This is a genomic window from Pseudoalteromonas sp. SANK 73390 (assembly GCF_054966645.1).
In genome coordinates, this window is sequence record NZ_ARPN01000207.1 from 1 (window position 1) to 87,283 (window position 87,283).

Consider the following 87,283-nt stretch of genomic DNA (forward strand, 5'->3'; position numbering starts at 1 on the left):
TCAACAGACCCTAATTACGACGGCTTACAAACAGAGTATGATTTATATTAATATACTTAACCTAAACCGATGAAGCTTCTCGTTAGTCAATATGCTTCATTCGATGTACAACACTTTTTGGTTTTTTATCCACATCATCACTTTGCTCTTCTGGCAGCTCAATTGCCGTATATCTCTCGTCCTCAGGAATATCCTCTAAGCGTCGAAGTGTATTTACCTGAATATGAGGCCACAAAGTTGTTCCACCGCTGGAGCCAAACATAAATTCAAAGTCTACAATCTGTTCGTATTGTAATTGATCAATCACTTTGTCTTTACCGTCTCTACCTTTAATCACAACCTCTTCAACCCACATACGATAACGCATACGAGCAACACGGCAGTAACGCTCAATCATCACATTGTTTATTGCGCCACCTTGTACGCCGGTATCATGTTGTGTATCTAATTCGATCAGGTCGTACTTTTTAAATTTCAGCTTATCGTTAAAATCTTTCAAGATCAGGTTTGGTTGCACGGTATAAGGAAACTGAGCCCCAAATTGATTATAATTAAAAATACGCTGAAAATACGCTCTTGCACTATTAACACCACCACCTTCTTGCTGCTCCCTTGGGAGTTCTGTCCAACTCGGTTTTTCGCGAGAGCCTGCGATTAAATCTCGTTGTGGATCTATCCCCATTGTTGGTGATATTGAAAGATACTGTTGCTCCCAAAGCGAGGCTATTTGTGGCTCAAAGCGCTTGTCTTTTGAACTCGCAGCATCTTCACTTTGGGTTATTTCACCGGTTAAATGAATGGTTGTACCGTGCGGTATCACACCAGAGCGAGATATTGAGTGAGGTGGAACAAATTGAGGACCAAGCTCACCTGGGCCTATAACCGGATCACCAGCATCCTCTATGAATGACTCTTCTGTGGATGGGTGTTTAAACATCGTTGGTGGGTTTTGTGTCGGACTGTCATCTTGCCATGGCATAGTATTGTCACCCAACCATATATACATCCCGTTCTCAAAATGTTGTAACAGTTCATCGTTATCAACAATGGCTGTTTCATATTTTACCGCGCCATTAAATTGCTCGTTTGAGCCTGCACGATTTCGAACAGGCGCATTAACTTGAGTAAATTTAAGCTGCTCTCTGTACTGTTGAGATTTAAAATGAAATACCCCAAAGATAGTTTCAGCAGAGGTTCCCGGAGATGGCATACAGGTTGTATGTAAGCCTTTTGGCCCTCCTTTCCAATTAACCCAAGTGCCGTTTAATTTTGACAACACCCCAAATTGAGGTATCACAGGTTGAGTATCTTCAGACCATGTTTTGTAAGGCCTTACCGACGAAACATTAAGTTCCTTAGTCATTGTATTCTCCTTGCTTATAGGAATTTAAAAAGCCAGTGACAGTAAAAGTCGCATTACTCATGCTTTAGTTAATGGCTAACTGTTTAGTAATTCATCTATAAGCATGGACGATGTAACGAATAATACCTATTACACCGCCTTACATAAGCCTCAGATTAAGCGAAAACTAGAGTATGGATAGTATTATTCACCTATTTGGTACTGTGCTTTCCCCTCTGAAGCTGACGTAAACTTCCCATTTGCATTTATTAATTGAGTAAAAGGCTCGCAGGCAATTACAGTAAATTGACTACTTGCAATACCATCAACAAACTTTCCTGTATGCATTAAAGTAAGTTTACAAGCGGTGTCTTTGAATATGCCATCAATAAACTCAATACCGTTAAATTGAGCATTGCCACTTTCATCGTAAACCAGTTGATATTTTACCCAACTTTGTCCATGCAAATCCCCCGTATAAACCTGTTTTATCTGAGCTGTTTTAAACGTAATGTGTTTACCCAGTGAGAAATCAGGTGCTTCTTGCCAGTCTTGAATTTGGAATGTGCCGATAAGTTTCATATGTGCCTCTGTATTAATATTTAAAAACTAGACCTTAAAACTAACACATGGGTATATTAGAGTATTGTAAAAACGCGCAACCCAAATTGACTGTGACCCAAATACTAAAAGAACATCAAGCCTTCACAACGGGTGTACTTCACCATACTCATAGCGAGCAACACTATACACTGCGAAGATACCTACCTCAGGGGAAGTTGGCTCATTTAGTGGAGCAGTTTTGGATTGTTGATTGGGCACTCAATGAAGGTCAATCACATATACAAACCAACTTACCAGACCCAAATTGCCACCTCTACTTTGAGCAAGGCAAACTCAAAGTAATTGGCCCAGTGAGCACAGCTTATCGCTTTGAGATGCAAGGTGAAGATCGAATAATTGGTGTTAAATTTACTTTGGGGACGCTCGCACTGCAAACTGGAATAATTGCTACTGATTTAGTAGATAACACAGTGCCAGCCACACAGGTATTTGACTTTGCAGATAGACTTGAATCTGAACTATTAATAGCCCATTCAGACACTGACATCATACGTATATTGCAATTATGGTTAACACCATTAGCTTGCAAACCACCAATACAGTTAGCAAAAACACAAACACTGATACAGTTGATAAAACAACACGCCGACATCACGCAGGTCACACAGTTGTCGCAACACGCAAGCACGCCAAAACGAGTCATTCAAAACTACTTCAAGCAATATATCGGCCTGCCCCCTAAGTGGTTAATTAGAAAATATCGCTTACATCAAGCACTTGAGCTATTGGACTCAAAAAACAAAGACATTATAGAAGTGGCAACATGGTTAGGCTATACCGACCAATCACATTTTATTCGTGATTTTAAAGCATTCACTGGTACGACTCCAACAGCGTACTTTCGTCAGTGTTAATCGATGATATATCGAAAAGCAATAAAAGAGATGTCGGATTCGCTCAGCGACACTCTCAGTAGATGGTAACTCGATTGCGACCTTTTGCTTTGGCATCGTATACCGCATGATCAACTTGTTTTAACGAGTCACTAAATGGCTTTGCTAAGTTAACCTCACCAACACCACAACTGACCGTCACTTGGATAAAATGACTATCAATTTCAATGGTGTTTTTTTCAACATTTAGGCGCAAACGTTCAGCCACTTCTAACGCTCCAGATGCTGGCGTGTTTGGTAACAACGCAACAAACTCTTCACCACCTAAGCGGCATAAGCAGTCTTCAGTTCGTAATACTTGTTGGCAGTATTTTGAAAATGCTTGCAAAACCACATCGCCCACTTCATGACCATAACTATCATTAATACGTTTGAAGTGATCAATATCTAACATTACTAAACTTAACTGTTGACCAGAGCGAATATGCCGGCTTATCTCACGGTGAGCACAATCCATTAAATAACGGCGATTTTTTAGCCCAGTTAAGGCATCTCGAAAAGCCAATTTTGTAAGCTGTTTTTGCAGCAACCATAAATCTTTAACAAGCAACCTGCGGCTACAACAATCCGCAACCATTTCAGCGTAGGCGATTTCTGACCCTTGCCAATGTCTTTTTGCACCGGTACCTTCAAAGCAGACTACACCATGAGGGATACCATTTTTAAAAATAATGGTATCAAGCATGGTGGAAATATTATTACTATCCAAGTAATTCTCTTTGAATTCACAGGTGCGGGGGTCAGTCGCCGCATCCGTCGCATCTATCGAGATACCTGTCGTAATAGCTTTAAAATAACTGGGGTATTGCTCACACAAAAGTATAGGGTAATCAACTTCAGAGCACTCTTCTTGCCAAGCTGTGCTGGCAACATTAATCAGTTTTTTGGGGACAGTGATATCATCAAACAACCACACAGATACATGTTCAACAGCAAGAGTCTTTTTACTTTCTAAGATAAGGTCTAGTAAAAAGTTTTGGTAACTACCAGATACATCAAGCTCTTGGGAACTCATTCTTCTTAAACGCTGAGTGACTTCACTAAGGTCAATAAACATTGTAAACCACTATCTTGGTGTTAAACACAGGGTATCTATGAGGCATGCTCACTTTGTCACAATGATACCTAAAACAATAAAAAAGTGGGTAATTATTTATATACAAATATTTAAAAAAATAACGACAACCGTCATATTTATGTCATATATTTTAATAAATACTTCTTAAATATTGGATCTGTTTTAGCCAGTGCTTTTTGTTCATCTAAAATACCCTGCAATATACTTTTTGACGTTAAAGGATTGGCAAGTACAACACGAAACACAACGGTAGGTTGACTATCATACTGGCTCGGTGTTAACCGTGTACGTGATACAAACGAAATACCAGCCTCACGCTGACGTTTTTGCATACTGGCAGTAAAACGATTTAGCGCAGCATAAATATCTATGCGCTCTTGTTCACTTGCAGATTCAATCGCTTTGCGAACTTGCACTGGCACATAACGGTAAGTTAATAAACATAGTTCAGGCTCGGAGATTAGTTCAAAATCAGGTTCTTGTTCTATTAGTTCAGCAAAGTACTTGGCTTTTTCTATGCCTTTATCAATTAGCATTTCGTAGCCTTTACGGCCAATTACTCGTAAGCACGCATGCACCAGCATAGCCATACCTGGACGACTGCCTTCAAGGGTATGACTGCCTAAATCTTTTGAGCCTTTACGCAAAATATATTCTGCGTGATGCTCTATCGCATCCGATGCAGCAGGGTCTTTAAACAACACTAAACCTGCGCCCATAGGCACATACATTTGTTTATGCGCATCAATGGTAATTGAGTCAGCACGTTCAATACCATTTAATAAATGCCGATTATTTGCTGATAATAAAGTAGCACCACCCCATGCAGCATCAACATGAAAATGACAGCCAAGCTCTTCGCTTAGGGTTGCCATGTCGTCAAGCGGGTCGATATTACCCGTTTCGGTAGTGCCAGCTACACCAACCAAGGCCATTACTTTTATACCTTGCGCTTCTAACTTATGAGCTTGCTCACGCATTTTTTGTACATTAACTTTATTATTCGCGTCGGTTTCTATGGCAATAAAATTGTCACGACCAAGACCCAGTACATCTGCTGCCTTACCTAATGAATAATGGCCACGTTCAGACACTAAAACAGCGAGACCTTTATAACCATAGTGCAGCATTGCAGCAACCATGCCTTTTGCTGCAATTCCTTTAAACTGACCATCCGCTTTTAATAAACGGTTACGCGCAATCCAAAGTGCGGTGATATTTGCAACTGTACCTCCAGAGCAAAAAGCACCTAAAGACGTGCTCGCACTGTGCATCCATTTATCGTAAAATTTATCTGATGCGCCATAAGCTAAATGGTGCATCATGCCTAACACTTGCCTTTCAAGTGGCGTAAATGCCTTTGAAGTTTCAATTTTTACCAAGTTTTGATTCAAGCCCACCATCAGTTTAGACAGTGGTAATACAAAGTGAGGTAAAGCCGAGGTCATATGGCCGATAAAACTCGGCGCAGCAGTATGCACAGAGTGTGCAACTAACTGCTCCATAATATCTTGTGCATAATCAGACACAAACATTGGCTCTTCTGGGATCACGGCAGATTGAAAGTCCTTCTCAATATCATGTAAGGGCTTTTCTATTGCTGCAATGTTCTCGTTTAAAAAACCTGCTAAGTTATTTGAGATCTCTAACTCTATTTTACTTAGAGTCGAGTCAGGCGCTTCTGGCACCGTAAAAATACGCATTAAACTTTCTTCAGAAGCGACAGCACAACGCTTTGGACCCATTACATTACCCAGTTAGTTACGGACTGCCTCTTTGCTGCCCACAAGCTTGTTATTTTTAAATGGCTAATTTTACTGCAAGTAAAGCCTAATGTCTCCTATTGTATGCTGAAAAATCATGATATGGCTAAGTTCGTTATGACAATTTAATGTTTTAACTAAGACAAATCTCTTAAATTTACGTAACAAAGCGCGTTTCAAATTATACATTCATATCTTAACCCCAGGGATTTGTGTACAACCGAGCTTTAAAATACCACTACATAAAATTCAATCACAAAGCACTATCGGCTCTGATTGCTCTGTTAAAAAAGCCAAAAACTAACTAGACTAGACGGGTTAATTCAGCTTGAAAACTTTACAATCACGTTGCGTGAAGTTTAATTTTTGGGAATAAAGTGTTTATAAGGATTATTATGTACCGAAAGACCTCAGCAATGACTTGGTCGCTGATAGGATTTTCACTTTTTATATCTAGTTTAGTTGGCTATGTTGCGTATACCTATCATTCAACACGCACAGCCATCATGACACAAATTGATGAGCAACTGCTCCGTGCAGCAAAGAGTGCTCAATTAATTCTTGAAGGTGACTACCATAACCGCTTAAACAACATGAGTGTTTTAGAATATCAGCAAAAAAGTGCACAACTCACAGCGCTTGCACAGGCCATTGGTGTAGAGTATGTATATGCTATGATATACCGCCCACCACATGTCGTTTTTACTGCATCCAGCTATACAACAGAAGACATAAAAAACAACAAACTCACACAATTTTTGGATAAATATCCTGAAGCGACGAACATCAACAAAGCCGCATTTCAATCCACTGAGCCTGTATTTGAAACCTCCGAAGATCAATGGGGCCACTTTAAAACCATTTTTGTTCCATATATCTCTAGTAATGGCACCACTTACATCACCGGTGCAGATATGACAATTAACCAAGTTGATACAATGCTACAAAAAAGCGTTGCAAGAGCCACATTAACTGCAACCTTTTTCTTTTTTATTGCAGTGATGGTGGCTGCGTTCTATATCACTTTATACCGCAGGTCGATGAGCACAGACCCCCGCACAGGCTTTGCAAATAGAGTGGCCTTAGAGCGAGATTTAAGTAAACAACAAGACCAACATATTTGCCTTGCTATTATTTCAATAGATGAGCTCGAAGACATAATCGGTTTTTATGGTACTCAAGTGGGCGATCGTGTAATACAAAAAGTCATGGAGTACTTCAAACCCATTACTCAGCCTCATACTGTCTATCGATTAGCCACATCAAAGCTCATTATTATGAGCCACGTTAAAGAGGGTGAAGCATACTTAAGCCGGATCATTGCAGATTTTCCAAAGTCAACGCCCATACTCACTAAGCCCCATTTATACGTGCAATTGCACGCTGGTATAGCCTCAGGTAATAAGTCGTTGTTACTAGAAAATGCAGCCATCGCATGTCGACAAGCAAAACAAACACAGCAACTTATTTGCCTGTTTAATCTAGATAGTCAGGATGCTCGTCTAAAACAAAAAAACCACTTAGCCATTGCTAATATTTTGCAAGATGCTTTTGCCAATAATCGAGTAGCCACCTACTTTACACCTAGAGTTGACCCAAGTACTCAACAAGTGGTGCAACATGGTTGTACAGCAAGAATCATCACCGAACAGGGGACTATTTTAAAAACAGACAGCTTTAATGAAGTGGTGCGTCAGTCCCGCTTACAAAGCCAACTAACACGTAATATTTTATCTCAGTGTATTGACCGATTTAGAAAAACAGGCGCTGCTTGGAGCATTAAGCTTAGCTATCAAGATGCAACCGACCCACAATTACTAGATTTTATTGACCAAGAGTTAAAACGTTACCCTCAACCGCGCCTAATCACATTTGAATTAGATGAAAAAGATGTACTTGAACATTTTAATGCCATGGCGGTGTGCATTAATGTACTCAAAAGCAAAGGCGTAAAAGTATTAATTAATGCGGTCAGTAGTGGCTTATTAACTGTTAGTCGAGTAATGAAGCTGAATATAGATATGATTTTATTAGATGAAAACAACATTACGCATATTGCTGATGATGAGCAGGTTTTTGATTTTATAAAGCATATTGCAAAGCTTTGTCACGATAAACATATTATGCTGTTAGTAGCAGGTGTTGAGTCTCAAGCGCAGTATAACAAGCTCTCCAGCGCAGGCGTTGATTTAGTTGAGGGGCGCTATATTGCAAGTGATGCCCCTCACCTATGCACTAAACTAAGGCAGTTGCACAACCAAGCGCATGCTTGATTGACCACTGGCCCAGTACTTTCTCTCAAATGGAGTAATTGCCGTATCACTATGATAGGCAGTTACTGGTACTGGGTAACCCGCTAACTGTAAAGCACGTGCAAACTCTTTTACATAAATATCCCAATTACTGCGCACTTCCAGACAACCACCTAATTTAACGATAAACGGAAAAACTGCTGCACCGTGCCAACGACGCTGCACATGCTTGGCTTTTGGCCAAGGGTTTGGATAGAGCAAATAGTGATGGGTAGGTTGCCACTTTGCATCTACCGCTAAGCGCCAAAAGTCATTTAAATCAGCTTGTACCAGTATATATTGGCCTGACTCTGATTGCTTATATTCTACATCATGCTTGTTTAAACGATGCGACGATTTATCAATACCTATTACCAGCGCGTTTGGGTGTAATTTCGCTAAGTTTGCAGTACTTTCACCCACTCCACAGCACGAGTCTAAAATAATCGGCCCATTGAACGCTTGCACACGGGCATTAACTTCATCAAAGGCATGCTGGGTGTGCGCTGCTATGGGTTTTTTAAACTCAGCGACAAGGTGTTTATTAACTATCTCATCAAGCTTTTCGTGCAAACTTGGCTGATTTGATACAATGCTTCTTGAATTTGCTTCACTCATCAGTGGCGTAACCCTACTCCTCGACGTATTAAACTCAACGCCAAGATAAATAATCCAGAAATAAACGCTAATAATACCGTAAATGCGACGTATATGTTGACATCAGAGACGCCTAAAAAGCCATATCTAAATGCATTAACCATATAAATGATTGGATTAACTTGTGATACGCCTTGCCAAAACTCAGGTAACAAAGTAATTGAATAGAACACCCCACCTAAATAGGTCAATGGCGTTAAAACAAAGGTAGGAATAATACTAATATCATCAAAACTATTAGCAAACACGGCGTTTATCAACCCACCAAGAGCAAACACCGCTGAGGTTAAAACAACCGTCGCAATGATCACACCTAAGTTATGAATTTGAATATCCACAAAAAATAGCGATACCAAAGTCACAATAAAGCCAACCAGTATACCGCGTGCCATACCACCACCAATGTAGCCAAGCACAATAATATAATTTGGCACGGGGGCCACCAGCAGCTCTTCGATGCTTTTTTGAAACTTAGTTGAATAAAAACTAGAGGCTACATTTGAGTAAGAATTTGTGATCACCGACATCATAATAAGGCCAGGTACAATAAACTCCATGTAGCTGAAGCCTCCCATATCACCAATACGAGAGCCAATTAAATTACCAAAAATCACAAAATACAAAGTCATGGTGATCGCTGGTGGAACAAGGGTTTGCACCCAAATCCGCAAAAAACGAATACACTCTTTTATCCAAATACTTTTTAATGCTACGCCATAGCGGGTAATGCTCATGATGTTCGCCCCTGCTCTAATAATCCAACAAACAACTCTTCTAAGCGATTCGCTTTGTTACGCATACTCAATACCGTATTACCTTGTGCTGTTAACTGAGTGAACACCTCATTTAGCCCTTGTGACTTGGCAACCTCTACCTCAATGGTATGGTCATCAGCCATGGTAAATTCATAGCCTTCAAGCGTCACCGGCACAATCGGTAATTTAAGGTCTAACACAAAGGTTTCTTTATCTAATTTTGCAAGTAAAGCTTTAATGGTGGTGTTTTCAACAATAATACCCTTATCAATAATGGCAATATTTTTACACAATAACTCTGCCTCTTCGAGGTAGTGAGTAGTTAAAATAATGGTCACACCTTGTTTGTTGATCTCGCGTAAAAACTCCCACATAGAGCGACGCAATTCAATATCAACCCCAGCTGTTGGTTCATCAAGGATCAGTAGCTTAGGTTCATGCATTAAAGCTCGAGCTATCATCAAACGACGTTTCATACCACCGGATAATGTACGTGCTTGCTTGTCTTTTTTCTCTAGTAAACCAAGTTGTTTTAAGTATTTTTCTGCGCGTTCATGGGCCAAACCGCGCGGTACACCATAGTAACCAGCTTGATTAACTAAAATCTGATTCAGTGTTTCAAACTGACTAAAGTTAAACTCTTGCGGTACTAACCCCAGTTCAGACTTAGCATCTTCCAATGCGGTATCTATGCTATGGCCAAATACTTCAACTTGTCCTGCGGTTTTATTAACCAAAGAGGCAATAACACCAATGGTGGTCGATTTACCTGCACCATTGGGTCCAAGTAATGCAAAAAAGTCGCCTTGCTCAACTTGCAAATCAATGCCTTTTACGGCCTCTACGCCGTTTTTATAGACTTTTCGCAAGCCTTGAATATTCAATGCAATTGTCATGTTAATGTTGCTCTCCATAACCCCAACGTTTAGTTAAGGTATGTTCGATATTTAAATGATCTAAAATACGGGCCACCATAAAATCAACCAGATCAGCAATCGATGCTGGCTGATGATAAAAACCAGGTGCAGCTGGCATAATGGTCACCCCTAATTGACTTAACTTGAGCATATTCTCAAGATGAATAGAGCTAAATGGGGTTTCTCGTGGCACTAAAATTAGTTGCCCACGCTCTTTTATCACCACATCAGCGGCGCGCTCTAATAAATTATCAGACGCTCCCATGGCAATGGCCGACACACTGCCTGCACTACATGGACACACCACCATTTTTTTAGGCGCTGCCGACCCTGATGCCACAGGACTAAACCAGTTATCTTTACCAAACACTTTAATTTGCTCAGGTTTGGCGCTAAATAACGTACTCAATTGCTCTGTGGCTTTTTGTTCGTTGCCCGAGAGTTTAATGTTCGACTCAGTATCAAGTACCACTCTAGCGGCACTTGAAATAAGTACAAACACTTGATAATTCATGGCCACTAATACTTCTAATAAGCGCAAGCCATAAGGCGCGCCCGATGCACCACTAAAGGCTAATGTGATAGCAGGTTTAAACTTATCCACTCATATTACCTATAAATTAAGACGTTAATTTTTCTTTATGTGCTAGCGCAGTCAGTAACTTCTGATGCAGGCCAGCAAAGCCACCGTTGCTCATTATCAATACGTGTTGACCAGGCTGCGCTTGTTCACACACACAACAGATAATATCATCAATATTATTAAAGCATTGACGTTGTGCTTTTTGTGCGGCCTCTGCGAGTGACCAATCCAATCCTTCAGGCTCCAATAAGTAAACTTCATCGGCCAGCGATAATGACTCAAGTAAGGTATGTTGATGCACGCCCATTTTCATAGTGTTTGAGCGTGGCTCTAAAATTGCTATTACAGGCTCATTTCCTACTTTGGCTTTTAGCCCCGCTAGTGTTGTTTTTATAGCGCTAGGGTGGTGTGCAAAGTCATCATACACATGCACGCCGTTTACTTCGCCCAATAGCTCCATTCTGCGCTTTGGCGATTTAAACGCTGCCAATGCCTCAATACTTATCGAAGGTGCAATGCCCACATGGCGCGCGGCTGCAATGGCCATCATGGCGTTTTTAACGTTATGCTCACCAATTGCTGACCACTTTACTGTACCTGCAAGTTTTCCAGCTAGATATACTTCAAATTCAGATCCATCATTAACAAGCAACTTATACGTCCAATCGCCATTTAAAGTTTCTTGCAAGCTCCAAAAACCACGTTCGAGTACTTCAACTAACGCTTTATCATCAGCAGGATAAATCGCTTTACCTTGGCAGGGTAAGGTTCGCAGTAAATGATGAAATTGCGTTTGAATAGCATTTAAATCATTAAAAATATCGGCATGATCAAACTCTAAGTTATTCATAATTAAAGTGCGCGGTAAGTAATGTACAAACTTGCTACGTTTATCAAAAAATGCCGTATCGTACTCATCAGCTTCAATAACCAAAAAAGGGGTGTCGGATACGCGAGCTGAAACACCAAAATTTTGTACAATACCACCAATTAAAAACCCAGGGCGCAACCCTGCATATTCAAGTAACCATGCCAGCATACTGGCTGTGGTGGTTTTGCCATGAGTGCCTGCAACCGCCAACACCCATGCCTCTTGCAACACATTATGCTTTAACCATTCTGGTCCTGAAGTATAAGGAATTCGGTGCTCAAGTACATATTCAACACACGGATTACCACGGCTCATCGCGTTACCAATCACCACCATATCTGGGGCTGGGTCTAACTGTTTTGGGTCATACCCAGTGGTAAGTTCAATGCCCAAAGACTCTAACTGAGTGCTCATTGGCGGATACACGTTTTGATCTGAGCCTGTCACTCTATACCCTAAAGATTGCGCTATGGCGGCTATGCCCCCCATAAAAGTGCCACATATGCCTAAAATATGAATGTGTGTTTGTGCTTGTTGCTGAGTTGCCATGAGAATAACGTGCCTTTTTATTAATTTTACCGCAGTTGGCAAGGTGCCTACTATGCCAAATTTGAGCGCAATAAACCAATCATAACAGCCGTGCGCGATAAGCAATAATAACAGCCGTGCGCGATAAGCAATAATAACGGCCTTGGCTGAACTTTTAATGAGTACTCAATAGATAAAAAAAATGCCAGTCGCTGACTGGCATTTTTTAAATACTATAACAAGCTGATTTACGCAACACCATATTGATCGCGATATGCTTTTACCGCATCTAAGTGCTCAGTCATGCAGCCTTGTTCTTCAAGGTAGGTGATCAAGTCAGCCAGCTTAACAATAGAAACCACTTGAGTACTAAAGTCACGCTCAACTTCTTGGATGGCAGATAACTCAGCTTTGCCTTTTTCTTGACGGTCGAGTGCAATTAGCACACCGGATAAATCAGCACCCGCAGCCGCAATGATCTCCATAGACTCGCGTATTGCCGTGCCTGCGGTGATCACATCATCAACTAACATAATGCGACCTTCAAGCGCCGACCCAACTAATGAGCCCCCTTCGCCATGCTGCTTTTTCTCTTTGCGATTAAAACAATAAGGTACATCTTTGTTGTAGTGATCAGCCAAGGCAACAGCAGTGGTTGTTGCAATTGGAATACCTTTATAGGCTGGGCCAAATAACACGTCGTAATCAATACCCGCATCTTCTAATGCAGCGGCATAAAAACGCCCTAAGCGCGCCAAATCACGACCGGTGTTAAACAAGCCAGCGTTAAAAAAGTAAGGACTAGTACGGCCAGATTTTAAAGTAAACTCACCAAATTTAAGTACCTGCTTTTCAAGGGCAAATTCAATAAATTCTTTTTGATATGCTTTCATGTTTTACCTACTAAAATTTAAACCGACCAAACTTATGCTAATGCTTTCTTTTGTAAATCAATGATCTCACGAATTGAGTGCTTCGCTAAACCAAGTAACTCATCTAACTCTTCAAACGAGAACGGTTCACCTTCAGCAGTGCCTTGCACTTCAATGAGTTTACCTGTTTCAGTCATGATCACGTTCATATCGGTTTCAGCTTCAGAGTCTTCTAAATACTCAAGGTCTGAAATCGCGGTCCCTTTGTAAACACCCACTGAAATAGCCGCAATCATAAACTTAAGCGGGTTAGTGTTGATCATGCCTTTAGCACGCATGTTTGTAAGCGCATCAACTAAAGCAACACACGCGCCGCTGATTGAAGCAGTGCGTGTACCACCGTCGGCCTGCAATACATCACAATCAATCGTTACGGTGTTTTCGCCTAACGCTTTTAAATCAACTGCTGCACGCAATGCACGGGCAATTAAACGTTGAATTTCCATGGTGCGACCGCCTTGCTTACCACGAGCCGCTTCACGGTTATTTCGAGTATGCGTTGAACGCGGTAACATACCATATTCAGCGGTGATCCAGCCTTTACCTTGACCTTTCATAAAACGAGGTACACCCGCTTCCACAGTGGCTGTACACAGTACTTTGGTGTTACCAAACTCTACTAAAACCGAACCTTCGGCATGCATAGTATAGTTACGAGTAAATGTTACCGGTCTAATTTGGTTTGCTGTTCTTTCGCTTGGACGCATCCACGTTCCCCTAAAGTAAAAGTTTTATCTATTATAAAGGCACAACCGATCGGATGCTATGTGTTAACTAAGAAATAGTTGCGGTAAAAGTTGATTATTTTGGTAATTATTTCCGCTGTCGCCTTGCGTGCTTTATAAGCTATAATGGCGCAGAAAATTTTGTTAATAGATTAGGAACTTTACATGATCCATAGTATGACCGCCTACGCACGCCGAGAAGTTAAAGGTGATTGGGGCACTGGAGTTTGGGAAATTCGCTCGGTAAACCAGCGCTACCTAGAAACCTTTATCCGCGCACCTGAACAATTTCGAGGTATGGAGCCGGTAGTACGTGAGCGCTTACGCAAACATTTGCAGCGCGGCAAGGTTGAAGTGTATTTAAAGTTTACTGCAAACCCTGCACATGTGGGCGAGCTCTCTATTAACGAAACCCTCGCTGAGCAATTAATTAACAGCGCTAAATGGGTGCAAAAACATAGCCAAGGCGATATTAACCCTGTTGATATTTTACGTTGGCCAGGCGTAATGGAAGCGCAAGAAATTGACTTAGACAGTGTTAACACCGAGCTACTGGCTGGTTTTAATGAACTTATCGAAGACTTTAAAGCCGCCCGCGCCAGCGAAGGTGAAAACTTAGAGGCAATGATTACCACCCGCCTTGAAGCCATTGTAGAGCAAGTGGCTATTGTTGAAAGCCATATGCCTGAAGTAAGCAAATGGCAGCGTGAAAAACTCACTACCAAACTTGAAGAACTCAAAGCAGAAATAGACGAAAACCGCCTAGAGCAAGAGCTTATTTACCTTGCCCAAAAGCAAGATGTAGCCGAAGAGCTAGACCGCCTAAAGTCACACGTAAAAGAAACTCACAAAATCTTAAAAAAAGGCGGCGCCTGCGGCCGTCGTTTAGACTTTATGATGCAAGAGTTTAACCGCGAGTCAAACACCCTAGCCTCAAAATCAATCAACACCGAGATCACCAATGCCGCCGTTGAATTGAAAGTATTGATAGAGCAAATGCGTGAACAGATTCAGAATATTGAATAGTGTTTTTATCTGTTCGTATTTGTTAAGAAATCAAATAAAGCCCTTATTTAATAGGGCTTTGTTGTTTTTAGGTGTTCATGATTGTGTAACTCCCCCTAAAATTATGGGAACTTATGATCAGTATGATTATTTTGATGAAAGGAAAGAAGCGCACCGGAAGTTAACTGATACACTTTCCGAGTTTTTCTAACTGCTTTATTTTTTAATAGAGCCGGGTAATTCAGGTAAACCTAGCTCTTTAAGAAAGTTATTATGAGTTTCTAGCGCCTCTTGAAAGTCAGATTCGTAGCCTACTAGGTCTTCATGAACTTGTTGTAGATCTACTTTCGGCTCAGCTTTGGCTGTGCTGACATAACGAGAAATATTTAAGTTGAAGTCGTTTTTCTCTATTTCTTCCATCGAAATACGACGAGAATAACGTTCTTCTTCTTTTCTAAATTGATAAGTTTCTACAATTTTTTCAATATCGTTAGGTTGTCCATCTTTACCGTCACGTAACTTGTTTTGACGTTTACCTGTTTCGTAATGCTCACTAGCATTTATGAATAAAACATCGTCGTACTTTTTGCATTTCTTAAGCACTAAAATACACACAGGGATGCCTGTGGAGAAGAATAGGTTAGCAGGTAGGCCAATTACCGTATCGATATGGCCATCTTTTAATAATTTAGTACGAATGCGATTCTCAGCACCACCTCTGAATAACACGCCATGCGGTAATATAATCGCCATTGTGCCTTCATCACTTAAAAAGTGAAAACCATGAAGTAAGAACGCAAAATCAGCAGCAGACTTAGGTGCTAAGCCATGGCTTTTAAAGCGAAAGTCTTCAGCCATTGCTTCTGTAGGCTCCCATCTATAGCTGAACGGTGGATTCGCTACCACCGCATCACATTTTAATTTCTTAGCGGGGTTCATTTCACTGAGCATGTCCCAGTCATTAGTTAATGTGTCGCCATGATGAATTTCGAATTCAGTATCCTTTACACCATGAAGAAGCATATTCATACGTGCAAGGTTGTATGTGGTAATGTTTTTTTCTTGTCCGTATATCTTGCCAATTCCATCACCGCCAAGGCGCTTTCTAACATTTAATAGCAACGAACCTGAACCACACGCAAAGTCCATTACTTTATCCAGCTTTTTCTTTAAACCTGTTGCTGGTTCTTGGCTATCTAATACGACGATACGAGACAAAATATCCGAGATAGGTTGAGGTGTGTAGAACTCACCCGCTTTTTTACCTGAACCAGCAGCAAATTCGCCAATTAAGTATTCGTATGCATCACCAAGGATATCTGTTTTGGTTGAAAACTTGGCGATACCTTCTGATATTTTAGTGATAATAGTGCAGAGTTTAGCATTACGGTCAGTTGGTTTTTTACCTAGCTTTTCTGAGTTAAGATTGATCTCAGAGAATAAGCCTTGAAAACTGCTTTCAAAGCTATGGTTTTCGATGTATTTAAAGCCAGCTTCTAATGTACGCAATAATTCATCATCTTGAGTTCGAGCCATTTCGGCAATGCTCGTCCAAAGATGATTTGGCTCTATCACGTAATGAAGTTTGCGACGCATTTGCTTTTCAAAGAAAGACTTATCTTCTTCAGATAGTTCTTTATAAAAAACGGCTAATGGCGCTCGTTTATCGTCACTTGATAAATCAGGGTAATCACGGCCTAACTCTTTTTTCGCAGCCAATTCATAGTTATCTGATAAATAACGTAGGAATAAAAACGACAACATATAATCACGAAAGTCATCCGCGTTCATTGCTCCACGTAAGCTGTTAGCAATATCCCAAAGTGTTTTACCTAAATCTTTTAGTTCTTCTTGAGTCATATTAGTTTGTCTCTACTAGCTGTTCAGTCTGCTCTTGGTTCGCTGCGGGTTCTTGTGGCTCCGCAGGTTCGGGGAACAGCTCAGGGTTAAATCTATAATTATTTAAAAAGTTATTTAATATCCGACGGAAGTGCACCTTATTTTCGCCAGTCATTTCCATAGGTTCGAATAAAGAGTAATTACCGTGGCTTAAAATATTGACTATACGTGCATGTAATACACCGTCTGGATCATCATCACCTTGCTCAATACAAGCTGAAAAGTTTTTGAACCCATGAAAAGTCGCTGTTTTTTCAAGAATGCTACGCAATATATTGAAGTGATAAGTATATAAATTTCCTGTTTCCGAGGCTTGGTGGAGCTGTTCAAGCAAGGCTACATGATGGAAAAAAGGCGTGCTATTGGTATAACGAAGTTTATAGAGCTGCGCTTCTTTGTCATAACTTAAAAAGTAAGGCTGTAGCTTTTTCTTTTCATTAAGCTCGTTCCAAATTACATTAAAAAATAAGGTATGGTGAGAAGATATAACTGTCTTTATTGAGCTGTTTGCATTTTTTAAGAGTTGTGCCAGATGGCTTGCTACAGCAATCGCATTGTTATCATCTAATGATGAAATAGGATCATCAATATATAGATATTTTACCCATTCATAAGCTTCTTGTTGATCAACCGCTAATTGAGCAACCGCAAGAAAAAAACACCAGACAAAGATGTTCTCCTCACCACGAGATACTTTAATATGTTCAATTGTTTCTGCGCCCGTTTCAGCTTCAACTTCACGGGTGAAGTTAACTACCCAGTCGTCATAATCGATGAAAAAGTCAAAATCGGCATAACGCTGCAACAACGGGCGAATGCGATTTTCCATTTCCAACTCTTGTAACCCATTGAAAAATCGAGATTCTCTATTAATTTTTAATACTCGTTGTTCGTCGTTTTCTAAATCATTATCCCAGCGAAACAAATCTTCGGTAAACGCATTAAAGTATAAAGTATCCCTGTCTTCATCTTGCTTGCCAAAATTTTTAAAAGCCATTGATAGGCGTGTTTTTCCTGTACCGTTATAGGCAAAGAGGAGTACTTGATTAATAGTAATTGTTTTATTGCCACGTTGAACTCCGTTTTCTAAGACCTCCCTTAGCTGCGTTGAAACAGAACCAAGAGATGGAAAAATTAATTCACTCATAGACTGACATTATCCAAATCAGGGAATAGCTGCTGCAATAATCCGTTTTTGTGCTTTATTAAAGATTTAAGTAATTTTTCTTGCTCAGAAATAAAGTTATCTATAGATGAAAGACACTCTGCTATTTTTTGTTGTTCTCTATTTTCAGGCAAGCATAATTCAAGTGTTTTAAGTTGAGAGGAGTATAGATGTACTACAGAAACACCTTGTGCTAAACGAGCTATATCATTCTTTTTAGCCCCATTAAGGTAGTATGATAAAAATACACCGTCACAATTTGTACGAATAATGTTTAAATCGCTACCTAGTGCAACTCCACTATTCATTAAACAACTAGCTGTAGCGATATCTTCATGTGTTTCTCCCGAAGCAGGAATAATTACATCATTTTTTTTACTTAATACCAGATCACTTGAAGAAATGTTTGTAAACGAAATAACCCTATCAATAGTCTCTCCATAATCGGTGTAAAGCTGGCCATATCGTATACATGGCAACTGACCATCGTCTGTAATATCGGACTTTGATATACCTTTTCCTTTTGAAAAAGATGCAATATCTCCTAGAACACATTTCGTCCATGTACCTTTAAATTCAGGAAAACGCAGCTTAGGTAATTTTTCATCTTCAGCAGGAAAAAGTTGCTTAATTAAGCCTTTTTTATATGCTTTGGTAGTTTCAAGTTTATTTTTTACCGCCATATATAGATTGTCGAGCGATGACAAACAACCTGCAATTTTTAGTTGTTCTCTTTCGTCAGCCTGTGGAACAGGCATCTTTATAAAATTACTAGAAGAAATACTCATCCTGTCATGACGCGCGCCAGTATTAGAAATCATCTTCATATAGTGGTGCCATTTGGATGATTTAAAAAAGTGCTCATAAAAATCACTATTCTCAGTATTTAATCTGAAAACAGTATAAAGGGGAGACATTACACCCTTACCAATTTTATTTTTTGAAATAGGTCCTACTGGGGCTGCGGAAGATATACGAGGGTTGTAAACGTAATCATTTCTATCAACTATATAATATCCTTGTAAGTTACCTTTAGTAGCAATATCTTTTTTAAAGTAATCCTTTTGATCTAAAACACCACCAGTGGCCGAGTTAGTTAAAACACGATCAATTTTTTCATCAGTATTTTTTGCAGTTTGTCTTCTGGCTATAGATTTCAGTGGAACTATTTTCCAGTCTGGAAATTGTGAACCATCATCCATCTTAAATCTTAATTTTGGTAAGGGAATATTTACGTTTTGATTACTCATATACCGCTAGCCCTGAAATTTCACGCCCTTGGGCTAATTTATGTAAATGTGGAATTAAATCTTCCATTAAGTCTCGCTCTACTTTTCCGCGTTCTCGCCAACTTAACTCAAGCGGTTCCAATAAGTCGGTTAACTGTTCACCATCAAAAATCATTCGATTAATAATTGTATCAACAAAGCCTTGAAGTGCTTCTGGTGTGAGATTGTGCTTTGTTGCCATTTCATTTAACTCATTCGCTGATTTTTCAGCTTTGAATTTTTGATACCCTTCATGAATTTGCTTCGTGGTTAGAACTTCACCTGTATTTAAGCTATTGATATAGTCAATAATATCTTCACGCTCTTCCATTAAGTTGGCATTGGCGCTGATCATATCGATCACTTCTTTACGCGTCATTTTCTGTTTACTTGGTTCTTGTGTAGATTTAGCGATCAAGCTAATAATATAGTCGTAATCAATAACTGCCGAAGCAAACAAGACAAATTCAAAATCTAGTTGCTGAACTTTGTCGTCAACATCGCTTTTATCACCACTGTTTTGATCTTGTTTACGTTTAAGGTCTTGAGCCGTTTCTAAATACTGCCCTTTAAATCCACGTAAAATATCAGTTGGTAGTGCTTTCTCAATCTTCTGTTGCTGTTCTTCTTCCAACTCAGTGTATTGATCAATTTGAGTTTTAATCTTCTGTACTTCTTTAAAATGATTGATAAAGTCTGCTTTTGCACTATCACCTTTAAGATTTACTACGTCTGAAGGGGTACAATCTAAGCCTTTTTCTTTCATAAAAGTTTCAAGCTTCTCGACTGCATTTTGATATTTTTCGATGGTTACAGGTGCAGGATCGACCAACCATACTTCTTTGTCTTCGTTTTCGGGGTTGTGACCTGAAAAGCGAGAAATAGCATTTTCTACTTCGTCTTCTTGCCCTCGAAAATCAAGGATGTTGCCCCACGGTTTACTGTCGTTTAATACGCGATTCGTACGAGAGAAAGCTTGTATTAACCCATGGTATTTAAGATTTTTATCGACATACAAGGTGTTTAAATACTTAGAGTCAAACCCAGTAAGCAACATATCAACAACAATTGTAATGTCGATTTTATTCTTGTGTGGATAATCCGCATTTGTGTATTTTTGATCTTTGATGCGTTGTTGAACATCTTGATAATAGAGATCAAATTCATTGATTGTGTGATTTGTACCGTATTGGCTATTGTAATCAACTAAGATCGCTTTAAGAGCCGCCTTTTTCTTCTCTGGCTCTACTTGGTTGTCTGCTTTTTCTTGAGGCAAATCTTCTTGAAGCTGTTTAATGTCTTTAACATTCTTATCTACTGACTTGGTATCTGCCTCTTTAGCTCCTTCTGCATTTTTAGGTGGCTGTGCAGGAGGTGAGAAAACACAAGCGACATTTAGCAGTTTATAGTTTTCGTCTTCACTTTGTAGTTGCTCTTGTTGAATTTTAAACTGTTCAACATACTCGATAGCATGATTAATCGATGCGGTAGCTAGTACAGCGTTAAAACGGCGCTCACTTGTTGCAGCATCATGTTTTTTTAGAATCTCTTTAACCACAGCCTCTGGTGGAGGTGTGACTTTTTTGGGCTTATTAACTTTCTTACTTTTACCGTCTTCGATTGCTTTTGATTCATCTATACCAAAATAATCAATATGGAAACTTAATACGTTTTTATCTTCAATGGCATGAGTAATGGTATAAGCGTGTAGCTCTTTTTCAAATATATCTTTTGTGGTTTTGAATGTGCCTACTGTGCCATCAATTTGTGTATAGGTAGAGTTTTCTTCAAAGATTGGTGTGCCAGTAAAGCCAAACAGTTGAGCGTTAGGAAAAAAGCTCTTTATTGCTTTATGATTATCTCCAAACTGTGAACGGTGACATTCATCAAATATGAAGACAATACGTTTGTCACGCAGAGGCTCTAAACGCTCTTTATAAGTTTGCTTACCTTCTTTTAGCTTACTCTGATTTCGTTTACTTGTTTCATCAAGTGCTAACCCTAGCTTTTGAATAGTTGTAACTATTACTTTGTCAGCATAGTCTTCAGATAACATGCGACGTACAAGTGTTTCAGTATTAGTATTTTCTTCTACACAACCATCTTGAAACTTGTTGAATTCTTCACGGGTTTGGCGATCCAGATCTTTACGATCTACAACGAATAAGCATTTTTCAATATCAGGGTTATCTTTTAAAAGTGTTGATGCTTTAAAAGAAGTGAGTGTTTTACCTGAACCAGTAGTGTGCCAAATGTACCCATTACCACGGTTTTGGTGGATGCAATCTACAATCGCTTTAACGGCATATACTTGATAAGGGCGCATCATTAAAAGCTTTTGTTCGGACTGAACTAACACCATATAGCGACTAATCATTTGACCCAAAGTACATTTGGCTAGAAAGTCATTAGCGAAATCATGTAGGTGTGCAATGTTCTTATTATCTTCGTCTGCCAATTGATAAATAGGTAAGAAGCGTTCGTCAGCATTGAAGCTAAAGTGTTCATTACGGTTGTTAGCAAAGTAATAAGTGTTGTATTCGTTGCTGACTATAAATAGCTGCATGAAGCACATCAGTGTATTGCCATAGCCGTTGCCTTGGCCGTTTTTATACTCGACTATTTGTTCCATCGCTCGACGGGTAACGATTTGATGGTTCTTAAGTTCAATTTGTACAACAGGTACGCCATTAATTAGCAAAATGACATCATAACGATGATGACTATTATCTGTATTGATGCGTAATTGGTTTATTACTTCAAATTCGTTTTTACACCAATCTTTGATGTTCACTAGCGTGTAATGCAAAGGTGTTCCATCTTCGCGTTGGAAGTAACCTTGTTCGCGCAGCGTTTTGGCAGCAGTAAACACATCTGCTGTTACTATTTCATCTCGAAGTCGGGCGAATTCTGAATCAGTAAGTTTTACGTAGTTCAAAGCTTCAAACTTTTCGCGAAAGTTTTTCTCAAGAGAAGCTTTATCTCGAATATCCCGACGATAAGTATATTTGAGGTCTTCTAATTTTGAGATCAGAGCGTCTTCAATTTGTTGTTCTTTTGTCATTCTTTATCCTTTTGCTCTTCTATCCATACTTCAACATCTTCACTTTTAAACCGCCACGAACCACCGACCTTAAATCCCGGCAACTTACCTTCAGCAGCGAGTCTATATGCTGTTTTTTCGGTTAGCTTCAAGTATTCAGCTAACTCCTTAATGGTAAGAATTTCACTAGACATATTGAGTCCTCAAATTTGATACTGGATAGGTTATGAGAAAATTGAGGGATAAACAAGAACTATGAGGATAGAGTGGGAGTTACATAGTCATCTGTGTATTTTAATGAACGGGAAAATCCAGCGGTTAGAGGTCTACACAAAGTGACTTCATAGGTAAAAATTTGTAGACCTGAATGCGGCAGTCAAGCTTTCAACCAATCAAAACTGAACGATATTTTTTGCTAACAACATTTGACCTGTCTATAACTTCATAGTTTATCGTCATTCGCGTTCTGGTCTGTTTGAGCCAGCCGCGCCATGAATAAAAAAGAACGGAAAGGACGTTTTATCTGTGTATCGCATTTCTGAGTTAGCTGAAAAAGTCGGGCTGTCACGGTCAACCTTGCTCTACTACGAGAGGCTAGGTTTGTTGCAGGGTGTTCGCCAAACCAACGGCTATCGACTGTATTCAGATAAAGATGTTCAGCAGTTGCGCTTGTTGCAACAACTGCAAGTGGGTGGTTTAACACTTAAGGAATGTAAATCCTTTTTGGACAGCAAGGTGCAGCGCTCTGTACTTGAAAAGCGCTTGCAGCAGCTGGACGAAGACATCGCTCAAAAGCAACAAGCTCGCGCGTTACTTGCTGCCTTGCTGGGTGAAGGTTCACTTCGTATTTGGCACCAACAGACCGATAAATTAGCACCAGACGCCCATCTGGAGTGGTTAAAGCAACAAGGGTTTAATGAACAACAAGCCCTGCATTTGAAATGGTTATCAAAAGATATGAACGAACACGATCAATACATGGCCGATTTTATGACGGTATTCCAACACTTAGAACGCTGGGGGCCAAGTTCTGATGCCGATACACTAAAAGCATTGTCCACACTGCCAAAAATACCCACCAAGATCATTGATATTGGCTGCGGCAAAGGCTTTTCAACCCGGTTATTGGCAAAACACACCCAAGCCGAGATTATGGCAGTGGATAACGAGCAAAGTGCGCTGGATGAACTCGGTGAACGTCTCACTGAGCAGGGGTTAGATACCCGCGTTACCTTAAGCTGCGCCAGCATGACGGATTTGCCTTTTGCACCTGAAAACTTTGATTGCATCTGGTCAGAAGGCTCAGCTTACATAATGGGGGTTGAGCAAGCGTTAACCCAGTGGCGTAAACTACTGACTAATCTTGGCTATATGGTCGTCAGTGATTTGATCTGGTTAACCGGTAACCCAAGCCAAGAGGCGGTCGCATTCTGGGAAGGTGAATACCCAGATATGCAAACCATCGAAAAACGCTTAAGCCAAATGCGCCAAGCAGGCTTTGATGTGATTGATCATTTCACCTTAAGAGAAAAAGCATGGCACGATTACTATCAACCACTCAAAGCGCGAGTTGCAGAAGTAAAAGCAAGCATGCCAAATTCCAGCGCCATTATGGATATTGAGCGAGAAATTGCGACTTATGAACGTTACCTAGGCGAGTTTGGGTACCACATGTTTGTGCTACGTAAAGGGGTGTAAAAAGGCCCCTGACACAAACACCGTTTAACTGAGCTTTAGGATGAGGCTTAGCGATAATAAAGCGCTGCATTTTCTTGTTTGCGCTGATCCAATGTCTTAGCAATCGCAGACACTGTTGTTTTACTGATCCCTTGCTGCTGTGCCAGATACGTAAATTGGCTGATGGCTTCTGCGACTTCTTCAATGACTTGCTTTGCATCATTCCAATTCGCAAAGCCAGCACTGGTAGCAAGTTTTTGCATCACCTTAAGCGGTGGCGCTTTGCCATAACCCCCGAACGTAGTGGCGTGTTCGTTGAATGGATGTGGGCTGTAGGTAACATCGTAAAAAGGTGCAGGATCCCATTGACCGTCATCCGCTTGCAAAAACGCCCAGTTTTTACTGTGGTCGTCTTGATTAGACGACAGCAGGTTAAAAACGGCACGGCGAAATTGCAGCTGTCCAGCCGCTGGAGATTTACACAACTGACGGCTGGCTTTGATCAAGTCAATGTAATCTAAACTTGGCGTTCGAAAGTCTGCATCCAATAGCCCGCAAGCGCTGTGCATATGCAAGCGACCTGAACTGCGATTGCCGCTTAAATTGGTCTGTTGAGTGACATAATCAAAACGCTTGAGCGCCAACCAAGCAGGCGCACCGCTAGTAGGCGGCGCTTCAATGAGTTGCCAAACTGGTGGTTGACACTTAGCTTGCTCAGCCATTTGTAAATAGACCGCCTCGCACAAACCTTCTTCATGCCCGAGCGCGAGATTTTTAGAGGTAAACTTAATCAGCCAAGCCTCATCTCTAGGCTGAGCAAAGGTTCGACAATGCTGAATTTCCCCTGCGGGCATATAAATCTGCGCCTTGGGTCTTGCCCCACCTGAACTACCTCCGGCGACTAATGCAGCCAACACCTGTTGAGTATGCCCATCTAACTCATCGTGATTATCATCCATATAATCTGACATTGAAGCATCAAACAGCGTTTGTGCTTCTAAGCCTAAAATAGCTAAATCAATATCCGCGTGCGTGGTGGCTGAAAACTCAGACACCGGAGAAAAAGACAGCGCTCCCATGCCTTTATCACCGACAAAGGCCAGCCTATCCATTGCCGTTAATTGATTAGACAGGATGCCCTTTTGCCGGAAAATACGATCTTGTAACAACATGCCCCAGCCATCGGGCAAACAATCTCCAAATACGCCATGTACACCCTGGTGCGGCGCTTTAGGTGCAACTTGAACTTGCGCATTCGCTTGCAAGGTAAAAGGTGATAAATTACCAAACTGCTGCAAATAGCTGTCTGCATACTGAAAAAAAACGCCTTGCCGATTCTGCGCCAAGACCCCTACAGCAACCTGCTCACCTGAGCTTAACGTACGAGTTACGGCGAGTTTTTGAATGGGTTTAAAACTCATCTTTTAGCACCTCATCAATGCTAGTGGGCATAGTGGTGCGCTCTTTGTTCGGCTGTGTTAGTTGATAGAGCCTATCTAGCGAATCAAGTGTCTGCCAAAGCAACAGCAATTGGCGGAATGAAATTTGCCCGGTCAGCTCAAATTTCTTAATGGTGGCCGCAGGTACACAGCTTCGCTCAGCAAGCGCCGCTCGTGACAACTTTGCTCGTTGACGTAACTCACGTAGATAAGCCGCATAGGCTTGGCTTACATCGGTATCATCAATTAAGGTAAAATTCATCCGCAAAGACTAAATGGATACAGTTATATCCATTATAGCGAAATAAACAGAAAATGGATATTATTGTATCCATTGCTGGATGGAGTGTTGAAAAAATCACTCGATAAAGCCTTTCTAAACTGCTATTTTTGAGTCCTAACTGCAGCATAAAAACGGCACTATTTTTCCATTGCTAACCACTAAGATTTAGTAAAAGCCATAGGCAAGTGGTGGGCAGTTTGGTCGGCAAACAGGGTTTCCTGAGGCAATAAAAACTATTTTCCCAGAGACCGAAATTCAATTGTGTATCGTTCATCAAATACGCAATTCAATGAAGTATGTCGCCTCTAAAAATCAAAAAGCGTTCATGGCTGATTTGAAGCCTGAGTATCAGCTCGTAATATAACGTGCCCACTTGGCGTTCAAGCGCGCGTACGCTCCAGTTTTGCTCGGCAGATTCTTGCATATACCAAAGCCGCGCGGCTTGGTTTTCAATACGAATTAATTGTGTGTAATGCGACCAGCTCAATTTTGCAGACAGTGTCTGCAAATACTTGGGCATGTTGCTTGGAAACGCTGCTCATACAACAACGTTTAAATTTTTTACCACTGCCACAGTGGCGAGGATCATTACGACCAAGCTTCATTATAAACCTCTCTTAATGTTGTAAAAAACACTGTATTTTCCTATTTTCGCTGCTCTGCTGCTTTGGGAGATGAGTAAGTTGGCTGAGTGCTGTGCAGGTAGTTCTTCAATAACTTGCCTTGCCTTATTCCAATTAGCATAACCAATACTCGCGGCAAATTCGATAACGCTTTAAAAAAACACCCATTTTTGAGTAATAAATAATAGCAGTGTAAAACGGCATTGTTTTCCATGGTTCAACACTATAGAGTTTAGATTTTACCAATCAGTTAACTTAGGTACAAAATAACACTTTATGTAAATGAATCGTTGATTTTTAGTTTATTTATAAATATTCTTTAGCCTGTCTGTTTTTAAAGCAGTAACTGTAATTTTTTCATGCATTGACAACGTTGACATTTTCTTATTGTTTTAACACCTGCACTTCGTTGTTAACAGACTGTATATTTAGCTATGAAAAAATCTCCCCAACAATAAAAGGATAAGGGTGTGATAGATGGTGATGATTTAAAAGCCATGCGAGTCAATGCGGGGATATCTCAAGACGCGATGGCAAAAAAGCTTAAGTGTGACAGAAAAACCGTTATTAACTACGAATTAGGTGTGAGTGATATTCGTTCAAAACAGCTTTTTTTGTGGTTTTTATATTGTAAGATAGACGCAGGGTCGTTATTAAACGAAATAAAACAGATCCGCGATATCACCAACAGTAAAGAAAAACCCAACTTACAGGATGAAGAACCATGAACAAATTAAGCCTACACCATGTATTTAGTTCTATGAATTTATTCATTTCATCTAACAATAAGCGAAACAAAATTGCTCGTGAACTAAATGCTGATTGCTGTGCTTTTATAGTAGGTGGTGGAACAGCGAATAAACCACCTAGAGTTACACAGGCAGTTATTTCTGTACCAATCCCCACTTTAGATGATTTTCAAGGATAGAACATGAAACTCTCCAACTTAATTTTACTGACTATTGCTTCTATAGCATTTTTTTATATTCAGCTATGGGAAGATCGCATTGTTACACCTTTATATTTATCTTTATTAGGTTTTTCTACTCTATACGGGGTATACACAAAAAATATAAATATGGCCCATATCGCAGGATTCATATTCACTTTTACAGGAGTTAGCCACATAATTTTTGAAACTGGGTTAATTAATGAAGCTACACCTGAAGACAATCAGTTATTACAGGGCACTCTGATTTACGGAGTTCAGTTGCTAATAAGCCTTTTAATCGCCATAGTTCTCATTTTTAGAGTGCAAGTCTCTCGTGCATTATCTAAGTCAAACAACATTAAGTTAACTCACTTTGATGGCGTTTTTCATTGGATTTTTATTTACATGGCAACGGTTAACCTTTTAGCATTATTAGAAAACATAGCTTGGTCCTACTTTGAATTTAAATCTTGGACCCTCATTTACGATAACTTTGAAGGACTTATCTATATTGCATGGGCACTTTGCTGTGGTGCTTTGCTGACCATGATGATTGTTGAAGCTAAGTCGAATCGCTCGGATGAAGCGAACGCGCTTTAACAACACTTTTCATTTCACAATGTGTGACATTTAAAAATACTGGCTGGCAGTTAGATTGCCAGCCGAAGTCCATTCTAATCACTTTTTAATCCCACACTAACTTAGGCTCTCATCCCTTTTAAACCCGCTTCCACAAATTAATTGGATTATTTTCTACCGTGTGGAGATTTTTTCACATACTTATAACCATAATGCTAACTCACCGTAACGAATTGAGAGAGCACTATGGATGGCGCAAGTCTATTAAATGGCGTTAATGCCACAATTAAACCTGTTAATGGCTTTAAAGATACTTATGTATATCATAAGGATAAGCAGACTGTTTATATTAAACATGTATTTGCCAATAAAATCACTAAACGACTAAAGCCAAATATGACAGCACAAGATATTGACCTAATACGCCAACTTGATGCACTGCATCTGCGCTGCTATGTATTGGTGCATATTAACAGCTATAACAGTAAGCAATACGATTTAGCGCTCTTTTTAGATGATTATGAAGCAATACAAGGGGTATCTAACGAACTCGTTAAGCAAAGAGCTATGCCCATCAATAATGCCGTTAACTTGATCAACACGATTTTGCTCTAAGGAAACGACGATGAAACACAACACTGCTCGCAGAAAAACCCTTGTTACGCAATTTAAAAACGAGTTACAAACCATGATACGCAAGCTCAGAAAAGAACATGGCCTCACACAAAAACAACTTGCGACTTTGCTCGGTGTCGATCAAGCCACCATCAGCAACTTTGAAAGCGGCAAAACAGTGATGAACTTAGTCCAAGCCTACGAAATATATTTGATGTTTGGACGTAATCTTACCAGCTTACCAGCCTCTTCTACTGCTGCCGAACTTGCCCCCGCAGTAAATTCCTCCCACACATGCAACCTAGAGCGTACATCTCGTTAAATTAATTATTTCATTTTAATTATCTTTAGGGGCTGTTGAGCAGGGACAGTTCCAGCTGGTAGCTTGATGTAAACATAAATGGAGCCCCAATCGGCGTAGTAAAAACCGATGTCGAAGTATTTTAACATCAGCTCAGAAGGCTCAGCCTTTAAGTCACTGTAGGTGTAATACACTTGGAAGGACGTAGCAGAGATGTCGGCACAGCTGAAATAGCTCTGAGTATTTGCCCTGCTTATTATCTAAATACCCATCCAGAAGCTCGAATTTATAGTACTGATATTCCCTCACGATCACTCTTTATCAGTTAATGCTGAATTGAAAAGTTTGCTTTTATAAAGGCTGAACTTGCACCACTCTTGCGACCGGCTTAGCATTATAGATCATGACCTTCCTCAGAAAGACGACTGGCGTATGCTTGTACGCAGCCCTCTTCCTGATTAGTCTCAGAGTTGAGCCTATTTCGTCATTGTGAGCTTGTTTTAGAGTCTCATCATCTTAAACGAGTGGCACGTCTTCAAGTCGCGGCTTTTTCTTATCAATTTAAACAAAACTCTACTTGTTAAGGCTACTCAAGTTCAGGCTCATCACCAGTCGATACTGAGGCCTTACTTTCAATGTCATACTCATCCACACGCTGTAAGCCTCTTGGTAACTTGTTACCTCTGCGGCCTCGCTCACCATAGTAATGTTCTAAATCACTGGGCTTAAGGGTTAGTTTTCGCTTACCAGCATGTAGTGTGACTGAGCTTCCCTCTGGGATACAAGCCAGTACTTTTACAAACTCTTCTCGGGCTTGCACTTTGGCACTTGGGATAGAAATAATTTTATTACCTTTACCTTTACCCAGTTTTGGTAAATCACGTAACGGGAATAACAACATACGGCCTTCATTAGAAATGGCCATACACATATCGGTTGCTACATCATTAACTGTGATAGGTGCCATCAACTCAGCCCCTTTTGGTACACTCACCAGTGCTTTACCATTTTTGTTTTTACTCACTAAATCGTTAAATTCAGTGATAAAACCATAACCCCCATCGGTGGCCATTAAGTACATGGTTTTTTCTTCACCCATAACCACATGCTCAAAAGTGCTACCGGTGGCCATGTTAAAGCGCCCTGTCATAGGCTCACCTTGGCTTCTTGCCGACGGTAAGCTATGCGCTTCAGTAGCAAAAGCGCGGCCTGAGGTATCTAAAAATACCGCAGGTTGATTGCTCTTACCTTTGGCTGACGCTTTATAACTATCGCCCGAGCGATAGTTTAACCCTTGGGCATCAATATCGTGGCCTTTGGCTACGCGTGCCCAACCTTTATCAGAAAGCACCACCGTAACAGCCTCTGATGGGATCAAGTCTTTTTCACTTAAAGCTTTGGCTTCTGAGCGCTCAATCACCGGCGAGCGGCGCTCGTCACCGTACAGCTCAGCGGCTTCTTGAATTTCTTTTTTCATGAGCGTCGACATGCGGCGATCTGAGCCCAATGTTAACTCTAACTTGTCACGTTCTGCGCTTAGCTCATCTTGCTCACCACGAATTTTTACTTCTTCGAGTTTTGCTAAATGACGCAGTTTTAAATCTAATATGGCCTCAGCTTGTTTATCAGATAAGTCAAAACGTGCTATCAAGACTTCTTTAGGTTTATCTTGGGTACGAATAATATCAATAACTTCGTCAATATTTAAAAAGGCAGCCATTAAGCCTTCTAAAATATGCAAGCGAGCCAGCACTTTATCAAGTCGATATTGTAATCGACGACGAACTGTTTCACGGCGGAAAATTAGCCACTCAGATAAAATTTGCAGTAAATCTTTAACCTGAGGTCGGCCATCTAAGCCAATCATATTTAAATTAACACGGTAGCTTTTTTCTAAATCAGTAGTGGCAAATAAATGCGCCATTAAAGGCTCTAGCTTCACACGATTTGAGCGCGGTATGATAACAATACGGGTTGGGTTTTCGTGATCTGACTCATCTCGTAAATCCGCTACCATAGGCAACTTTTTAGCGGTCATTTGCGCGGCTATTTGTTCAAGCACTTTGCCACCAGAGCATTGATGCGGCAACGCAGTGATCACAATATCACCTTGCTCTTCGCTATACACGGCGCGCATTTTAATTGACCCACGTCCCGTGGTATAAATCTTTTTAATATCTGATTTAGCAGTAATTATTTCAGCATCGGTTGGGTAATCCGGTGCGTGTACTATATCCAACAACTCTTCTAACGTCGTTTTTGGTTTATCAAGCAAGGTGCAACATGCACTCGCCAACTCTTTCACATTATGAGGGGGAATGTCGGTTGCCATACCAACTGCAATACCGGTAACACCATTGAGTAAAATATGTGGCAAACGTGATGGCAGCACCTTTGGTTCATCCATAGTGCCATCAAAGTTAGGGGTCCAATCGACAGTGCCCTGCCCTAATTCTTTTAATAATATTTCAGAGAATTTTGATAAACGCGCTTCGGTATAACGCATTGCAGCAAACGATTTAGGGTCATCTGCCGCACCCCAGTTACCTTGCCCATCAACTAATGGGTAGCGGTATGAGAACGGCTGCGCCATCAGTACCATGGCTTCGTAACAGGCGCTATCGCCATGTGGGTGGTATTTACCTAACACATCACCCACGGTACGGGCTGATTTTTTATATTTTGCTGCAGCCGATAACCCCAGCTCACTCATGGCATACACGATACGACGCTGCACAGGCTTTAAACCATCACCAATGTGAGGTAAAGCACGGTCCATGATCACATACATAGAATAATTCAAATAGGCATCTTCGGTAAAACGCCCCATCGTTTGTTGTTCAATCCCCTGTAAAGACAAGGTTTGAGGATCAGTCATGTAACACCCTATTTTTTGTTATAGCGAACGCGATAAATCGCGTTAGCAAAATCATCCGACACCAGCAGACTGCCATCAGCAAGCTCTGCAAACGCAACAGGACGACCCAAGGTTTGTTCTTTATCTAAAAAGCCGGTTATAAACGGCTCGTAGGCGGTAATTTCGCCTTCTTTGATAGTGGCCATCATCACACGATAGCCCACTTTAGTGCTGCGGTTCCAAGAGCCATGCTCTGCCACCAGCAGCTTATTGTGCATATTTTTAGCAAACTGCTTAGCACGGTAAAAATGTATACCCAACGGTGCTACATGAGCCTGTAAAGCCAGTTTTGGCGCTGTATATTTTTGCATGTCTGCCAAGGTTTTATCTTTACCATACTCAGGGTCTAACACACTGCCGCCATGCACGTACGGAAACCCAAAATGTTCACCATTCAAGCTTACACGGTTTATTTCATCAGGTGGAATATCATCCCCCATCATGTCACGACCATTATCACTGAACCATAAAGCGCCACTTTGTGGGTTAATGTCAAAACCTACAGAGTTTCGTACGCCCTGCGCGATTGTTGTTAACTGTTTGGTTTGTAAATTAAGTGAAAAAATCCGGCCAAACTGCGCATCTTCAGCACACACATTACAAGGCACACCAACAGGAATTAACAACTCACCTTCATCATTAAAGCGGATAAACTTCCAGCCATGATGACGCTCACTAGGCAGCTTATCAAACACCACTTCATAATTTGGTTTTGATAATTGTTTATCTATGTTTTTAAATCGAATGATGCGATGAACTTCGCCAACGTACAAGTCGCCATCTTTTAGTGCTAACCCTGAAGGCATATTTAGCCCTTGAGCGAGTACTATTTTTCTATCCGCAATACCGTCTTGATTATTGTCAATCAGTGCGTATACATTACCGGCTCTGCGCGAACCGGCGTATACCACACCTGATTTAGACACTGCTAACTGTCTGGCATTTTCTACATTTTTAGCAAAGTAGTTTATCTCATACCCTGCTGGTAAATTTAACCGCTTCAGCTGCTCATCAGCTTGGCTAAAAGTAGCGCATACCAACCCAGTTGCAAGTAGTATATGGCGAAGCATGCGCTATACCTCTACTTGCGCTTTATCGCCGTGATTTTCAAGCCATTCTTTACGATCACCCGAGCGCTTTTTAGCCAATAACATATCCATCATTTCCATCGTCTGCTGTGGCTCTTCCAGCGTTAATTGAACCAATCGCCGAGTGTTAGGATCCATCGTGGTTTCGCGCAGCTGTAATGGGTTCATTTCACCCAATCCTTTGAAGCGCTGAACATTAACCTTGCCACGCTTTTTCTCGGCTTCGATTCTGGCAAGTACGCCTTTTTTCTCATCTTCATCTAAGGCGTAATACACATCTTTACCCACATCTATTCTAAACAGCGGTGGCATGGCCACATAAACATGGCCTTGCTTGACCAAAGTTGGGAAATGGCGCACAAACAAGGCACACAACAAGGTAGCAATGTGCAGTCCATCCGAGTCGGCATCCGCCAGAATACAAATTTTGCCATAGCGTAATCCCGACAAATCGTCAGAATCAGGGTCAATACCCAGTGCAACTGAAATATCATGTACTTCTTGAGAGGCAAGTATTTGTCCTGACTCAACTTCCCACGTATTCAAGATTTTACCTCTGAGCGGCATAATCGCTTGAAACTCACGATCTCGCGCCTGCTTGGCAGAGCCTCCTGCAGAGTCACCTTCTACTAAAAACAATTCTGAGCGTTCAGTTTCAGTGCCAGAGCAATCAGTGAGTTTACCCGGTAATGCGGGACCAGAAGTCACTTTTTTACGCACTACTTTTTTAGCTGCACGCAAGCGCTTTTGCGCGTTACTAATACATAGTTCAGCCAGTAACTCAGCTGTATCTGTGTGTTCATTTAGCCACAAGCTAAACGCATCTTTAACGATACCAGATACAAATGTGGCACAAGAGCGAGACGAGAGCTTTTCTTTGGTTTGCCCAGCAAACTGCGGGTCTTGCATTTTGACTGATAAAACATAGCTACACTTATCCCAAATATCCTCAGGAGTTAACTTAACCCCTCTTGGTAATAAGTTACGAAATTCACAAAACTCTCGCATAGCCTCAAGCAAACCTTGCCTCAAACCATTAACATGAGTACCACCTTGCGCTGTTGGAATAAGGTTAACGTAGCTTTCGGTAATTGATTCACCACCTTCTGGTAACCAATGCAGTGCCCAATCAACACCTTCTGTAGAGCCACTAAAACTGCCAGTAAATGGGCTTTTTGGTAGTACTTCGTAACCCGCACAGCTATCTTTTAAATAATCTTCTAGCCCAGCTTCATAATGCCACTCTTGGGTTTCTTTGGTTTGTTTGTTCACAAAGCGAATTTTTAACCCAGGACACAATACCGCTTTAGCTTTTAATACATGATTTAGTTTCGCTAAAGAGAAATTAGCTGAGTCGAAATAACTGGCGTCGGGCCAAAAGTGTACTGATGTTCCGGTATTACGCTTACCTACCGTTCCGATAACTTTAAGGTCTTGTACTTTATCGCCATGCTCAAATGCCATTTCGTACACTTGGGCGTCACGCTTAACCGTGATCTCAACACGTTTAGATAAGGCATTTACCACTGAGATCCCCACACCATGCAATCCACCTGAGAATTGGTAGTTTTTATTGGAGAACTTTCCGCCGGCATGGAGCTTTGTAAGAATAAGTTCTACACCAGGCAGGCCTTCTTCAGGGTGAATATCGACCGGCATACCACGGCCATCGTCAATCACTTCTAATGAGTTATCTTCATGTAAAATAACATCAATTTTGGTTGCATGACCTGCGAGCGCCTCATCCACACTGTTATCAATAACCTCTTGACCTAGGTGGTTGGGCCGTGTGGTGTCAGTGTACATGCCGGGACGACGTTTTACCGGTTCAAGACCATTTAAAACCTCAATGGCTTCGGCGTTATAGTTTTGCTCGCTCATAGATGGATTCTTTTTATTTAATTCGTTCTGTTTTACGTGATTTTAAGAAAATTGACAACCGTGTCAAAGTAACGTTGAAAGTCCATAAAACGATGATCACCAGCAAACTCTATTCGTTGCTGGCATGATTGATAATACTGCAGCGCATGCTGATAAGGCAGGACTTCATCCCCCATTTGCTGCAACAGCATCAATAGTTCTGGTTTTGTTAAGTCAGCTACATACAATTGTCGAAGTGCATGTATGTGCTCTTGCCCCAATTGATAATGTATCTTCTGATACGGATTATACTGTGCTCCTAAATAATCCGCCAATAATTCAAAAGGTCGAACAGCTGGATTGACCACCACCGCGGGTACATTATGCTGTTGTGACAAGTATGTCGCATAAAACCCACCCAAAGAGCTACCCACTAACACGGTTCGCTCATCAATAATTGATTCTAACTGAATAATTGCAACACGAGGGTCAAAATGTAGCCTAGGCGTTATGTAGTCACACCTAAATGATTGCGCTTTTAACCAAGCACCAAATTGTTGTGCCTTGGCTGACAACTCAGAACTATTGAAACCATGAATGTAAATTACCCGTTTAACCATACCACCTCAGTGCTAAATGTATCATCCTCAATGGTGATCAGCCGCCAAGCTGGGCCTAAATCTTGCTGCTGCCACAGTGCTGTGCCTTTGGTAAACTGGATAGAAGTGGCAGGCGTTGCAAAAATATCCAGCTCTCGAAAGCGTAAGTGGTATTCATTGTGAACATGACCATGTATTAACGCCATTACGCACTCACTCTCAACAAGAATATTTAAAAGCTGAGGCCCATTTTCCAGCATATGCTTGTCTAAATAACCATCAATAGGCACAGGGTGGTGGTGGCAAAATACCAAAGTTTTACTCGCTGAATTGTTTAGCGCTTGTATTACATCTGCTAAATGCGGCTCATCGCACCAACCCGCAGGGGTTGGGCCTTTAGAGTTGAGCAATAAAATATCAATAGCATCGGTATACAAACGTTTGGCTGTTTGAATTTGACCTTGACTCATGTGCTCCAGCATATCTAATTCGTCATGATTGCCCGGTAGCCAAAAAACCGGACAAGTTAAATCAGACTCACTCACCAGCGTCGCAAATAAAGTGTATGAAGCAATGGTATGGTCTTGAGTAAGGTCGCCACCAAATACAACCGCATCAAGTTGTTGCAGCGCTAATTGCGATAAAACGGCGCGTAAATTATCTGCGGTATTTACGTCAAAATAAAGCCCTTTGCGGTGTGCAAATAGGTGGCTATCGGTAATATGAGCGAGCTTAAGGTGGCTTTTCTCAAAATAGTGCGCCTGCTTAAACCAAGCCATTATTTACATCCCAATTGAGTGGCACTTTACCACTTTCGAGGCAAGCCATGAACCAATCAGCTAAAAATGCATTAATTTGATACTTTTCATCTTTTTGATGCATGTTTGGATTAGGGTAGCGATAAGAGGGCTTAATGCGCTGATGGTAATCATGATGTATCACTTCAGCGACTTTAGCATCGTGATATAAACGAACCGCAAGATGCAAACTTGGAAAAAACACACTACTACTTGAGGTTTGCCTAATAACAATGTCTGTGGTGTATTTGGCACACTCTTGCACTTCAATAACATAATGTACATTTGCCAGCTCAATTGCTCTTTGCGCACCGTGCTCTTCTGGTGGTAACAGTTTAAGCGCACGTAGATAATTACGCTCGCACAAAGTAATATACTTAGGTAAGGACTGCACATAATCACGTACTATCGCAATATCACTCAAAGTTACACCTCAACTTTTTAACCTATCTAACCAACCAGCACTTTTGCTTTATTAAGTGCTAGCCATTGTAAACTAATCACGGTAGCTGCGTTATCAATTTCGCCACTTTGCAACCGCTCTATTGCTTCACTATAGGGTATCACATGACTTTTAATATCTTCACCTTCACTTTCTAAACCATACACCCCACCAGCCTCTGATAAGTCCGCAATGGCCAGATATAAGTAAAGGCGTTCAGTAGTACCTCCAGGACTTGATAAATACGAGGTCATAAAGTGTAGCTCATTTAATTCAAGTCCAGCCTCTTCTTGTGCTTCTTTACGTGCAACATCTTCATATTGCTCACTTCCCTCAGCCATACCTGCTATACATTCTAATAACCAAGGAGATGCTTTACTCGCCATCGCACCAATACGTATTTGCTCAATCAATAACACAGAATCTGTCACAGGGTCATAAGGCAATACGGCAACAGCATGGCCTCGCTCTAAAATTTCTCGGCTGATGGTTTGTGACATACCGCCTGAAAACAAGGCGTGACGAAACTGATACAATTGTATTTCAAAAAAGCCATTGAATATGCTTTTAACTGATTCCAACTTCACGTCTTGCTTATCAAAGCATGCGATTGATGACATAACTAGATCCTATTTTTTTACACTGGGGGTTTAAATTGTAATCAACTACCCCCATTATGTTGATTCTCATTATTTTTAGCCATTTATTACCAAATAAAGGCTTGTATTATATTCTGTTACATTTGTTGATACTGTTTTACGTTTAAACTTTTTCGTTCTGAAAAAAAACAAGGTAACATGCGTTTAATACAAAAAGTTGTCTAAGGACTGAACGAACGATGAAAAAAAGCATATTATCTCTGTTAGTTGGCCTATCATGCGCCCTAACATCTAATCTGTCGCACGCCGAAGATTTACTTCAAGTATACGACATTGCAACAGCAAACGATCCAACAGTACTCAATGCCAAAGCACAAGCGGATGCACAAAAATTTGCAAAAGAGCAAGCCTTAGGAGTCCTGTTACCGCAGCTCGGTTTTGAAGCTGGTTACAATCAAGTTGATAGTGACTTCGCGCCTAACTCTCAAACTGATGCAACTGGTTACACAATGATGAGCGGCTTTGAAGACACTTTTAGCCGAAGCATTGCATTACAACAAACCATCTTCAATATGACTTCATGGCAAAATTTAGACATTGCTAAAAAACAAGCAATGCAAGCCATGACCCAATATGAGCTAACACAGCAGGAACTTGTTGTACGTATTGCTCAAGGATACTTTGATGTACTCAGTGCATTAGACAACTTAGAGTTCGTGCAAGCAGAAAAACGCGCTATTGAACGCCAACTTGAACAAACTAGACAACGCTATGAAGTAGGCTTAACTGCAATCACTGATGTACACGAAGCAAAAGCTCAGTTTGACCGTGCAGTGGCAAATGAAATAGTCTCCAAAAATGATGTAGAAACCGCTCGTGAGTTACTACGTACCATCACAGGTAAATACCACAGTAAACTGGATTCATTAAATACCGAAACGTTCTCAACTGTTTCGCCAAATAAGCAAGCCAATGACTTTGTGACAATTGCCAAAGATAAGAATCTTTCTCTGGCACTGGCTAAAGCAAGTTTAGATATTGCTGAAGATCAAATTGAGCTAGCTAAAGCTGGTCATTATCCAACACTCAACCTAAATGCGTCTTATAGTGACTCTCTCACTGACTCAGACGGTAGTTTACATCGCCCAAGAGGTGATAGAACCAGTGTTGGTTTAACACTGAATGTACCTATTTACTCAGGTGGTACCACCATGGCAGCTACTGAGCAGGCTCGCGCCCTTTATGTGGGTGCTAGCCAAGATTTAGAAGCAAGCATGCGTGAAGTGACACGCTCGGTTATTACCTCATACAACCAAGTGATGTCTAATGTAGCCACTTACCGTGCGTTAGAGCAAGCCGTTGTCTCTGCAGAGAGCGCATTACAAGCTACTGAAGCTGGCTTTGAAGTAGGTACTCGTACAATAGTTGACGTATTAGTTAGCACGCAAAACTTATATAATGCTAAGCGTAACTTAGCGAACCTGCGTTATCAGTATGTGTTGTCATCTCTGCGCTTAAAGCAAGCAACTGGCACATTATCACGTAGCGATTTAGTAGCAATTAACAAAGGCTTGATCCAAGGCTAACCTTGCCTTTTACTCCTTTTTAAAAGCCGACATTATGTCGGCTTTTGTATTTTAAGGCCGTTGTAGATAAACTAACGCCACCTTGCAGTAAGAGATAATATTCGTGGTAACAACCCCAACATTTAAATGGTCGTTTTTAACCCCCCGCTATTGGTTAACTTGGATTGGTGTACTTTTTATGTATCTCATATCTTGGTTGCCACAACGTGCCCAGTTCTTTTTGGGTAAACAGCTAGGTCGCCTTGTGCATAAATTTGTTAAAAAACGCCGCCATATTGCTCAAGTCAATATCGCTTTGTGTTTTCCTCACCTTAGTAAACAACAACAAGCCGATATGGTTTTAAAAAATATGGAAAATACCGGTATTGCAACACTTGAGACCGGTATGGCTTGGTGGTGGCCTCAATGGCGTATCAATAGAGTGTTAGGGTCGATTGAAGGATTTGAACTAATTGAAGAAATTCAACACCAAGGCAAAGGGGTGTTATTGCTAGTACCACATATGCTGCACTTGGAGATGTTAAGCCGCGTATTAGGTATCAAACAACAGGGGATTGGCTTTTACAGACCGCATAACAACCCATTAATGGAATACTTTATGACCAAAGGTCGATTACGCTCCAATGAAACGTTAATCTCTAAGCGTGATGTGAAAGGATTGATACAAGCACTTAAAAATAAAAAAATGTGTTATTACTTACCCGACCAAGATTATGGTCGTAATCGCTGTGAGTTTACCTCATTTTTTGCAGTCCCAGATGCAGCATCAACAACTGGTACGTTACTATTTTCATCTAGCAAAAATTGTGAAACACTAAGCCTAAGTGGTATAAGAGATAAACATGGGAAGTACCATTTAAAAATTTATCCGCCGTTAACACACTTTCCAAGTGACGATGCAAAGCAAGACGTAACGCGGGTAAATAAAACAATGGAGCAGTCAATTACATTAGCACCAGAGCAATACATGTGGCTACACAGACGTTTTAAAACTAGGCCTGATGAAAACGCACCATCTTATTACAGTTAACTATATTTATGGTAATGAAAAAAACACAAAAAATACAAGCAAAACCTCCAGTTAGGCGTAAAAAAGCAGCTAAGCAAATGTCTGCCGCTTGGTTTTGGATTAAACACCTATCACTGGCTGTGGTACTCATTGTATCGGCGTATCATTTTTTATTTGGTGCATTGCCAAAAATGAGTGTTAGTACCACTGCTAACGTTGCTGCACAAGGCTTTTCACAGTTTTATGAAAGCTTTAGAAACAGTAAATCGAGCAAAGATACCGAACGTGCTAAGTATGTTATTGAACTAGGTAACCCTTCATTTGGTATTGACGCGGCATTAAAAGATAGAGAAAGAGCCGTAAAAGCGTCAAACCAACGCTGGACAGGCGAAGAGCAACCAAGGCGCTTTGAATCAGGTGATACGCTAAAAAGTGTGCTTGCTGATTACGCACGAAAAGAAGACATTGAATTATTTTGGTACTTAGATAAAGACTATGTGGTAAAGCACAACTTTCGTGTAGACAGTAACTTTTTATCAGCACTATATCAGGTTGGTCGAGCCATAAACGACGACTTTGAATATGAAATTTACACGTTTTTTTGCCATCGTCAGCGCGCTGCGGTCATAACAGAAAAACCGACTCGTTTTGTACGCGATAACTGCCGCAGGCTAACAAACTAGTATGTGGCCGGTGGTGGTAAGCGTATTCCACCACCACTCACCCAATCAGTTATTTAATACCAATATTTCATTAAAAATTTGCGTAACTTGATTAATCATTACGTTTAATTGCTCATCTCTGGCGGTACATTTACCTTGGCTATTTAGGCTTTGATTATGATATCGCTCGCGAAAAAAACAGTACGCATCGATCAGTATCGTTTGCTCTTTTTCACTCAAAATACCCAGTTTATGTGCACATGCTAAAATACGTACATTATCTGTATATGTTGAGATTTCAGGGTGATTGTGCGCATTGTTTAATACAAAATATTGAGCAAGAAATTCAATATCTGTCATTCCTCCTTGACCTTGTTTTAAATCAAATAATACGTCTGTATCTTGACTTAGGTGAGCACGCATTTTTTCACGCATCGTCACCACATCTTCTAGGAGTTTTTCACGAGCTCTTGCTTGGTGTAAAACACACGTTCGGATCTCATCAAAACGCGCTTTCATACTTGACTCTCCAAGCACTAACCTGGCTCTGACCAAAGCTTGATGCTCCCAAGTCCAAGCTTGCTGTAACTGATATTGATAAAAGCTTTCTAAGTTGATGGCTAAAAGTCCGGAGTTACCCTCAGGGCGCAAACGCGTATCCAGCTCATACAAAATCCCCGAGGCTGTACGAGTATTAAATAAGTGCATTAAACGCTGTGCGAGCTTTAAGTAAAACTGTCTTGATGTAATCGACTTTTCACCCTCAGTGTAACTATCACCATCACTATTGTGCACAAACACAAGATCAAGATCAGAGTCATATCCCAGTTCCCACCCACCTGTTTTCCCATAGGCAATAACAGCAAAACCCTTTGTATCTTCATGGCAGTGCTGTGGTTGTCCATATCGTAAAATCATTTGCTGCCATGCAAGATTAACCGACTGCTCAATAATGGCCTCAGCTAATGCTGTTAAGTGATCACTTACTTGCATAATATTGAGAACACCTGTGGCATCTGCAGCCGCAATACGTAACTGGTGCGTTTGTTTGAATTGGCGCAATGCTTCCATTTGCTGTTCTAAATCATGTTGTTCAATACGTAAAAAATATTGTCGTATCTCGAGTTTATAAGCTTGTAAAGGCAAAGGTTTATACAAAGCAGCGGGGTCTAATAACTCATCTAATAAGATAGGGTATTTAGCGATATGTTCTGCAATCCACAGGCTATGAGCGCTCAGAGAAATCAGCTGTTTTAATGCACCTTGGTTTTCATACAATAGTTCTAAATAAGCAGTCCGAGAAACGATTGTTGCGATAATATTCAAAACACTCGTCAGCACATTACCACTCAAACTTTGTTCTGCCGCTTGATGCAACAAACAGGGTAATAGCTTATCCAAAATATCGGCTCCACGGGCACCCACTTGTTTTTTCTTTAGGGCGTTGATAAAGCTTTTAAGTGCGCTTTGCCATGGCTGTATTTGTGATTCAGTTACTTTACCAGCTAATTGCTCAGTATCTCCTTCAAGCCATACATAAGTAAACGCGTCATCAAATTCAGAGTCTTCTTGCGGCTCATCACCAATTACATGAGTAAATTCATCACGAACACTCAGCATCACTTTTTGCAGTACCTCTAAACATTGCTCATAGCCTTTACAATCCATAAGCACTATTAATCGCGCTTGAGAAATCGCATTGTCAGGTAAAGTTTGAGTTTGCTGATCGTCAAACGCTTGTAAATATTGCTCTATTTTTCTTAAAAACAGATAGTGCTCACGCAACGAATCAACGACATCATGGGGGATCACTTCTAATGTATCTAATTGTTTTAAGGCATTGACTATTGAGGGTGTTTGTAACGAAGTGTCTCTACCACCTCGGATCATTTGTAAAGCTTGCACAATGAACTCAACCTCCCGAATACCACCAGCCCCCAACTTAATGTTATTCACAAGTCCTTTTCGTCTGACCTCTTGCGCTATCATATGCTTCATTTTTCTCAGCGACTCAATCACTGAAAAATCAATATAGCGACGATATACAAACGGGCGCAACATGCTATAGAACGTCTGCCAATGTTCTGACTGCTTACCCAGTAAGCGCGCTTTTAACATTGCATAACGCTCCCATTCACGGCCTTGGTCTTGATAGTAATCTTCCATGGCAGATAAGCTCATTACCAAAGGGCCACTCTCACCGAAAGGACGCAAGCGCATATCCACACGAAATACCTGACCATCAACGGTTACTTGATCAAGTGCAGCAATCAGTTTTTGCGCAACTTTAGTATAAAATATTTGCGCTTCAACGCTTTTACGACCACCTTGTGTGGGCACATTACACGGGTAGCAAAAAATCAAGTCAATGTCAGATGAAAAGTTTAACTCCCCACCGCCAAGCTTTCCCATACCAATTACTAGCATAGGCAGTGGTTTACCAAATTCATCTATAGGCGTGCCACATTGCTTTATCGTTTGTGCAAAAGCCCATTTATTCGCAGCATCGATCAAAACCTCAGAAAGCTTAGATATATAAGTAATACTGTCGGCAATATCATTACCTGCGACTAAATCCAGCCACATCACTTTGAGCCAAAAACGCTGCCGATACTTTCTTAGCAAGCTAAAGCACTGCCTATCATCTAATGTGCTTAGCTCTTCGGGTAATGGATTGGGGAATTCACGACTTTGCATTTGCTGTGCATCAAGCAACCACTCACCTAGATTTGGCTCTTTTTGTAATATTCTAAATGCAAAATCACTCATCGCAAGCAAGCGTGCTAAAGACGAATTTATCGTTTTATTACCATACAAATGTTGCCAGCGTACTTGTGCTAGTTGAGCCAAGTTGGCAGGTAAAGTGGCATCATGCATAAAAAATCTCCATAGCGATATGGCTCAATGAGTTGGGAGTCGTTATAGTAACAATATCTAAATTTGACCAGTAGAGCGAATATGACTTATTTGTCGTTAGCTAATATTAATTTTTTTGCTATTTTATCGAGTTTTATCGTTATTTGCCTTGTTGTTACCGTATTGCGTTTACAAGTTCAGTATCGAGCAAAACAAGCTTTGCAAGAAGAGCTAGCTAAACGCGACAATTTTGCCTTAGGCATTAGCTATGCTTGTCAAATCGCAGTCATTGCTTTCAGTGTTGCGTACTTTTTTAATGATATAAAATACAACACCGTGCGTGAGCAACCACTTCAATCAACACTGACTATCTCGCTGATCTTTGTTTTTATCTATTTTGGCCAGTACATCCACCGAAAATGGATTTTATATCAATTCAACGAAGGAGAAGAAATTTTAAAACAGAATATCTGCGCAGCACTGGTCGACTCAGGTATGCTCATTGCCAATGGTATTTTGGTATTAGGTTTATATCACTGGGTGCATCCTCAAGGTATCAGTGATTTATTGGTGGTGTGCTCAAGCTTCCTATTGTTACAAGGTATGTTTGCGCTAGACAGTAAACTCAGAGAAAGTCGCTTTGCTAAAGTGAACCAAGGAGCCTCTCTACAACAAAACTTTAGTCTCGCCAACACGTCAATTGGGATTCGATATGCAGGTAAAACAATTGGACTTGCATTGGCTATTTATGCTGGATTACATAGTGCGCCCTATCATGGCGCAATGATTGTTGAAAACCTATTTTCGGTGGTATTGCATTGCGGTTTAATGTGGGCATTACTCTATGCTGGAAGTATTGCGCTGCTGAGCTTTTCGTTGCCTAAAGTTGACATTGGTCTTGAAGTTGACCACCAAGATAATATCGGAATTGCTTGTATTGAGTTTGCAGTATTCGTATCAATAGGCTATTTACTTATTAATACGTTTTCTGTGTAGCGAGTAGTCAAAGCTACACTAGGTGAAACCATGTCTCTCAAGCTTGATAATTTTTTGTTAGTTGACAGTAATATGCAATTCAGCAGGGAATATACTGAATTTTTGAAAAAGCACTCTGCCAATGAAGAGAGCCAAATAATAGCGGCTGGTGATAACAGCCGCCATCTACTTAAAATGATGTTTGATAATTTAATTAAAGATTATTGTTATTGTGATTTTGCAAATGAAATAAGCGTATCTGAATTAGCCACCTATTTGAACGAGCATCATCAAATTTGCGGTGTTTTAATCTCAAGTGTTGATTATTATTTAGCAAACAAAGAGCAGCAGTTTATTTTTAATTCCCTTCATCTAGTGCGCTACATTCTAGTTCAACAACAAGATGGTAGCTTTGAGTATGAAAAGCTAACTGATAAAGCAAATGTAAATCACCTATCTTGTAATGGTGTATTATCAGCCGTAGGGGAAGATATAGAAGCCTCGCTGTGTAAGTTAGACTCATAAAAATAATAAAACAAAAAATACGACTAATCCTGTTTACTAGCTAGACGCTCACAGTGCAAAACTTTACTATTGCTCCATTGCTAGTTTTTGTAGGTCAGTTATGCGTATACCTCATATTTACCACCCTTTTGAATTAACTTTAAATAATCAAACCATATTAGGAGACGATGCCGCAGGTCATATTGCTCGAGTTTTGCGTATGCAAGTGGGTGAAAAAGTCTCCCTTTTTAATGGTCAAGGCGGTGAGTTTTTATGTGAAATCATTGAAATATCAAAGAAAAAAACATCAGTTCAAGTACTTGAATTTAATAACCGCGACTGTGAGTCCCCGCTTAAAATTCACCTTGGTCAAGGAATATCTCGTGGTGATAAAATGGACTTTACCATTCAAAAATCTGTTGAATTAGGCATCAGTGAGATAACGCCTTTGTTTACCAGTCGGTGTGGCGTAAAATTATCGGGCGAGCGACTTGCTAAAAAACATGCTCAATGGCAAAAAATTGCGATTGCGGCTGCCGAACAATCAGGTCGAAACACCATCACTGTGATTAACCCACCCATTGAAATAAATACCTGGTTAGCGCAACCATCAAACGAGCTAAAACTAACCCTTCATCCTCGTGCTGAACACAATATCAAAACTTTGCCAATGCCAACCACAGGTATTCGCTTTATTGTTGGTCCTGAAGGTGGATTTACCGATGAAGAAATGCAAGCTACCAACCAACAAGGCTTTATTGACGTGCGTTTAGGGCCACGAGTATTACGCACAGAAACTGCAGCGCTTACTGTTTTAAGCGCCTTACAACTGCAGTTTGGTGACTTAGCTCTTTAATTTTGACAACTCTACCCCCATAGTTAATAAAAACAGTATATAGGTGATGCATGGCTATAAAATTAGGGATCATTAGCGATCCGATCAGTGGATTTAATATCAAAAAAGATACTGGCTTTGCCATGATGATGGCAGCTCAACAAAGAGGATATGAGCTGTATTATATGGAAATGGACGACTTATTTTTATATCAAGGCTATGCTAAAGCAACAGCCGCCAAAGCAAAAGTGTTCGATGACACAAACCATTGGTACGAACTGGAAGAAAAACAAGCCATTGAACTGGCAGATCTTGACGTGATTTTAATGCGTAAAGACCCGCCTTTTGATACTGAGTATATCTATGCCACCTATATTCTTGAACGTGCTGAGCAAGCCGGTTGCTTGGTTGTCAATAAACCTCAGAGCCTACGTGATGCCAATGAAAAACTATTCACCGCTTGGTTTAGCGAACATACACCCGATACTTTAGTTACCCGTTCACAAGCGCATATACGCGAGTTTTTAGCTAACCATCAAGACATCATCCTAAAGCCTCTTGATGGCATGGGGGGGGCTTCTATTTTTAGAGTTAAACAAGATGACCCCAATATAGGTGTGATCTGTGAAACACTCACTGAACATGGACAGCGTTTTGCCATGGCACAAGAATATATCCCAGAAATAAAGCAAGGCGATAAACGTGTACTTGTAGTAGATGGTGAAGTTGTACCTTATTGCTTAGCACGGATTCCTCAAGGGGGTGAGACTCGTGGCAACCTTGCAGCAGGTGGTCGGGGTGAAGCTCGACCAATAAGTGATGACGATTTACGCATTGCACAAGCCGTGGCACCCACGTTAAAAGAAAAAGGACTGCTATTTGTGGGACTAGACATTATTGGCAACAAGCTGACTGAGATCAATGTCACAGCCCCTACTTGCGTTAAAGAAATTGAAGCCGCATACGATATTTCAATTATGGGCATGTTTTATGATGCGATAGAAGCAAAACTCACCCATACTAAATAAAACTCATTCGGGGCTGATAAATATGCAATCATTAGAGAACCATTTTTTAATCGCAATGCCCAGCTTGCAAGACCCTTTTTTCAAGCATACTGTGACTTACATTTGTGAGCACAATGAAGAAGGTGCGATGGGGTTGGTAGTTAACCACCCTATTGACGTTACTGTCGGCGAGCTATTAGACAAAATTGAAATTGATAACGACAAGAGCACCGATGCAGCAGCTGAGCATGTTTTTGCCGGAGGCCCAGTGCATACTGACAGAGGTTTTGTACTACATACGCCAAAACTGGGATATTCATCAAGCCAGGAACTGAGCTCTGATATCATGATCACAACATCAAAAGATGTACTGGCGTCATTAACTTCAAATGCTCGCCCCGACTCTTTTTTAATAACATTAGGCTACGCGGGCTGGGAACGTGGCCAACTTGAAAAAGAGTTGCTAGAAAATTCATGGCTGGTGATCGAAGCAGATCCTGCGATTATATTTAACACACCACCTGAAAAACGCTGGGAAAAAGCAGTGCAAATACTGGGTATTGACGCTGCTCAACTGAGCATCCAAGCAGGACATGCATAGACTTAGATATGACTAAAAAAGAATCGGTTCGCCTTGGCGAGCGCACTGTTATGGGGTTTGATTTTGGCACCAAAAGTATTGGTATTGCGATTGGACAAGAGCTTACTGGTACAGCAAATAGTTTGGGCGCAGTTAAAGCCAAAGACGGCATTCCTCACTGGCCAGATATCGCGGTCCATATAGAGCAATGGCAGCCAAATTTATTGGTTGTTGGTTTACCTTTAAATATGGATGGTACAAATCAGCATGTTACTTTTGCAGCGAAAAAGTTTGCTAATCGATTACACAACAATTACCGCTTACCGGTAGAAACACAAGATGAACGCCTAACCACTGCAGATGCAAAGGCAAGACTGTTTGAACAAGGAGGCTATCGTAACCTTGGAAAAGGAAATGTTGATAGTATGTCGGCAGTGATCATTTTAGAAAGCTACTTTGAAAGCTTGTGGCAATAAACGTGTTAGCATAAGGGTTTTAAAATATGAATGCTTTGTTGCTTGCAATCCAATGATGATATTTCTTTCACTATCAAAGTGTCTTTATATCTTAATTGCTGGCTCTGGCAAATGAAAGTAACGCGAGAGTAAGCAAGCTCGCTTATTAATTAACTGAGCTTAATTAGCCTGAGGTTTAAGCTCTTGCCTTTTAGACCAATCAGGCACAAACCCCGCTTGTTGATAGGCAAGTTTAACCAAGCCTTTTGATCTTAGTTTCGCCAAGCCTAACTGCAAAGCGGCAAAAGCACGTTCGCCATCAGGATGATACTTAGAGACTACAAAATGCCGGCTGCCATCAAGTAATACAACCCACTTTGGATGAGCCACCAAGTGAATGCCCTCTAGTATATATTCGTTACTTTTATTTGGCATGAGCGGCATTAGCATAAAATCAACCCACTGCATGCTAACCATACGAGCTTGCGCTACCCATTCATGCTCCAAAACATGACGCTTTAATGGCAATTTTTTTAACGTCTCCCAGTCTGTACGCCATCTTGGTGTACTAACCGCAGTCAATGTATTCAACCCGTCAAAACTTGATAAGTCTGTCATTTTACTATTTTGTGGCGAATAGTATAAACCAGCAAAATACTCACCTCGGCGTATCACTGCATCGGTGATAAAAATATGTTCTGCCAATGGTTTAGCATCCGCGAGCCAATAACTATCAAAACTAAGTAATAACTTACCCTGTTCAAGTAGTTTTGTATTACGAAAATTAACATTACCAACTTGATAATCAAATGACTTGTCAAAGCCGCCTAGTTGCAGCGCTTTTTGAACTAAAATCATATCAACCACATCACGGCGAATGTATCTGCCGCTGAAGTTGTCAATTTCCGTGACAGTTCGACCATTTAAAAAACGTTGATAATCAGCATATACATCATCGCGAATGTACATTTGAACATTATCTGTTGCACTGACAAAAAGCGGTGTAATAAGCATTACACCTAACGTGAGTGCATTATATAGATTATCTTTTATCGAGCCCATCAACCGTGACCCCTTGCAAGAACCCAGCGCCTTGTTGCTCATTATTTTGCAGTTTTATCATCAACCTTAAATCATTAGGTGAATCAGCATGATGCAATGCATCTGCATAATTAATTCGCTGTTGTTTATACAGTTCAAATAATGCTTGATCAAACGTTTGCATGCCCATTTCTTTAGACTTGCCCATCGCTTCTTTAATCGACCCCACATCTCCTTTTTTAATTAACTCAGCGACCAATGGCGTGTTTAATAAAATTTCAATTGCCGCTTCTCGCCCTTCTCCTTTGGATGAAGGCACGAGCTGTTGAGCGACAATAGCCCGCAAATTCAGTGCTAAATCATATTTTAGTTTGTCATGTTTCTCTTTTGGAACAAGGTGCATAATACGGTCAATGGCTTGGTTAGCATTATTGGCATGTAAAGTAGCCACACATAAATGACCAGTTTCTGCAAAGCTCAGTGCATACTCCATGGTTTCTTGGGAGCGTATTTCACCAATTAAAATGACGTCAGGGGCTTGGCGTAAAGAGCTTTTTAGTGCTGCTTCAAAAGTTTCGGTATCGAGCCCCACTTCACGCTGAGTAATAATGCTCTTTTTATGCTCATGAACAAACTCAATAGGGTCTTCAATCGTCAGAATATGCCCACGCTGATTTCGGTTACGATACCCCAGCAACGCAGCCAATGAAGTTGACTTACCAGTTCCAGTGCCACCTACAAATAACAGCAACCCTCTTTTGGCCATAATAACATCAGTTAATACTGACGGTAGACCAAGCTCTTGTACATCTGGGATTGCTGTGATGATCCGACGTATGACCATGCCCGCACAATCACGTTGCCAAAAAGCTGAGACACGAAATCGACCAACATCAGTTACTATCGCAAAGTTACATTCTTTATGTTCATGAAACTGTTGTTTTTGTTTAGGTGTCATCAGCGACTCGACCAAAGACAAAGACTTAGCAGCATTTATGGGCTCGTCATCAAGTGAGCGTAATTCACCGTCAATTTTAGCACTAATCGTTAATCCAGCAGACACAAAAAGGTCCGAAGCTTGTTTATCAACCATGAGTTGAAAATATTTATCTAGCAGCATCAGTACTCCTTAAAAATTACTCTGATTACGTTTATCTTGCGTCTGAGTTTGGATATCTTGTTGTGATATGACTCCTCTGTTGACAAAGTTAGTCAAACACTGCTCCATTGTTTGCATACCGTGGATTGCACCCGTTTGAATCGTTGAGTACATCTGCGGGATTTTATCTTCTCGGATCAAGTTACGTATAGCGGGTGTGCCAAGCATAATTTCGTGTGCTGCAACACGTCCGCCACTTACTTTTCTCACTAATGTTTGTGAGATCACCGCTTGAAGTGACTCTGACAGCATAGATCTCACCATGTCTTTTTCTTCACCGGGAAAAACATCAATAATTCGGTCAATTGTTTTCGGTGCAGACGTAGTATGCAATGTACCAAACACTAAATGTCCGGTTTCAGCGGCTGTCATGGCTAATCGTATGGTTTCTAAATCACGTAGTTCACCAACTAAAATAACATCAGGGTCTTCACGTAATGCACTGCGTAATGCCGCTTTAAAACTGCGAGTATCACGATGGACCTCTCGTTGGTTTATCAAACTTTTTTGGTTTTTATGAACAAATTCAATAGGGTCTTCGATTGTTAGAACATGGTAATGCTGCGTTGCATTAATATGATCAACCAAAGCTGCCAGCGTTGTAGACTTACCCGAACCTGTTGGACCGGTGACCAGCACTAACCCCTTACGATACTCTGCAATTTTACGAAAAATATCCGGCGCACCCAAGTCATCCAAGCTTAATACATCCGCTGGAATGGTCCTAAAAACAGCCGCAGGCCCCCTATTGGTATTAAAGGCATTAACACGAAAGCGGGCTAAATTGGGCACTTCAAAAGAAAAATCTACCTCTAGATTTTGCTCATAGTCTCTGCGCTGGTTATCATTCATGATATCGTACACCAGATTGTTAACATCCTTCGCTTCAAGCGCTGGAATATTAACGCGACGCACGTCACCATCAACGCGTATCATAGGCGATACGCCCGATGATAAATGTAAATCGGAGGCTTTGTGTTGCACACTAAAAGCCAATAACTCAGTAATATCCATGTATGACTCCACTACGAGCTGAAAAATAATATGGTTACAATAGCAGAACGACTTAACTTGGCCTACGCCCGCGTAGAAAAAGCCGCACAACAACGTACAGATAATCATCTAAGTGATCACCCTGTTACTATTTTAGCAGTTTCTAAGACTAAACCTATTGAACTTATCGAAGAGGCATATGCACAAGGCCAACGCCAATTTGGTGAGTCATATGTTCAAGAAGCGGTAGATAAAATAACCCACTTAAAAGATAAAAAAGACATTCAGTGGCATTTTATTGGCCCTATCCAATCTAATAAGTCACGTTTAGTCGCTGAGCACTTTAGTTGGGTGCAAAGCGTAGACCGAGAAAAAATTGCAAGACGCTTAAATGAACAGCGACCCACTAATTTGCTACCTCTGAATGTACTTATTCAAGTAAATATCAGTGCAGATGAAAACAAATCTGGCTGCCAGTTAGAAGACCTTGATCAACTTGCAGAATTTATCGATAACAGTCGTCAACTTAACCTTAGAGGGCTGATGACCATAACAGAACAAACTGATGATAAAAATAAACAATTACAATATTTCCAGCAAATGAAAGCTTGCTTTGATAGACTAAAGGACCAATATCCTCAGCTAGATACATTGTCGATGGGTATGAGTGGTGATTTAGAACCAGCAATAGAAGCTGGTGCCACTATGGTACGCATTGGCACTGATATTTTTGGCTCAAGAAAATAAGGTAAGTACTCGCTATGTCAAATAAAACAATTGCATTCATCGGCACAGGTAATATGAGTTACGCGATCATTGGCGGCATGATTAAAAACGGCTTTGCACCACAAAGCATTATCGCTACTAACCGTAACAAAGATAAACTCGCCAAAGTAGCAGCTGACTTCCAAGTACAAACCACCTCAGATAATAACCAAGCTTTACGAGATGCTGATGTGATTGTCTTGTCTGTAAAACCTCAAATGATGGCTGAACTTTGCCAAAGCTTTCAAGATTCAGGTGTTGATATCAGCGATAAGTTGTTTATCTCTGTTGCTGCCGGTATCACCGTCACTCGCCTAAGAGACATGCTTGCACAAAAGGTAAAAATGGTGCGCTGTATGCCAAATACCCCTTGTCTATTGGGCAGAGGTGTCTGTGGCTTATATGGTGAAGACATTAGCCAAGATGAACACGATTATGTGACTGAAGTATTTTCTGCTACTGGCATTGCAACTTGGGTAGAGCAAGAATCCCAGATTAATGATGTTATTGCTGTAACAGGCTCTTCACCAGCCTACTTTTTCTTGTTTATGGAAGCCATTGAAGAAAAAGCCAAAGCGCTTGGCTTTAGTGCTGAGCAAGCTCGTCTGTTAGTACAACAAACAGCATTAGGAGCCGCTGAAATGGCTCTCTCTCAGCCCGATATCAGCATCGCTCAATTACGAGCAAACGTTACCTCTAAAGGCGGCACCACTCATGCTGCGGTTGAACACCTAAAATCTCAAAACTTACACGCGACAGTCGCAGGTGCAATGGATGCTTGTATTGCCCGCGCTGAAGAAATGGAAAAAGAAATATAAGGTTAATTTATGAACTCCATGCAATTTTTAATCGGGATCGTTTTTGATCTATTCTTAATGGTCGTATTGTTACGATTTTGGTTACAGCTAGTGCGTGCTGATTTTTATAACCCACTGAGCCAAACGGTCGTAAAAGTGACTTCATTTGCAGTCAATCCACTGCGAAAAATAATTCCTGGTGTCGGAGGGCTCGACTTTGCTTCTTTATTACTGGCGTTCATTGTGGGCTTTGCTAAAGTATCTTTGCTCATGGTGCTTTTTTATGGCGGCTGGGACCCTATCAGTACATTGATCAATGGTGTTGTGACCGTATTGAAAGAAGCATTCTCTTTGGTATTTTGGATACTTATCATTAGAGCAATATTAAGTTGGGTTGCACAAGGCTACAACCCCATAGCAGCGGTATTTGATCAACTAACTGAACCGATGTTAAGACCTATTCGTAAAGTTATTCCACCACTGGGCGGTTTAGACTTATCAATCTTAGTGCTGATCATTGGTATGCAATTTTTACAATTGCTGGTAATGGACTTACTCGCATAGGAGCCTTAATCATGAACAAGTATTTTCTCTTAGCCTTAGTGCTTATTGCCTCTACTTTTGTGCAAGCACAGTCAACTCAAGGTGGTCAATTTAAAGAATTAGGCGCTTGGCAAGTCCATTATATTGCTTTTCCTTCAACCTTTATACAGCCTAACATTGCCAGAGCTTACGACTTAGAACGCAGTAACTACAAAGCAGTTGTGAATATTTCAGTGTTAAAAAATAACACTGAAAAAACGGCGCAACAAGCGACTTTAACAGGTGAAGCCCGCAACCTAATTGGCAATAAGCAAACACTCACGTTTAAAGAGGTTGTTGACGGGGAGTCGATCTATTACCTTGCGCAAATAGATTTTGATAATGAAGAGATTTATCGTTTTACGATAAACATTCAACAAGGTAATACCCAGCAGGTATTAAAGTTTCAGCAAAAATTTTATGTGGATTAAAGTAGTATGACCCAAAAAATTGTCTTAGCGACAGGTAATCAAGGCAAAGTGAAAGAGCTTGCAAATATGCTCAGTGAGCTCAGCATTGAAGTATTACCGCAAAGTCAGTTTAGTGTTTCAGATGTGGCAGAAACTGGCACTACCTTTGTAGAAAATGCCATTATTAAAGCGCGTCATGCAGCTAAAGTGACAGGCCTTGCGGCCATTGCTGATGACTCGGGATTAGAGGTCGACGCGCTTAACGGCGCGCCGGGCATTTTTTCTGCGCGCTATGCAGGTATCAATGCCAACGACCAAGATAATATCGACAAATTGTTATTAGAGCTTGGCGACAACCCCGTACGAAGCGCCCGCTTTTGGTGTGTACTGGTATATATGCGCCATGCCAACGATCCTACGCCCATTATTTGCCAAGCAAGTTGGCAGGGTGAAATCACAACTAAGCAGCAAGGTCGTGAAGGTTTTGGATATGATCCTATTTTTTATATTCCACAACTCGAGTGTACCAGTGCAGACCTGACTAAAGCACAAAAAAATGCCATTAGCCACCGAGGCCAAGCACTCAATATGTTGCTCACTCAACTGCAGGCTCGTTTGTGAAACTGCCTCCACTAAGCTTATACATACACGTTCCATGGTGTATACAAAAATGCCCTTATTGTGATTTCAACAGTCATAGCTTAAAAGGCAAAGTGCCTGAACAAGAGTATGTACAGCATTTATTAGCCGACTTTAAAGCCGACTTACACTTGGTGCAAAACCGCAAGCTACATAGCATTTTTATCGGCGGCGGCACGCCTAGTTTACTATCCGCCGACGCTTACCGGTATTTATTAGGCGAAATAAATAACTTAGTAGAATTTGAACCGGGTATTGAAATAACCTTAGAAGCAAATCCAGGTACCGTCGAAACAGACCGCTTCAAGCACTATGTTGAGGCTGGTATTAATCGAATATCGATTGGTGTACAAAGCCTTCAATCAGACAAGCTCAAAGCGCTTGGCCGTATTCATGGTGAACAAGAGGCACTCAATGCAGCTAACGAAGCAAAGAAAGCTGGGTTAAACTCATTCAACATGGATTTAATGCATGGTTTACCACACCAAACACTACCTGATGCATTGAGCGACCTTCAGCGTGTCATTGATTTGCATCCACCGCATATTTCTTGGTACCAACTCACTATTGAGCCAAATACACAATTTGCTTCTAAACCCCCAGTTCTTCCCGAAGACGAAACTCTTTGGGATATTCAAGAACAAGGTCAAGCTTTATTAGCACAGGCGGGATATCAGCAATACGAAATATCTGGCTATGCAAAAACAGGATACCAATGTAAACACAACCTGAATTATTGGCAGTTCGGCGATTATCTTGGGATCGGATGTGGAGCACATGGCAAAATTACCCAACCAGGCCTAAATGAGATCGTGCGAACAGTTAAAGTAAAGCACCCTAGAGGGTACATGGACTTAACTAAACCGTATCTGTTTGACAGCTGGCAGGTCGAGCACAAAGATCGACCATTTGAGTTTTTTATGAATTGCCTGCGCTTGCAACAACCCTGTAATAAGCAAGAATTTATCGACTTTACTGGACTGTCGCTAGCACTCATTGAAAACAAGCTTAATAATGCTCAATCAAAAGGCCTATTGCTTGATCAGGGTGATTCATGGTTAGTTACAAATAAGGGCCACAGGTATTTAAACGACCTGCTACAATCATTTGTTTAAATTGTTTTAATAATCGCCAATTTTTATACATTTTTTTAAGACTGAGCCTTAGGCTCCTAAATAACAACAAAGGTAGAACAATGCGTAAACTTACTGTTATTGCCGCTGCTATTAGCGTAGCTTTACTAGGTGGTTGTCAGCAAACAGCCGAAAAACCAGCTCCTACACAACAAGTGCAACAAATAGCACAAAGCGAAATCGAAAAAGCGAATGCATTTTTTGAAGAAGTGTTTACTCGTAATGTAATGCGAAGCCCTGTTTATCAAACTTACATGGGGATTAAGCAAGATTACGATAAGTGGGATGACGAAAGTGAAGAACGAGCGCTAGAAGATTTAGCGCTAACCAAAAAAGATCTCTTAACACTAAAAAGCATAGACCGTAATAAATTAGATACTGCGACACAAGTTAGCTATGACTTAATGCAACAAAACTTAGAAAATGAAATAGCTGACTTTAAATGGCGCCATCATAACTATCCTGTGAACCAAATGTTTGGTACTCACTCAATGGTGCCAGCGTTTTTAATCAACCAACATCAAATCTCTGATGTGAAAGATGCAAAAGCATATATTTCACGTTTAAATGGTGTACCAAAAGTTTTTGAACAACTGATTGACGATTTAAAGAGTCGAGCTAACAAAGGAGTTATTGCTCCTAAATTTGTTTTTCCTCATGTGATTGAATCAAGCAAAAATATCATTGTTGGCGCACCTTTTGATAATGGTGCTGACTCAACCTTACTGGCAGACTTTAAACGTAAAGTTGAGAAACTAAGCATTGCTGATGATGAAAAATCAGCGCTTATTGCTCAAGCAACTGATGCATTAAAAGTCGCTGTAAAACCTTCTTATAGCAAGCTTATTAATTACCTTGCACAACTAGAGAAACGAGCAGACAACCGCGATGGTGCTTGGAAATTCCCTGACGGTGAAGCGTTTTTCAACAATGCGTTAGCTCGCACGACAACGACTGACTTATCAGCTAAAGAAATTCATGAAATTGGCCTATCTGAAGTCGCTCGCATCCATGATGAAATGCGTGAAATTAAAGACAAAGTGGGTTTTAAAGGTGACTTAAAAGCGTTCATGGAGTTCATGAAAACGGATAAGCAGTTCTATTTGCCAAATACTGAGGCTGGTAAAGAGCAATACCTGAACGAAGCTACTGCACTTATCGATAACATGAAATTACGCCTTGATGAGCTATTCATTGTTAAGCCAAAAGCAGACATGATTGTAAAACGTGTTGAAGCTTTCCGAGAAAAAGCTGCAGGTAAAGCATTTTACCAACAACCAGCTCCAGATGGCTCACGTCCAGGTATTTACTACGCGAACTTGTATGATATGGAGGCTATGCCAACTTACCAAATGGAAGCATTGGCTTATCATGAAGGGCTACCAGGGCACCATATGCAAATTGCTATTGCACAAGAGCTTGAAGGTGTTCCTAAGTTCAGAAAATTTGGTGGCTATACAGCCTATATTGAAGGTTGGGGTTTATACTCTGAACTTGTACCAAAAGAAATGGGCTTGTATGAAGACCCTTACTCAGATTTTGGTCGCTTAGCAATGGAACTATGGCGTGCATGTCGACTAGTTGTCGACACCGGCATTCATGCAATGAAATGGACACGTCAAGAAGGTATTGATTACTATGTAAATAATACTCCAAATGCAAAGTCTGACGGCGTAAAAATGGTTGAACGTCATATCGTTATGCCATCGCAAGCTACCGCTTATAAAATTGGTATGTTGAAAATTTTAGAGCTAAGAGAAGCGGCTAAAAAAGAGTTAGGTGACAAATTTGATATTCGCCAGTTCCATGATGTAGTTCTAAAAAATGGTCCAGTACCATTGAACGTACTAGAGAACTTTGTTGATGAATGGGTAGCAAGTAAAAAGTCTTAAGACTTTTTACTAATGAATAATAAAAGGCTGCAATAGCAGCCTTTTTCAATTATTAAGAAACCATACCTAAGGAGCCTTGCTTTCATTATATTTTTTACGGTAACTTGTTCGCACAGTAGGTGATTGACTAAACAGAGTATTTGCCAACACTATATGAATGCATGCACCACCGTGTGCAGGACTTTGAACTTTTAACTCCCCCTTTAACTTATCTGTCACTAAATGATAAATCACACTCAACCCCAAACCTAATTTGCCAAAATGCTGTCGACTATTGAGCGATGGCTGAGCTAAAATAGGTAATAGCTCACTGTCTATCCCCACCCCATCATCTTTAAAGTACAAATGAACAAAGTCATTCACAACCATAGCAGACACCACAATATGTAATGGTTTATCTGTATGTTTTGCATGTTTAACGCTATTACTAATACAGTGATGGCATACTTGTTCAAATACCGCTGGGTAGCTTTGCAGTTGCAACGTATCAGGTATCTCATAACTAACCTGAAACTGCTCGGTTATAAGTTCAGTACTATGACGTACAAATACATTTTCAACCAGTTGTTTAAGATTAAACTCCACAACTACATCAAACTGCTGATAATTTGAGATATGCTCAAAGTCAGCTAATAGGTCATAAATATTTGCAAGTTCCACATCTAATTGCGTTAATATTTGCTGTGATTTAGTTAACAATTGAGATACTTGACCTTCATTCGCTTGACCACAGGTAAGCTTGTTTACAATGGTATTTAGCCGCTTTTGGTGTGTTGCCGCATGCTCAACGGTATGCTGTAATGATTTAGAAAAGCCTTGGATCATACTACCTAAAGTAGCTTCTTGCGCCTGTTCTATAAATCGTGCATGCACCTGATCTAACCTTGTTGCTAACACATTCGTAAACTCAAGCAGTTCTTGCAATTGAGGCTCTGCAACTAACTGCCCTTTACAATGCTCAGGTAAACGATATGACTGTAGCCCTTTGACATCACTGAGCACTTGCTCTGTTAATGCAATACCTTGGCTTAGCTTTCTATAAAGACAATACAACCAAGCTCCCCACAAAAATAGTACAACTAATAACAAAGACCACCATCTCAGATCAATGGGTTGCTCAGAGGCTGGGTTATTTGAAAATTGCTGAGTAAATGTTTCAGATAAAGCATTATTACCCTCAGAAAGTTGTAAAAAGCGAGTGTTATTTAATACCTGAAGCTGCATAGGCGGGTCATTTAAGGCTGTGTCCTCAAAAGCAAGTAATGCTACTTGTAAGTCAACTTGAGTTACCAAATTTTGACTAAAAAAAGAGGAGTTTTGACTTTGGTGATCCCTCAAATAGCGCTGCAACTTTTTCACAGCTAAAGTATATTCTGCTAGACCTTTGTCCTGCGTTGCTATTGTGGTATAGGTATGTTGTACACTCTGAAACAAACGGTTAAATTGGTTTAATTGTTGCTCAGTTCTGAGTTGCTCATAAACTAGAGAGATCAAAATCCAAGCTATAAAAACACTCAACATCAGCCCGCTAACAAGTACGACTTTAAAAACTAACTTTGACTGTGAAATTTGCACAAATGACTGCTCAACAAAGGGTTATAACATAAGCTTAGTAAATAAAGTGCTTAACACCAATATATGGTTGTTCTCTGCTAAGCTTAAATCATTATCAAGTTAATAATTTAAGTAGTATGACAGCTGATAAAAAAGAGTATGCCAACAACAATAGTCCAACTCGTCGGCTCTTTACTAAACAATTAGCTTACCTAGGTGCTGGGCTCACTTTACCACTTCCTTTATTTGCACAAGATAATTGCAAAACAGTGAATGAGCAAGAGTTTGAGCGGTGCAATCAGGCATTAATTAATATGGTATTTGCTTCACCCTATGATACAAATCAGTGGCGCTCATCACCTCATATGCATCAACAGCTAAAAGAAAATATTGAGTATTTCAGTAACAGTAAAATATATTTAAATGTGTTCCACAAAGGTAAATTAGGTGTTGGTACCAAGCTTGCGGCACTCGTTGCCAGAGGCTCTATTCATGGTGCGCTGATCTCAGTATCAAATTTAACACCCATCCTACCAGCACTGGATATACTTAATATTCCATTTTGGTGCGCGCAACGACACAACTACCTCAAACTTATTTCATCCAAGTTATGGCAAAGTCAAATCATCGATAAAATACATCGCCAAGGTAAATTAACAATTTTAATGCATTACTTACCCGGAACAAGAACCGCAACTTCAACGAAACGCTATGGCGAAACAATCAAAACACCACAAGATATGCACAACATCATATTTCGTATACCGGCAAGTAAAGCACTGCAACAATTTTATGATTTGTGTGGTACTTCGGCCGTTGAAGTTCCTTGGAATAAAACGGCCACTCTCGCACGAGGTGGACGGATTAATGCGCTCGACCCTTCTGTAGTTGGGCTGTTTAATGGCCCGAATAATTTAAAACAGCATCTGGGGACTGTGTCACAAATTAAGAGTGTTCAAGATGGTTGGTTATTTGTAGTGAATCAGTCTTGGTTTAATAGCTTGTCAAAAGAGTTGAGGTATGCTCTAAAAACTGCCTCTAAAGCAACTTTTGAGGCACATTTAGCGCAGCTCCCTCGGGTTGAACAATATTGTGAACTTGGCTTAAAACAACTAGGCACAAAGATTTACCAACCTACAGTGGATGAAATGGCGCAGTGGCGAGCCGTAGCAGGCCACCAGCTAAGACAATGGAGCCCACTCAAACAAGCACTCCTTGGTGATGAAGCACTATTTGAGCAGTTTTATGACGCTGCTAACCTTTAAATCACATTCAAGTTATACCAATGACATTAAAAAAATAATCAGATAGTGCGATAGATAATTGGCTTAGTAACATATTCTACATGAGTAATTTTTAACGCCGTTAATGAGTTATATAGCTCGCTAGAATGGTCAATTTTTTAAAATCATATAGACTCATTTTTTACTGATATACTATTTTGCTCTTTGTCTATTGCCTGCCACTTTGGGTTTAGTATTCGCTTTTTTGAACTGGCCAAATCCGGTATGACGAGTCAGTGCTGCTTGCCCACCTTTACCTTTACGATTTGCCTTTGACCTTTGTGCTCTTCCCTCTTCTGGTACTAAGCAGTTTGGTCCTTTACCAATCAGGTTCGCTTTGCCCATAGCGCGTAACGCCTCACGGATCATAGGCCAACCTGATTCGTCATGATAACGTAAAATAGCCTTATGTAACCGTCTCTGCCTTGCGCCTTTAGGTACACTCACCTGCTCTTTGTTATTTTTAATATTTCGCAGCGAATTCATTTCGGTGTGGTAAATCGTTGTCGCATTAGCCATCGGTGATGGGTAGAAGTTTTGCACCTGATCTAACTTAAAATCATTTGATTTTAACCATAACGCCATATTAACCATATCTTCATCTGTTGTGCCTGGGTGCGCTGAAATAAAGTACGGGATCAAATACTGCTTTTTTCCTGCTTCTTTTGAGTATTTATCAAATAATGCTTTAAATTTATCGTATGTACCCATACCCGGTTTCATCATTTTAGACAAAGGGCCTTGCTCGGTATGTTCTGGCGCTATTTTCAAATAACCGCCAACATGGTGCGTCACCAACTCTTTTACGTAGCGAGGGTCTTCAATCGCCAAATCATAACGAACACCCGATGCAATAAGTATTTTCTTTACTCCTTCAACATCTCGCGCCTTACGATATAAATCAATAGTTGGCGTGTGGTCGGTGTCCATATGTTTGCAAATATCAGGATAAACACACGATAAACGGCGGCACGTACTTTCTGCTTTTTTACTTTTGCAACGTAACTTGTACATATTTGCAGTAGGGCCACCTAAATCAGAAATAACCCCAGTAAAGCCCGGTACTTTATCACGGATTTGTTCTATCTCTTCGATAATTGATTCTTCTGAACGACTTTGAATAATTCGTCCTTCATGTTCAGTGATAGAACAAAAACTACATCCCCCAAAACAGCCTCGCATAATGTTGACCGATGTTTTGATCATGTCATAGGCCGGTATTTTTGCATCCCCATAACTTGGGTGCGGCACGCGTTGATAAGGTAATCCAAATACCGCATCCATCTCATGCGTCTCCAACGGGAAAGCTGGCGGGTTAACCCAAATATAGCGATCACCATGGCGCTGAAAAAGCGCTCGAGCACATCCTGGGTTAGTTTCTTGGTGTAAAATTCGAGAAGCATGAGCATACAAAGGTTTATTGACACTAACCTGTTCATAAGCTGGCAACTTTACATACACCTTTTCCCAAGGCTTTAATCTTGGTGGCTGAATTGTAATAGGTTTTGCAGTATCGGTAGATAAATCAATACCCGCTTTGGTAAATTCAGATTTGCTACAGCCAACATCATCGGCACCATAGGGGTTGGGGATTGGATCAATTTTTCCCACTTTGTCGATGGCTGTAGAGTCACTACCTCGCCATTGTGGCAAAGGGGTTTTGCGAATAACGGCAGTACCACGTACATCTTGAATGTCTTCGATAGAGTCGCCTTTAGCGATACGGTGAGCAACTTCAACCAACGGGCGTTCTGCGTTGCCATAAATAAGAATATCGGCTTTAGCATCAAAGATAATGCTACGACGTACCTTTTCTTGCCAATAGTCATAATGCGCGATGCGTCTTAAGCTTGCTTCAATACCTCCGATCACCAAAGGCACTTCTTTATAAGCTTCGCGGCAACGTTGGCTATAAACAACCACGGCACGGTCTGGACGCTTTCCACCTATATTGTCAGGCGTATATGCATCATCATGGCGCATACGTTTTTCTGCAGTATAACGGTTAATCATAGAGTCCATGTTACCCGCTGTTACACCAAAGAATAAATTCGGCTTACCAAGGTCCATAAAGGCATTTTTATTTGACCAGTCTGGCTGAGCAATAATTCCTACCCTAAAGCCCTGCGCTTCTAGCACGCGGCCAATTACAGCCATGCCGAAACTTGGGTGATCCACATAAGCATCGCCAGTTATCAGTACAATGTCACAGCTATCCCAGCCTAAGGCGTCCATTTCTTCACGGGTGGTTGGTAAAAAAGGAGCCGTTCCATAACACTCAGCCCAGTATTTTGGGTATGAGAATAATGGACGTTCAGCTTTGAGTGTGCTCATAGTGACAGCCTAGAGGATAAAAAAGAGCCGAATTATAGCTTAAATGCTCCTGACCACAAACCATAGATTAGCAAGTATATTAAATTAGCTTCTTAGCGACGCTTCAATCAACTTTAGGCTTATAATTTTTTAAAAATATCATTAACTCTTCACTGGGCATGGGCTTGGCATACATAAACCCTTGTACTTCATCACAACCCATTTTTTTTGAGTAAATCACTTTGCTCTTTTGTTTCAACGCCTTCAGCAATTGTTTTACGACCAAGGTGACGTCCCAATGAAATAACTAATTCAGCAATTGCGCCACTATCACTGTGTGGAATATCTTTAATAAATGCACGATCAATTTTTAAACGAGAAAATGGCAATGTCTGCAAGTAACTCAATGATGAAAACCCAGTGCCAAAATCATCAATAGCTACTTCTACACCAAACTCTTGAAGCTCTCTTAACGTTTCAACCACAGCACCAACCTCATCCATGACCACACTTTCTGTAACCTCCAGTTCGATAAATTTAGGGTCTACTTGGTACTCTAGCAATGTGTCTTTTACACTTTGAGCATAGTTAGCAACTTTAAACTGAGGAACCGATACATTTACCGCCACACTAATTGACTTGCCAATTGCAGCCAACTTTTTTTGTTGCTCACATGCTTGTTCCAAAACCCACTGACCAATATCTACAATCAAGCCCGCATTCTCTGCCAGTGGAACAAAAATACCTGGGGAAATATACCGACCATTTCCTGAGGGCCAGCGGAGTAATGCCTCACAACCAACTACCTCTAAATTTTTGAAACATAGTTGTGGCTGATACCATACTTCAAGCCTTTTATGCTCAAAATCTTGTCTTAGCTGTCGGATCAGCCCTAGCTTCCAAGCCATTTTCTCTTCAAGGTCACTCGTATAACGTCCTATCACACGGTTTTCTTGCTTCGCTTGATTAAGTGCAATATAAGCCAACTTTAGTGTATCTAAGCCATTACACACAAAGTCATCTTGTTCACACACACCCACTCTAAAATGAATAGATAATACATGCTCATTCACTTGATAGGGCGTTAATAAACTATCTATAAACATCTGCTCTTCAAAAGCGACCTTGGGCAATAGCAGCGCAAACACATCTGCACCAATACGCGCTAATAACTCAGTTTGTGGAAACTCTTGCTCAAGGCGCGTCATAACCGCAATCAGCAACTGGTTACCTACCTCTTGTCCCAAGCCATTATTGATATCTGAAAACTGAGCTATATCAATGAGAATGAGCAATAGATCATTACTTTTAGGCTTATAGTAGTTTGTTATTTTTTCTGTAAAACTGGAACGGTTAGGTAGTTTAGTCAATGGATCTTTGTAAGCAACATCTCGTAGTTCATTAAATAACTTAATATTGTCTAACCCAACACTCACATTGGCTAAAAATACTTCCATTGATTGAAGTTGTGAATCTGTTGGTTGTATGTCCAACTCTATATAAATAGCTGCGCTGCGATTTTTGCCTTTGAGCAACACAGTTATATCATGTTCTGTACGCTGATGTTGAGCGCTGTCAAAGCAGTTTTGTACCTGCATAATTACGCGGCCATTGTCGAGCTGCTCTAAACCATCACCAAATGACTCTTGAAAATGACTCGTTCCACCAAGCACGGTAAAACGCTTGCCTCTACCTAATTGCCCACAGACAATACCATTGGCTTCACTTCCCAAAATTTTTGCTAAATGTGTTACTACAGCCAAGCTAAACGAGCTAATATCATTATGGCCTAAGATACCTTTACATGCATCTAAAATAGAACTCAACGCTAAACTCTGCGCTTCTAGCTCACAAATCTGACGATAAGAACGCACAGCTGTCATCATAGAAGTAACAAGTTTTGAGCGAGTTAGCTCGGTTTTCATTTTATAATCGTTAATATCATAATCACGAATAACTTGTTCTTCAGGCGCATGACCAGGCTGCCCAGTCCTTAAAATAATTCGTACACTATTATTTTTAAGTTCGTCACGTACACGCTTAACAACAGTTAACCCGGCATCGTCTGTTTCCATAACCACATCTAACAACATCACACTAATTTCAGGGTTGTGGATCAGCTTTTCAATAGCCTCTGCGCCGCTGTATGCATGATGAAAAAATAGAGAACGTCCCCAAAATTCAACGCCTGACAGTGCCAAAGTCGTTACAGAATGAATTTCAGGATCATCATCCACAATCAAGATGTCCCAAGCAGCGCTTGCAACTTCTTCTACTTCTTGAAGTTCTTCATCATGATCTAAAAACAAAAAATCATCTTGTTCAGACGCCATTTTTTATCCTTTAATTCAACACTCAACTTACTTTCTATGTGCTTAGATTGACTAAGTCGTTTACCATCATACGAATTGTGGTACATTTTTACTACAAGATATAAACTTCGCTCACACCCATGAGATATTATAGACGATGTTCAAGTACTTGCGTGTAGCATATCAGCAATACTGCATCAGGAGGTATGTATTAAAATACTCATCATTGTAATGAAGGCACTGCTTTTGGTCACAATCTTGTTTGTGGCAGCAGGCTTACTGTTGCCGCATAAGTATCAATTAAAGCAACAAATTACCTTTTCGACCACTGATGAGCGCCAACTTTTTGCTTTACTCGACTTAAAGCAGTGGTCAAAACTAATGATGTGGCAACGTATTAGCCAAACCCAATACATACATTTCTCAACACCGAGTACCGGCGTAGGGGCTCATGCCGCCATTGATCATCAACTAGGTCGTATTGAGCTAACAATTACAAAAAAAACAAAACAAGGGATAGAATTTTCTATGCTATTTAACAATGAGCATAGCGCAATAGGACTGTTAACTTTTACTCATCACAATGACTCTATTACAGTAAACTGGCAAATATCTGGCGCGGTGCACTCAACATTACTAGGTGGCTATACTGCACTTTATATTGAATACTATTTACGGCAAATGATAATTTCAGCCTATAACAATTTGCAATCAGAACTTAAATTAAGGGCTGCACTATGAGTGTAAAAAACGCCCAAGCTAAAGCAAGTCTAGCAACATTAATAGAAGAAAAGCTTGGTTTTACTATGGTTAAAAGTCGTGATTTTGGCACGCGTAGTGGCTCCGACAATAGTTATAGTGCAAAAGGCACTATGCCCATCAATTATTCAGTACGCAGTGATGAAAGTGTTTTAAAGCGCGCGTTAAAACGCCAGCAACTTAATAAAATACAGCGTCAACAGAACATAGAACAAATTACCGCAATGGCGCTAAGTGTTTGTCCTGATGTCACAAGTCAAGGGCGTCCAGACCCAGATTGGCTTGAGCATTTTATCGTTTTAGCAGAAGATATTGCGAATCAAAATATGCAAAAACTCTGGGCTAAAATTTTAGTCGGGGAGACTGTTTCACCAGGTACTTTTTCAATTAAAAGTCTACAAACATTAAAGCAAATGACCCAAAGAGAAGCCACTGCGTTACAAAAGTGCGCCGCTTTATGTGGGTACTTAGAAAAAGAAGACAGCTACCTTATATTACTAGGCTACTATAAAAAGCCATCATTTTTTGATTTGCTAAGAAAAGGCAATAAAGAGTCAATTAATCTAGGTAGTGCCGGCCTGAGCTTTCCCAATATACTGACTTTGATGGATATTAATATTGTGTATAGAAAAGAAATTGAATCTGCAAATTTAAAGCAAGGACAGTCAATACAGTTTTCTTTTCATAGCAAAAAGCTCACCCTCACTCCAAAAAGTAATGAGCTGGTACTAAGTTATTATAAATTAACACAAACTGGAGATGAGTTAAAAAAGCTCGTCAGCTCACCTATCAATAAAAAATACAAACAGCAACTAGAACAAGCATTCGTTGATGAGTTTGATTGTCAGTGGAGTTAACCCGTGTAATGTGCGTACATAGTCATGCGCTAGGATATGTTGAACTTTGAGGTATAAATTTTGTTCAAATTAAAGAGGGGCAATACGCAAAATGAGCAATACAACTTAATAACTTATGTAAATTGCAAATAAGAGAATAGGTTCTCATTAAACCGCTAGCCTAAAAGTAAAAAGGCCTGAATCCATTCTGTTATTGAAATCAGACCTTAACTGTCACTTAAATAGCAGCAAGATATATTCAGCTCACTCCGCTTTTTGTTCGCGGCCTAAGAGCGCCATTGCCGCTTCTTTGACATCTTTTTGTTGATACAACACATGATAAATTTGCTCAGTAATTGGCATTTCAATACCACTACGCTGAGCTAATAAATAGACTTCTTTGGTGTTGCGATAACCTTCGACCACTTGACCAATACTGTGCATTGCTTCATCAACACCCAGACCTTTACCAAGTGCCAAACCAAAGCGACGGTTACGCGATTGATTATCTGTACAAGTGAGGATCAAATCTCCCAAACCCGCCATACCCATGAATGTTTCAGGACGAGCGCCAAGAGCCGTACCTAATCGGCAAAGCTCAGCTAGGCCTCGCGTGATCAATGCAGTTCGAGCATTAGCACCAAAACCAAAGCCATCAGACATTCCTGCACCAATAGCGATCACATTTTTAACTGCGCCGCCCAATTGAATACCGATAAAGTCATCATTGTTGTATACCCGAAATGAGCGACCACAATGAAGCAACTTGGCCAGTTCACTGGCGAATGCGCAATCAGTTGCAGCCACTGAGATAGCCGTTGGCAACCCAGCTGCCATTTCTTTTGCAAACGTAGGCCCTGATAATACGGCCAATGACACTTGCTCGCCCAGCTGCTGTTGCGCTACCTCTTGTAACAAACGCCCAGTTTCAGGCTCTAATCCTTTGGTCGCCCAAGCAACACGCGCGTTAGGTAACAAATCATTACTCACTAGCGAAAGGGTGTCAGCAAATGCATGACTCGGCACCACCAATAAAACGATTTCACTGGCTTTCACAGCTTGAGATAAATCACTTTCAAGTTGTAAAGAGTCTGGAAACGGACAATCGGGCAGATAACGTTGGTTTGTGCGCTCAGCTGCAAGCGTCGCAACGTCGTCTTTATTTCGCCCCCACAAAGTCACCTTGTGGCCATTTCGAGCGAAACAAATAGCAAGGGCGGTGCCATAAGACCCCGCCCCTAATACAGTTACAGCTGACTGAACTGAACTCATCGATTATGCGTCAGCAGTTTGCTCTGCTTGCGCAGTTCTTTGTTGCATGTATTGAGCAAATAGCGCATCAAAGTTAACTGGTGCTAGGTTTAACTGTGGGAAAGTACCACGATTTACCAAGCTAGCCACGGCTTCGCGAGCATATGGGAACAAAATGTTCGGACAAAAAGCGCCTAGCATATGTGCCATTTGTACTTCTTCTAAATCAGCGATTGAGAAAATACCTGCTTGTTGAATTTCACATAAAAATGCCGTTTCTTCACCAATCGTTGCTGTTACAGTCAAAGCAAGAACCACTTCGAATACGCTATTGTCTAGCTTTTCAGAACGCGTATCCATGTCTAGTTTAATTTCAGGCGTCCACTCTTTTTGAAAAATCGCAGGTGAATTTGGCGTTTCAAACGAAATATCTTTAGTATAGATACGTTGAATATTAAATTGCGCACTTTCTTGTTGTTCTGTTGCCGCATTTTGGTTTTGATCTGTCATGAGTGTTCCTAAATTCTTTAAATTTTTATTTAATGTCTTTTATACGTTGAGTAAAGCGTTTAATTCGCCTTTAGCATCAATAGCCATCATATCGTCACAGCCACCAATGTGATTATCGTTGACAAAAATTTGTGGCACAGTATATCCACCATTGGCTTTTTTTATCATTTCGTCACGTAACTCTGGTTGCTTGGCGATATCATATTCAGTGTATGTTACACCTTTTGCGTCAAGCATTGCCTTTGCTCGGTGGCAAAACGGACAATAATCTTTTGTGTAAATCACAACCTCAGTCATAAAAGACTCCTATTATTTTCCCGCGGTGATTGGTAATCCCGCACTTTGCCATGAACCCATTCCGCCATTAAGCACATAAACATGCTCAAAGCCTGCTTTGTGCATCGTATTAGCAATACCCGACGCGGTCATGCCTGTTGTACACACAAGTATAATGGGTTTAGTTTTATACTTTTCAAGTCCTGCAAAGTCACTTTGCTTTGCTTTTTCAGCACTCAATTGTACAGCGCCTGCAATTTTGCCAGCATTAAACTCTTTTGCAGGACGAATATCCACAACCTGCCCATTCTCCCGGTTTACCAATAAGGTCAATTGCTGAGGGTTCACCTGTGCAATGGCTGAAAACTTACTTTTAAACCAACTTGCCACTATCATAGCGACTAAGGCCAACCAAATAACACTTAAAATAGCATTGTTGCCAATAAATTCGATGTATTGTTCCATGCACCTTCCAACTTAACAGTCTGGGCACTCGATATAACACTGTTCAAGCACCCGTATAATGAATCGCCCAGCAGTATACATTTTGCATTCCTTTGGGTATAGCCCTTTGTCGGAACACTCAAACCTTAACAAGCCCCCACTTACTTAAAAACAAGCGATTTAGATGAGGATAAATCATAGTAACAGGGCTGAATAGTTACACAAAACAAGGTATGCTAGGAAAATATGGCGTCGCGCTAATATGCCAATTTATTCCTCTGGCATAAAATAAAAAAGTTAGTTCTAAAGGAGCCCAAATGACTGCACAAAAAAAACCACTTGTTCTAATGATTTTAGACGGTTGGGGTTATCGAGAAGAAAGCGAAAGTAATGCTATTTTAGCAGCCAATACCCCTGTGTTAGACAATTTATGGCAAATTAAACCTCATACTCTGATCTCTGGCTCAGGATTAGATGTTGGTCTACCTGATGGACAAATGGGCAACTCAGAAGTTGGCCATGTTAACTTAGGTGCGGGTCGTATTGTATATCAAGATTTTACTCGAATAACTAAAGCCATCGATGATGGTGAATTTGATCATAACCCTGTTTTGGTACAAAGCATCGATAAGGCAGTACAAGCTGATAAAGCTGTGCACCTTATGGGACTTTTAAGCCCAGGTGGCGTGCATAGCCATGAAGATCACATCATTGCAGGTATTAAGCTAGCAGCAAAACGTGGCGCTAAAGCCGTTTATTTTCATGCCTTTTTAGATGGACGAGATACCCCGCCGCGCAGTGCGCATGCATCCATTGAACGTATAGAATCACTATTTTCAGAACTAAAGTGCGGCCGCTTAGCTTCAGTTATTGGTCGTTACTACGCCATGGACCGAGATAACCGCTGGGAACGTATTGAAGCCGCTTACAATTTGATGGTAAACGCACAAGCGCAGTATAGCTATGAAAATGGCGTCACTGCACTTAAAGCGGCTTACGAGCGTGATGAAAATGATGAATTTATTAAAGCAAGTGCCATAACACCAAGCGATGCTCAACCTGTTACCATCAATGATGGTGATACTATGATATTTATGAATTTTAGAGCAGATAGAGCACGTCAAATAACTCGCTCTTTTGTCGATGAATCATTTGATGGATTTAATAAACAAGTAACACCCAAACTCAGCGCATTTGTAATGATGACACAATATGCCGCAGATATTGACGCACCAGCGGCTTTCGCCCCTGAAACACTCAATAATGTGTTAGGTGAATGGCTTGCCAAACATAATAAAACCCAACTACGTATCTCAGAGACAGAAAAATATGCTCATGTAACATTTTTCTTCAGTGGCGGTAGAGAAAGTGAATTTGCTGGAGAAAAACGAGAGTTAATTCCATCACCTCAGGTTGCCACTTATGATTTACAGCCTGAAATGAACTCAGAACTACTCACAGATAAGTTAGTAGCAGCGATTCACAGCGGCGATTATGACGTAATTATTTGTAACTATCCCAACGGTGATATGGTTGGCCACTCTGGTGTATTTAGCGCAGCAGTAAAAGCCTGTGAAGCAGTTGATAAGTGTATTGGTCGTGTTGTTGATGCACTTGAGCAAGTAGGTGGTGAGGCGCTGATCACAGCAGATCATGGCAACGCCGAGCAAATGACCAACGCCAGCACAGGTCAAGCGCATACCGCACACACATCTGAACCAGTGCCCTTTATTTATGTCGGCCGAGACGCGCAAGCACATGAAGGTAAAACACTCAGTGATGTTGCACCAACCATGTTGCACCTGCTTGGTATCGCGCAACCAAATGAGATGACTGGTAAACCTATCATGACGTTAAAATAACCATGTGTAATTTCCCTAGCAAGTTAATCTTACTAGTTTTGGCATTGGTGGCAACGTCAGTTGTTGCCAATGAAACAAGAACCAAGCAAGATTTAACCGAAGTACAACAAGAACTAAAAAAAAGCCAACAAAGCTATCAAAAGCAGCAAAACAATGTTGCATCACTGCGCAAAAAATTAAAACAACAAGAGCTCAACATTGCCAAAAATGCCAAAGCCTTGTCACTCACCCAGCGCGGTATAACTGAAAATCAACAGCAACAATATACCCTGAAAAACGAAGCAAAAAGCTTAAGTAACAAAAAGTATCAGTTGCAAAAATTACTCGCTGCTCAACTAAAAAGTGCTTACATGACAGGTAGTCACGATTACTCAAAAATGCTTTTAAACCAACAGCACAGTGCAAATCTGGAACGCGCGATAAGCTATTATGACTACTTCAACAAAGCTAGAATCACCCAACTTGAAGAACTCAAATACGTTTTTTCAGAACTTGCTAAAAACCAACAACAACTGGCACGCAAACAAAATGAACTCAGCGCTTTAAAAGCGCAACAAGAACAACGCCAATCAGCCCTTGTTGCAGGTCAAATGGACAGGCAGGTACACCTAAAAAAGCTCAATGCCGCTTTACAACAAACAGCACAGGCAATCGACTATTTAAAAGAAAACGAACAAACCTTAATTTCAACACTTGAAGAACTTGCACAAACACAGCAATCTCCCGAGATAGTACTTGATGGTTTAGCGCAAAATAAAGGCCGCTTACTTTGGCCAAGTAAAGGGCGCTTACGTCATCGCTTTGGACAACAAAAACACGCTGGGATGAGCTGGAAAGGCGTATTGATCCAAGCACAATCAGGTGCACCCGTTAATAGTATAAAACAAGGACAAGTGGTTTATGCAGATTGGCTAAATGGGTTTGGCTGGGTGATGGTAGTAGACCACGGTAAAGGCTTTATGAGCCTATATGGACACACACAAACATTACTCAAAGATGTAGGAGACTTAGTAAATGCTGGCGAGACTATTGCGTTAGTTGGCCAAAGCGGCGGGCAAGCTCGTTCTGGTCTATACTTTGAAATACGGCATAAAGGGAGCGCTGTCGATCCGGTCAAATGGTGTAAAGCAAGTTAATTGATTAACCCGTGCTGCACCAAAAATTGGAGCAGCAGATGAATACATTCAATCATATCAAGCAGAGCATTGTTAGTAGCTATCAAAATTTGGCTCTCATTGTTTTTGGCATACTACTTTGCCTATGTTTTATCACCCCGCCTAGTTTTGCAAAACAGCTATTTAATCAAGAGCAAGTAGATGAAATTTTATTTCACATACATGCCTATTACGTTGAAGATTTACCTCTGAGTAATATCAATAAGCACAATTTTGAAAAATTACTGACGCAATTAGACCCCTATTCTAAATACCTTTCTGAAACCGAACTTGAAGCGATTTTTAGTGCCGCAAATGGCCGCTACACAGGAATTGGTATTGAAGTAGAAATCATCGCCAATCATGTTGTTATTATTAATACGCTGCCTGGTTCACCCGCTGATTTAGCTGGTCTTGAGGGGGGAGATAAATTGGTTGCAATCAACAATTATAATGTTGCTAATAAGGACATTGAATATGTTTCTAAGTTACTGAAAAAATCTGAATATTCGACAATAAACATTACTGTCGAGCGACAAGCACATCAACTTACGCTTGCATTACGCCGCCAAGAGATAAGTTTAGAAAGTGTTAGTAGTCAAATACTTAGCAATGGCAATGGTTATCTATCTCTTTCTAGCTTTAACAATAATAGCTACCATGATGTTGCTAGGCATCTAAATAAACTTGCTTTAAAACATGGTGCAGCCCTAAATGGCTTAGTCATTGATTTGCGAGATAATCCCGGTGGCACCCTGACCAGCGCTGTTGCCATATCTGACTTGTTTTTAAACGCTGGCACTATCGTATCTACCAAAGGACGCTTTTATGACGCTAACCAGCATTTTACTGCCCAAAGTGGAGATATTCTCAATGGAGCGCCAGTGGTAGTCATGATAAATGGAAATTCAGCTTCTGCAGCAGAGATCTTAGCCGGTGCTCTACAGGATAACCATAGGGCACTCATAGTGGGCACCCCGTCATATGGAAAAGGCTCAGTTCAATCGTTAATTCCGATTGGTAACGGTACTACTGCCTTAAAGTTAACTACAGCCCGCTACTTCACTCCTTCAGGGCGTTCAATTGAAGGTACAGGCATTGCGCCAGACATCACACTAACCAACCAAGTGCTTTCACATTTAAGCAAAAGCGCTATAATGGCTGGCGAACAAACAGTCAAAAATGAGCAGTTAGCGAGATTAGATTCTCACATATTAGATGCAAAAAAATTACTAAAAAACCATTAGGGTGATTGTTCTTCTAGATCCGATTTTTTAATCGTATAACTAGCATTTATAGCAAGTGAAGCTTTACTCTAAATTAGTAAGGCTTATTTAGAGTAAAGCCAGTTGCGTATAAAACAACGTTGAATAACAAGAATTAACAACATCCTAGAATATAACTATAAAAATAAGAAATCAGGCAATGCGAAACATTTGTTGGGGATTATTGGTGATTTGGCTTTTAGCATTGCCTTGCGCCGCAAAACAGATTGCTATTGTGATCGATGACGTTGGTAATCACCAACGTGATTTACAGTTACTGGAATTACCCGGTCAGTTGTCGTTTTCTATTTTACCGCATACACCTTACTCTCAACAGTTTGCTTTTTTAGCCAGCAAAGCTAATAAAGAGCTGCTTCTGCATATTCCCATGCAATCATTACATAATAAAGCACTCGGTCCTGGCGCACTTACCTTAACTATGAACAAGTGGCAATTACAAAGTACTTTAGGCCATGCTCTGGCGACTTTACCACAAGTGAAAGGGGCAAATAACCATATGGGTTCTGCACTTACTCAATATATTGAACCAATGAAATGGACCATGGAAGTGTTAAAAAAACGGGGTTTGTTCTTTTTAGATAGTCGCACCACAGAACACACACAAGCACAAACGGTAGCAAACCTATATGGTGTAGAAAATATTGGCCGTCATGTCTTTCTCGACAATGTCCCAACCATTGATGCCCTAACATTACAGCTAGAAGCACTTAAGTTAAAAGCAGATGCACAACAGTTTGCTATTGCTATAGCACACCCTTACCCCGAAACAATTGCATTCTTAAGTACTGCGATCCCTGAACTTGAACTCCAAGGCTATGAACTTGTGCCAATATCACAACTGGTTGACTTAAAATATATTCAACTTGCAGAGTATAAAAAACTCAACCTCGGTTTTTAATTCCCACCAGTGATTAACCGCTCAACAGATTATTACTATTTGATCTAGATTCATGCATAGCATGCAAATATGCGTTATAACTTATGTAACCTCAACTCTGGATTAGCAAATTTGTCCAATAAAGCTTTCTTCAACGACTATGTACAACGCTAGTTTAATTACAATAGTGCCGTTATTGAGGCAATAATTCACTACATTGTTGCTATGTGTTAATAAATCTATTCACAAAGGTTGAGGTTAAATATACTTTGTAAATTCAAGATGTTCTGCTAAGAGGAATAAACGATGTTAAACACTGTTACCGATCTAATGACGGCCGACCCTTTCGCGGTATCACTCAAAGCGTCATTAAAAGATGCGCATGAATTAATGCGAGAAAAGAATATTCGCCATATCCCTGTCATTGATGATCATGGGATCTTACAAGGCATGCTGACACAAAAAATAATGATCGCAAAAGTTATGGGGATCATGGCAACTTTTGGGGCTAATGCATTAGAGAGAAAAGAGAAATATACCCTTGTAGAAGATATTATGGCCACTGACTTTGCCAGTACACAACCAAATAAAAGTCTTGCTGAGGTAGCGGAGTTTTTTGTTAGCAATCGTCACGGCTGTATGCCTGTCGTAGATGAAAACAATAAATTGCTCGGTATTTTAACTTCATCAGACTTTGTCCGCTTAGCTGCTGCTTTACTTTCTTAGATATCATTACCCAAAGGCAATACCATACCTATAATCTGAACTTGGGATAAGCTATCAACTAATCTTGTGCTCAGATTAATATCATATGAGGTTAGAGCGTGTTGATCATTGAGATATGAACTCTCTTCAAATCAAAAGCTTTCAATGCTAGAAATGGGCTATGTTGCATAGTGATCTTATGTTCATAGCACAAAAGGTTCAACCAACGCAGTGTAAGCCTTGGTGACCCCTCTGTGCTGTGCCATTGGGGTATTATTCTACGTGAACACCTGGCTTACATAGAATAACTTGCGACGTAGGTTCTGCCTTGGGAAATACCCGAATGACTGCTGCAAAAGCACACAGCAAAGATCAACAACCCTGAGTTACGTTTATGCTTTTTCGGCAAGCGTACGTGCTACGGTTCGCATGCCCAATGTTGTTGCGCCAGCCCCCCATTGACTGCCTGCGCTATTTTGAAACGCAGCGGCTAAATCAATATGCACCCAACCTTTGCCTTCATTTGGTACAAAACGAGATAAGAAGCCAGCGGCATTTGATGCACCACCAAACCCTCCACCTTTTTGCGCGCGACTATTAGCCGTATCCGCATAAGCAGAAGGGCAGTTATTCTGATGCCATTTTTCTAAAGGTAATGGCCAAGCGGCTTCAAACTCGTCACTTGCAAACTGCTGTACCTCTGCGACAAGCTCTTTGTCTAAACCAAACAATGCATTGTACTCTTGACCCACAGCCACCAAAGCTGCACCTGTTAATGTTGCAGCATCAATAATCAACTCTGCACCACATTCACCAGCCGCCATAAGACCATCAGCAAGTACTAAACGCCCTTCTGCATCCGTATTTACAATCTCGACCGTAGTACCATTTTTGTAGGTAAGAATATCGCCAAGTTTATATGCATGTCCTGATATCAAGTTCTCAGCACAACATAAAAATAATTTAATGCGCTTTTTTACACCACGTTGAATCGCCAATGCAAGCCCAGCAGTTACAGTCGCAGCGCCCCCCATATCACACTTCATACCCAGCATACCTTCACTAGGCTTAATTGAATAACCACCTGAATCGAACGTGATCCCTTTTCCTACTAATGCTGCACTTACCGGAGCATCTACGTCACCCGTTGGGTTGTAATCAAGTTCTAATAATACTGGCGGACGCTCACTACCACGACCTACCTCATGAATACCTATCCACTGCTGTTCAAGCAATGCTTTGCCCTTTATAATTTGATAGCTCACATGCTCTGGCGCTAAAGATTGGATAAACTCAGCCGCTTTGCCCGCCAAACTTTCAGGATAAATATCTTCAGCAGTGCCATTGATCATTTCCCGAGCCCAAGTTGCTGAGCTTTGCAATGCAGTCAATTCATTCATATCTGACTGAGCATTTTCAACAAAGGTTACACCCATCAATTGTTTGGGACTTACAAAACCTTGATAGAAGGCCCATTGGGACTCGGTACACCACAGCTCACCTTGCAGCTGTACATGGGCAATCCCCTGCTGAGCTAAAGTTCTCGCTGATTTTTGAATATTTTTAAGCGTTTCATCTTGAGCCAGGTGAACTATAGCACCTTGATTATCGAAAGATAAAGAAGCACCTACGCCCCAATGTGCCGCGGCAGTTTGTTCACTCAAACGAACAATAAATTTGTCAGACATAATCCTATATTCTCTTGCACTTGTAAGTGCTCTAAAGTGTACACTAGCAAGCTTGATGACCCAACCTAATGCGATTAATTGATGAAATTTGCAAGTTCACTCAATAAAGCCACTTTATTAAAACGCTACAAACGCTTTTTAGTAGATTTACACTGTCCACAGCGCGGGGAATTTACCGTGCACTGTGCAAACACAGGAAAAATGACTGGCTGTGCTGATGCCGGATTTGATGCATACTATTCCACCAGTGATAATAATAAACGCAAATACCCACACTCTTTAGAACTGACAAAAAATAGCCAAGGTGCCTTTATTTGTGTCAATACCAATCATGCTAATCATGTGGCCAGCGAAGCTATTGAGCAAGGTGTTATCTGCGAGCTGACTGACTACCAATATCACCAACGTGAAATCAAGTATGGCCAAGAAAATAGCCGTATTGATATCTTACTTACCTCGGATAATCGGCCTTCATGTTATGTAGAAGTTAAATCAGTTACCTTATTAGAGGACAAACAAGGCTATTTTCCTGATGCTCAAACGCTGCGAGGTCAAAAACATATCAGAGAGTTAATAACTTTAAAAAGCCAAGGTTCAAGAGCGGTACTGTTATTTATCGTGATGCATGAGGGCATAGAGAGTGTTACTCCAGCGAAACACATCGACCCCAAATATGCTTCTTTACTCATTCAAGCCTATGAAGCCGGTGTTGAAGTACTTGCATATAAAGCCGCAATTTCAGAGCATGAAATTACTCTCTCTCATCCAGTACCAGTTAATGTGAGTTGAAATTATTTTATTTGCCCCCATATAGCTGCTCATCGGAATTTCGTCTCTAAGGCTGAGATATCCAAGCAAATGTCATACTAAAAAGTGAAAAAGTGTTTGCTTAGGGGGGGAGATTCTGCTATTTATAGCCGCCGGCGTTAGCTGGGGTAATGTATTAAGGATTTAGGAGAATGCTATGTCTGACCAAAAGAGACTAGGGTTGTTAGCTCAAGCCGGTTTAGAACCTTATCAGGAAAAACCGGGCGAAGAATACATGAATGAAGTACAACGTACTCATTTTAAAGCAATATTAGATGCATGGCGTAAAGATTTGCGTAATGAAGTTGATCGTACCAAGTCACACATGCAAGATGAAGCTGCAAACTTTCCAGATCCTGTTGACCGTGCTGCACAAGAAGAAGAGTTTTCTTTGGAGCTGCGTACGCGTGACCGCGAACGAAAACTGATCAAAAAGATAGAAAAGACGCTGCAGTTAATTGAAGATGATGATTTTGGCTTTTGTGAATCATGTGGTATCGAAATTGGTATCCGTCGTTTAGAAGCTCGTCCTACAGCTGATTTATGTGTTGACTGTAAGACATTGGCTGAAATTAAAGAAAAGCAAAACGGCCGAGGTTAACCTCAGCCTATTATGCTCACCCCAGCATTATCCAATCAAGGGAGCTATCGAGGTCGATTTGCTCCCTCGCCTTCGGGTCCCTTACATTTTGGTTCGCTTGTTGCGGCACTTGCCAGTTATCTTGCTGCTAAAAGCCAGCAAGGGCAATGGCTCGTTCGAATAGAAGATATTGACACACCCCGTGTTGTAAAAGGCGCTGATAGCGATATTCTGCACACCCTAGAAGCTTATGGCCTCTACTGGGATGACTCGGTTGTTTACCAAAGCCAGCGACATAGTTTATATGAAGATGCACTGTACCAACTGCAACAGCAATCTATTGTTTATGCATGCCAGTGCACGAGAAAAGAAATAAAACAACGTGGTGGACTTTATGATAACCACTGCAAAGAGCTAAATTTACCCTTATTAAAAAACGCCTTACGCTTGCAACAGCACTTCCCTGTCGAGTCTTTTAATGACCAAGTTCAAGGACGCATCAAAATACCAAAAGACATAGCCTTTGAAGATTATATAATTAAACGCCGTGATGGTTTATTTGCATATCAATTGGTTGTTGTACTTGATGATATTGACCAAGGTATAACGCATGTCGTCAGAGGTGCAGACTTACTCGAACCAACGGCAAGACAATTAGGATTATTTCAACAGCTTAAGCAAAGGGCACCACACTATGCACATATTCCTTTAGTGGTAGCTAAACCTGGCTTTAAACTCTCAAAACAAAATCATGCCCCGGCAATCGATAAGCAAAATCCCGTGCCTGCAACGCTCGCAGCACTGCAATTTTTGGGGATAATCCCACCACCAGAGTTTGCCACTGCTAATATTGAAGAAGTATTAACTTGGGCTGTTAACGCATTTTCTTTTCATTCAATTCCCAATGTTCGTGAGAAATCATTAACCAAAGAGCCCGAAACAAACAATATTTAAGACCAAAACTTAATTTTTTGCTGCCACTGGTATATCATAGCGGGCCTTGTAGGTTCATCTACGCATTAAGCGATTTTTGGCACATTCACTGTTTTAGGAGACAGGTTATTATTTCTAAACTATTTAAATTTTGCAGACAATTGGTTGGCCAAAGTGATATCAAGACGGCACCAGTAACCTGTACTGAGCCAAAATTGATCCCACGCAGTGAGCACAACATTTCTCGCAAACAATTAAGCCCAAATGCAATCAAGGTATTATATCGTTTAAAAGACGGTGGCTATGATGCTTATCTTGTTGGTGGTTGTATTCGAGATATTTTATTAGGTATCGAGCCTAAAGATTTTGATGTAGTAACAAATGCCACACCTGAGCAAGTAAAAAAATTATTCCGCAACTGTCGTCTAATTGGCAGACGCTTTCGTTTAGCCCATATTGTATTTGGCCGTGAGATCATTGAAGTTGCAACCATGCGCGGCCACCATGAAGGGCAAGATAAGAAAAACCCGATTAGCCATTCAAGCGAACATGGACAACTACTAAGAGACAACGTATATGGCACAATTGAAGAAGATGCTGAACGTCGTGACTTCTCTATTAACGCCCTCTATTACTCGGTAAAAGACTTTAGTGTTCACGATTTTGCTAATGGCATTGCAGCAATTAAAGAACGAAAAATCGAGCTGATTGGCGACCCTGAAACACGCTATCGTGAAGACCCTGTTCGCATGCTTCGCGCAGTGCGCTTTGCCACTAAACTTGATATGCAAATTGCCCCTGCAACTAAAGCACCAATCAATGAATTGGCTGACTTACTGAGTAATATTCCGGCCGCTCGATTATTTGAAGAAACACTAAAATTATTTTTAAATGGAAAAGCAGAGCAAAACTACCACATGCTGCGTGAGTTAGGGCTATTTAAACAACTTTTCCCGAGTCTAGATGACATCATAGCTCATAGCAAAACTGGTTTTGAATCACGCTTTGTCGCTCAGATGTTTGCCAATACAGACCTACGCATCAATACAGATAAAAAAGTAACACCAGCATTTGTTTATGCCGCTTTATTATGGTTCCCTTTATTAAAACGAAGTGATCAACTTCAACAGCAAGAGCAACTGTCTGAATTCGACGCTTATGCACAAGCGATGAATCAGGTCTTAGCTGAAAATTCACAGCATATTGCAGTACCAAAACGCTTTACGCTTGGGGCTCGTGATATGTGGCACATTCAAATGCGTTTAGACAAGCGTGGTGGACAAAGAGCCTATAGATTATCTCAGCAGCCTCGTTTTAAAGCTGCTTATGACTTTTTACTATTGCGAGTAGAAAGTGGTGAAACTGAACTACAAACACTCGCAGACTGGTGGACCAACTATCTAAAACAAGATGTCAACGGTCAAAAAGAAATGGTGAAAACTTTATCTCCCCAAGAAACTGGCAAACCGCGCCGTCGCTATCGCAAAAAGCCAAGAAAGAAACCTCTGAATGACTAAAGTTTATATTGGTCTGGGAGCAAATCTCAATGCTCCTAAAGAGCAAATAGAAGTTGCACTTTTAGCACTGAATACCATACCTCACACGCAGCTTATCAGCAGTTCTCAGTTGTATGGCTCAAAGCCTATGGGCCCGCAAGATCAGCCTGACTATGTTAACGCTGTCGCCTGTCTTAATACGAACCTAGAGGCGCTAGATTTATTAGATGCACTACAATCAATAGAGCTTGAGCAAGGCCGACAACGTAAAGATGAACGCTGGGGAGCACGTACACTAGATTTAGATATTTTGCTGTTTGGTAATGAGATAATACAAACATCTCGTTTAACCGTGCCACATTATGGATTATGTGAGAGAGAGTTTGTGGTTTACCCTTTGCTTGAGATTACTCCCGAACTCATACTACCGAACGGTAAAAAACTGTATGAGATCGGTAAAAAAGTACCTTTAAATGATTTAACCCCACTAAAATAATAATTACCACCAAGAGGACCGACATGGCTAAAGTAACTGTATCCACATTAGCAAAAATGAAGCGAGAGCAAAACAAAATCACGGCCCTTACAGCCTATGATGCCAGCTTTGCCAAACTGTTTGACGACAACGGTGTGGACGTTGTTTTAGTCGGAGACTCTCTTGGTATGGTGCTACAAGGCGCAGATGATACATTAGCAGTGACTAACACGGATATTGCTTATCACACTCGTTGTGTCAGAGCGGGCAGTAAAGAACTGTTCGTTATCGCCGATATGCCATTTATGACTTATGCTAACCCCGCTCAGACGTGTGAAAATGCGGCGCAACTAATGCGCGCTGGTGCTAACATGGTGAAATTAGAAGGCGGTGAATGGCTATTAGATAGTATTCAGGCATTGACTCAACAAGGTATCCCAGTATGCGGGCACTTAGGGCTAACTCCCCAATCAGTTCATGTTTTTGGTGGTTTTAAGATTCAAGGTCGAGGTGATGAACAGGCCAAAAAAATGATTGCTGACGCCAAAGCGCTTGAACAAGCTGGCGCACAATTATTGGTTGTAGAATGCATTCCATCAAGCCTAGCAAAGCAAATTTCTCAAGCGTTGACGATCCCAGTAATAGGTATTGGTGCAGGTAAAGAAACTGACGGCCAAATCTTAGTCATGCATGATTTAGTTGGCATTTCCGCAGGTTATATTCCGAAGTTTTCAAAAAACTACTTAGCTGAAACAGGCAATATGCCCCAAGCAGTGAAAAAATACTGCCAAGACGTAAAATCAGGTGCTTTTCCAACCTCTGAACATGAGTTTAACTAATGCAGTCAGTATCAGAAATTAAATCTTTACGTAGTCAGATCAAAGCATGGCGAGCACAGGGGCTAAGTGTTGCATTTGTACCAACAATGGGCAATTTACATCATGGTCACTTTTCACTGGTAGAAAAAGCTAAAAACTTAGCAGATAAAGTTGTTGTGAGTATTTTTGTTAATCCAATGCAATTTGGCGCATCGGAAGATTTAGACAGTTACCCAAGAACCTTAAATGAAGATAAGCAAGGACTTGCCGAGCTTGGCACTGATCTAGTGTTTACACCTAATGTAGAGACTATTTATCCAAATGGTTTAGCCGCACAAAGTTATGTCGATGTACCACAGATATCTCTTGGGTATTGTGGTGGTACACGTCCAGGACATTTTAAAGGCGTTGCAACTGTGGTTACTAAATTGTTTAATATGGTACAGCCTGATATTGCCTGCTTTGGAGAGAAAGATTACCAACAACTGCAAGTGATCAAAACCATGGTTCGCGATCTTTCTATGCCAATTGAAATTGTAGGTGTACCAACCAAAAGAGAAGCCAATGGTCTAGCTATGAGCTCTCGCAATAGTTATTTAAGTGCCGAAGAAAAAGAAACCGCCAAAGTACTCTTTCAAGTATTAAATAGTGCTGTCAAAGCGTTACAAACAGGCGATAAAAACTTTGATGGTATTGAACAGCAAGCTAAACAAACCATTGTAGAAAGCGGCTTAAAACCAGATTATTTTAATATTGCCGAAGCAGTAACCTTAAAAGCAGCCTGCAACAATGACCAACACCTTGTCATTCTTACTGCAGCCTATTTAGGTAAAGTAAGGCTTGTCGATAATATGCAAGTTTGCTTATAATCGAAAAATATATGAAATTTATTATAAGCGCTTGTTTTTAGTGTGGGGCTGCATTACCAATACTTCTACCGAATTAAATCTCTGTACACAGTAAAGTTTATCAATATGAAAGTTCATTCATACAATTAGCACCCCAAACAAGTTTATCTGAACAGATATGCCAAGGTAGATTAACTGATAGTTTTATACCAATTGTATTAAAACATTGATCATTCTAACGAGCTAAATGATTCATTAATTGCGTTCAAAGTGGCTCATGTAGAATAACGACATAGCGAAATTTTAACCTAGTTAATAAGCAATTTGTCTGCTGTAATATCTGGTCATTTATTTAGTGCAATTGATATTATTCATTGCAAAATTCAAGCTGAAAAACTTCCGAGCGCGCAAAGTTTACAGCAATAATCCATTAAAAAACCCCTATAAATAGGGGTTTTTGAGCGCATTCTATCTCCCTTCCGTAGGCCGATAGATTAAACTTTATAGTAAGCCTAGCTTTTTAAGCTCTGAGCTTGCCATTTTGCCAGATAGAGGCACGTAACCATCTTTTTCTACAATTTTCTGCCCATCTTGAGAAAGTACCATTTTCAAGAACTCAGATTCAATTGGCGATAATGGTTTATTTGGGTGCTTATTCACATAAACGTACAAGAATCGAGATAGCGGGTATTTACCTTGTGCAACATTAGCTAATGTCGCATCAACAAAATTGCTGCCTTTTTTCGCTAGAGGCACTGTACGTACACCTGACGTTTTATAACCAATACCAGAGTAACCAATCGCATTAACAGACGAAGAGATTGATTGTACAACTGATGCAGAGCCTGGTTGCTCATTCACATTATTACGGAAGTCACCTTTACACAGTGCTTTTTTCTTAAAGTAACCATAAGTACCTGATACCGAGTTGCGTCCATAAAGCTGAACATCTTTTACAGCCCAGTCACCCGTTAGCCCTACATCACTCCAACGTGATACTTCTTCTGATGCGCCACACTTACGTGTAGAAGAGAAAATTGCATCAACTTGATCAATACGAAGACCTTCAATTGGATTATCTTTATGTACAAATACAGCAAGTGCATCAATGGCAACGCGAACTTCAGTTGGCTTATAGCCGTAACGCTTTTCAAATGCTTCGATTTCTTTAGATTTCATTTTACGGCTCATAGGACCGAAATTAGCTGTTGCTTCAGTCAGAGCTGGTGGTGCTGTTGAAGAACCTGCTGCTTGAATTTGAATATTTACATTAGGGTAAATACGCTTATATTCTTCGGCCCAAAAGGTCATCATGTTTGCGAGTGTATCGGAGCCCACAGAAGAGAAGTTACCTGAGATCCCGCTGATTTTATTATATTCTGGTAAAGTTTTATCTAACGCAGAAACTTGTGTTGAAACTAAGGTTGTTACAGCCACACCCATTGCGGCAACTAAGCTTTTAAATTTCATTGGGGTTACTCCAATTGTTCGTCCCATTTAATTAACGCAGACTATTTTGCAGTCATTCAATGACAGAAAAATTACCCTAAGGTTACATTTTTATGACTTTCCGTATTTGTCATAAAAGCTTGCTTTGATTTTGTAAAAGTAAATGAAAAAGTAGACCCTTCCCCTAACGTACTGTTGATCTCAAGCATGGAGTCATGACGGGTAAGTACATGCTTAGTAATGGCTAACCCTAAACCGGAGCCTCCAGTTTTACGACTACGAGCTTTATCTACGCGATAAAAGCGCTCGGTCAATCGATGAATGTGCTCTGGTGCAATTCCATCACCATTATCTATCACTGAGAATCTTGGTTGACCATCGGCATCAACTTGCCAACTCACTGCAACTTGCCCTTCAGGCTTAGTATAATGAATTGCATTAAAGACAAGGTTTGAAAATGCACTACGTAATTCATCTGCAGAGCCAACAATATCTAAAGATTGGTCTATATTAAACACCAGCTGATGGTGCTTCTCTTGGTTAAGTGATTTAGCTTCTATTTCAATCAGAGAAAGCATTTTAGGAACATTAACAGGCTTATCATTATCTTGTTTACGAGCTCCCTCTATACGAGACAATGATAACAATTGATTGACCAGACTATCCATACGCTTACACTGCTCAATCATGGTGTGATGAGCTTTGTTCCACATGCTTGGCGGCGGTAAATTATCACTGTCTAACATCTCGAGATAACCCGTTACAACCGTCAATGGCGTACGTAGTTCATGAGATACATTGGCAACAAAGTCTTTGCGCATTTGCTCTAGTTGCTTCAATCGAGTTATGTCTCGAACCACCATCATTAGCTGCTCAGCATAGGGCATAACCCTAAACTCCAAAACTTGCTCACTCGCGTGACCTGAATCAAGCTCTAGTGGGTCATCAAACTCATGATCATGCATATATCTAGCAAACTTAGGGTCGCGGATCAGATTATCTAAACGCTGTCCATGGTCTGTGGGCCACTGCAAGCCTAATACCTTTAAAGCCAATTGGTTACACCACACAATACTCATATCTTGCTGTAATACAACAACCGCGTCCGGTACTGCCTCAGCTCCTTCACGAAAACGACGAATCAGTTCTGCTAATTCATTACGTTTTTTGCGATTACGATGCTGCAAGTGATAAATGCCTTCAAATATTTGCTCCCATGCACCCTCTCCCTCTGGCGGATTAAAGCTGCGCTGGTTCAACAACCAATCACTTAAACGATAGAGCTGATGGTAATGCCATAATAATAATGAAACAGCCCCAATAAATAACAATACAAAAGGGGCACCGATCAGAATACCAATCAAAGTTAAAGGCAAAAAATACAAAAACAGGCGCTTGAATAACGCCTGTTTATTTATCACTCGGTACATATATGATCGTGTCCTAACACAACTATTACTAACCTATTTTATAACTTGCTAGAAAAACGATAACCTGCACCACGCACAGTTTGTACTAATCTATCATGGCCCAATGGTGCAATGGCTTTACGTAGACGACGGATATGCACATCAACCGTTCTGTCTTCAACATATACATTAGTACCCCATACATGATCTAGCAATTGCTCACGGCTATATACTCTTTCAGGGTGAGTCATAAAGAAATGTAATAAGCGGAATTCAGTTGGACCCATATCTAACTCACTTCCTGCAGAAGTAACACGGTGTGAAATAGGGTCTAGACGCAAGCCATGAACTTCAATAGCTTCTTCTAATGAAGTCGGAGAAACACGACGGATCACCGCTTTAATCCTCGCCATTAACTCTTTTGGAGAAAAAGGTTTTGTGACGTAATCATCAGCGCCTACTTCTAAACCTTTTACTTTATCTTCCTCTTCACCACGTGCAGTTAACATAATGATTGGGATTTGGCGTGTATACTCGCTTTGCTTAAACTTTTTAGCAATCTGAATACCACTTCCGCCTGGTAGCATCCAATCTAGCAATACCATATCTGGATATGGTTCTACCATTGCGGCTATGGCGGAATCATAATCTTCAGCTTCAATAGCTTGAAAACCATTTTGTTCTAAAACAAATACCAGCATTTCTCTGATAGGCGCTTCATCATCAACTACAAGTACTTTACGTGACATCCGAATGTTCTCTTTCATTACCGAAGTTGGTGTCATTATTATGACTTAGTGTGACAGTTTTATGAAATAGTACATCTGATTTTAAAAAGCTGCCAAAAAATTGCGAATTTAATTTTTAACCACAATATTTTGTAGCTTATTGATGTTACAGGATTATTTAAAAAATAAAAACATTTAACTAAAAATCATAACGTAATGTGAGCGCCATGTGTTCCTGCTCTGGACTATTGTCTAAGTCGAATTGCGAGTACCAAATATACATACGCGCTTGCTTTGAAAGGCTTTTTTCTACACCGACTGACGTTGCATTACCCGAATCCGATAGTTTACCTGACACACCATCAGAGTCTTGATATTGTGCTAACAATTTATAGCTATCAATTTTGTATGAAGCACTCACCATAAAGCTATCCACTTTATCATTAGATGCTATTTTTTCGCTTTGTTGATACATCCCCCCAAGCGTTGCATCACCTATCCTACCTTGAATAGTAACACGATTTATATCTTGCCCAGCTACTTCATTATCGTGCGCAACACTAATATAAATTGGTGTTTTCTTTAATTTACTATCACCATAAATGCCTGCAATAGAAAGCCCTGATTCACCATTTTGCTTACTGTTATCTTCTGCAATATAACTAACTACAAATTTCAAATGATTAAGTACAGGTGTCGTATATTGTATGGTATCTCCTAAGCGATTCTCTCCAGCAAACATCGTTTTAATGTCAGCTTCAAAATCGTTCATCATATCGATTTTACCTTGCGATTTTTTCATCGCTGTATCATCACGGCCAATCAATACTTGTCCGAAACTTCCTTTCAAACCAACATATTGAGATCTAGCGGTTATGTTTTCACCACTTTTGCCATCTTTGTCGTTATCAGCAGGATTAACCTCAAACTCATATTTAAAAAACACTTCTAGCCCATCATTAATTTTTGCATCGCCTTTCATACCAAGGCGTGATGCATAACTTTCAATACTCGTTTCACTCTCACTTGCAACATCACTATATTGCACACCAGCATGAACACGGCCATAGACCTTCACAGCTTCTGCATTTGCAAAGCCTGATAAAATTAGAAATGAAGAACAAAAAACCGTTAATTTATTTATTTTCATTGTCGCGCAGCCTTATAATATGAAAGATTCAAGTTCTATTCCGTTGAACTCATATGGCCAGAAATACCAACTACAATATAAAAATTAGTCGCTCCTGATGGGAGATCAAGAAATAATAACATCCGAGATCAAATTTATACTAAGAACGGTATTTGGGATCAAAATCTTACTAACCCGATCGCTTCATGGATCATTATTTTACTTACCACTCTCTTTATAAACGCCTTTACAACCATTAATTTAGCTAAAAAACATACAAAAGCCGCCCATAAAGAGATCTATCAGCACTAAGCTGGTAAAAAACTGATCCCAAGCAGCTAAATTAGGTAACTTACTGATCTTTAAATATGATCGAAGGTAAAATAATGATCCAAAAAAAAGCCTCATAATGAGGCTTTTGATTAGGGGCTATTGATCTTTGCTGTGTGTTTTTGCAGCAGTCATTCGGGGATTTTGGCAAGGCAGAACCTACGTCACATAGTTATTCTATGTCAGCTAGGTGATAACGCTG

General features: G+C 40.6%; 82 protein-coding genes and 2 pseudogenes. 41 read left to right on the forward strand and 43 right to left on the reverse strand.

The features are described 5' to 3' along the window. Positions 1-82 precede the first annotated feature (82 nt). Positions 83-1,363: a peroxidase, FMP-type gene (locus SANK73390_RS22365; protein WP_462768509.1), complete on the reverse strand. Its 1,281-nt coding sequence runs from the start codon at positions 1,361-1,363 to the stop codon at positions 83-85. A 183-nt stretch (positions 1,364-1,546) separates the two neighbouring features. Then, positions 1,547-1,924, reverse strand: a complete 378-nt coding sequence (locus SANK73390_RS22370; RefSeq protein WP_462768510.1) for a DUF3224 domain-containing protein — start codon at positions 1,922-1,924, stop codon at positions 1,547-1,549. A gap of 47 nt (positions 1,925-1,971) precedes the next feature. Between SANK73390_RS22370 and SANK73390_RS22375 the strand changes: the two genes are divergently transcribed. Next, positions 1,972-2,820, forward strand: a complete 849-nt coding sequence (locus SANK73390_RS22375) for a helix-turn-helix domain-containing protein (RefSeq protein ID WP_462768511.1) — start codon at positions 1,972-1,974, stop codon at positions 2,818-2,820. 55 nt (positions 2,821-2,875) lie between these two features. On the opposite strand, the gene SANK73390_RS22380 is transcribed toward SANK73390_RS22375, so the two are convergent. Together SANK73390_RS22380 and panP are read right to left on the reverse strand one after the other, a co-directional pair. Next, complete coding sequence (locus tag SANK73390_RS22380) at positions 2,876-3,916, reverse strand: sensor domain-containing diguanylate cyclase (protein WP_462768513.1); 1,041 nt, start codon at positions 3,914-3,916, stop codon at positions 2,876-2,878. Between the two features lie 137 nt (positions 3,917-4,053). Next, positions 4,054-5,682 carry a pyridoxal-dependent aspartate 1-decarboxylase PanP gene (gene panP / locus SANK73390_RS22385; RefSeq protein ID WP_462768515.1) on the reverse strand — a complete coding sequence of 543 codons (1,629 nt, stop codon included), beginning with the start codon at positions 5,680-5,682 and terminating at the stop codon, positions 4,054-4,056. A 413-nt stretch (positions 5,683-6,095) separates the two neighbouring features. Here panP and SANK73390_RS22390 point away from each other — a divergent pair, with 413 nt between their 5' ends. Next, the gene (locus tag SANK73390_RS22390; protein ID WP_462768516.1) at positions 6,096-7,973 is read left to right on the forward strand and encodes an EAL domain-containing protein; all 1,878 of its coding nucleotides are present in this window, start codon (positions 6,096-6,098) and stop codon (positions 7,971-7,973) included. On the opposite strand, the gene trmB is transcribed toward SANK73390_RS22390, so the two are convergent. From trmB to rph, 7 genes are all read right to left on the reverse strand, one after another. Further along, positions 7,941-8,609, reverse strand: coding sequence for a tRNA (guanine(46)-N(7))-methyltransferase TrmB (gene trmB, locus SANK73390_RS22395; protein ID WP_261592073.1), 669 nt, complete (start codon positions 8,607-8,609; stop codon positions 7,941-7,943). The genes SANK73390_RS22390 and trmB overlap by 33 nt on opposite strands. After that, entirely contained in the window at positions 8,609-9,376 is a 768-nt protein-coding gene (locus tag SANK73390_RS22400; protein WP_462768612.1) for an ABC transporter permease, read from the reverse strand. Before SANK73390_RS22400 ends, trmB begins: the two co-directional genes overlap by 1 nt. Positions 9,377-9,378: 2 nt before the next feature. Then, positions 9,379-10,299, reverse strand: coding sequence for an ABC transporter ATP-binding protein (locus SANK73390_RS22405; protein WP_462768518.1), 921 nt, complete (start codon positions 10,297-10,299; stop codon positions 9,379-9,381). 1 nt (position 10,300) lies between these two features. Continuing rightward, positions 10,301-10,924, reverse strand: coding sequence for a flavin prenyltransferase UbiX (locus SANK73390_RS22410; RefSeq protein WP_261592071.1), 624 nt, complete (start codon positions 10,922-10,924; stop codon positions 10,301-10,303). A gap of 16 nt (positions 10,925-10,940) precedes the next feature. Further along, the gene (mpl, locus tag SANK73390_RS22415) at positions 10,941-12,323 is read right to left on the reverse strand and encodes a UDP-N-acetylmuramate:L-alanyl-gamma-D-glutamyl-meso-diaminopimelate ligase (RefSeq protein ID WP_462768520.1); all 1,383 of its coding nucleotides are present in this window, start codon (positions 12,321-12,323) and stop codon (positions 10,941-10,943) included. Between the two features lie 227 nt (positions 12,324-12,550). Then, positions 12,551-13,195, reverse strand: coding sequence for an orotate phosphoribosyltransferase (gene pyrE / locus SANK73390_RS22420; protein WP_261592069.1), 645 nt, complete (start codon positions 13,193-13,195; stop codon positions 12,551-12,553). Positions 13,196-13,227: 32 nt separating this feature from the next. Continuing rightward, positions 13,228-13,941, reverse strand: coding sequence for a ribonuclease PH (gene rph / locus SANK73390_RS22425; RefSeq protein ID WP_261592068.1), 714 nt, complete (start codon positions 13,939-13,941; stop codon positions 13,228-13,230). Between the two features lie 183 nt (positions 13,942-14,124). On the opposite strand from rph, the gene SANK73390_RS22430 reads away from it, so the two are divergent. After that, positions 14,125-14,985 carry a YicC/YloC family endoribonuclease gene (locus SANK73390_RS22430; protein ID WP_261592067.1) on the forward strand — a complete coding sequence of 287 codons (861 nt, stop codon included), beginning with the start codon at positions 14,125-14,127 and terminating at the stop codon, positions 14,983-14,985. Between the two features lie 195 nt (positions 14,986-15,180). On the opposite strand, the gene SANK73390_RS22435 is transcribed toward SANK73390_RS22430, so the two are convergent. The 5 genes from SANK73390_RS22435 to mads1 are packed head-to-tail and all read right to left on the reverse strand — an operon-like array spanning position 15,181 to position 22,533. Further along, on the reverse strand, positions 15,181-16,824 hold the full coding sequence (locus SANK73390_RS22435) for a type I restriction-modification system subunit M (protein WP_462768522.1): 1,644 nt from the start codon (positions 16,822-16,824) through the stop codon (positions 15,181-15,183). 1 nt (position 16,825) lies between these two features. Further along, the gene (locus SANK73390_RS22440) at positions 16,826-18,010 is read right to left on the reverse strand and encodes an AAA family ATPase (protein WP_462768524.1); all 1,185 of its coding nucleotides are present in this window, start codon (positions 18,008-18,010) and stop codon (positions 16,826-16,828) included. Beyond that, on the reverse strand, positions 18,007-19,278 hold the full coding sequence (locus tag SANK73390_RS22445; RefSeq protein ID WP_462768525.1) for a restriction endonuclease subunit S: 1,272 nt from the start codon (positions 19,276-19,278) through the stop codon (positions 18,007-18,009). The genes SANK73390_RS22440 and SANK73390_RS22445 overlap by 4 nt, the downstream gene beginning before the upstream one ends. Next, entirely contained in the window at positions 19,271-22,360 is a 3,090-nt protein-coding gene (locus SANK73390_RS22450; RefSeq protein WP_462768526.1) for a type I restriction endonuclease subunit R, read from the reverse strand. Before SANK73390_RS22450 ends, SANK73390_RS22445 begins: the two co-directional genes overlap by 8 nt. Continuing rightward, complete coding sequence (gene mads1 / locus SANK73390_RS22455; protein WP_462768527.1) at positions 22,357-22,533, reverse strand: methylation-associated defense system helix-turn-helix domain-containing protein MAD1; 177 nt, start codon at positions 22,531-22,533, stop codon at positions 22,357-22,359. Before mads1 ends, SANK73390_RS22450 begins: the two co-directional genes overlap by 4 nt. Positions 22,534-22,864: 331 nt before the next feature. On the opposite strand from mads1, the gene SANK73390_RS22460 reads away from it, so the two are divergent. Next, positions 22,865-24,037, forward strand: coding sequence for a MerR family transcriptional regulator (locus SANK73390_RS22460; protein WP_462768528.1), 1,173 nt, complete (start codon positions 22,865-22,867; stop codon positions 24,035-24,037). Between the two features lie 47 nt (positions 24,038-24,084). Here the strand turns inward: SANK73390_RS22460 and SANK73390_RS22465 are convergent, their stop codons facing one another. Beyond that, positions 24,085-25,437, reverse strand: coding sequence for a type II toxin-antitoxin system HipA family toxin (locus SANK73390_RS22465; RefSeq protein WP_462768529.1), 1,353 nt, complete (start codon positions 25,435-25,437; stop codon positions 24,085-24,087). Next, positions 25,427-25,717 carry a helix-turn-helix domain-containing protein gene (locus SANK73390_RS22470; protein WP_462768530.1) on the reverse strand — a complete coding sequence of 97 codons (291 nt, stop codon included), beginning with the start codon at positions 25,715-25,717 and terminating at the stop codon, positions 25,427-25,429. The genes SANK73390_RS22465 and SANK73390_RS22470 overlap by 11 nt, the downstream gene beginning before the upstream one ends. A 229-nt stretch (positions 25,718-25,946) precedes the next feature. Between SANK73390_RS22470 and SANK73390_RS22475 the strand changes: the two are divergent. Continuing rightward, positions 25,947-26,090 (forward strand): annotated as a pseudogene (locus SANK73390_RS22475) (transposase); the annotation flags it as partial. Here SANK73390_RS22475 and SANK73390_RS22480 read toward each other — a convergent pair. Together SANK73390_RS22480 and SANK73390_RS22485 are read right to left on the reverse strand one after the other, a co-directional pair. Next, the gene (locus SANK73390_RS22480) at positions 26,025-26,258 is read right to left on the reverse strand and encodes a DUF1016 N-terminal domain-containing protein (protein WP_462768531.1); all 234 of its coding nucleotides are present in this window, start codon (positions 26,256-26,258) and stop codon (positions 26,025-26,027) included. The pseudogene SANK73390_RS22475 and the gene SANK73390_RS22480 sit on opposite strands and share 66 nt — an antisense overlap. Continuing rightward, positions 26,188-26,343 (reverse strand): SEC-C metal-binding domain-containing protein, encoded by a 156-nt coding sequence (locus tag SANK73390_RS22485; protein ID WP_462768532.1) that lies wholly within the window; start codon positions 26,341-26,343, stop codon positions 26,188-26,190. Before SANK73390_RS22485 ends, SANK73390_RS22480 begins: the two co-directional genes overlap by 71 nt. A 488-nt stretch (positions 26,344-26,831) precedes the next feature. On the opposite strand from SANK73390_RS22485, the gene SANK73390_RS22490 reads away from it, so the two are divergent. The 5 genes from SANK73390_RS22490 (at position 26,832) to SANK73390_RS22510 (ending at position 28,808) form a co-directional block, all read left to right on the forward strand. Then, the gene (locus SANK73390_RS22490) at positions 26,832-27,089 is read left to right on the forward strand and encodes a helix-turn-helix domain-containing protein (RefSeq protein WP_462768534.1); all 258 of its coding nucleotides are present in this window, start codon (positions 26,832-26,834) and stop codon (positions 27,087-27,089) included. Next, positions 27,086-27,289, forward strand: coding sequence for a hypothetical protein (locus tag SANK73390_RS22495; RefSeq protein WP_462768535.1), 204 nt, complete (start codon positions 27,086-27,088; stop codon positions 27,287-27,289). Before SANK73390_RS22490 ends, SANK73390_RS22495 begins: the two co-directional genes overlap by 4 nt. Positions 27,290-27,292: 3 nt before the next feature. After that, the gene (locus tag SANK73390_RS22500; RefSeq protein ID WP_462768537.1) at positions 27,293-27,892 is read left to right on the forward strand and encodes a hypothetical protein; all 600 of its coding nucleotides are present in this window, start codon (positions 27,293-27,295) and stop codon (positions 27,890-27,892) included. Between the two features lie 225 nt (positions 27,893-28,117). After that, on the forward strand, positions 28,118-28,486 hold the full coding sequence (locus tag SANK73390_RS22505; protein WP_261626197.1) for a hypothetical protein: 369 nt from the start codon (positions 28,118-28,120) through the stop codon (positions 28,484-28,486). A 10-nt stretch (positions 28,487-28,496) separates the two neighbouring features. Continuing rightward, a complete protein-coding gene (locus tag SANK73390_RS22510; protein WP_261592050.1) occupies positions 28,497-28,808 on the forward strand; it encodes a helix-turn-helix transcriptional regulator in 312 nt (103 codons plus the stop codon). A gap of 565 nt (positions 28,809-29,373) precedes the next feature. Here SANK73390_RS22510 and parC read toward each other — a convergent pair. Genes parC through SANK73390_RS22545 form a run of 7 tightly spaced genes read right to left on the reverse strand, consistent with a single transcriptional unit; the run spans position 29,374 to position 37,110 of the window. Then, entirely contained in the window at positions 29,374-31,665 is a 2,292-nt protein-coding gene (parC, locus tag SANK73390_RS22515) for a DNA topoisomerase IV subunit A (RefSeq protein ID WP_462768538.1), read from the reverse strand. 8 nt (positions 31,666-31,673) lie between these two features. Then, entirely contained in the window at positions 31,674-32,774 is a 1,101-nt protein-coding gene (locus tag SANK73390_RS22520) for a PQQ-dependent sugar dehydrogenase (RefSeq protein WP_462768539.1), read from the reverse strand. Between the two features lie 3 nt (positions 32,775-32,777). Beyond that, positions 32,778-34,673: a DNA topoisomerase IV subunit B gene (gene parE, locus SANK73390_RS22525; RefSeq protein WP_261626199.1), complete on the reverse strand. Its 1,896-nt coding sequence runs from the start codon at positions 34,671-34,673 to the stop codon at positions 32,778-32,780. Positions 34,674-34,705: 32 nt separating this feature from the next. After that, entirely contained in the window at positions 34,706-35,272 is a 567-nt protein-coding gene (locus SANK73390_RS22530) for a YqiA/YcfP family alpha/beta fold hydrolase (RefSeq protein WP_462768540.1), read from the reverse strand. Beyond that, positions 35,257-36,030 carry a metallophosphoesterase family protein gene (locus tag SANK73390_RS22535; RefSeq protein ID WP_261592045.1) on the reverse strand — a complete coding sequence of 258 codons (774 nt, stop codon included), beginning with the start codon at positions 36,028-36,030 and terminating at the stop codon, positions 35,257-35,259. Before SANK73390_RS22535 ends, SANK73390_RS22530 begins: the two co-directional genes overlap by 16 nt. Then, positions 36,017-36,472, reverse strand: coding sequence for a DUF1249 domain-containing protein (locus tag SANK73390_RS22540; protein WP_462768542.1), 456 nt, complete (start codon positions 36,470-36,472; stop codon positions 36,017-36,019). The genes SANK73390_RS22535 and SANK73390_RS22540 overlap by 14 nt, the downstream gene beginning before the upstream one ends. A gap of 26 nt (positions 36,473-36,498) precedes the next feature. Then, positions 36,499-37,110 carry an NUDIX domain-containing protein gene (locus SANK73390_RS22545; protein ID WP_261592043.1) on the reverse strand — a complete coding sequence of 204 codons (612 nt, stop codon included), beginning with the start codon at positions 37,108-37,110 and terminating at the stop codon, positions 36,499-36,501. Positions 37,111-37,328: 218 nt separating this feature from the next. On the opposite strand from SANK73390_RS22545, the gene tolC reads away from it, so the two are divergent. The 3 genes from tolC to SANK73390_RS22560 all read left to right on the forward strand — a co-directional run bounded on the left by tolC (position 37,329) and on the right by SANK73390_RS22560 (position 40,367). After that, a complete protein-coding gene (tolC, locus tag SANK73390_RS22550; protein WP_462768544.1) occupies positions 37,329-38,675 on the forward strand; it encodes an outer membrane channel protein TolC in 1,347 nt (448 codons plus the stop codon). A gap of 103 nt (positions 38,676-38,778) precedes the next feature. After that, positions 38,779-39,705 carry an LpxL/LpxP family Kdo(2)-lipid IV(A) lauroyl/palmitoleoyl acyltransferase gene (gene lpxL / locus SANK73390_RS22555; RefSeq protein WP_462768546.1) on the forward strand — a complete coding sequence of 309 codons (927 nt, stop codon included), beginning with the start codon at positions 38,779-38,781 and terminating at the stop codon, positions 39,703-39,705. Between the two features lie 77 nt (positions 39,706-39,782). Next, positions 39,783-40,367, forward strand: coding sequence for a TcpQ domain-containing protein (locus SANK73390_RS22560; protein ID WP_462768615.1), 585 nt, complete (start codon positions 39,783-39,785; stop codon positions 40,365-40,367). 45 nt (positions 40,368-40,412) lie between these two features. Here the strand turns inward: SANK73390_RS22560 and glnE are convergent, their stop codons facing one another. Next, complete coding sequence (gene glnE / locus SANK73390_RS22565; RefSeq protein ID WP_462768547.1) at positions 40,413-43,223, reverse strand: bifunctional [glutamate--ammonia ligase]-adenylyl-L-tyrosine phosphorylase/[glutamate--ammonia-ligase] adenylyltransferase; 2,811 nt, start codon at positions 43,221-43,223, stop codon at positions 40,413-40,415. An 81-nt stretch (positions 43,224-43,304) separates the two neighbouring features. Here glnE and SANK73390_RS22570 point away from each other — a divergent pair, with 81 nt between their 5' ends. The 6 genes from SANK73390_RS22570 to ruvX all read left to right on the forward strand — a co-directional run bounded on the left by SANK73390_RS22570 (position 43,305) and on the right by ruvX (position 47,579). After that, positions 43,305-44,198, forward strand: coding sequence for a DUF350 domain-containing protein (locus SANK73390_RS22570; RefSeq protein ID WP_462768548.1), 894 nt, complete (start codon positions 43,305-43,307; stop codon positions 44,196-44,198). Between the two features lie 30 nt (positions 44,199-44,228). Then, positions 44,229-44,702 (forward strand): hypothetical protein, encoded by a 474-nt coding sequence (locus SANK73390_RS22575; RefSeq protein ID WP_462768549.1) that lies wholly within the window; start codon positions 44,229-44,231, stop codon positions 44,700-44,702. A 100-nt stretch (positions 44,703-44,802) separates the two neighbouring features. Further along, on the forward strand, positions 44,803-45,537 hold the full coding sequence (gene rsmE / locus SANK73390_RS22580) for a 16S rRNA (uracil(1498)-N(3))-methyltransferase (RefSeq protein WP_462768551.1): 735 nt from the start codon (positions 44,803-44,805) through the stop codon (positions 45,535-45,537). A gap of 50 nt (positions 45,538-45,587) precedes the next feature. Continuing rightward, positions 45,588-46,544 carry a glutathione synthase gene (gshB, locus tag SANK73390_RS22585; RefSeq protein WP_462768552.1) on the forward strand — a complete coding sequence of 319 codons (957 nt, stop codon included), beginning with the start codon at positions 45,588-45,590 and terminating at the stop codon, positions 46,542-46,544. Positions 46,545-46,566: 22 nt separating this feature from the next. After that, positions 46,567-47,124 (forward strand): YqgE/AlgH family protein, encoded by a 558-nt coding sequence (locus tag SANK73390_RS22590; protein WP_261592034.1) that lies wholly within the window; start codon positions 46,567-46,569, stop codon positions 47,122-47,124. A gap of 8 nt (positions 47,125-47,132) precedes the next feature. Continuing rightward, positions 47,133-47,579 (forward strand): Holliday junction resolvase RuvX, encoded by a 447-nt coding sequence (gene ruvX / locus SANK73390_RS22595; protein WP_261592033.1) that lies wholly within the window; start codon positions 47,133-47,135, stop codon positions 47,577-47,579. 159 nt (positions 47,580-47,738) lie between these two features. Here the strand turns inward: ruvX and SANK73390_RS22600 are convergent, their stop codons facing one another. The 3 genes from SANK73390_RS22600 to SANK73390_RS22610 are packed head-to-tail and all read right to left on the reverse strand — an operon-like array spanning position 47,739 to position 50,772. Then, on the reverse strand, positions 47,739-48,620 hold the full coding sequence (locus tag SANK73390_RS22600) for a hypothetical protein (RefSeq protein WP_462768554.1): 882 nt from the start codon (positions 48,618-48,620) through the stop codon (positions 47,739-47,741). Next, positions 48,601-49,719, reverse strand: a complete 1,119-nt coding sequence (locus tag SANK73390_RS22605; RefSeq protein WP_462768556.1) for a PilT/PilU family type 4a pilus ATPase — start codon at positions 49,717-49,719, stop codon at positions 48,601-48,603. Before SANK73390_RS22605 ends, SANK73390_RS22600 begins: the two co-directional genes overlap by 20 nt. 9 nt (positions 49,720-49,728) lie before the next feature. Next, positions 49,729-50,772: a type IV pilus twitching motility protein PilT gene (locus SANK73390_RS22610; RefSeq protein ID WP_462768557.1), complete on the reverse strand. Its 1,044-nt coding sequence runs from the start codon at positions 50,770-50,772 to the stop codon at positions 49,729-49,731. Between the two features lie 30 nt (positions 50,773-50,802). Between SANK73390_RS22610 and SANK73390_RS22615 the strand changes: the two genes are divergently transcribed. The 7 genes from SANK73390_RS22615 to SANK73390_RS22645 all read left to right on the forward strand — a co-directional run bounded on the left by SANK73390_RS22615 (position 50,803) and on the right by SANK73390_RS22645 (position 56,969). Further along, on the forward strand, positions 50,803-51,498 hold the full coding sequence (locus tag SANK73390_RS22615) for a YggS family pyridoxal phosphate-dependent enzyme (RefSeq protein ID WP_462768558.1): 696 nt from the start codon (positions 50,803-50,805) through the stop codon (positions 51,496-51,498). Positions 51,499-51,512: 14 nt separating this feature from the next. Then, positions 51,513-52,334: a pyrroline-5-carboxylate reductase gene (gene proC / locus SANK73390_RS22620; RefSeq protein WP_462768559.1), complete on the forward strand. Its 822-nt coding sequence runs from the start codon at positions 51,513-51,515 to the stop codon at positions 52,332-52,334. A gap of 9 nt (positions 52,335-52,343) precedes the next feature. Next, positions 52,344-52,877 (forward strand): YggT family protein, encoded by a 534-nt coding sequence (locus SANK73390_RS22625; RefSeq protein ID WP_462768560.1) that lies wholly within the window; start codon positions 52,344-52,346, stop codon positions 52,875-52,877. 11 nt (positions 52,878-52,888) lie between these two features. Then, positions 52,889-53,326, forward strand: a complete 438-nt coding sequence (locus SANK73390_RS22630; RefSeq protein WP_462768562.1) for a DUF4426 domain-containing protein — start codon at positions 52,889-52,891, stop codon at positions 53,324-53,326. A gap of 6 nt (positions 53,327-53,332) precedes the next feature. Next, positions 53,333-53,926 (forward strand): XTP/dITP diphosphatase, encoded by a 594-nt coding sequence (locus tag SANK73390_RS22635; protein WP_462768564.1) that lies wholly within the window; start codon positions 53,333-53,335, stop codon positions 53,924-53,926. Continuing rightward, positions 53,923-55,059, forward strand: a complete 1,137-nt coding sequence (gene hemW / locus SANK73390_RS22640) for a radical SAM family heme chaperone HemW (RefSeq protein WP_462768567.1) — start codon at positions 53,923-53,925, stop codon at positions 55,057-55,059. Before SANK73390_RS22635 ends, hemW begins: the two co-directional genes overlap by 4 nt. Before the next feature lie 80 nt (positions 55,060-55,139). Then, positions 55,140-56,969, forward strand: a complete 1,830-nt coding sequence (locus SANK73390_RS22645; RefSeq protein ID WP_462768569.1) for a DUF885 domain-containing protein — start codon at positions 55,140-55,142, stop codon at positions 56,967-56,969. Positions 56,970-57,035: 66 nt separating this feature from the next. On the opposite strand, the gene SANK73390_RS22650 is transcribed toward SANK73390_RS22645, so the two are convergent. After that, entirely contained in the window at positions 57,036-58,544 is a 1,509-nt protein-coding gene (locus tag SANK73390_RS22650) for a sensor histidine kinase (protein ID WP_462768571.1), read from the reverse strand. Positions 58,545-58,660: 116 nt separating this feature from the next. On the opposite strand from SANK73390_RS22650, the gene dctP reads away from it, so the two are divergent. Further along, the gene (gene dctP, locus SANK73390_RS22655; protein ID WP_462768573.1) at positions 58,661-59,788 is read left to right on the forward strand and encodes a TRAP transporter substrate-binding protein DctP; all 1,128 of its coding nucleotides are present in this window, start codon (positions 58,661-58,663) and stop codon (positions 59,786-59,788) included. A 171-nt stretch (positions 59,789-59,959) separates the two neighbouring features. Here dctP and SANK73390_RS22660 read toward each other — a convergent pair whose 3' ends face one another. Next, complete coding sequence (locus SANK73390_RS22660) at positions 59,960-62,140, reverse strand: YgiQ family radical SAM protein (protein WP_462768575.1); 2,181 nt, start codon at positions 62,138-62,140, stop codon at positions 59,960-59,962. Between the two features lie 103 nt (positions 62,141-62,243). Continuing rightward, positions 62,244-64,452, reverse strand: a pseudogene (locus SANK73390_RS22665) (bifunctional diguanylate cyclase/phosphodiesterase). Positions 64,453-64,677: 225 nt separating this feature from the next. On the opposite strand from SANK73390_RS22665, the gene SANK73390_RS22670 reads away from it, so the two are divergent. Continuing rightward, positions 64,678-65,172, forward strand: a complete 495-nt coding sequence (locus SANK73390_RS22670) for an SRPBCC family protein (RefSeq protein ID WP_462768578.1) — start codon at positions 64,678-64,680, stop codon at positions 65,170-65,172. Then, complete coding sequence (locus SANK73390_RS22675) at positions 65,169-66,047, forward strand: TIGR03899 family protein (RefSeq protein ID WP_462768579.1); 879 nt, start codon at positions 65,169-65,171, stop codon at positions 66,045-66,047. Before SANK73390_RS22670 ends, SANK73390_RS22675 begins: the two co-directional genes overlap by 4 nt. Before the next feature lie 243 nt (positions 66,048-66,290). Here SANK73390_RS22675 and gpsA read toward each other — a convergent pair whose 3' ends face one another. The 4 genes from gpsA to SANK73390_RS22695 are packed head-to-tail and all read right to left on the reverse strand — an operon-like array spanning position 66,291 to position 68,528. Next, on the reverse strand, positions 66,291-67,298 hold the full coding sequence (gpsA, locus tag SANK73390_RS22680) for an NAD(P)H-dependent glycerol-3-phosphate dehydrogenase (RefSeq protein WP_462768580.1): 1,008 nt from the start codon (positions 67,296-67,298) through the stop codon (positions 66,291-66,293). Positions 67,299-67,301: 3 nt separating this feature from the next. After that, entirely contained in the window at positions 67,302-67,787 is a 486-nt protein-coding gene (secB, locus tag SANK73390_RS22685) for a protein-export chaperone SecB (protein WP_261592016.1), read from the reverse strand. Positions 67,788-67,826: 39 nt separating this feature from the next. Next, a complete protein-coding gene (gene grxC / locus SANK73390_RS22690; protein ID WP_462768583.1) occupies positions 67,827-68,084 on the reverse strand; it encodes a glutaredoxin 3 in 258 nt (85 codons plus the stop codon). 12 nt (positions 68,085-68,096) lie between these two features. Continuing rightward, the gene (locus SANK73390_RS22695) at positions 68,097-68,528 is read right to left on the reverse strand and encodes a rhodanese-like domain-containing protein (RefSeq protein WP_261592014.1); all 432 of its coding nucleotides are present in this window, start codon (positions 68,526-68,528) and stop codon (positions 68,097-68,099) included. Between the two features lie 296 nt (positions 68,529-68,824). Here SANK73390_RS22695 and gpmM point away from each other — a divergent pair, with 296 nt between their 5' ends. From gpmM to SANK73390_RS22720, 5 genes are all read left to right on the forward strand, one after another. Continuing rightward, positions 68,825-70,369: a 2,3-bisphosphoglycerate-independent phosphoglycerate mutase gene (gene gpmM, locus SANK73390_RS22700; protein ID WP_462768585.1), complete on the forward strand. Its 1,545-nt coding sequence runs from the start codon at positions 68,825-68,827 to the stop codon at positions 70,367-70,369. 2 nt (positions 70,370-70,371) lie between these two features. Further along, on the forward strand, positions 70,372-71,505 hold the full coding sequence (locus SANK73390_RS22705) for a murein hydrolase activator EnvC family protein (protein ID WP_462768588.1): 1,134 nt from the start codon (positions 70,372-70,374) through the stop codon (positions 71,503-71,505). 38 nt (positions 71,506-71,543) lie between these two features. Next, positions 71,544-72,770, forward strand: coding sequence for a S41 family peptidase (locus tag SANK73390_RS22710; protein ID WP_462768590.1), 1,227 nt, complete (start codon positions 71,544-71,546; stop codon positions 72,768-72,770). Between the two features lie 178 nt (positions 72,771-72,948). Further along, entirely contained in the window at positions 72,949-73,707 is a 759-nt protein-coding gene (locus tag SANK73390_RS22715) for a divergent polysaccharide deacetylase family protein (RefSeq protein ID WP_462768591.1), read from the forward strand. Positions 73,708-73,992: 285 nt separating this feature from the next. Then, a complete protein-coding gene (locus tag SANK73390_RS22720) occupies positions 73,993-74,412 on the forward strand; it encodes a CBS domain-containing protein (RefSeq protein WP_462768594.1) in 420 nt (139 codons plus the stop codon). Positions 74,413-74,783: 371 nt separating this feature from the next. Here SANK73390_RS22720 and pepB read toward each other — a convergent pair whose 3' ends face one another. Further along, the gene (pepB, locus tag SANK73390_RS22725; protein ID WP_462768596.1) at positions 74,784-76,079 is read right to left on the reverse strand and encodes an aminopeptidase PepB; all 1,296 of its coding nucleotides are present in this window, start codon (positions 76,077-76,079) and stop codon (positions 74,784-74,786) included. Between the two features lie 81 nt (positions 76,080-76,160). Between pepB and sfsA the strand changes: the two genes are divergently transcribed. The 7 genes from sfsA to panC all read left to right on the forward strand — a co-directional run bounded on the left by sfsA (position 76,161) and on the right by panC (position 82,057). Then, complete coding sequence (sfsA, locus tag SANK73390_RS22730) at positions 76,161-76,868, forward strand: DNA/RNA nuclease SfsA (protein ID WP_462768598.1); 708 nt, start codon at positions 76,161-76,163, stop codon at positions 76,866-76,868. Positions 76,869-77,043: 175 nt separating this feature from the next. Continuing rightward, complete coding sequence (dksA, locus tag SANK73390_RS22735) at positions 77,044-77,487, forward strand: RNA polymerase-binding protein DksA (RefSeq protein ID WP_261592007.1); 444 nt, start codon at positions 77,044-77,046, stop codon at positions 77,485-77,487. Between the two features lie 12 nt (positions 77,488-77,499). Beyond that, positions 77,500-78,420, forward strand: coding sequence for a tRNA glutamyl-Q(34) synthetase GluQRS (gene gluQRS, locus SANK73390_RS22740; protein ID WP_462768599.1), 921 nt, complete (start codon positions 77,500-77,502; stop codon positions 78,418-78,420). Between the two features lie 194 nt (positions 78,421-78,614). After that, entirely contained in the window at positions 78,615-79,916 is a 1,302-nt protein-coding gene (gene pcnB / locus SANK73390_RS22745) for a polynucleotide adenylyltransferase PcnB (protein ID WP_462768600.1), read from the forward strand. After that, entirely contained in the window at positions 79,909-80,391 is a 483-nt protein-coding gene (folK, locus tag SANK73390_RS22750) for a 2-amino-4-hydroxy-6-hydroxymethyldihydropteridine diphosphokinase (protein WP_462768601.1), read from the forward strand. The genes pcnB and folK overlap by 8 nt, the downstream gene beginning before the upstream one ends. Before the next feature lie 23 nt (positions 80,392-80,414). Beyond that, positions 80,415-81,209 (forward strand): 3-methyl-2-oxobutanoate hydroxymethyltransferase, encoded by a 795-nt coding sequence (gene panB / locus SANK73390_RS22755; RefSeq protein WP_462768602.1) that lies wholly within the window; start codon positions 80,415-80,417, stop codon positions 81,207-81,209. Further along, a complete protein-coding gene (gene panC, locus SANK73390_RS22760) occupies positions 81,209-82,057 on the forward strand; it encodes a pantoate--beta-alanine ligase (protein WP_462768604.1) in 849 nt (282 codons plus the stop codon). The genes panB and panC overlap by 1 nt, the downstream gene beginning before the upstream one ends. 480 nt (positions 82,058-82,537) lie before the next feature. Here the strand turns inward: panC and SANK73390_RS22765 are convergent, their stop codons facing one another. From SANK73390_RS22765 to SANK73390_RS22780, 4 genes are all read right to left on the reverse strand, one after another. Further along, positions 82,538-83,506, reverse strand: a complete 969-nt coding sequence (locus tag SANK73390_RS22765) for a PstS family phosphate ABC transporter substrate-binding protein (protein ID WP_261592001.1) — start codon at positions 83,504-83,506, stop codon at positions 82,538-82,540. 71 nt (positions 83,507-83,577) lie between these two features. Continuing rightward, positions 83,578-84,915 (reverse strand): phosphate regulon sensor histidine kinase PhoR, encoded by a 1,338-nt coding sequence (gene phoR, locus SANK73390_RS22770; protein ID WP_462768607.1) that lies wholly within the window; start codon positions 84,913-84,915, stop codon positions 83,578-83,580. 38 nt (positions 84,916-84,953) lie between these two features. Beyond that, entirely contained in the window at positions 84,954-85,643 is a 690-nt protein-coding gene (gene phoB / locus SANK73390_RS22775; protein WP_070985814.1) for a phosphate regulon transcriptional regulator PhoB, read from the reverse strand. 178 nt (positions 85,644-85,821) lie between these two features. Then, a complete protein-coding gene (locus tag SANK73390_RS22780; protein ID WP_462768610.1) occupies positions 85,822-86,772 on the reverse strand; it encodes a porin in 951 nt (316 codons plus the stop codon). Positions 86,773-87,283 lie beyond the last annotated feature (511 nt).

Coding starts and splice junctions, on each gene's coding strand:
- SANK73390_RS22365 (WP_462768509.1), bottom strand. CDS start 1,363: ATGACTAAGGAACTTAATGTTTCGTCGGTAAGGCCTTACAAAACATGG.
- SANK73390_RS22370 (WP_462768510.1), bottom strand. CDS start 1,924: ATGAAACTTATCGGCACATTCCAAATTCAAGACTGGCAAGAAGCACCT.
- SANK73390_RS22375 (WP_462768511.1), top strand. CDS start 1,972: ATGGGTATATTAGAGTATTGTAAAAACGCGCAACCCAAATTGACTGTG.
- SANK73390_RS22380 (WP_462768513.1), bottom strand. CDS start 3,916: ATGTTTATTGACCTTAGTGAAGTCACTCAGCGTTTAAGAAGAATGAGT.
- panP (WP_462768515.1), bottom strand. CDS start 5,682: ATGGGTCCAAAGCGTTGTGCTGTCGCTTCTGAAGAAAGTTTAATGCGT.
- SANK73390_RS22390 (WP_462768516.1), top strand. CDS start 6,096: ATGTACCGAAAGACCTCAGCAATGACTTGGTCGCTGATAGGATTTTCA.
- trmB (WP_261592073.1), bottom strand. CDS start 8,609: ATGAGTGAAGCAAATTCAAGAAGCATTGTATCAAATCAGCCAAGTTTG.
- SANK73390_RS22405 (WP_462768518.1), bottom strand. CDS start 10,299: ATGACAATTGCATTGAATATTCAAGGCTTGCGAAAAGTCTATAAAAAC.
- mpl (WP_462768520.1), bottom strand. CDS start 12,323: ATGGCAACTCAGCAACAAGCACAAACACACATTCATATTTTAGGCATA.
- pyrE (WP_261592069.1), bottom strand. CDS start 13,195: ATGAAAGCATATCAAAAAGAATTTATTGAATTTGCCCTTGAAAAGCAG.
- rph (WP_261592068.1), bottom strand. CDS start 13,941: ATGCGTCCAAGCGAAAGAACAGCAAACCAAATTAGACCGGTAACATTT.
- SANK73390_RS22430 (WP_261592067.1), top strand. CDS start 14,125: ATGATCCATAGTATGACCGCCTACGCACGCCGAGAAGTTAAAGGTGAT.
- SANK73390_RS22435 (WP_462768522.1), bottom strand. CDS start 16,824: ATGACTCAAGAAGAACTAAAAGATTTAGGTAAAACACTTTGGGATATT.
- SANK73390_RS22440 (WP_462768524.1), bottom strand. CDS start 18,010: ATGAGTGAATTAATTTTTCCATCTCTTGGTTCTGTTTCAACGCAGCTA.
- SANK73390_RS22445 (WP_462768525.1), bottom strand. CDS start 19,278: ATGAGTAATCAAAACGTAAATATTCCCTTACCAAAATTAAGATTTAAG.
- SANK73390_RS22450 (WP_462768526.1), bottom strand. CDS start 22,360: ATGACAAAAGAACAACAAATTGAAGACGCTCTGATCTCAAAATTAGAA.
- mads1 (WP_462768527.1), bottom strand. CDS start 22,533: ATGTCTAGTGAAATTCTTACCATTAAGGAGTTAGCTGAATACTTGAAG.
- SANK73390_RS22465 (WP_462768529.1), bottom strand. CDS start 25,437: ATGAGTTTTAAACCCATTCAAAAACTCGCCGTAACTCGTACGTTAAGC.
- SANK73390_RS22470 (WP_462768530.1), bottom strand. CDS start 25,717: ATGAATTTTACCTTAATTGATGATACCGATGTAAGCCAAGCCTATGCG.
- SANK73390_RS22480 (WP_462768531.1), bottom strand. CDS start 26,258: ATGCCCAAGTATTTGCAGACACTGTCTGCAAAATTGAGCTGGTCGCAT.
- SANK73390_RS22485 (WP_462768532.1), bottom strand. CDS start 26,343: ATGAAGCTTGGTCGTAATGATCCTCGCCACTGTGGCAGTGGTAAAAAA.
- SANK73390_RS22495 (WP_462768535.1), top strand. CDS start 27,086: ATGAACAAATTAAGCCTACACCATGTATTTAGTTCTATGAATTTATTC.
- SANK73390_RS22500 (WP_462768537.1), top strand. CDS start 27,293: ATGAAACTCTCCAACTTAATTTTACTGACTATTGCTTCTATAGCATTT.
- SANK73390_RS22505 (WP_261626197.1), top strand. CDS start 28,118: ATGGATGGCGCAAGTCTATTAAATGGCGTTAATGCCACAATTAAACCT.
- SANK73390_RS22510 (WP_261592050.1), top strand. CDS start 28,497: ATGAAACACAACACTGCTCGCAGAAAAACCCTTGTTACGCAATTTAAA.
- parC (WP_462768538.1), bottom strand. CDS start 31,665: ATGACTGATCCTCAAACCTTGTCTTTACAGGGGATTGAACAACAAACG.
- SANK73390_RS22520 (WP_462768539.1), bottom strand. CDS start 32,774: ATGCTTCGCCATATACTACTTGCAACTGGGTTGGTATGCGCTACTTTT.
- parE (WP_261626199.1), bottom strand. CDS start 34,673: ATGAGCGAGCAAAACTATAACGCCGAAGCCATTGAGGTTTTAAATGGT.
- SANK73390_RS22530 (WP_462768540.1), bottom strand. CDS start 35,272: ATGGTTAAACGGGTAATTTACATTCATGGTTTCAATAGTTCTGAGTTG.
- SANK73390_RS22535 (WP_261592045.1), bottom strand. CDS start 36,030: ATGGCTTGGTTTAAGCAGGCGCACTATTTTGAGAAAAGCCACCTTAAG.
- SANK73390_RS22545 (WP_261592043.1), bottom strand. CDS start 37,110: ATGTCATCAATCGCATGCTTTGATAAGCAAGACGTGAAGTTGGAATCA.
- tolC (WP_462768544.1), top strand. CDS start 37,329: ATGAAAAAAAGCATATTATCTCTGTTAGTTGGCCTATCATGCGCCCTA.
- SANK73390_RS22560 (WP_462768615.1), top strand. CDS start 39,783: ATGTCTGCCGCTTGGTTTTGGATTAAACACCTATCACTGGCTGTGGTA.
- glnE (WP_462768547.1), bottom strand. CDS start 43,223: ATGCATGATGCCACTTTACCTGCCAACTTGGCTCAACTAGCACAAGTA.
- SANK73390_RS22570 (WP_462768548.1), top strand. CDS start 43,305: ATGACTTATTTGTCGTTAGCTAATATTAATTTTTTTGCTATTTTATCG.
- SANK73390_RS22575 (WP_462768549.1), top strand. CDS start 44,229: ATGTCTCTCAAGCTTGATAATTTTTTGTTAGTTGACAGTAATATGCAA.
- rsmE (WP_462768551.1), top strand. CDS start 44,803: ATGCGTATACCTCATATTTACCACCCTTTTGAATTAACTTTAAATAAT.
- gshB (WP_462768552.1), top strand. CDS start 45,588: ATGGCTATAAAATTAGGGATCATTAGCGATCCGATCAGTGGATTTAAT.
- SANK73390_RS22590 (WP_261592034.1), top strand. CDS start 46,567: ATGCAATCATTAGAGAACCATTTTTTAATCGCAATGCCCAGCTTGCAA.
- ruvX (WP_261592033.1), top strand. CDS start 47,133: ATGACTAAAAAAGAATCGGTTCGCCTTGGCGAGCGCACTGTTATGGGG.
- SANK73390_RS22600 (WP_462768554.1), bottom strand. CDS start 48,620: ATGGGCTCGATAAAAGATAATCTATATAATGCACTCACGTTAGGTGTA.
- SANK73390_RS22605 (WP_462768556.1), bottom strand. CDS start 49,719: ATGCTGCTAGATAAATATTTTCAACTCATGGTTGATAAACAAGCTTCG.
- SANK73390_RS22610 (WP_462768557.1), bottom strand. CDS start 50,772: ATGGATATTACTGAGTTATTGGCTTTTAGTGTGCAACACAAAGCCTCC.
- SANK73390_RS22615 (WP_462768558.1), top strand. CDS start 50,803: ATGGTTACAATAGCAGAACGACTTAACTTGGCCTACGCCCGCGTAGAA.
- proC (WP_462768559.1), top strand. CDS start 51,513: ATGTCAAATAAAACAATTGCATTCATCGGCACAGGTAATATGAGTTAC.
- SANK73390_RS22625 (WP_462768560.1), top strand. CDS start 52,344: ATGAACTCCATGCAATTTTTAATCGGGATCGTTTTTGATCTATTCTTA.
- SANK73390_RS22630 (WP_462768562.1), top strand. CDS start 52,889: ATGAACAAGTATTTTCTCTTAGCCTTAGTGCTTATTGCCTCTACTTTT.
- SANK73390_RS22635 (WP_462768564.1), top strand. CDS start 53,333: ATGACCCAAAAAATTGTCTTAGCGACAGGTAATCAAGGCAAAGTGAAA.
- SANK73390_RS22645 (WP_462768569.1), top strand. CDS start 55,140: ATGCGTAAACTTACTGTTATTGCCGCTGCTATTAGCGTAGCTTTACTA.
- dctP (WP_462768573.1), top strand. CDS start 58,661: ATGACAGCTGATAAAAAAGAGTATGCCAACAACAATAGTCCAACTCGT.
- SANK73390_RS22660 (WP_462768575.1), bottom strand. CDS start 62,140: ATGAGCACACTCAAAGCTGAACGTCCATTATTCTCATACCCAAAATAC.
- SANK73390_RS22675 (WP_462768579.1), top strand. CDS start 65,169: ATGAGTGTAAAAAACGCCCAAGCTAAAGCAAGTCTAGCAACATTAATA.
- gpsA (WP_462768580.1), bottom strand. CDS start 67,298: ATGAGTTCAGTTCAGTCAGCTGTAACTGTATTAGGGGCGGGGTCTTAT.
- secB (WP_261592016.1), bottom strand. CDS start 67,787: ATGACAGATCAAAACCAAAATGCGGCAACAGAACAACAAGAAAGTGCG.
- grxC (WP_462768583.1), bottom strand. CDS start 68,084: ATGACTGAGGTTGTGATTTACACAAAAGATTATTGTCCGTTTTGCCAC.
- SANK73390_RS22695 (WP_261592014.1), bottom strand. CDS start 68,528: ATGGAACAATACATCGAATTTATTGGCAACAATGCTATTTTAAGTGTT.
- gpmM (WP_462768585.1), top strand. CDS start 68,825: ATGACTGCACAAAAAAAACCACTTGTTCTAATGATTTTAGACGGTTGG.
- SANK73390_RS22705 (WP_462768588.1), top strand. CDS start 70,372: ATGTGTAATTTCCCTAGCAAGTTAATCTTACTAGTTTTGGCATTGGTG.
- SANK73390_RS22710 (WP_462768590.1), top strand. CDS start 71,544: ATGAATACATTCAATCATATCAAGCAGAGCATTGTTAGTAGCTATCAA.
- SANK73390_RS22715 (WP_462768591.1), top strand. CDS start 72,949: ATGCGAAACATTTGTTGGGGATTATTGGTGATTTGGCTTTTAGCATTG.
- SANK73390_RS22720 (WP_462768594.1), top strand. CDS start 73,993: ATGTTAAACACTGTTACCGATCTAATGACGGCCGACCCTTTCGCGGTA.
- pepB (WP_462768596.1), bottom strand. CDS start 76,079: ATGTCTGACAAATTTATTGTTCGTTTGAGTGAACAAACTGCCGCGGCA.
- sfsA (WP_462768598.1), top strand. CDS start 76,161: ATGAAATTTGCAAGTTCACTCAATAAAGCCACTTTATTAAAACGCTAC.
- dksA (WP_261592007.1), top strand. CDS start 77,044: ATGTCTGACCAAAAGAGACTAGGGTTGTTAGCTCAAGCCGGTTTAGAA.
- gluQRS (WP_462768599.1), top strand. CDS start 77,500: ATGCTCACCCCAGCATTATCCAATCAAGGGAGCTATCGAGGTCGATTT.
- folK (WP_462768601.1), top strand. CDS start 79,909: ATGACTAAAGTTTATATTGGTCTGGGAGCAAATCTCAATGCTCCTAAA.
- panB (WP_462768602.1), top strand. CDS start 80,415: ATGGCTAAAGTAACTGTATCCACATTAGCAAAAATGAAGCGAGAGCAA.
- panC (WP_462768604.1), top strand. CDS start 81,209: ATGCAGTCAGTATCAGAAATTAAATCTTTACGTAGTCAGATCAAAGCA.
- SANK73390_RS22765 (WP_261592001.1), bottom strand. CDS start 83,506: ATGAAATTTAAAAGCTTAGTTGCCGCAATGGGTGTGGCTGTAACAACC.
- phoR (WP_462768607.1), bottom strand. CDS start 84,915: ATGTACCGAGTGATAAATAAACAGGCGTTATTCAAGCGCCTGTTTTTG.
- phoB (WP_070985814.1), bottom strand. CDS start 85,643: ATGTCACGTAAAGTACTTGTAGTTGATGATGAAGCGCCTATCAGAGAA.
- SANK73390_RS22780 (WP_462768610.1), bottom strand. CDS start 86,772: ATGAAAATAAATAAATTAACGGTTTTTTGTTCTTCATTTCTAATTTTA.